Source organism: Burkholderia sp. PvR073 (assembly GCF_054055695.1).
This window is the reverse complement of sequence record NZ_JBSRXO010000001.1, coordinates 978,244-1,091,407: the sequence shown is the minus strand read 5'-3', so window position 1 is coordinate 1,091,407 and position 113,164 is coordinate 978,244. Positions and strand designations below refer to the sequence as shown.

107 protein-coding genes and 2 pseudogenes (2 of these 109 running past the window's edge) are annotated in these 113,164 nt (G+C 66.9%); 40 read left to right on the top strand and 69 right to left on the bottom strand.

Annotated features, from left to right (window positions below; genetic code table 11):
• Together ACVK00_RS04845 and ACVK00_RS04840 are read left to right on the top strand one after the other, a co-directional pair.
• A protein-coding gene (locus tag ACVK00_RS04845) for an NHL repeat-containing protein (protein ID WP_284888564.1) crosses the window boundary here: on the top strand, positions 1-92 show its end. The gene continues 1,843 nt to the left of window position 1, outside the view; the window shows 92 of its 1,935 coding nt (coding positions 1,844-1,935); its start codon lies beyond the left edge, outside the window; its stop codon occupies positions 90-92.
• A gap of 269 nt (positions 93-361) precedes the next feature.
• Entirely contained in the window at positions 362-3,247 is a 2,886-nt protein-coding gene (locus ACVK00_RS04840; RefSeq protein WP_284888565.1) for a bifunctional YncE family protein/alkaline phosphatase family protein, read from the top strand.
• 94 nt (positions 3,248-3,341) lie between these two features.
• Here ACVK00_RS04840 and ACVK00_RS04835 read toward each other — a convergent pair whose 3' ends face one another.
• From ACVK00_RS04835 to ACVK00_RS04795, 9 genes and pseudogenes are all read right to left on the bottom strand, one after another.
• A complete protein-coding gene (locus ACVK00_RS04835; RefSeq protein ID WP_284888566.1) occupies positions 3,342-3,791 on the bottom strand; it encodes a GNAT family N-acetyltransferase in 450 nt (149 codons plus the stop codon).
• Between the two features lie 65 nt (positions 3,792-3,856).
• Complete coding sequence (locus ACVK00_RS04830) at positions 3,857-4,813, bottom strand: hypothetical protein (RefSeq protein WP_350227396.1); 957 nt, start codon at positions 4,811-4,813, stop codon at positions 3,857-3,859.
• Between the two features lie 183 nt (positions 4,814-4,996).
• Positions 4,997-5,158 (bottom strand): annotated as a pseudogene (locus tag ACVK00_RS04825) (MerR family transcriptional regulator); the annotation flags it as partial.
• Between the two features lie 72 nt (positions 5,159-5,230).
• On the bottom strand, positions 5,231-6,187 hold the full coding sequence (locus tag ACVK00_RS04820; RefSeq protein WP_284888568.1) for an amidohydrolase family protein: 957 nt from the start codon (positions 6,185-6,187) through the stop codon (positions 5,231-5,233).
• Complete coding sequence (locus ACVK00_RS04815) at positions 6,165-7,112, bottom strand: YncE family protein (protein WP_284888569.1); 948 nt, start codon at positions 7,110-7,112, stop codon at positions 6,165-6,167. The genes ACVK00_RS04820 and ACVK00_RS04815 overlap by 23 nt, the downstream gene beginning before the upstream one ends.
• Positions 7,113-7,166: 54 nt before the next feature.
• Positions 7,167-8,459 (bottom strand): MFS transporter, encoded by a 1,293-nt coding sequence (locus ACVK00_RS04810; RefSeq protein ID WP_228908770.1) that lies wholly within the window; start codon positions 8,457-8,459, stop codon positions 7,167-7,169.
• A 100-nt stretch (positions 8,460-8,559) separates the two neighbouring features.
• Positions 8,560-9,477: a dihydrodipicolinate synthase family protein gene (locus ACVK00_RS04805; protein ID WP_354123215.1), complete on the bottom strand. Its 918-nt coding sequence runs from the start codon at positions 9,475-9,477 to the stop codon at positions 8,560-8,562.
• Positions 9,478-9,485: 8 nt separating this feature from the next.
• A complete protein-coding gene (locus ACVK00_RS04800; RefSeq protein WP_175798550.1) occupies positions 9,486-10,658 on the bottom strand; it encodes an L-rhamnonate dehydratase in 1,173 nt (390 codons plus the stop codon).
• Between the two features lie 50 nt (positions 10,659-10,708).
• Positions 10,709-11,755 carry a 4-hydroxythreonine-4-phosphate dehydrogenase PdxA gene (locus tag ACVK00_RS04795; protein WP_284888571.1) on the bottom strand — a complete coding sequence of 349 codons (1,047 nt, stop codon included), beginning with the start codon at positions 11,753-11,755 and terminating at the stop codon, positions 10,709-10,711.
• A 155-nt stretch (positions 11,756-11,910) separates the two neighbouring features.
• Between ACVK00_RS04795 and ACVK00_RS04790 the strand changes: the two genes are divergently transcribed.
• On the top strand, positions 11,911-12,861 hold the full coding sequence (locus ACVK00_RS04790) for a LysR family transcriptional regulator (protein ID WP_284888572.1): 951 nt from the start codon (positions 11,911-11,913) through the stop codon (positions 12,859-12,861).
• A gap of 247 nt (positions 12,862-13,108) precedes the next feature.
• Here the strand turns inward: ACVK00_RS04790 and ACVK00_RS04785 are convergent, their stop codons facing one another.
• On the bottom strand, positions 13,109-14,395 hold the full coding sequence (locus tag ACVK00_RS04785; protein ID WP_228908774.1) for an MFS transporter: 1,287 nt from the start codon (positions 14,393-14,395) through the stop codon (positions 13,109-13,111).
• A gap of 185 nt (positions 14,396-14,580) precedes the next feature.
• Here ACVK00_RS04785 and ACVK00_RS04780 point away from each other — a divergent pair, with 185 nt between their 5' ends.
• Genes ACVK00_RS04780 through ACVK00_RS04770 form a run of 3 tightly spaced genes read left to right on the top strand, consistent with a single transcriptional unit; the run spans position 14,581 to position 15,967 of the window.
• A complete protein-coding gene (locus ACVK00_RS04780; RefSeq protein WP_284888573.1) occupies positions 14,581-15,267 on the top strand; it encodes a hypothetical protein in 687 nt (228 codons plus the stop codon).
• A 34-nt stretch (positions 15,268-15,301) separates the two neighbouring features.
• On the top strand, positions 15,302-15,523 hold the full coding sequence (locus tag ACVK00_RS04775; RefSeq protein WP_456826943.1) for a hypothetical protein: 222 nt from the start codon (positions 15,302-15,304) through the stop codon (positions 15,521-15,523).
• Between the two features lie 51 nt (positions 15,524-15,574).
• The gene (locus ACVK00_RS04770) at positions 15,575-15,967 is read left to right on the top strand and encodes a BON domain-containing protein (protein ID WP_229050611.1); all 393 of its coding nucleotides are present in this window, start codon (positions 15,575-15,577) and stop codon (positions 15,965-15,967) included.
• A gap of 139 nt (positions 15,968-16,106) precedes the next feature.
• Here the strand turns inward: ACVK00_RS04770 and ACVK00_RS04765 are convergent, their stop codons facing one another.
• Positions 16,107-16,262, bottom strand: a complete 156-nt coding sequence (locus ACVK00_RS04765; protein WP_228910037.1) for a DUF3309 family protein — start codon at positions 16,260-16,262, stop codon at positions 16,107-16,109.
• A gap of 206 nt (positions 16,263-16,468) precedes the next feature.
• Here ACVK00_RS04765 and ACVK00_RS04760 point away from each other — a divergent pair, with 206 nt between their 5' ends.
• From ACVK00_RS04760 to ACVK00_RS04735, 6 genes are all read left to right on the top strand, one after another.
• Positions 16,469-17,143 (top strand): histidine phosphatase family protein, encoded by a 675-nt coding sequence (locus ACVK00_RS04760; protein ID WP_284888574.1) that lies wholly within the window; start codon positions 16,469-16,471, stop codon positions 17,141-17,143.
• A 19-nt stretch (positions 17,144-17,162) separates the two neighbouring features.
• Positions 17,163-18,194 (top strand): phosphotransferase, encoded by a 1,032-nt coding sequence (locus ACVK00_RS04755; protein WP_284888575.1) that lies wholly within the window; start codon positions 17,163-17,165, stop codon positions 18,192-18,194.
• Between the two features lie 58 nt (positions 18,195-18,252).
• The gene (locus ACVK00_RS04750) at positions 18,253-19,017 is read left to right on the top strand and encodes an SDR family oxidoreductase (RefSeq protein WP_284888576.1); all 765 of its coding nucleotides are present in this window, start codon (positions 18,253-18,255) and stop codon (positions 19,015-19,017) included.
• Positions 19,018-19,024: 7 nt separating this feature from the next.
• Positions 19,025-19,783 carry an SDR family NAD(P)-dependent oxidoreductase gene (locus ACVK00_RS04745; RefSeq protein ID WP_284888577.1) on the top strand — a complete coding sequence of 253 codons (759 nt, stop codon included), beginning with the start codon at positions 19,025-19,027 and terminating at the stop codon, positions 19,781-19,783.
• 33 nt (positions 19,784-19,816) lie between these two features.
• Positions 19,817-21,061 carry an acyl-CoA dehydrogenase family protein gene (locus tag ACVK00_RS04740; protein ID WP_228908780.1) on the top strand — a complete coding sequence of 415 codons (1,245 nt, stop codon included), beginning with the start codon at positions 19,817-19,819 and terminating at the stop codon, positions 21,059-21,061.
• 79 nt (positions 21,062-21,140) lie between these two features.
• Entirely contained in the window at positions 21,141-22,046 is a 906-nt protein-coding gene (locus tag ACVK00_RS04735; RefSeq protein WP_284888578.1) for a LysR family transcriptional regulator, read from the top strand.
• Between the two features lie 129 nt (positions 22,047-22,175).
• Here ACVK00_RS04735 and ACVK00_RS04730 read toward each other — a convergent pair whose 3' ends face one another.
• The 4 genes from ACVK00_RS04730 to ACVK00_RS04715 form a co-directional block, all read right to left on the bottom strand.
• Positions 22,176-22,661 carry a M24 family metallopeptidase gene (locus ACVK00_RS04730; RefSeq protein WP_354123306.1) on the bottom strand — a complete coding sequence of 162 codons (486 nt, stop codon included), beginning with the start codon at positions 22,659-22,661 and terminating at the stop codon, positions 22,176-22,178.
• Positions 22,633-23,295, bottom strand: coding sequence for an aminopeptidase P family N-terminal domain-containing protein (locus ACVK00_RS04725; RefSeq protein ID WP_354123214.1), 663 nt, complete (start codon positions 23,293-23,295; stop codon positions 22,633-22,635). The genes ACVK00_RS04730 and ACVK00_RS04725 overlap by 29 nt, the downstream gene beginning before the upstream one ends.
• Positions 23,296-23,349: 54 nt before the next feature.
• The gene (locus ACVK00_RS04720) at positions 23,350-24,237 is read right to left on the bottom strand and encodes a HalD/BesD family halogenase (protein WP_228908782.1); all 888 of its coding nucleotides are present in this window, start codon (positions 24,235-24,237) and stop codon (positions 23,350-23,352) included.
• Between the two features lie 199 nt (positions 24,238-24,436).
• Positions 24,437-25,624, bottom strand: coding sequence for a glycine betaine ABC transporter substrate-binding protein (locus ACVK00_RS04715; RefSeq protein ID WP_284888579.1), 1,188 nt, complete (start codon positions 25,622-25,624; stop codon positions 24,437-24,439).
• Here ACVK00_RS04715 and ACVK00_RS04710 point away from each other — a divergent pair.
• Positions 25,581-26,441, top strand: coding sequence for a LysR family transcriptional regulator (locus tag ACVK00_RS04710; RefSeq protein ID WP_228908784.1), 861 nt, complete (start codon positions 25,581-25,583; stop codon positions 26,439-26,441). The two genes, ACVK00_RS04715 and ACVK00_RS04710, sit on opposite strands and share 44 nt — an antisense overlap.
• A gap of 77 nt (positions 26,442-26,518) precedes the next feature.
• Here the strand turns inward: ACVK00_RS04710 and ACVK00_RS04705 are convergent, their stop codons facing one another.
• The 15 genes from ACVK00_RS04705 to ACVK00_RS04635 all read right to left on the bottom strand — a co-directional run bounded on the left by ACVK00_RS04705 (position 26,519) and on the right by ACVK00_RS04635 (position 44,626).
• A complete protein-coding gene (locus ACVK00_RS04705; RefSeq protein ID WP_284888580.1) occupies positions 26,519-27,652 on the bottom strand; it encodes a J domain-containing protein in 1,134 nt (377 codons plus the stop codon).
• Between the two features lie 87 nt (positions 27,653-27,739).
• Entirely contained in the window at positions 27,740-28,447 is a 708-nt protein-coding gene (locus ACVK00_RS04700; protein WP_168736206.1) for a GntR family transcriptional regulator, read from the bottom strand.
• Positions 28,448-28,511: 64 nt separating this feature from the next.
• A complete protein-coding gene (locus ACVK00_RS04695; protein WP_284888581.1) occupies positions 28,512-29,558 on the bottom strand; it encodes a proline racemase family protein in 1,047 nt (348 codons plus the stop codon).
• Between the two features lie 15 nt (positions 29,559-29,573).
• The gene (locus tag ACVK00_RS04690; RefSeq protein ID WP_284888582.1) at positions 29,574-31,055 is read right to left on the bottom strand and encodes an aldehyde dehydrogenase family protein; all 1,482 of its coding nucleotides are present in this window, start codon (positions 31,053-31,055) and stop codon (positions 29,574-29,576) included.
• A 15-nt stretch (positions 31,056-31,070) separates the two neighbouring features.
• The gene (locus tag ACVK00_RS04685; protein WP_284888583.1) at positions 31,071-32,363 is read right to left on the bottom strand and encodes an NAD(P)/FAD-dependent oxidoreductase; all 1,293 of its coding nucleotides are present in this window, start codon (positions 32,361-32,363) and stop codon (positions 31,071-31,073) included.
• Complete coding sequence (locus tag ACVK00_RS04680; protein WP_354123212.1) at positions 32,360-33,376, bottom strand: 4-hydroxyproline epimerase; 1,017 nt, start codon at positions 33,374-33,376, stop codon at positions 32,360-32,362. Before ACVK00_RS04680 ends, ACVK00_RS04685 begins: the two co-directional genes overlap by 4 nt.
• A 63-nt stretch (positions 33,377-33,439) precedes the next feature.
• Positions 33,440-34,318, bottom strand: a complete 879-nt coding sequence (locus ACVK00_RS04675) for a dihydrodipicolinate synthase family protein (RefSeq protein ID WP_175791454.1) — start codon at positions 34,316-34,318, stop codon at positions 33,440-33,442.
• 37 nt (positions 34,319-34,355) lie between these two features.
• Positions 34,356-35,021, bottom strand: coding sequence for an amino acid ABC transporter permease (locus tag ACVK00_RS04670; protein WP_228908790.1), 666 nt, complete (start codon positions 35,019-35,021; stop codon positions 34,356-34,358).
• Positions 35,022-35,031: 10 nt separating this feature from the next.
• The gene (locus ACVK00_RS04665; RefSeq protein WP_284888585.1) at positions 35,032-35,703 is read right to left on the bottom strand and encodes an amino acid ABC transporter permease; all 672 of its coding nucleotides are present in this window, start codon (positions 35,701-35,703) and stop codon (positions 35,032-35,034) included.
• Positions 35,704-35,713: 10 nt separating this feature from the next.
• The gene (locus tag ACVK00_RS04660; protein ID WP_284888586.1) at positions 35,714-36,553 is read right to left on the bottom strand and encodes an amino acid ABC transporter ATP-binding protein; all 840 of its coding nucleotides are present in this window, start codon (positions 36,551-36,553) and stop codon (positions 35,714-35,716) included.
• A gap of 99 nt (positions 36,554-36,652) precedes the next feature.
• Positions 36,653-37,486, bottom strand: a complete 834-nt coding sequence (locus ACVK00_RS04655; RefSeq protein WP_284888587.1) for a substrate-binding periplasmic protein — start codon at positions 37,484-37,486, stop codon at positions 36,653-36,655.
• Positions 37,487-37,811: 325 nt separating this feature from the next.
• Positions 37,812-40,178, bottom strand: coding sequence for a DNA polymerase II (locus tag ACVK00_RS04650; protein ID WP_284888588.1), 2,367 nt, complete (start codon positions 40,176-40,178; stop codon positions 37,812-37,814).
• A gap of 87 nt (positions 40,179-40,265) precedes the next feature.
• On the bottom strand, positions 40,266-41,858 hold the full coding sequence (locus ACVK00_RS04645; protein ID WP_284888589.1) for a PAS domain-containing hybrid sensor histidine kinase/response regulator: 1,593 nt from the start codon (positions 41,856-41,858) through the stop codon (positions 40,266-40,268).
• A gap of 367 nt (positions 41,859-42,225) precedes the next feature.
• Positions 42,226-43,866, bottom strand: coding sequence for an EAL domain-containing protein (locus tag ACVK00_RS04640; protein ID WP_354123211.1), 1,641 nt, complete (start codon positions 43,864-43,866; stop codon positions 42,226-42,228).
• Between the two features lie 454 nt (positions 43,867-44,320).
• Positions 44,321-44,626: a hypothetical protein gene (locus ACVK00_RS04635; protein WP_350227397.1), complete on the bottom strand. Its 306-nt coding sequence runs from the start codon at positions 44,624-44,626 to the stop codon at positions 44,321-44,323.
• A gap of 303 nt (positions 44,627-44,929) precedes the next feature.
• Between ACVK00_RS04635 and ACVK00_RS04630 the strand changes: the two genes are divergently transcribed.
• Positions 44,930-45,211, top strand: coding sequence for a transcriptional regulator (locus tag ACVK00_RS04630; protein WP_284888592.1), 282 nt, complete (start codon positions 44,930-44,932; stop codon positions 45,209-45,211).
• A gap of 4 nt (positions 45,212-45,215) precedes the next feature.
• On the opposite strand, the gene ACVK00_RS04625 is transcribed toward ACVK00_RS04630, so the two are convergent.
• The 3 genes from ACVK00_RS04625 to ACVK00_RS04615 form a co-directional block, all read right to left on the bottom strand.
• Positions 45,216-46,853, bottom strand: a complete 1,638-nt coding sequence (locus ACVK00_RS04625; RefSeq protein ID WP_284888593.1) for a histidine-type phosphatase — start codon at positions 46,851-46,853, stop codon at positions 45,216-45,218.
• A gap of 185 nt (positions 46,854-47,038) precedes the next feature.
• Positions 47,039-47,473: an HAD family hydrolase gene (locus ACVK00_RS04620; RefSeq protein WP_284888594.1), complete on the bottom strand. Its 435-nt coding sequence runs from the start codon at positions 47,471-47,473 to the stop codon at positions 47,039-47,041.
• 326 nt (positions 47,474-47,799) lie between these two features.
• Positions 47,800-49,158: an NAD(P)/FAD-dependent oxidoreductase gene (locus ACVK00_RS04615; protein WP_284888595.1), complete on the bottom strand. Its 1,359-nt coding sequence runs from the start codon at positions 49,156-49,158 to the stop codon at positions 47,800-47,802.
• Between the two features lie 100 nt (positions 49,159-49,258).
• Between ACVK00_RS04615 and ACVK00_RS04610 the strand changes: the two genes are divergently transcribed.
• Positions 49,259-50,212 carry a LysR family transcriptional regulator gene (locus tag ACVK00_RS04610; RefSeq protein ID WP_284888596.1) on the top strand — a complete coding sequence of 318 codons (954 nt, stop codon included), beginning with the start codon at positions 49,259-49,261 and terminating at the stop codon, positions 50,210-50,212.
• Positions 50,213-50,260: 48 nt separating this feature from the next.
• On the opposite strand, the gene ACVK00_RS04605 is transcribed toward ACVK00_RS04610, so the two are convergent.
• Positions 50,261-50,458, bottom strand: coding sequence for a hypothetical protein (locus tag ACVK00_RS04605; RefSeq protein WP_228908801.1), 198 nt, complete (start codon positions 50,456-50,458; stop codon positions 50,261-50,263).
• A 193-nt stretch (positions 50,459-50,651) separates the two neighbouring features.
• Between ACVK00_RS04605 and ACVK00_RS04600 the strand changes: the two genes are divergently transcribed.
• Together ACVK00_RS04600 and ACVK00_RS04595 are read left to right on the top strand one after the other, a co-directional pair.
• The gene (locus ACVK00_RS04600; protein ID WP_284888597.1) at positions 50,652-51,575 is read left to right on the top strand and encodes an AraC family transcriptional regulator; all 924 of its coding nucleotides are present in this window, start codon (positions 50,652-50,654) and stop codon (positions 51,573-51,575) included.
• 148 nt (positions 51,576-51,723) lie between these two features.
• Entirely contained in the window at positions 51,724-52,611 is an 888-nt protein-coding gene (locus tag ACVK00_RS04595; RefSeq protein WP_284888598.1) for an NAD(P)H-binding protein, read from the top strand.
• 34 nt (positions 52,612-52,645) lie between these two features.
• On the opposite strand, the gene ACVK00_RS04590 is transcribed toward ACVK00_RS04595, so the two are convergent.
• The gene (locus tag ACVK00_RS04590; protein ID WP_284888599.1) at positions 52,646-53,848 is read right to left on the bottom strand and encodes a benzoate/H(+) symporter BenE family transporter; all 1,203 of its coding nucleotides are present in this window, start codon (positions 53,846-53,848) and stop codon (positions 52,646-52,648) included.
• Between the two features lie 224 nt (positions 53,849-54,072).
• Complete coding sequence (locus tag ACVK00_RS04585; RefSeq protein WP_284888600.1) at positions 54,073-55,098, bottom strand: fatty acid desaturase; 1,026 nt, start codon at positions 55,096-55,098, stop codon at positions 54,073-54,075.
• 304 nt (positions 55,099-55,402) lie between these two features.
• Between ACVK00_RS04585 and ACVK00_RS04580 the strand changes: the two genes are divergently transcribed.
• Positions 55,403-56,227 (top strand): phosphate/phosphite/phosphonate ABC transporter substrate-binding protein, encoded by an 825-nt coding sequence (locus ACVK00_RS04580; RefSeq protein ID WP_284888601.1) that lies wholly within the window; start codon positions 55,403-55,405, stop codon positions 56,225-56,227.
• 40 nt (positions 56,228-56,267) lie between these two features.
• On the opposite strand, the gene dbpA is transcribed toward ACVK00_RS04580, so the two are convergent.
• The 5 genes from dbpA to ACVK00_RS04555 all read right to left on the bottom strand — a co-directional run bounded on the left by dbpA (position 56,268) and on the right by ACVK00_RS04555 (position 61,250).
• The gene (gene dbpA / locus ACVK00_RS04575; protein WP_284888602.1) at positions 56,268-57,665 is read right to left on the bottom strand and encodes an ATP-dependent RNA helicase DbpA; all 1,398 of its coding nucleotides are present in this window, start codon (positions 57,663-57,665) and stop codon (positions 56,268-56,270) included.
• The gene (locus ACVK00_RS04570; RefSeq protein WP_006756243.1) at positions 57,662-57,859 is read right to left on the bottom strand and encodes a hypothetical protein; all 198 of its coding nucleotides are present in this window, start codon (positions 57,857-57,859) and stop codon (positions 57,662-57,664) included. The genes dbpA and ACVK00_RS04570 overlap by 4 nt, the downstream gene beginning before the upstream one ends.
• Positions 57,860-58,214: 355 nt before the next feature.
• Positions 58,215-59,897 carry a malate dehydrogenase (quinone) gene (mqo, locus tag ACVK00_RS04565; protein ID WP_284888603.1) on the bottom strand — a complete coding sequence of 561 codons (1,683 nt, stop codon included), beginning with the start codon at positions 59,895-59,897 and terminating at the stop codon, positions 58,215-58,217.
• 487 nt (positions 59,898-60,384) lie between these two features.
• Positions 60,385-60,690, bottom strand: coding sequence for a hypothetical protein (locus ACVK00_RS04560; protein ID WP_284888604.1), 306 nt, complete (start codon positions 60,688-60,690; stop codon positions 60,385-60,387).
• A gap of 71 nt (positions 60,691-60,761) precedes the next feature.
• The gene (locus ACVK00_RS04555) at positions 60,762-61,250 is read right to left on the bottom strand and encodes an Lrp/AsnC family transcriptional regulator (protein WP_105833634.1); all 489 of its coding nucleotides are present in this window, start codon (positions 61,248-61,250) and stop codon (positions 60,762-60,764) included.
• A 125-nt stretch (positions 61,251-61,375) separates the two neighbouring features.
• On the opposite strand from ACVK00_RS04555, the gene ACVK00_RS04550 reads away from it, so the two are divergent.
• Together ACVK00_RS04550 and ACVK00_RS04545 are read left to right on the top strand one after the other, a co-directional pair.
• A complete protein-coding gene (locus ACVK00_RS04550; protein ID WP_284888605.1) occupies positions 61,376-62,413 on the top strand; it encodes a histone deacetylase family protein in 1,038 nt (345 codons plus the stop codon).
• A gap of 69 nt (positions 62,414-62,482) precedes the next feature.
• On the top strand, positions 62,483-63,628 hold the full coding sequence (locus tag ACVK00_RS04545; protein ID WP_284888606.1) for a branched-chain amino acid ABC transporter substrate-binding protein: 1,146 nt from the start codon (positions 62,483-62,485) through the stop codon (positions 63,626-63,628).
• 54 nt (positions 63,629-63,682) lie between these two features.
• On the opposite strand, the gene ACVK00_RS04540 is transcribed toward ACVK00_RS04545, so the two are convergent.
• Entirely contained in the window at positions 63,683-64,561 is an 879-nt protein-coding gene (locus ACVK00_RS04540; protein ID WP_284888608.1) for a mechanosensitive ion channel family protein, read from the bottom strand.
• 330 nt (positions 64,562-64,891) lie between these two features.
• Here ACVK00_RS04540 and ACVK00_RS04535 point away from each other — a divergent pair, with 330 nt between their 5' ends.
• The gene (locus ACVK00_RS04535; protein ID WP_284888609.1) at positions 64,892-66,247 is read left to right on the top strand and encodes a M23 family metallopeptidase; all 1,356 of its coding nucleotides are present in this window, start codon (positions 64,892-64,894) and stop codon (positions 66,245-66,247) included.
• Between the two features lie 113 nt (positions 66,248-66,360).
• Here ACVK00_RS04535 and ACVK00_RS04530 read toward each other — a convergent pair whose 3' ends face one another.
• Entirely contained in the window at positions 66,361-67,098 is a 738-nt protein-coding gene (locus ACVK00_RS04530; RefSeq protein ID WP_228908814.1) for a fucose-binding lectin II, read from the bottom strand.
• A gap of 819 nt (positions 67,099-67,917) precedes the next feature.
• Between ACVK00_RS04530 and ACVK00_RS04525 the strand changes: the two genes are divergently transcribed.
• Positions 67,918-68,322 (top strand): peptide ABC transporter ATPase, encoded by a 405-nt coding sequence (locus tag ACVK00_RS04525; RefSeq protein WP_228908815.1) that lies wholly within the window; start codon positions 67,918-67,920, stop codon positions 68,320-68,322.
• Positions 68,323-68,499: 177 nt separating this feature from the next.
• Here the strand turns inward: ACVK00_RS04525 and ACVK00_RS04520 are convergent, their stop codons facing one another.
• The 14 genes from ACVK00_RS04520 to ACVK00_RS04455 all read right to left on the bottom strand — a co-directional run bounded on the left by ACVK00_RS04520 (position 68,500) and on the right by ACVK00_RS04455 (position 85,421).
• Complete coding sequence (locus ACVK00_RS04520; RefSeq protein ID WP_284888610.1) at positions 68,500-69,978, bottom strand: hypothetical protein; 1,479 nt, start codon at positions 69,976-69,978, stop codon at positions 68,500-68,502.
• The gene (locus ACVK00_RS04515) at positions 69,975-71,342 is read right to left on the bottom strand and encodes a glycoside hydrolase family 71 protein (RefSeq protein WP_284888694.1); all 1,368 of its coding nucleotides are present in this window, start codon (positions 71,340-71,342) and stop codon (positions 69,975-69,977) included. Before ACVK00_RS04515 ends, ACVK00_RS04520 begins: the two co-directional genes overlap by 4 nt.
• Positions 71,339-72,634 (bottom strand): lipopolysaccharide biosynthesis protein, encoded by a 1,296-nt coding sequence (locus ACVK00_RS04510; RefSeq protein ID WP_284888611.1) that lies wholly within the window; start codon positions 72,632-72,634, stop codon positions 71,339-71,341. Before ACVK00_RS04510 ends, ACVK00_RS04515 begins: the two co-directional genes overlap by 4 nt.
• Positions 72,622-73,797 (bottom strand): glycosyltransferase, encoded by a 1,176-nt coding sequence (locus tag ACVK00_RS04505; RefSeq protein ID WP_284888612.1) that lies wholly within the window; start codon positions 73,795-73,797, stop codon positions 72,622-72,624. The genes ACVK00_RS04510 and ACVK00_RS04505 overlap by 13 nt, the downstream gene beginning before the upstream one ends.
• Positions 73,757-74,851 (bottom strand): polysaccharide pyruvyl transferase family protein, encoded by a 1,095-nt coding sequence (locus tag ACVK00_RS04500; protein WP_284888613.1) that lies wholly within the window; start codon positions 74,849-74,851, stop codon positions 73,757-73,759. Before ACVK00_RS04500 ends, ACVK00_RS04505 begins: the two co-directional genes overlap by 41 nt.
• Complete coding sequence (locus ACVK00_RS04495; protein WP_284888614.1) at positions 74,838-75,896, bottom strand: glycosyltransferase family 4 protein; 1,059 nt, start codon at positions 75,894-75,896, stop codon at positions 74,838-74,840. Before ACVK00_RS04495 ends, ACVK00_RS04500 begins: the two co-directional genes overlap by 14 nt.
• A complete protein-coding gene (locus tag ACVK00_RS04490) occupies positions 75,893-78,145 on the bottom strand; it encodes a polysaccharide biosynthesis tyrosine autokinase (protein WP_284888615.1) in 2,253 nt (750 codons plus the stop codon). The genes ACVK00_RS04495 and ACVK00_RS04490 overlap by 4 nt, the downstream gene beginning before the upstream one ends.
• Before the next feature lie 25 nt (positions 78,146-78,170).
• Positions 78,171-78,608: a low molecular weight protein-tyrosine-phosphatase gene (locus tag ACVK00_RS04485; RefSeq protein WP_284888696.1), complete on the bottom strand. Its 438-nt coding sequence runs from the start codon at positions 78,606-78,608 to the stop codon at positions 78,171-78,173.
• Positions 78,609-78,655: 47 nt separating this feature from the next.
• Positions 78,656-79,771, bottom strand: a complete 1,116-nt coding sequence (locus tag ACVK00_RS04480; protein WP_456826942.1) for a polysaccharide biosynthesis/export family protein — start codon at positions 79,769-79,771, stop codon at positions 78,656-78,658.
• 132 nt (positions 79,772-79,903) lie between these two features.
• On the bottom strand, positions 79,904-81,298 hold the full coding sequence (locus ACVK00_RS04475; protein WP_284888617.1) for an undecaprenyl-phosphate glucose phosphotransferase: 1,395 nt from the start codon (positions 81,296-81,298) through the stop codon (positions 79,904-79,906).
• Between the two features lie 388 nt (positions 81,299-81,686).
• Positions 81,687-82,007, bottom strand: coding sequence for an XRE family transcriptional regulator (locus tag ACVK00_RS04470; RefSeq protein WP_284888618.1), 321 nt, complete (start codon positions 82,005-82,007; stop codon positions 81,687-81,689).
• A gap of 493 nt (positions 82,008-82,500) precedes the next feature.
• The gene (locus tag ACVK00_RS04465) at positions 82,501-83,310 is read right to left on the bottom strand and encodes a TlpA family protein disulfide reductase (protein WP_284888619.1); all 810 of its coding nucleotides are present in this window, start codon (positions 83,308-83,310) and stop codon (positions 82,501-82,503) included.
• A gap of 288 nt (positions 83,311-83,598) precedes the next feature.
• The gene (locus ACVK00_RS04460; protein WP_354123209.1) at positions 83,599-84,189 is read right to left on the bottom strand and encodes a DUF4410 domain-containing protein; all 591 of its coding nucleotides are present in this window, start codon (positions 84,187-84,189) and stop codon (positions 83,599-83,601) included.
• Between the two features lie 227 nt (positions 84,190-84,416).
• A complete protein-coding gene (locus ACVK00_RS04455) occupies positions 84,417-85,421 on the bottom strand; it encodes a hypothetical protein (protein WP_284888620.1) in 1,005 nt (334 codons plus the stop codon).
• Positions 85,422-85,691: 270 nt separating this feature from the next.
• On the opposite strand from ACVK00_RS04455, the gene ACVK00_RS04450 reads away from it, so the two are divergent.
• Complete coding sequence (locus ACVK00_RS04450) at positions 85,692-86,417, top strand: class I SAM-dependent methyltransferase (protein WP_228908827.1); 726 nt, start codon at positions 85,692-85,694, stop codon at positions 86,415-86,417.
• A gap of 31 nt (positions 86,418-86,448) precedes the next feature.
• Here the strand turns inward: ACVK00_RS04450 and ACVK00_RS04445 are convergent, their stop codons facing one another.
• A complete protein-coding gene (locus tag ACVK00_RS04445; RefSeq protein ID WP_284888621.1) occupies positions 86,449-86,925 on the bottom strand; it encodes a GNAT family N-acetyltransferase in 477 nt (158 codons plus the stop codon).
• A gap of 131 nt (positions 86,926-87,056) precedes the next feature.
• On the opposite strand from ACVK00_RS04445, the gene pdxR reads away from it, so the two are divergent.
• Entirely contained in the window at positions 87,057-88,535 is a 1,479-nt protein-coding gene (gene pdxR, locus ACVK00_RS04440; protein ID WP_228908828.1) for a MocR-like pyridoxine biosynthesis transcription factor PdxR, read from the top strand.
• A 54-nt stretch (positions 88,536-88,589) separates the two neighbouring features.
• Here pdxR and ACVK00_RS04435 read toward each other — a convergent pair whose 3' ends face one another.
• Positions 88,590-89,627 (bottom strand): aldo/keto reductase, encoded by a 1,038-nt coding sequence (locus ACVK00_RS04435; protein WP_228908829.1) that lies wholly within the window; start codon positions 89,625-89,627, stop codon positions 88,590-88,592.
• 129 nt (positions 89,628-89,756) lie between these two features.
• Here ACVK00_RS04435 and ACVK00_RS04430 point away from each other — a divergent pair, with 129 nt between their 5' ends.
• From ACVK00_RS04430 to ACVK00_RS04410, 5 genes are all read left to right on the top strand, one after another.
• Positions 89,757-90,644, top strand: coding sequence for a LysR family transcriptional regulator (locus tag ACVK00_RS04430; protein WP_284888622.1), 888 nt, complete (start codon positions 89,757-89,759; stop codon positions 90,642-90,644).
• A gap of 187 nt (positions 90,645-90,831) precedes the next feature.
• Entirely contained in the window at positions 90,832-91,131 is a 300-nt protein-coding gene (locus ACVK00_RS04425) for an ArsR/SmtB family transcription factor (protein ID WP_012365181.1), read from the top strand.
• Between the two features lie 20 nt (positions 91,132-91,151).
• Entirely contained in the window at positions 91,152-92,504 is a 1,353-nt protein-coding gene (locus ACVK00_RS04420) for a pyridoxal phosphate-dependent decarboxylase family protein (protein ID WP_175668257.1), read from the top strand.
• Positions 92,505-92,745: 241 nt separating this feature from the next.
• On the top strand, positions 92,746-93,213 hold the full coding sequence (locus tag ACVK00_RS04415) for a cupin domain-containing protein (RefSeq protein ID WP_212115702.1): 468 nt from the start codon (positions 92,746-92,748) through the stop codon (positions 93,211-93,213).
• A gap of 69 nt (positions 93,214-93,282) precedes the next feature.
• Positions 93,283-94,104 (top strand): SDR family NAD(P)-dependent oxidoreductase, encoded by an 822-nt coding sequence (locus tag ACVK00_RS04410; protein WP_284888623.1) that lies wholly within the window; start codon positions 93,283-93,285, stop codon positions 94,102-94,104.
• A 105-nt stretch (positions 94,105-94,209) separates the two neighbouring features.
• Here ACVK00_RS04410 and surE read toward each other — a convergent pair whose 3' ends face one another.
• The 3 genes from surE to ACVK00_RS04395 form a co-directional block, all read right to left on the bottom strand.
• Entirely contained in the window at positions 94,210-94,989 is a 780-nt protein-coding gene (gene surE, locus ACVK00_RS04405) for a 5'/3'-nucleotidase SurE (RefSeq protein WP_284888624.1), read from the bottom strand.
• 178 nt (positions 94,990-95,167) lie between these two features.
• Entirely contained in the window at positions 95,168-95,470 is a 303-nt protein-coding gene (locus ACVK00_RS04400) for an AzlD family protein (RefSeq protein WP_006749368.1), read from the bottom strand.
• The gene (locus ACVK00_RS04395) at positions 95,460-96,197 is read right to left on the bottom strand and encodes an AzlC family ABC transporter permease (RefSeq protein WP_006761394.1); all 738 of its coding nucleotides are present in this window, start codon (positions 96,195-96,197) and stop codon (positions 95,460-95,462) included. Before ACVK00_RS04395 ends, ACVK00_RS04400 begins: the two co-directional genes overlap by 11 nt.
• A 124-nt stretch (positions 96,198-96,321) precedes the next feature.
• Here ACVK00_RS04395 and ACVK00_RS04390 point away from each other — a divergent pair, with 124 nt between their 5' ends.
• From ACVK00_RS04390 to ACVK00_RS04380, 3 genes are all read left to right on the top strand, one after another.
• Positions 96,322-96,780, top strand: a complete 459-nt coding sequence (locus tag ACVK00_RS04390; protein ID WP_006486309.1) for an Lrp/AsnC family transcriptional regulator — start codon at positions 96,322-96,324, stop codon at positions 96,778-96,780.
• Positions 96,781-96,996: 216 nt separating this feature from the next.
• Positions 96,997-97,566, top strand: a complete 570-nt coding sequence (locus ACVK00_RS04385) for a hypothetical protein (protein ID WP_105833660.1) — start codon at positions 96,997-96,999, stop codon at positions 97,564-97,566.
• Between the two features lie 138 nt (positions 97,567-97,704).
• Positions 97,705-98,430 (top strand): YebB family permuted papain-like enzyme, encoded by a 726-nt coding sequence (locus ACVK00_RS04380; RefSeq protein WP_284888631.1) that lies wholly within the window; start codon positions 97,705-97,707, stop codon positions 98,428-98,430.
• 82 nt (positions 98,431-98,512) lie between these two features.
• Here the strand turns inward: ACVK00_RS04380 and ACVK00_RS04375 are convergent, their stop codons facing one another.
• The 4 genes from ACVK00_RS04375 to ACVK00_RS04360 form a co-directional block, all read right to left on the bottom strand.
• Positions 98,513-98,800: a helix-turn-helix domain-containing protein gene (locus ACVK00_RS04375; RefSeq protein WP_006761397.1), complete on the bottom strand. Its 288-nt coding sequence runs from the start codon at positions 98,798-98,800 to the stop codon at positions 98,513-98,515.
• Between the two features lie 290 nt (positions 98,801-99,090).
• Positions 99,091-99,723: a LysE family translocator gene (locus ACVK00_RS04370; protein ID WP_284888632.1), complete on the bottom strand. Its 633-nt coding sequence runs from the start codon at positions 99,721-99,723 to the stop codon at positions 99,091-99,093.
• Between the two features lie 198 nt (positions 99,724-99,921).
• Complete coding sequence (locus ACVK00_RS04365) at positions 99,922-100,779, bottom strand: hypothetical protein (protein WP_435521279.1); 858 nt, start codon at positions 100,777-100,779, stop codon at positions 99,922-99,924.
• A 14-nt stretch (positions 100,780-100,793) separates the two neighbouring features.
• Positions 100,794-101,126 carry a DUF2322 family protein gene (locus tag ACVK00_RS04360; RefSeq protein ID WP_212069707.1) on the bottom strand — a complete coding sequence of 111 codons (333 nt, stop codon included), beginning with the start codon at positions 101,124-101,126 and terminating at the stop codon, positions 100,794-100,796.
• 214 nt (positions 101,127-101,340) lie between these two features.
• Here ACVK00_RS04360 and ACVK00_RS04355 point away from each other — a divergent pair, with 214 nt between their 5' ends.
• Together ACVK00_RS04355 and ACVK00_RS04350 are read left to right on the top strand one after the other, a co-directional pair.
• Positions 101,341-101,667 (top strand): thioredoxin family protein, encoded by a 327-nt coding sequence (locus ACVK00_RS04355; protein WP_284888634.1) that lies wholly within the window; start codon positions 101,341-101,343, stop codon positions 101,665-101,667.
• 10 nt (positions 101,668-101,677) lie between these two features.
• Complete coding sequence (locus ACVK00_RS04350; RefSeq protein ID WP_284888635.1) at positions 101,678-102,097, top strand: secondary thiamine-phosphate synthase enzyme YjbQ; 420 nt, start codon at positions 101,678-101,680, stop codon at positions 102,095-102,097.
• Between the two features lie 54 nt (positions 102,098-102,151).
• On the opposite strand, the gene atsR is transcribed toward ACVK00_RS04350, so the two are convergent.
• The 3 genes from atsR to ACVK00_RS04335 all read right to left on the bottom strand — a co-directional run bounded on the left by atsR (position 102,152) and on the right by ACVK00_RS04335 (position 105,413).
• Complete coding sequence (gene atsR / locus ACVK00_RS04345) at positions 102,152-103,963, bottom strand: hybrid sensor histidine kinase/response regulator AtsR (RefSeq protein ID WP_284888636.1); 1,812 nt, start codon at positions 103,961-103,963, stop codon at positions 102,152-102,154.
• 9 nt (positions 103,964-103,972) lie between these two features.
• Positions 103,973-104,473: a molybdopterin-dependent oxidoreductase gene (locus tag ACVK00_RS04340; protein ID WP_006760898.1), complete on the bottom strand. Its 501-nt coding sequence runs from the start codon at positions 104,471-104,473 to the stop codon at positions 103,973-103,975.
• 61 nt (positions 104,474-104,534) lie between these two features.
• Complete coding sequence (locus ACVK00_RS04335; RefSeq protein WP_284888637.1) at positions 104,535-105,413, bottom strand: helix-turn-helix domain-containing protein; 879 nt, start codon at positions 105,411-105,413, stop codon at positions 104,535-104,537.
• Between the two features lie 356 nt (positions 105,414-105,769).
• On the opposite strand from ACVK00_RS04335, the gene ACVK00_RS04330 reads away from it, so the two are divergent.
• From ACVK00_RS04330 to ACVK00_RS04305, 6 genes and pseudogenes are all read left to right on the top strand, one after another.
• Complete coding sequence (locus ACVK00_RS04330) at positions 105,770-106,357, top strand: tetratricopeptide repeat protein (protein ID WP_228908841.1); 588 nt, start codon at positions 105,770-105,772, stop codon at positions 106,355-106,357.
• A 123-nt stretch (positions 106,358-106,480) separates the two neighbouring features.
• Positions 106,481-107,308 carry a penicillin-binding protein activator LpoB gene (locus ACVK00_RS04325; RefSeq protein WP_228908842.1) on the top strand — a complete coding sequence of 276 codons (828 nt, stop codon included), beginning with the start codon at positions 106,481-106,483 and terminating at the stop codon, positions 107,306-107,308.
• Positions 107,309-107,422: 114 nt separating this feature from the next.
• Positions 107,423-108,430 (top strand): annotated as a pseudogene (locus tag ACVK00_RS04320) (hypothetical protein).
• 398 nt (positions 108,431-108,828) lie between these two features.
• Complete coding sequence (locus tag ACVK00_RS04315) at positions 108,829-111,897, top strand: ATP-binding protein (RefSeq protein WP_284888638.1); 3,069 nt, start codon at positions 108,829-108,831, stop codon at positions 111,895-111,897.
• A 120-nt stretch (positions 111,898-112,017) separates the two neighbouring features.
• Positions 112,018-112,206 (top strand): hypothetical protein, encoded by a 189-nt coding sequence (locus ACVK00_RS04310; protein ID WP_284888639.1) that lies wholly within the window; start codon positions 112,018-112,020, stop codon positions 112,204-112,206.
• Between the two features lie 355 nt (positions 112,207-112,561).
• Positions 112,562-113,164, top strand: the 5' portion of a protein-coding gene (locus ACVK00_RS04305) for a response regulator (protein ID WP_228908845.1). It continues 57 nt past the right edge of the window; only the first 603 of its 660 coding nucleotides appear in the window; the start codon lies at positions 112,562-112,564; its stop codon lies beyond the right edge, outside the window.

Here is a 113,164-nt window from a genome sequence, read left to right as displayed (position 1 = left end):
TGCGTGCGTACCGCCGCTCGAACGGCGAGTACGTGGTGACGAAGAACAACGTGAAGGGGAACAGCATCACCGTTTATCGGTGGACGCCTTGAGGGCGGCGCCTCGAATGCAACGATGACACCACGGTGGCTGTCATCGAAACGTCTTCGCTGTAACCATATGTAATAGGTCGGCCCGCAATGGTGCCGGTCATCCACTTGACACTGGGCGGCGCTGTAATTCCGGCACGTCGGCGATAGTCGACGCAACCCATTCGATCGCTTGGCACAGGCCCGCGCCACCGCGCGACACGGGCAGACAGGGCCAGGATCATGCCGGACACGTCAGACGATAATCGCCCCCACTGTTCCAGAGGATTCCTATGAAAAATAGCCAGGTCAAGCGTGCGCTCCGGCTCGGAGCCGTCATGTCGGCCGTGCTGCTTGCGTCGCAGGCGCACGCGGACGGGTTCGACGCCACCGATGCCGCCCGCGTGCCGAGCGGTCAGTTCGTCACGCCGCTGGCCGTCCGTGGCGCGGTCCAGCAGTTCCTGAATCCCGGGTTGCCGGCCTATCCACATTTCGTCGCGGGGGAAGCCGTGCGCTCGCAATTGAGCCCGGACGGCAAGACGCTGGCGATCATCACCGCCGGCCAGAACTCGCTGTACAAACCGGACGGTTCCGTCGACACCGCGAACTCGACGCAATTCATCTTCCTGTACGACGTTGCGGGCGCGAACAAGACGCGCCCGGTGCTCAGGCAGGTGCTTCAGCAGACCAACGCGTTCGTCGGCCTGGCGTTCTCGCATGACGGGAGCACGCTCTACGCGACCGGCGGCAGCGACGATGCGGTCTACGTCTATGCGCAGCACGGCGGCACGTGGGCGCTGTCGACCACGATCGCGCTCGGCCATGGCGGCAAGGGCGTCGGCATCCGCGTGCAGCCGAACGCGGCGGGCCTTGCGTTGTCGGCCGACGGCAAGACGCTGGTGGTCGCGAACAACTACAACGATTCGATCAGCGTGATCGATACCGCGACCAACAACGTGCGCTACGAGCACGACCTGCGCCCGTTCTTTGCGGGCAATGAAGGCCGCAGCGGCGACGCCGGCGGCACGTTCCCGTTCGCGGTCGTCGTGAAGGGCAACGGCGTCGCGTATGTGTCGTCGGATCGCGATCGCGAAATCATCGCGATCGACGTGTCGTCGCCGTCTCGCGGGCGTCTGGTCAAGCGCATCAAGCTGGACGGCAACGCGCTCGGCATGACGCTCGACGCGTCGCAATCGAGGCTGTTCGTCGCGCAGGACAACGCCGACCAGGTCGCGGTGATCGACACGAACACCAACGCGATCGTGACGCGGATCGACGCGCGCGCACCGTCCGGTGTGCTGGCGCACGGCCAGACGCACACGGGCGCGGCGACGTACGCGGTCACGCTGTCGCGCGACGGCCGAACGCTGTATGCGACCAATGCCGGCGCGAACGAAATCGCCGTCATTCCGCTCGTCGGCGAGCGTGCGTATCGCGTCACCGGATTGATTCCGACCGCGTTCGAACCGCACGACGTGACGTTCAGCGCGGACGGCACGTGGATGTACGTGGTGAACGGCAAGAGCACGACCGGCCCGAACCCGGACCACCTGTCCGGCGCGACCCCGGCGCAGGCCGCCGCGTCGCGCGCATCGAACGAATACCAGTTTCAGCTCGAGCGCGCGTCGCTCGTGAGCGCGCCGGTGCCCGCCGCCAACGAACTGCCGAAGCTGACGCAGCAGGCCGCGCGCAACAACTTCTATCGCCCGGAAGACAACGACCGGGATAACGAAGTGATGGGCTTTCTGCGCCGTCACATCAAGCACGTGATCTACGTCGTCAAGGAAAACCGTACGTTCGACCAGGTGCTCGGCGACATCGGCAACGGGGCCGACGGCGATCCGCGGCTCGCCCAGTTCGGCCGGAACATCACGCCGAACTTCCATCGGCTGGCGAGCCAGTTCGTGACGCTCGACAACTTCATGAACCCTGGCGACGGCAGCATGGACGGCTGGTCCTGGGCGCTTCAGGGGCGCGTCACCAACACCGAGACGATTACGCAGCAAATCAACTACGCGGCGGTCAATCGCGGCCTGTCGTACGAGAGCGAGGGCACGAACCGCAGCGTGCCGGTCAACTGGGAATCGGTGCAGCAGCGCGATGCGGCAGCCGGCCCGGCCGGCACGACGAACTACAGCAACGCGGCGGCCGGCCTGCCGGGCGGCGCGGCGAACCTGCTGCCCGGCACCGGCAACCATGCGTCGTCCGATGCGCCGTTCGGCCCCCAGCGCGGCTACATCTTCGACGCGGTGCTCGCCGGCGGCGGCACGGTCCGCAACTACGGATTCCTGGTCAACAACATCGGCAGCATCGGCACGGCCGCGAACCCGATCGTCGACCCGCGCGCGTCCGGTGTCGTCCAGGTCGCCGCACTGGACCCGCGGCTGGCGTCGATGACCGACGTGTACTTCCGCGGTTTCGACCAGACCTATCCGGACCAGTGGCGCCTGAACGAGTGGAAACGCGAGTTCGACCAGTATGTCGCGAGCGGTAACCTGCCGACGCTGTCGCTGGTGCGCCTGTCCCACGATCACATGGGCGCGTTCGGCACGGCGTTCGCCGGCGTGAATACGCCGGAAACGCAGCAGGCCGACAACGACCTGGCGGTCGGCCGGCTCGTCGAGGCCGTCGCGAAGAGCCCCTATGCGAGCGACACGCTGATCGTCGTGACCGAGGACGATGTGCAGGATGGTCCCGACCACGTGGATTCGCATCGCGGGCCGGCGTACATCGTCGGGCCGTATGTGAAGCAGGGCGCGGTGATCCGGACGCGCTACAGCCAGGTCAACGCGCTGCGGACCATCGAGGACGTGCTCGGTACGCAGCACATGAACCTGAATACCGCCTACCAGCGACCGATGAGCGACGTGTTCGACGTGCATGGCCCGGCGTCGTGGAGCTATACGGCCGTCGCGTCGACGGCGCTGAAGGGCACCGGGCTGCGACTGGCCGAAGGGGCGGGCGAGAATCTGCTGCACTACGCGGCCGGGCCCGATGTCACGCCGACGCATGACGCGGCGTACTGGGCGAAGGTGACGGCGAAGTTCGACTTCGACGATGCCGACGAGGTGCCGGCGGATCAGTTCAACCGTGTCTTGTGGAAAGGCATGATGGGATCGAAGCCGTACCCGAAGCTGCGGGGCGTGACGCAGAAAGTGGCGAGCCGAGACGACGATTGATCGTCTGGGCGGTCGGTCTGGAAGGCGGCCCTCTCGGCGGGAGGGCCATGTTTTTTGCAAGTCGCGTGGGGGCGGTCGGCCGGGGCGCTCGATCTCACGCGCGCCATATCAGATTCGCACTGTGTTCCGTTTCCGATACGAGGCGGAAACCGAGGCGCTCGTAGAGTCGACGTGCGGGATTGCCGTGTAGCACGCTGAGCGATACGGGCACGTGCGCGCGTGCCGCTTCGACCAGCAACTCGCGCAGCACGGCTTCGCCGATGCGTTGCCCTTGTCGGGCCGGCAGGATCTGGATCTGGTGAACGTGCCATTCGTCGGCGGAGCGCGTCACTTTCAGCAATCCGATCGCGTTGACGCCGGCGCCGGCGCTTTCGCAGACGATCATCGCGTCTTCGAAGTTCGCCGCGATGCGCCGGTGGTGCGCTTCATCGTCGGTCGGCGCGCCGACACGTTGCAGATGCTCGGTCATCGTGAGCCGGCGCAGCGTCAGCAGAAAGGGCAGGTCGGATGAGGATGCGGGACGCAGGCGGATCGCCGGTTTCATGAGCGATGTGGATGCGCTCGGGGATCGAGCTTCGACGCCGATGATTGCAGCAATCGCGAGGCGGGTCAAAGCCCCGGCAACGGAATCTGCCGCCCGGCCGGGCGATGCTCGAGGACATCCGTGACTTCGTATTCGGTTTTCGCTCCGTCCGAGGTTTGCCACTGCTGCATACGGACATTGCAGACGAGCACGTCACCCTTGCTGAAACTGATCTGGCTGTTGTTCACGCGCGACAGGAAGCCGGCATCCGTGATCGCCGCGTGAATCGTCGACGCGCCGTCGTACAGCCGCCACTTGTTGTCGTCCTTGAACGCGAGCGACACGATCGAGAACGCCATCTTTCGATGTTCGTCGAGAAGGAGCGCGTCGGTTTGTCCGGGCGCGTGAAACCAGGCGATCTCATCGCGGGTGATCGTCTCGAACACCTCTGTGTCGGTGCCGGTCGCGAAAATCACGATGCCGTCGCGCGCGAGCGGCGCAAGCACGTGCTCGGTGGCCTGTCGAACGCCGACGTCGCGCAGCAGCGTGAGGACCGACAGGTCGATCTCGAGTTGCTCGCCGTCCACGTGCAGCAATGCGGTGTGGTCGTGCATCTGCACCCGCTGGATCTCGCGCCCGCGCAACCACTTGAGGACGGCGAAGAGACCCTTCCTCGCCTTCGGCGCGGCGATGCCGAGCGCGGTCAGGATCGTGACCGCGTTGGCAAGCGCCGTGCTTCCGTTGCCGCTCAGGAGGTCGCGCATGCGGCCGAGCAGCGAGGTCGCGAGCGTGAAGTCGATCCCGAAGCTGCCGGTCTTGAAGCTGCCGCGCACGTTCACGCGCGGTTGAACCTGATCGCCGCACAGTGCCCGTGTCGACGCTTCCAGCAAATCCCCGATCGCAAGCAGTGCGGGCGCGAGTTCGCGCACGTCCATTTCGGAAGACTCGAGTGCGGGGCCGTCGTAAGTGACGCGAAATCGGCTCATGGTGTCGAGGCGGCCGAAATCGGCCGGGCCGGTACGGTTTTCATGGCGTGCGGTCATGCGAAATGTCGGCTGGAAACGTGGACGATACAGGAATCGAATTCGTTCGGATGCCTTGCATCTTAAGCGCGATCGATTGGCCGCGCGCGACGTTGGCCATCGGGCCAGGGCGATTGTCCGACGTGTCCCGACAGTGCCCGCCAAGCATCGAACTTTCCACTACTTTCCCGGTGACGACCGCCGACTCGTGCGTGCGAGCTCGCCGGAGCCGTAGACCCGATAGCCCGTCGGCGTTCGCTTCGGCGCGACGAGACCGTGCCGCTCATAGAGCCGCAGCGCCTTCACCGATACGCCGAGCCGCGCGGCTGCCGCAGAGGCGCTCAAGCGAAGCGTGGACGTGCCCATTCGTCACCCCTGTCTGCCGTCGATTCGTCACCCCCAGCATAAAGGCGACCCCAAGGGCCGGGTCAAGCGCGTTCACGAAATCCGGTACACGCGCATCGCATTGTCGTGCCAGATTGCCTGACGCGCCGCCTCGTCGAGGTCCGCCATCGCGCGGGCAAACGTACGCAGCAGCGCCGGATACGACACGCGCAACCCCGCCACCGGAAAATTGCTCGCGAACAGGCAGCGTTGCCAGCCGAATATCGCGATCGTGTCGCGGATGATCCGCGCGTTGTCCGCCTCGTTCCACACCGCATCGCGCAAGCCGAGTTCGGAGATCTTCACGGTCACGCGCGGCGATGCGGCCAGTGCTTCCATGCCGCCGCGCCAGCGCGCGAGCCCTGCTTCCGAGCGATCCCACGGCAGCCCCGCGTGTTCGAGGACGACGTCGATACCGGGCGCATCGGCCAGCAGCGCGGCCGCGTCGCCGAGATGCCAGAACGGCACGCGCAGATCCCAGCCGAGGCCATGCGCGGCGACGCGCTCCAGCGCGGCCGGCCAGCGCGGATCGCGCAGCGTGCCGGGCCCGTCGACGAACGCATCCGGCGCCGCGGCGGTGCGCGGCTTGAACCGCACGCCGCGCACGCGCGGCCACGCGGCCTGTTCGGCGAGCCGCTCGTGCGCATCGTCGGCCAGCAGGTCGACCCACGCGACGACTGCCGACGGCAGCCCGTGCGCGGCCGCGACCTCGTGCAGCCAGCGCGTTTCCGCGAGCGCCTCGCCGCGCGCCCGTTCGGCCTCGACATGCACGCTCGCGACGATCGGCGCGCGTTGTGCGGCATACCGGTAGTCGTCCACGCCGAAGTCGCGGCACAGCGCCGCGTAGTCGCCGAACATGAAGCGTGCCGGGTCGTAGCGTTCCTGCAGCCACGGATAGTGCGCACCCGCGCCGAGCTGCCACAGGTGGTGATGCGCGTCGACGAGCGCCGCCGGCAGCGCGTGCGGCGGCGGGGCGTCGCCGTGCCGCTCAGCGCGCGCCTGCGAGCACATACGACGCATCGGGTTCGCGCAGCGTCGGCCATGCGCCGACGAACCGCCACGCATCGAGATCGAGCTCGCGCACGTAGTCGTCCTGGAACGACACGTACGCGACGCGCCGAGACGGATGGAACGACAACGCGGTCGGGTTCGCGGGCAGCGCGACGCGTTCGATCTCCTCCAGCTGCCGCGCATCGAACACCGAGATCGAACGCTCGCCGGAATTCGTCAGCAACAGCAGGTCGCGTCCGTCCGGCGCGCTGGTGCGGTAGATGCGGTTCGGATCGCTGCGCGTCTTCACGCGGCGGCCGCAGGTCATCGTGTCGGTGTCGATCTCGACGAGCGTGTCGTCGCCGCGATTCGCGACGAACAGCGTGCGCTCGTCGCCCGACAGTGCATTGCCTTCGGGACGCGGGCCGGGCATCACCGCGCGCGGCGCGACGGTCGCGTCGCGCGGATGGAACTGCGTGACCGTGTTCGACAGCAGGTGCACGCCGTATGCGCGGCTCGCATCGCGCGTGAGCGTCACGAGGTGGGTCTTCACGCCGCCGGACGGCACGGCCATGTTCGGCACGCTCTGGCGGGTCGGTTCGTCGAACACGAGCAGCATGTCGTGCGCCTCGCTCATCGCGTACAGCCGGCCGTCGCGATCGGTCGCCATCCCGTGCGGCCGGTAGTACGGCCACAGGTCGAGCATCCGCGTATGCGTGCGCTCGACGAGGTCGATCTCGGCGATCCGGTGATCGCCTTCATGGCCGCGCGACCAGGCGGTCTCGATCCCGAAGATGCCGACGTACGCGAATCGATTGTTCACGTCGACGGTGAACTCGTGCGGGAAGTTCGGCAGCACGATGTGCTTGAGCGCGGCTTTCGTTTCGAGGTCGTAGAAGCTGAAGGTATGGGCGCATTTCTGCACCAGCAACAGGATGTCGTTCATGGTGTGTCTCCGTTGTTTCGTTCGCGTAACTGCGTGCGCGCGTGTCGGCGCGCGTCAGCCTTCGCAGCGCTTCGGCAGCGTCAGCGCGAGCAGGCCGGCCACCGCGAGCGTGACGGCGAGGCTGTACACGCCGGCCGCCGCGCTCACGTGCTGGGTCAGCACGCCGACCGCATACGGGCCGCAGAAGCCGCCGAGGTTGCCGAGCGCGTTGATCAGGCCGCGCGCGCTGCCGGCCGTCTCGACGCTGCACAGCTTCGGCGGAATCGCCCAGAACACGCCGGCGGCCGCCTGCAGGAAGAAGCCGCAACCGATCAGGAACGCGAACGACACGACCATCGATGCATGCGTGAGCACCGACAGCGCGAGGCACGCGGCGAAGCCGACGAGCGGCAGCAGCACGAACAGGCGGCGCTTGCCGGTCCGGTCGGATAAATACGACGTGGCGAACATCCCGATCACCATCGCGACATACGGCAGCATCGCGAGCAGGCCGACCTTGCCCATCCCGCCGTGCGTGAGGTTTTTCAGCAGGGTCGGCAGCCACATCGTATAGCCGTAGATGCCGACCTGATAGCAGAAGTTGATCGCGATCAGCAGCCAGATCGTCGGGTTGCGCAGTATCGCGCCGAACGACGCGGCGGCCGGCGTGCCGGCCGCCTGCTTGCGCGCCTGTTCGTCGCGCAGCGCGTCGAGGATGTACGCCTTCTCGCGCGGCGACACCCAGCGCGCGGTTTGCGGGCCGTCGTCGGCGAACATCATCCACGCGAACAGGCACAGCAGCGACAGCGCGCCGGCGCTGAAGAACAGGTGACGCCAATCGTACGCGGCGAGGATGAAGCCGGACAGCGGCGCGGTGATCATGCCGGCGAGCGGCACGAACATGATGACCATCGCGTTCGCGCGGCCGCGTTCGCGGTCGGGAAACCAGTGGCTGACCATCGTCAGCACGACGGGCAGCATCCCGCCCTCGGCCACGCCGAGCAGGAAGCGCAGCGTCAGCAGCTGCCACGTGTGGGTGACGAGCCCGGTCAGCACCGACAGTACGGCCCAGCTCACGAGCGACCACGCGATGAAGGTCTTGCCGCTGCCGAGCGCCGCGCGCCGGCCGCCGGGGATCTGCAGGAACAGGTAGCCGAAGAAGAAGATGCCGCCGGCGAGGCCGGCCATCGTCGCGTCCATGCCGAGATCGGCGTTCATCCCGCCCGGCATCGCGAACGCGATGTTCACGCGATCCATGTACGAAATGATGCAGGCGAGCAGCAGCGGCGGAATCACGCGCAGCCAGCGGCGGCGCGGAATGGCTTCGCCGGCTTCATAGGCCGGGGTGGCGGGGTTCAACAGGTTCATGGTGTCTCCGATCCATGTGACGAGCGGCGGCGGTCGTCTGTCGGACCGCCGTCACGCCGATGCACAACGCATGTGCGTTGCAGGGGCAACCGGTGTTTGGCTAGCGTCCCCAGCGCAGCACGAGCGGATCGAGCCGCCGCGCCGCGTCGAGCAGGCCCGCGCGCACTTCAGGGTGCAGCTCGGGCCACGGCGCGCGCGGCTGGTCGCACGCGATCACGCCGCCTTCCTTCATCAGCGCCTTCGCGGTCAGGAAGCCCGACTGACGGTTCTCGTAGTTGATCAGCGGCAGCCAGCGCGCGTACTGCTCGCAGGCTTCGTCGCGGCGTCCGGCGAAATACGCGTCGGTGATCCGGCGGATACCGTCCGGATAGCCGCCGCCCGTCATCGCGCCGGTCGCGCCGGCATCGAGGTCGGCGAGCAGCGTGATGCCTTCCTCGCCGTCCCACGGCCCCTCGATCGCGTCGCCGCCGAGCGCGATCAGCTCGCGCAGCTTCGACGCGGCGCCGGCCGTCTCGATCTTGAAGTACGACACGGCGTCAATCTCGCGCGCCAGCGTCGCGAGCAACGACGCAGGCAGCGCGACGCCGCTCGCGGGCGCGTCCTGGATCATCAGCGGAATGTCGAGGCCGTCGGCGACTTCGCCGAAGAACGCGCGCACCTGCGCTTCGGGCACGCGGAACGTCGCGCCGTGATATGGCGGCATCACCATCACCATCGCGGCGCCGCATGCCTGTGCGTGGCGGTTGCGCTCCGCGCAGAGGCGCGCGCTGAAATGCGACGTCGTGACGATCACCGGCACGCGGCCGGCGACGTGTTCGAGTGTCGTGCGCGTGATGAGGTCGCGTTCGTCATCGCCGAGCGTGAACTGCTCCGAGTAGTTCGCGTGAATGCAGATGCCCTGCGAGCCGGCATCGATCATGAAGTCGAGGCAGCGGCGCTGGCCGTCGAGATCGAGTGCGCCGTGCGCGTCGAAGATGGTCGGCGCAACCGGAAAGACGCCCTGGTAGCGTGCGTTCATGGCCGTGCTCACTCGACGATGTCGAACTGGTCGAGGAACTCGGTCTTCAGCGTGAGACCGAGGCCCGGCACGTCGTCGCGCAGTTGCAGGAAGCCGTTCTCGGCCACCGGCTCGCCGTCGAAGATGTAATAGAACAGCTCGTTGCCGACTTCCACGTCGAACATCGGGAAGTACTCGCTCATCGGCGACGCGAGCGTGCTCATCGTCAGGTGATAGTTGTGCATCTGGCCCGCATGCGGAATCACCGGCACGCTGTACGCCTCGCACAGCGCATTGATCTTGTGCGCCATCGTGATCCCGCCGACGCGGTTCGTGTCGTACTGCACGACCGACACGGCCTTGCGGTCCAGCAGCTGCTTGAAGCCGTACAGCGAGAACTCGTGCTCGCCGCCGGAGATCGGAATGCGCGTGAGCTGGTTCAGTTCCGCGTAGCCGTCGATGTCGTCGGCGATCACCGGTTCCTCGAGCCAGCGCGGCTGGTACTTCTCGAGCTTCGGCAGGATGCGCTTCGCGTACTCGAGATTCCAGCCCATGTAGCACTCGAGCATCAGGTCGTTGTCGTAGCCGATCACCTCGCGGATCGCCGCGACCGACTTCAGGTTCTCCGTCACGCCCTGCTGCCCATGCGCGGGCCCGTAGCCGAAGCGCATCTTGAACGCGCGGAAGCCTTCCTTCATGTAGCGCTGCGCCTCGTCCTGCATCTCTTTCAGGTCGGTGCGGTAGAGCTTCGAGTAGTAGCAGGGGATCTTTTCCTTGGTGCGGCCGCCGAGCAGCTTGAATACAGGCTTGCCGACGCTCTTGCCGAGGATGTCCCAGATCGCGATGTCGACCGCCGAGATCGCCGCCATGCCGATGCCCTTGCGGCCCCACGCGTGGGTCGCGCGGTACATCCGCTGGTTCAGGTACTCGTAGTCCCACGGGTCCTGGCCGATCACGAGCGGCGCGAGGTACTGGTCGATGATCGCTTTCGCGATGTGCGGCGCGAGCGCGACGTTGCCGAGGCCGACGATGCCGTCGTCGGTCTCGACTTCGACGACGGTCCACGCATGGAAGCGGAACGTGCTCATGGTTTCCTGCGGGGCGTACAGCAGGTCCATCGCGTTCGAGCAGAAGTTGCCCTGCGGCGGGACGGTCTTGCCTTTCCACTGGAATACGCGGGCGCGCACGGAGCGGATCTTCATGTTGGTGTCTCCTGGAATCGATGTTGTTGTATGCAAGGGGCGCGCGAGCGTCACGCCGAAACGGTGGGCGTGCGGCGTGCGGCGCCCATCCGGCATGCGATCTGCAGCGCCTGCCAGGTCGCGCCGACGTCCGCGCTGCCGCGGCCCGCGATGTCGTAGGCGGTGCCGTGCGCGGGCGTCGTGATCGGCACGGGCAGCCCGCCCTGCACGGTCACGCCGCGCGAGAAGCCGAGCAGCTTGATCGCGATCTGCCCCTGGTCGTGGTACATCGTGACGATCGCCTGGTAGTCGCCGGCCTGCGCCTTCAGGAAGATCGTGTCGGCGGGGAACGGGCCGTGGAACGGCGCGTCGGTCGGCCAGTCGCGCGACTGCAGCTTGCGCACCGCCGGCTCGATGATGTCGACTTCCTCGCGGCCGCAGCTGCCGCCGTCGCCGCCGTGCGGGTTGAACGCGGCGATCGCGACCTTCGGCGTCGCGACGCCGTTCGCGAGCAACGACTGGTAAATCAGTTCGGATGCCTGTTCGATGCGCTCGATGCTCAGTTGGGCCGCCGCTTCCTTCAGCGGAATATGCGACGAGATGCGCGCGGTCCACAGTTCGCCGAGCGTGTTGAATTCGCAGAAGTAGCCGGTCACGCCGAGCGCGGCCGCGAAGTGATGCAGCTCGTCGTCGTGCCTGAGCCCGCCGAGCTTCATCGCGTACTTGTTCAGCGGCGCGAAGCAGATCGCGTCGATGTCGCCGGCGAGCGCGGCGTCGAGACACTGGTCGAGCACGGTCAGCGTCGAGCGGCCGCCGGCCGCGCCGGGCTGGCCGACCGTAACCTGCGCGGGATCGATCGTCTCGACCGCGACGAACGCGGCGCGCGCGGTGGACGGCCGGCCGCGCACGGCGGCGAGCGACTCGACGGGCTCGACCTCGACCGTCACGCCGGCGACGCGCTGGCCGGCTTCCCACAGCCAGCGGTCGCCGATCAGCACGAGGTTCGCGCGGGACGTCGCGTCGGGCCGCGCGAGCAGTTTCGCGATCAGTTCGGCGCCGATGCCGGCGGGGTCGCCGAGCGTCAGCGCGACGACGGGCAGGGCAGCGGCGGTCGTCATGAGGCGTCTCCGTGACGGGCGGCGGTCGGGTGCGGGTTCATGCTGTGTCTCCGGTGTCGGCGCGTGGCCGTTGGTCTATGGGGTTCATGCTAGGTAGACGGAATGAGTCGGTAAATTGAAAACTCTTGATGAATCGATAACCTGGAGTAATCGAAATGGGCTCGATCGATCGACGAGACTCGACTCCCCAATTGCTGAACCGGCTGCGGATGCGGCAGATCGCGCTGCTGCTCGCGGTGGATGAATGCTCGACGCTGCGCGGGGCCGCCGGGCAGCTGGGCCTCACGCAGCCGGCCGCGACGAAGATGCTGGCCGAGCTGGAAAGCGCGCTCGGCCAGCGGCTGTTCGACCGCGTCGGGCGCGGGCTCGTGCTGAACCCGGCCGGCGAGCGCGTGCTCGGCTATTTCCGCGGGATTCGCGGCAGCATGGAGGCGCTCAATCGCGAGCTGGGCGAGCTGCAGCTCGGCAGCGCGGGGCGGCTTGCGATCGGCAGCATCATGGCCGCGTCGCCGGGGCGGCTCACCGAGGCGCTGGTGCAGTTGAAGGCGCGCTATCCGCTGCTCGCGATCGACATCGCGGTCGATACCAGCGACCGGCTGATGCCGCAGTTGCGCGAAGGCGTGCTCGAAGTGGTGATCGGACGCAACGTCGGCACCGATTGCGACTTCCGCGTGGTGGACGACGAGGCGCTCGCGATCATCGCGGGCCGCGACCATCCGCTTGCCGGCGCCGGGCCGGTCGAATTCGACGCGCTGCTCGATTACACGTGGATCCTGCAGCCGGCCGGCAGCCCGGCACGCGAAGTCGTCGAGCGCGAATTTCGCGCGCGTCACCAGCCGATGCCGCGCGGGCTGGTCGAGACGGGCTCGATCCTGACGACGATGAACCTCGTCGACCGTTCGCACATGCTCGGCGTGATTCCGCTGACGGTCGCGCGGCGCAACGCGGAGCACGGGCTCGTGGCGATCCTCGATTACGAGCTGGACCAGAAGCTGCCGTCGTACGGGAGTCTCGTGCGGCGCGACCGGCCGCTGAGCATTCCCGCGCAGCAGTTTCTCGCGCTGTTCCACCGGGAAGGCGGGCCGGGCGATGACGGCGGCGCGTAACGGCGCGGTTTGCCAGCCGAGGCGGCCGAGCCAGCCGCGCCAGCCGAGGCGACCGAACCAGCCGAATCAGCCGAGCTGGCCGAGCCAGCCAAGCACGCCGAACAAGCCGCGTCGGCCGCGTTGGCCGAACCAGCCGAACCAGCCGAACCAGCCGAACCACCCGAGGCACCACCATCGCGGAACGCAGTGAAGCGCGACGGCGACGCTGGCGAGACGGGGGAGGCAGGCGAACCCGAAGCGAACGGCTTCAGCGCGCCGACGGCGCGGCCGGCGCTTCGGCGAGCGGCGGCGTCGCTTCCGACAACGCGCGATCCGGCCGGATCCGCAGCGCGGCGACGATGCCGATCAGCAGCATCGCGACCGACCCGACGAACGGCACCGTCCAGCTGCCGGTGTGATCGACGAGATAGCCGAACAGGATCGGCGACAGGATCCCCGCGATCGCCGAACCCGCGTTCATCATCCCGCTCGCGATGCCCGCGTGTTGCGGTGCGATGTCGCTCGGCACGGCCCAGATCGGCCCGATCGTCAGTTCGAGGCACAGGAACGACCCGGACAGGCACAGCGCGATGCCGGCCGTCGAATGCACGAACGCGAGCGGCAGCAGGCAGACGAGCGCGCCGGTGAAACTCGCGACGATCACGCTCTGGCGCGACAGCGCGAGGTTGCCGGTCTTGCGATAGATGCGGTCGCATAGCCAGCCGCCGAGCGTGTCGCCGACCACGCCCGCGAAGAACACGCCGGACGCGAACAGTGCGGTCGATTTCAAGTTCAGGCCCTGGCCGTTCAGGAAGAAGGTCGGCAGCCACGTGAAGAACAGCCACGCGGTCCAGCCGTAGCAGAAGTACACGAAGATCGTGGGCGCCATCCGGCGGAACAGCGGCCCCCACGGCGTCGGGCCGGACGACGGTGCCGGGCGGGCGGCGGCAGCGGTGTGCGTACGGCTGTTGCCGTCGCCTTCTCCGCGCGGGTACTCGCGGAAGCCGACGACCCACCACACGAGCCACACCAGCGTTACCGCACCGATCACGAAGAATGCCGCGCGCCACGACAGCCACGTCATCAGCGCGGCGACGATCGGCGGCGTGACCGCGTTGCCGAGCCGCGAGAACGAATGCGTGAAGCCCTGCACGACGCCGCGCCGTTCACGCGAGAACCAGTGCGTGATCGCGCGGGCCTGGGCGGGCAGCGTGGCGCCTTCGCCGATCCCGAGCAGCAGGCGCGCGGCAAACAGCAACGCGAGGCTGTGCACGAGCCCGGTCATGAACGTCGAGGCGACCCAGATCAGCCCGCAGCCGATCAGCGTGATGCGCGCGCCGAAGCGGTCGGCGATCCAGCCGCCGCCGATCTGGCAGATTGCATACGAATACGCGAACGCGGAAAATGCGACGCCAAGTTCGGTATTCGACAGGCCGAGCTCGGCCTTGATCGCGCCGGCCGCGGTCGCGAGGTTCACGCGGTCGACGTAGAGGATGAACGAAAGCGCGCACAGCAGCCACAGCGTGTGGCGCCGCTGACGGTGATCGGTAGGCATGTGTCTCACTCCATTTTTCGTGCGCGGCGTTGCAATGACGCAGCGTTCACTGGCGGGGCCAGCATCGCGCGCAGGAGGATGCACCGTCTAATGAATCTTTGGGATCAATCGATAACCCCAGGTATTCATTCCTGTTTCAGCCGCGTCAACCGTACCAGACGCAACGGAACACCACAGGTGAAGAATTGACCGACAACGAAAAACTTTCGCTTCACCGGGAGAGCCGCTTCTGGCAACTGCCAATGGTGAGAGGGTGGATCCAGGGGCATGGCCGCGACGGCTATTCGTTCCGTCTGCTGCTGTGGCCGCCGGTGATCGTGTTCGTGCTCGAATTCATCTGCATGATCTTCGACGCGCTGTACACCAGCATCGGCATCAGCGGCGTCGCGACGCTGTTCCTTGGCTTCGCCGGGTACCACGGCGCGCAGCGCGAATGGCTGGTGCCGTCCGCGACCGCGCGCGCGCTCGTGAAGGCACGCATGAAGAAGGCGGCCGAGCGGTTCTCGTCGCTCGGCGTGGGCGCGACCGTGCTCGCGATCTTCGTCGCCGCGACGTCGCTGTCGCTCGTATTGTCGGGTCAGCCGGTGCTGGACAGTGTATCGAAGGACGCGGTGTCGATCTTCATCGCGCTGGTGTTCCTGCCCGTGTACGTGTCCGGCGCGGTGCGCAAGCTGGCGATCGCGCGGATCGAGGAGCTGGAGGCGCTGCGCAACGCGACCGTCGGTACCCGCCTGAAATTCGACCGGGCCGGCGCCGTGCGCGCGGTGGTCGTGCGGGGCGCGGCGGGGAAAGGGACGGTGTCCGTCATCGCGTACACGGTGCTCGGGTTCAGCCCGCCGCTCGAACAGGTCGGGCGCGAACCGCGCACGTGACGGCGCGAACGCGGCAGGTTCTGCGGGGATGCGCATGGCGGCGCGCGTTTTCCCGCAGCGCTGGCGGCGCCTGGCGGATGCGGACCGAGTCGCCGCGCATACGGCGTGTATCGACATCGAGCACCGAATGCTGGCCGGCGGCGGCCTGCAGCGCAGGTTCGAACACGTCGACCATCGCGCGCGCATCCGATGCGAGATCGGTGTCGCGGATCGCGATGCTCAAGTAGCCGCATCCTCGCGTCGCGGCTCGGCCTGACGGCCGGCGCTCGGCGATTTTCCCCGTTCGTTCCCGTTGAGGAGAAATCCGATGAAGCACCATTTTGCAATCGTCGTTGCAGGTTTCGTCGCGCTGTCGCCGATGGCTGGCCATGCACAGTCCGCCGCTGCTGCCGTTACCGCTACCGCGTCCGCCGCGCCGGCTGTTGCACCGTCGAACGCGTCGCCGCGGGCGGCGAAGAAAGCCGAGCGCGCGGCCGACCGCGCGTTCGCGAAGAAGGTGCGCCAGGCAATCGGGAAAGCGCACGGCATCGGCAATGCGCAAGTCACCGTGTTCGCCAAGGCGAAGACGGGCGACGTGACGCTGGCCGGGTCGATCTCCGACGAATCCCAGGACCGGGTCGCGGTGGACGCGGCCCGCCAGGTGCCAGGAGTGACGTCGGTGACGAGCCGCCTTCAGTTGCGCCTGGAGGGCGGCCAGTAACGCGCGGCGCCCGCCGCGCGCCCGTTCCGGCCCCTTTGTGTAAAGAATCCACGGCGAGGATTCGGAAAGGCGCGCATGCGGGCGGGGCGGAGGCGTGCCGCCCGAGGCGTTTCCCGCCGTCAGCAGGCGGCGGAAACCGTCAGATGCGCCCCAGCAACACCAGTATCACGACGATGAGGACGACCAGCCCGACTGTGCCCGATGGCCAGTAGCCCCAGCTTCGGCTGTGCGGCCATGCAGGAAATGCTCCGATGAGCAGCAGAATCAGAACGATGATAAGGATCGTACCGAGCATCGCACCCTCCTGAACGTGGTGATAGGACGGTGCATGCTGACGCAATTCGCGTGCCGCGACGCAGGCCAAGACGAAAGTCGTTGCAAGCGCATTGTTTGAAACCGCGGAATTCATTTCATGAATACTGACCGATTCAAAAAATAAATTTCAAAAATGTAAGCTCGCTCGCTATGCTGGGCCTTCGGTTCCATTCAGGCGGACATGCAATGGCTGAACTCTTTCTGGTACGGCACGGGCAGGCGTCGTTCGGCACGGACGACTACGACCGGCTGTCCCACTCCGGCGAGCAGCAGGGCGTATGGCTCGGCGAGTACTTCGCACGGCAGGGCCTGACGTTCGACCGCGTGATCTGCGGCACGATGAACCGGCATGCGCAGACGGTCGACGCGATCCTGCGCGGGATGGGCCGCGCAGGCGCGCCGGTCGACCGCCATCCGGGCCTGAACGAATACGACTTCCACGGGCTGTTCGCGGCGGCGGCCAGCGACTATCCGGAGATCGCGCGGCTCGCGGCCGGCTCGATGAAGGAGCACTTTCGCGCGCTGCGACAGGTGCTGCATCTGTGGGCCGACGACAAGCTCGGCGACACCGCGCCCGAAACCTGGGCCCATTTCCAGCAGCGCGTCGCCGACGCGCGCGCCGCGATCCGCCACGGCGGCAGCCAGCGCGTGCTCGCGGTGAGCTCCGGCGGCCCGATCGCGGTGACGGTGCAGCAGGTGCTCGCCGCGCCGGCGTCGAGCGCGATCGCGCTGAACCTGCAGATCCGCAACAGCAGTCTTTCGCAGTTTTTCTTCAACGCCGAAGCGTTCCACCTGGCGTCGTTCAACGGCATCCCACATCTCGAGGATCCCGAACGACATGCGTGGCGCACCTACGGCTGACCCACGAACGATCGCGACGATGACGAACCCTACCCAGCCCCTCGACGTAGCCCGCCTCACGCACTATCTGGAAGCGCACGTGCCGGGTTTCGAAGGCCCGCTCGACATGGAGAAGTTTGCCGGCGGCCAGTCGAACCCGACCTTCCTGCTGCATGCGAAGAGCGGCCGCTACGTGCTGCGCCGCCAGCCGCCCGGCGAACTGCTGAAATCCGCGCACGCGGTCGATCGCGAATTCCGCGTGCTCACCGCGCTGTCGGGCACCGCGGTGCCGGTCGCGCATCCGTATCACCTCTGCGAAGACCGCGACGTGATCGGCAGCCTGTTCTACGTGATGAGCTTCGAGGACGGCCGGATCTTCTGGGATCCGGCGCTGCCGGAACTGCCGAAGGCCGATCGGGCGATCTGCTACGACGCACTGCTGCGCACGATGGCCGCGCTGCACGACGTGGAGGTCGACGCGGTCGGCCTTGCCGACTACGGCCGCCCCGGCAACTACTTCGAGCGCCAGATCGGCGTGTGGACGAAGCAGTATCGCGCGGCGGAAACGGAGCGCCTCGACGCGATGGAGGTGCTGATCGACTGGCTGCCGAAGGCGTGCCCGGAGGACACGGGCCGGCCCGCACTGGTGCACGGCGATTTCCGGATCGACAACGTGATGTTCGCGCACGACGACTATCGCGTGCAGGCCGTGCTCGACTGGGAGCTGTCGACGCTCGGCAATCCGCTCGCCGATCTCGCGTACTTCTGCATGTGCCTGCGGCTGCCGTCGGGCGGCCAGGTGCGCGGGCTCGCGGGCCAGGATCGTGCCGAACTCGGCATTCCCGACGAAGCGGCGATCGTCGCGCGCTATTGCGAATTGCGCGGCATCGAGCCGATCCGCGACTGGCATTTCTATCTCGCGTTCAGTTTCTTCCGGCTCGCGGCGATCGCGCAGGGTGTGAAGGCGCGCGCGCTGCAGGGCAACGCGTCGAGCGAGCAGGCGCTGCGCGTGGGCGCGATGGCCGGCCGGCTGGCCGAAATGGCCGTCGGCGTGATCGACGCGCACCGCTGAGATTGCCGACATCGCCGAGCGACGGCACGACAACATATCAATGGAGGAGCACAGCAACATGGCAACGAATCTGTTCGACCTGACGGGCAAGATCGCGCTGGTGACGGGCGCGAGCCGCGGCATCGGCGAGGAAATCGCGAAGCTGCTCGCGGAGCAGGGCGCGCACGTGATCGTGTCGAGCCGCAAGCTCGACGACTGCCAGGCGGTCGCGGACGCGATCGTCGCGGCGGGCGGCCGCGCCGAGGCGCTGGCCTGTCACGTCGGGCGGCTGGAGGACATCGCCGCGACGTTCGAGACGATCCGCGGCAAGCACGGCCGGCTCGACATCCTCGTGAACAACGCGGCCGCGAACCCGTACTTCGGGCACATCCTCGATACCGATCTCGCCGCGTATGAAAAGACCGTCGACGTGAACGTCCGCGGCTACTTCTTCATGTCGGTCGAGGCCGGCAAGCTGATGAAGGCGCAGGGCGGCGGCGCGATCGTCAACACCGCGTCGGTGAACGCGCTGCAGCCGGGCGACCGGCAGGGCATCTATTCGATCACGAAGGCGGCCGTCGTCAACATGACGAAGGCGTTCGCGAAGGAGTGCGGGCCGTTCGGCATCCGCGTGAACGCGCTGCTGCCGGGCCTCACGAAGACGAAGTTCGCCGGCGCGCTGTTCGCCGACAAGGACATCTACGAAAGCTGGAAGGCGAAGATCCCGCTGCGCCGCCACGCGGAGCCGCGCGAGATGGCCGGCACCGTGCTGTATCTCGTGTCGGATGCGGCGAGCTACACCAACGGCGAATGCATCGTCGTCGACGGCGGTCTGACGATCTGAGCGCGCGATGAAACTCGACAGCTATGCGGGGCAGGCCGTGATGATCACCGGCGCCGCGAGCGGCTTCGGCGCGCTGCTCGCGAGCGAGCTGGCCACGATGGGCGCGCGGCTCGCGCTCGGCGACCTGAACGACGACGCGCTCGAACGCGTGGCCGCGCCGCTGCGCGCGGCCGGCGCCGACGTGATCGCGCAGCGCTGCGACGTGCGCATCGAAGCTGAAGTGGCATCGCTGGTGCAGGCGGCGGTCGAGCGCTTTGGGCGGCTCGACGTCGGCATCAACAACGCGGGCATCGCACCGCCGATGAAGGCGCTGATCGACACCGACGAAGCCGATCTCGACCTGAGCTTCGCGGTGAACGCGAAAGGCGTCTTCTTCGGGATGAAGCACCAGATCCGCCAGATGCTCTCGCAGCGCGAAGGCGTGATCCTGAACGTCGCGTCGGTGGCCGGGCTCGGCGGCGCGCCGAAGCTGGCGGCCTATGCTGCGTCGAAGCATGCGGTGGTCGGGCTCACGAAGACGGCCGCGCTCGAATACGCGCGCCACGGCATTCGCGTGAACGCGGTGTGCCCGTTCTACAGCACGACGCCGATGGTCACCGACAGCGATATCGGCGACCGCCAGGACTTTCTCGCGCAGGGCTCGCCGATGAAGCGGCTCGGCCGGCCCGACGAAATCGTCGCGACGATGCTGATGCTGTGCGCGAAGGAAAACACTTATCTGACCGGGCAGGCCGTCGCCGTCGACGGCGGTGTCTCGGCCTTCTGACCGAACCGAATACGCAATCTCGAGGAGTCGATCATGGACTTTGGCTACACCCCGAAAGTGGAAGCGCTGCGCGAACGCGTGCATGCGTTCATGGACGCGCACATCGTGCCGCGCATCCGCCAGTGGAACGACGAAGTGCACGCGGGCCAGTATCCCGTGTCGTTCATGGAGGAGCTGAAGGAACGCGCGAAGGCGGAAGGGCTGTGGAACCTGTTCCTGCCGCACCTGAAGGACGACGAGCCCGGCACGGGCCTGACCAACCTCGAATACGCGCCGCTCGCCGAGATCATGGGGCGCGTGAGCTGGGCGTCGGAAGTGTTCAACTGCAACGCACCGGACACCGGCAACATGGAACTGCTGCACATGTTCGCGACGCCCGAGCAGCGCGAACAGTGGCTGCTGCCGCTGCTGCGCGGCGAGATCCGTTCGGCATTCGCGATGACGGAGCCCGACGTGGCCTCGTCGGATGCGACCAACATCACGACGCGCATCCGGCGCGACGGCGACGAGTACGTGATCAACGGCCGCAAGTGGTTCATCACGAACGCCGCGCATCCGAACTGCAAGATCTTCATCGTGATGGGCAAGACCGATCCCGATGCCGAGTCGCACCAGCAGCAGAGCATGATCCTCGTGCCGCGCGACACGCCGGGCGTGACGATCGTGCGCAACATCACGGTGGTCAACCACTACGCGCCGGAAGGGCACTGCGAGATCACGTTCGACAACGTGCGCGTGCCGGCGCGCAACCTGCTCGGCGAGGAAGGCAGCGGTTTCGCGCTCGCGCAGGCGCGCCTCGGGCCGGGCCGCATCCATCACTGCATGCGTTCGATCGGCGCGGCCGAGCTGGCGCTGGAACTGATGGTCGACCGCGCGCAGTCGCGCGAGGCGTTCGGCAAGCCGCTGAATCGTCACGGCACGGTCGGCGAATGGATCGCGCGTTCGCGCATCGAGATCGACCAGGCGCGCCTGCTGGTGTTGAAGGCCGCGTGGATGATCGACAAAGTCGGCGCAAAGGCCGCGCGCAAGGAAATCTCGATGATCAAGGCGCTCGTGCCGACCGTGTACACGGACGTATGCGACCGCGCGATGCAGGTGTTCGGCGCGATGGGGCTGAGCCCCGACACGCCGCTTGCCGACATGTGGACCTGGGGCCGCGCGCTGCGCTTCGCCGACGGTCCGGACGAGGTGCACCTGCAGGCGATCGCAAGGATGGAGATCAAGGATGCCGTGCGCGGGTCGACCGAGCCGTACCTGACGCGGCCGCCGCGCGGCTGAGCCTCGCGCCGCGCGAGGGAGCGACGTGGGCGAACGGGCGGCGCGCGCCGTATTAAGATGCCGGCAAGGAGACCCGGCGATGCGCCTTTCGAAGATTGATCTGAACCTGTTCGTCGTATTCGAGGCGATCTACAACAAGCGCAACCTGACGCGCGCGGCCGAGGTGCTGAATCTCACGCAGCCGGCCGTCAGCAACGCGCTCGCGCGGCTGCGCAAGACGCTGAACGATCCGCTGTTCGTCAGCACGCCGGCCGGGATGATGCCGACCCCGATGGCCGAGAACATCGTCGGCCGCGTGCGCGAGGCGCTGCAACTGCTCGATTCGAGCGCGCACGAAGGCGACGTGTTCGATCCGGCCTCGTCCGAGCGCGTGTTCCGGCTCAGCATGAGCGACCTGACCGAAGCGCTGCTGCTGCCCGCGCTCGGCGAGTTGCTGCAAACACATGCGCCGGGCATGCACGTGCGCAGCTACACGATGGACCGCCGCGAAGTCGCGACCGCGCTCGCGAACGGCTCGGTCGATATCGCGATCGACGCGCCGCTGATCGGCGATCCGCATCTGCACCAGGCGCTGCTCGTGCGCGACCGCTACGCATGCATGATCCGCGACGATCACCCGTTCAAGGGCGACACGCTGACCATGGACGACTACCTGTCGATGGGGCACATCCACGTGTCGAGCCGCCGCAAGGGCAGCGGGCACGTCGACGCGGAGCTGACGCGCCTGGGGCTGCGCCGCAACATCCAGATGCGCGTGCAGCATTACATGGTCGCGCCGCTGATCGCGATGCGCGGCGATCTCGCGCTGACGGCGCCGCTGCGGCTGCTGCGGCGCTATCCGGCCCGGATCCTCGAGCTGCCGTTCGAGATGCCCGGGCTCGAATACTTCTGCTACTGGCATCGCAGCGCCGATCAGGACCAGGGCAGTCAGTGGCTGCGCGAACAGTTGATGACGCTGATGGGCGGGATGGGCGAGCCGCGGTGATGCAGGCGGGCCGCGCCTGCGTCACGTGCTTTTCGATATCGCCATCGGCACGCGCGTGCCGTACCTGACGCTCGTCGCGCCCGATCGTTCGCTGGCGGGTGCGGCGTAGCGGCGGCGGCTTTGCCGCTGCTACGCGAGCAGGCGCGCTTCGAACGGGTAGTCGGACAACAGCTCGACCTGCCCGTCGTCACGCACGTACACCTGCTCTTCGAGCTTCACGCCCTCGCCCCCGGCTTCGTGACCGATGTAGCTCTCGATGCACAGCGTCATGCCGGGCTCGATCACGCCGTCATAACCCTTTGCATCGCTATCCTCACGATGGACGATATAGGGATACTCGCCGGTCATCCCGACGCCGTGCGCGAGCGCGAAATAGCGGCGCGCGCGATACGGCTGCGGGATTTTCCATGCTTTCGCGATGAATTCCTGAAACGTCGTGCCGGCCTTCACGTTTTCCATGTTGGCGTGGATCTGATCGTACGCGAGCCGGTAGAGGTTCTTCTGCGCGTCGGTCGCCGGGCCGTCGCCGCACAGGAACGTGCGGGAAAAGTCCGCGTAGTAGCCGAACCGGCCGACAACGTCCGTATCAAGCCCGACCAGCTCGCCCGCCTGGATCTTGCGCGGGCTGCTCTCCTGGAACCACGGGTTCGTGCGCGGCCTCGAGCTTGCGTACCCCCGCTTCCGCCGCGCGCAGCGACGCGCGGATCATCTTGATTTCGTTCGGCACCTTGATTGCGCGTGCGCGCTCGAGCGGTTCCTGTGCATCGGAGATCTCGTAGCCGCGCGCCTGAAGTGCGAACGCGGCCGCGGATGTCGCGCTTTCGATCGCGATGCGCTTGCCGCCGCCCGATGCGCGAACGAGCGCGTCGATTTCGTCCGCCCATCGTTCGGTAACCTGACGAAGCATGTCGTCACAGAAGTAGTAAGAAATAGCGGTCGCCGGACGAACTTCGTCGACCGTGTCGAGCCCGTCGGCAAGAAACTCGCAGCCGGCGTACTCGAACAGCACGACCTTGCCTTCGGCCGGCACGAACAGGTATCGCGCCGGATTGCGCATCGAGTACACCTGCATGTTGCGCGATCCCGTCGCATAGCGCATGTGGGTCGGGTCGAACAGGACGGCGGCGCTCAGGTCTCGCTTCTTCAGTTCGCGGCGAACCGCGGCGAGCCGGTCTCGCTGGATCTGCGCGATCTCGTCGGCGGTCGGTTCGCAATCTTCCGGACGGTGGGTCGGTCTGAGGATGGACATGGTATCGGGTATCGGGAATCGGGTTTCGAATGGAATCGGGCGGAGCATGACGGCTCAGTCGACAAGGCCGTCGGCGCGGACGAGCCGTTGTTCGGCCTCGAGATGCATTTCCGAGACACGGCCGTACAACTGGCGTGTGCGCTCGAGGCGGCCGATCACGCCGGGCTTCTTCGAGTACGCGAAGATCGCCGTGTGACGCTCGCGCTCGCCCTCGACTCGCGCGACGCGATGCAGCGAGAAGCGGCCCTTGAACAGTTGCAGATCCCCCGGGCGCAACGTGATCACGCGGACCGGCGCGCGTGTCTCGCCGCGTACGACGCGCCCGACCTCGTTGTAGTTCTCGCCTTCCGGCGAGCGGATACCGGGGCAGTACTCGAAGTCGCCGCCGGCGGCCGGTTGCTGGGTCATCATCGACACGATGAATTCGTTCGTGTCGTAGTGCCACGGCTGCTCCGTGCCGGGCGGCAGCACGTTTTGCACGAGGCCGGCGTACGGATCCGCGTACTCCCATACGCGCGCCTCGCCGAGGCATGCGGCGATGAAGGATTTCATCGACTGGGCGACGTACAGGCGATGAATGATTGCGTCGGCCGGAATGACGTCGCGCGTGACGAAGCCGCTGGTGCGATCCATGAACACGCGGCGAGGATCGTCGGCCGGCAGCGACGGATCGTCGGCCGTGAAATACGCATTGACCTTGCGGTGCGAGTAGAACGTCTTCGCCGCCAGCGCGCGGCCCTCGGCGCGGGCCCGTTCGAGAGCGGCCGGCCGCAGGAAATCGTGCAGCACGGCGCTGCCGTGGCCCGCGAGTTCTTCGCGGCAGGCCGCTATCAACTCGCGCATCCGGGGATGATCCGGGGCGTGCAGCGGATAGCGGTCGGTATCGACGATGTCGCCGAGGTCCATACATTCGGCATCGGCAAGCGGCAGGTTGACGGTCATGTTTTGACTCCAGGAAGGGAAATGCATCGGCACGGTCGCGGCGCGGGATGCTTGCCGCGGATATCGATCATCTTTCGTCAACCAGAATGTTTCAGGAAACGAGTTATTCCGATTGCCCAAGCGGAACCGTCAATGAATACGCCGGCAGGCACGCCGTGCGGCGGCCACGGCACGCGCGCACGGTTGCCCGGTTCGGCACCTAGCGCAGCCATGCGTCGACGCGCTCGCGGTTGGCCGCGATCCAGCGTGCGACGCCCTTCTGCGGGTCGGCATCGCCCTCCGCGCGAATGTCGTTCATCAGCGAGCCGAGCGTCTGGTCGTCCATCTTCCAGGCACCGAGCCAGTGCGAGATATCCGGATGCGCGCGGCCGAATCCGGCGGTCGCGATCGCGTAGATCGCATCCGGCTGCCCGAACACCTGCTTCGGGTCCTTCAGGTAGTGCATCGGATACTTCGCCCAGACCCAGTGCGGATTCCACAGCGTGACCACGATCGGCTCGCGACGCTTTGCTGCACGTTCGAGCGCAAGCAGCATCGCGGCCTCGGATGACGGCAGCACCGTGTAGTCGAGCCCATACGCGGTGCGCGCCTGGGCCGTCAGTTTCATCAGGCCGCTGCCCGGTTCGATGCCGAAGATCATCGGCTTGCCATCGTGCTGGAACTGCGCGGCGCGTGCATTCAACTGGTCGACGCTGTCGACGTCGACATAGTCCGGCACGGCGAGGCCGAGCTGCGCGCGCGGAAACCAGGGCCCGATCTTTTCGACCCGCGATTTCACGCTGTCATAGGGGGCGGCATCCGCCGACGGCAGCCAGACTTCGAACGTGAGGTCGAGCTTGCCTTGCGCGACAGCGCTGTAAATGATCGCCTTGTCGCCCGGTCGCAGCGAGACCGTGTAGCCTTTTTGCGCGAGCAGTGCCTTCCACAGGTTCGCAACCGCGATATTTTCGGCCCAGTTGTTCACGCCGATCGTGATCGTGCGGTCGTCGGCTGCGGTTGCGGGATGAGCGCCGGCGATCAGGCCGGTGAGCAGAATCAGCCGGGGCAGCAAGCGGCCGGCGCGACGGAGGATCGGGCGGAAAAGACGATGGAAAAATAATGAGGGGATCATGTGCGAATCTCGTTTTCGATAAGGTGGACGAGGGCGCGCGATACGGGCTGCATCGCGCCGGGCGAGTCGGGCCGTGTCGGATCGGCGAAGGTTGTGAGCGGAATTATTTTGATCAATAATCGGCTCGCTCACCGCCATCTTTCGGACGTCAAATTCTTTTTGAAAACGAGTAATTTCGATGGCTTCTATCAGCGGACCCGATTGGTCGAAACTCAGCTCGCTGGATCCGGAATTGATTCGCGCGTTTGTCGCGGTGGTGGATACGGGCGGCTTCACGTCCGCTGCGAGGCAGTTGCACCGGACGCAATCGACGATCAGTCTGCGGATCCGCACGCTCGAGGAGCGGCTCGGCACGCCCCTCGTCCTGCGTGGCGGCCGCCGGCTCGCGTTGTCGCGCGATGGCGAGAATTTCCTGATTCACGCGCGCCGGATCATTCAGGTCCAAAGCGAGGCGATTGCCGCACTGAATCGAAGCAGTTCGTCGCAGCGTGTCATTCGTTTCGGATTGCCTGAGGATTACGCGGAGCTTTGGCTGCCGGACTTGCTGAAGCGCTTCCATGAATTGCGGCCCGGCGTGCAGCCGCACATTCATTGCCGGATGTCGCTCGAACTGCTCGACCGCCTGAATGCGGGCGAGCTCGACCTCGCGCTGGTTGTCCGGCATGGGCCGCGCCCCGGTGGTCACCCGCTCGGCAGTGAGTCGGTCGTGTGGGCCGCGCATCGGGATTTTCGGCTCGACCAGCAAGCCTCGGTACCGCTCGCGCTGTTTCCCGAAACCTGTTGTTATCGGCAGCGCGGGCTCGCGGCGCTCGCCGATATCGATCGGCCGTGTCATATCGTCTATACGAGCCAAAGCCCCACGGGGATCCGGATCGCGGTCAATCACCGTGCGGCGGTGACCATCATCGACCGTTGCACGTTGCCCGCCAACTGGCGGGTGCTCGACGCGAACGACGGGTTGCCGCCGCTGCCGCCCGCCGATCTCGAACTGCATCTCTCGTCCGGAATTCACGATCCGTCGACCGACGATCTGGCGGCGCTGATCGCATCGATGGTCGAGGAGCGGCGGCGCTCGCCGGTCGAGGCAGCCTGACGCCGGCTCCGCGGCCCGCATCGCTGTCGCGTCAGACCGGCTACGCGCCCGACGTCCTGCGGGGTGGGCGACTGGACCTAGTACGGATTGTCGTCAAAGCGTGACGATGCCGGCCGGCGCTTCATGTCTTTCAGCCAGTCCTTGACCTTGTCCGGATCCTCGAACTCGCGCAGCGCCACGGCGAGATCCTGATTGCCGCGCTGCATGCCGGCAATGTCGCGCGTGAGTATGCGGATGACGGTATCGGGCGCGACCTTGGTGGACGACGCGATGCCGTACGTGCGCCGGAAATCGTTCTCGACGTGCTGGATCTCCTGGTCGAGCTCACGGAGTTGTTCCTCCAGGATGCCGTTGTAGCGCGTGAGCCGCGCTTCGCTGAGCCCGTCGATCGCACGCCGGTCGATCTGCTCGATCTCCAGCTGCAGTTCCAGCAGCTGCAGCAGATTGCCCTTCGCATATGCGTGGTTGACCCGCTGCATCAGCACGGTCTTGCGTTCCTGCTCGCGCGGATCGGTTTCGCGATCGGGATGCAGCGCGCTGGCGAGCTTGCGATAGATCTCTCGGATCGACTTGCTCGATTCGGCCTGCTCGGCTTCGAGCCTGGCCTGCGCGGCCGATTGCTTCGGCGCTTTCTTGCGCTTCGCGCGCTGGGCCTCGCGGGCTGCGTGAGCGGCCATGTCGCGCTCGAACTGTGCGTCGAGTTCGGCCTGCATCCGCTCGGCGAGTTCGTCGGGGGACAGCGAGTCGAGATCCTCTGGCGATTGCGATTGCGGTTCGGGTTCCCGTTCAGGTTTCGTCAGCTCGGGATCGGGCTCGGCCGCTGCGTTGCCGACGTTCGCGGATCCGACATGCCGGTTGTAAATGATCTTCAGCGTCGCGTCGTCGCTGACCTGCATTAAATCGCGCACCATATCGGCGATCAGGTCGGACAGCGTGCGTTGCTCGGCCTTGCTCAAGCCCTTCTGCAGGAACGCGTCGTCGAGCAGGTGGATCAGTTTGATCCGCAACGCGGTCGATTCCTGTTCGAGCGGCAACAGCGCGTCGACGAACTTCTTCTGAAACGCCGGCATTACGGCTTCCCACGCACCGAGATGCTCGCGCCGCTTCTCGATCTGCTTGACGAGCGTATTGAACGTTTTCTGGGCTTTCGACAGGCTGGCTGTCTCGTGACCGGGCGCGATGGCGACCGCGGCACCGCGACGTGCGGTCATGTGAGTATCCTCCGGCCGCGGCGGGACGCGCGGCAGGGCGGTATTTTAGCCGGATGGGCGTGGTGCCGCCGGCCTTCGGTGTTGCGCTTACAGCACCGCCATCGACTCCGTCATGTTCTGCCGCATGTAATCGAGGAAGCGCTTCTGGAACAGCATCGTGTGCTCGTGCGCGGCGCGCTCGGCGGCGTCCGCATCGCGCCGCACGATCGCGTCGATCAGTTCGTCGTGGTCGCGGCCGAGCTTGGCGGCCGTCGGCGAGCTCACGGTGAAGTCGAAATGCAGATGAAGCAGGCGCTGCCCTTCGCCGAGCAGCCGCTCGTAGTAGCCGACGAAGTAGGGATTGTTCGCGGCGTGCGCGATCGCCATGTGGAGCGCCTTGTTGGTCTCCGACATCGCCTGGAAGTCGCCGCTCGCGACGGCCGCCATGTAGACGTCGTCGGCCTTGCGGATCTTCGCGAGGTCGGCCTCGGAGCGCTGCGTGGCCGCGAGCCGCGTGACCGCGCGCTGGATCAGGTCGAGCGCCGAGATGTATTTCGGGAATTCCTCGATCTCGAACGGCGTGACGAGCGTCGTCCGGTTCGGCAGGATCGTGACGAGCCCCTCGCTGCTCAGCCGCGCGATCGCGTCGCGCACCGGCGAACGCGACAGGCCGAACTGCGCGGCCAGCGAGATTTCGTCGAGCTGCACGCCGGGTTTCAGCTTGAGCGTCAGGATCTGCTTGCGCAATTCCTCATACACATACCGCCCGCCGTGCCGGCGGCCGCCACCTTCGGTTTCAACGGCCTCTTTGCTCATCTCGCCATCCTTCCTGTAATCGGCCCGGGTCGCCGGGCGCGCTCTCGAGTTTAGCATCGCGTCCTCACGTGCCTGACGGCGCGGATGGCCCGAATCCGTCGCCCCATGTGTCGCTGAGCATGAACCCGGCGGCCAGCGGATCATCGGGATCGACGCCGAGTTGCTGGAACCCGAACACCCAGGCGCGCCCGGTGACGCGCGGCAGTATGGCCGGCCGGCCGCCCACTTCGGTCGTACCCAGCAGTTCGACGCGGAATTCGCCGCCAATCGTGGAGCGCGATGTGAGGCAATCGCCGACCTGCACGCGCCCGCGCGCGGCGAGCGTCGCGAGATTGGCCGAGCTGCCGGTCCCGCACGGCGAGCGGTCGACGCGGCCGGGCGGCAGCGTCGTGCAGGTCTGGTACACCGTGTCGTCGACCCGGTTGCGGAACATCACGTACGCGACTTCGTTGATCTCCGGGACGAGCGGATGCTGCACGGCGACCTGCCGGTTGATGATTGCCTTGAGCCGCACGCCGTGCGTCGCGAGCTGCCGCGCGTTGCCCGGCGCGATGTCGAGCCCGATCTGGTCGACGTCGACGAGTGCGTAGTACACGCCGCCGAACGCGATGTCGGCCTTGATCGTGCCGAATTCCGCCGTGTGCACGTCGACGTCGAGGTGTTCGACGAACGACGGCACCATGTCCAGCGAGACGCCGACGCAGCGGCCGTCGCGGCACGCGGCCCGCGCGGTGACGAGCCCGGCCGGCGTGTCGAGTACGACGGTGGTCTCCGGTTCCTGCATCGGCACCATGCCAAGTTCGAGCAGCGCGGTCACGACGCAGATGCAGTTGCTGCCCGACATCGGATGCGCCTTGTCGGCCTGCAGCACGATGAAGCCCGCCTGCGCTTCCGGCCGCGTCGGCGGCAGCAGCAGGTTGACCGACATCTGCAGGCAGCCGCGCGGTTCGAGCACGACCAGGCGCCGCAAGCTGTCGTCGATCTCGTTGATGTGATTCATCTTGTCGAGCATGGTCTTGCCCGGCACGTCGAGGACGCCGCCGGTGATGACCTTGCCGATCTCGCCCTCACAATGCACGTCGACGAGTTGCAGCGTTTTGTTCCAGCGCATGATCGATTCACCTTCCTACTTGATGTACCAGCCCCACGGCTTGTCGCTGTCGTAGCGCGTGATCTGCTTGATTTCGAGGTAGTTGTTCAGCCCCCACTCGCCGAGCTCGCGCCCGATCCCGCTCTGCTTGTAGCCGCCCCACGGCGCCTCCGTGAACGTCGGCTGCGAGCAGTTGATCCACACGATGCCCGCGCGCATCGCGCGTGCCACGCGCTCGCAGCGCGGCAGGTCGGCCGACATCACGGCCGCCGCGAGACCGAAGCGCGAATCGTTGGCTGAGCGAACCGCCTCGTCTTCCGTATCGAACGGCCGCACGCAGACCACCGGCCCGAAAATTTCCTCGCGCCAGATCCAGCTGTCTTCCGGCACGTCGGCGAACACGGCCGGCTCGATGAAGTAGCCGCGTTCGAGATGCGTGGGCCGCCCGCCGCCCGTCACGAGCCGCGCGCCTTCGTCGCGGCCGCGCGCGATCGCTTCCCGCACCTTGTCGTACTGCCCGCGGCTCACCAGCGGGCCGAGCAGTACGCCTTCGTCGCGGCCGTTACCGATGGTGATTTTGCGCGCTTCCTGCGCGAGCCGCTCGACGAGCGGCGCGTACAGCGAGCGCTCGACGAGCACGCGCGACGTGGCCGAACACACTTCGCCCTGGTTCCAGAAGATGCCGAACAGGATCCACTCGACGGCCGCTTCGAGATCGCTGTCGCCGAACACGATGAACGGCGACTTGCCGCCGAGTTCGAGGCTGATGTTCTTGATGTCGCGCGCGGCGGCCTGCATGATCCGGCTGCCGGTCGGCACGCTGCCGGTGAACGCGAGCTTGTCGACGCCCGGATGCTCGGCGAGCGGCGCGCCGGCATCCGCGCCGAGGCCCGTCACGACGTTCAGCACGCCGGCCGGCAGCCCGGCCGCGTCGGCGATGCCAGCCAGCTCCAGTGCGGTGAGCGGCGTCAGCTCGGACGGCTTGAGCACCATCGTGCAGCCGGCCGCGAGCGCGGGCGCGACCTTCCACGCGGCCATCAGCAACGGAAAATTCCACGGGATGATCGCGCCGGCCACGCCGATCGGTTCCTTGCGGACGACCGTGCTGAAGCGCTCGTCGGCCAGCGGCACGGGCGTTTCGGCGTTGCCGTCCAGTTGTTCGGCAAGCCCCGCGTAGAAGTCGAAGCAGCCGGCGGCGTCGCCGAGATCCCACAGCGCTTCGGGCAGCGGCTTGCCGTTGTCGCGCACTTCGAGCTCGGCCAGCTCGGGCAGGCGGTCGCGGATGCCTTGCGCGATCGCGCGCAGCACCGCGGCCCGCGCGGCGCCGGTCATGCGCGGCCACGGGCCTTCGTCGAACGCGCGGCGCGCGGCGTTGACCGCGAGGTCGATGTCTTCGGCGGTGGCGGCCGCCACTTTCGCGATTACGGTTTCGTCGCTCGGGTCGAGCGTGTCGAAGGTCTGGCCGCGAACGGGCGCCACCCAGCGGCCGTCGATGAAAAGTCGTTCGTAGGAGTGCATGAAGGGTCTCGAATGTCAGGCGAAGCGGTAAGCGCTGAAGGGCGACAGGTCCTGCCGCGTCGGACGGCCGGCCGCGAGGTCGCCGACCAGGCGGCCGGTCGTCGCGCCGAGCGTGAGGCCGAGCTGGCCGTGGCCGAATGCCATGATCACGTTCGGCAGCCGCTTCGAGCGGTCGATCACCGGTTTCGTGTCGGGCAGGAACGGCCGATAGCCGACGCCGTACTCGACGCGCGCGGTCCGCAGCTCGGGCAGGATGCGTTTGGCTTTCTCCAGGATGATGTCCGCGCGCCGGAAGTTCGGCGCCGCATCGCGGCCCGCGAACTCGATGGTGCCGCCGATCTGCAGCCCGCGCGTCATCGGGCTGAAGCAGAAGCCGCCGTCCGCATAGATCACGGAGTGGCGGAACTCGACGCCCGGGTCGGCGAGCAGCGCCTGGTAGCCGGCGATGCCTTCGAGCGGCACGCGCACGCCGAGCTGCCCGAAGAACTGCCGCGAACCGGTGCCGGCCGCGACGACGACATGATCGGCCGCGACGCGCTCGCCGCTCGCGAGCGTCACGCCGGTTGCGCGCCCGTCGGCTTCGTCGATGCGCGCGGCGTTCGCGCGGAGGCGGCGTCCGCCTTGCGCCTCGAAGCTGGCCGTCAGCGCCGCGATGAAGCCTTCGGTATCGTTGACCGCGCGCCAGTCGGGAAACAGCAGCCCGTGCCGGAACCGGCCGGCGAGGGCCGGTTCGAGATCGCCGATATCGGCGGCCGTCAGGAGCTGCGACGCGAAGCCGAGCGACTGCCGCAGCTCGAGATGCGGCTGTTCGTGCGCGATGCCGGCCGGATCGTCGAACACTTCGAGCACCGGCCGCTGGCCCAGCAGCGCGCGGTCGCCGCATGCATCGAGCAGCGGCGCATAGTCGGGATAGACGTCGTGCGTCAGCGTGGCCATCGCCTGCGCGATCGACACGATCCTCGCGTGACGGGCCGATGCGACGAACCGGAAGAACCACGGCAGGATGCCCGGCAGCGCGCCGGGCCGCAGCGCGAGCGGCCCCTTCTGGTCCATCAGCCAGCGCGGCACCTTCAGCAGGATGCCGGGCTTCGACAGCGGAATGACCTCGCTGACGGCCATCTGCCCGCAGCTCCATTTCGCGGTGCTGTCGCCGGGCGCGGCGGGATCGATCAGCGTGACGGCGTGGCCGTCGCGTTGCAGATAGAGCGCGCAGCACACGCCGACGATCCCGCCGCCGATCACGACGGCCGTTTCATTGCGTGCTGTGCCGGGCGATGCGGGCGCATGTTCTCGCGCAATCGCGTTCAATTGACGAACTCCTGCAGGCTGAAGCCGTGCGCGTACGGCTGGGATGAATCGACGCGATACTGCGCGCGCCCGGTGACCCACGCGCGTCCTTCGATGCTCGGCCGCACGGCGTCCAGCCCGCTGTTCAGACGCTCGACCGATTCCACGCGGCCGATGAAGCGGCTGCCGATCAGGCTCTCGTGACAATACGCTTCACCCGCTTTCAGCCAGCCGCGCGCGAAGCGCTGCGCGACGCGTGCGGAGCTGCCGGTGCCGCACGGCGAACGGTCGACGAGGCTGTCGCCGGCGATCACCACCGCGCGCCCGTGCGCATCGTCCGCGATCGGCTTGCCGGTCCACATGCAGTGCCGCACGCCGCGAATCGCCGGATGATCGGGATGCACGACGTCGAGCGCATCGTTGACCGCGCGCTGCACGTCGCGGCCCCACGCCAGCAGCTCGTCCGGCGTGAAGTGCTCGCAACCGGGGAAGTTCGGCTGGACCTCGACGATCGGATAGAAGTTGCCGCCGTACGCGATATCGACGGCCAGCGTGCCGAGCGCGGGAATCTCGATCGCGACGTCGCGCGCGAGCAGGAAGCTCGGCACGTTGGTGAAGCGTACCGAGCTCACGCGCGCGCCGTCCATCTCGTAGCGCGCGACGATCTGCCCGGCCGGCACGTCGACGGTGACGGTGCCCGGCTGCTTCGGCACGACGGCGCGCTCCTCGATCGCGAACGCGATCGAGCCGATCGTCGCGTGGCCGCACATCGGCAGGCAGCCGGACGTCTCGATGAACAGCAGGCTGAAATCGGCGTTGTCGCTGACCGGCGGATAGAAGATCGTGCCCGACATGTGCGCATGGCCGCGCGGCTCCAGCATCAGCGTGCGGCGAATCCAGTCGTGATGCGCGACGAAATCCTCGCGGCGCGCGTTCATCGTCGCGCCCTGCAGCGTCGGCGCGCCGTCGATCACCATGCGCACCGGCATGCCTTCGGTATGGCCTTCGATACAGGTAAAGCTGTGAATCGTCATGTTGAGGTTCCTCGGTCGGCGTACCGGCGCCGATTGGCGCCGGTACGGATACGCATGACGGCCTTACGCCTGCGACGCCTCGAAGATCGCGCGGAACGCCGCCTTCTCGTCGTCCGTCAGCGGCTGCAGCGGCATGCGGGCGTTGCCGACCTTGAAGCCGGCCAGCTCGCAGCCGTACTTCACCTTCTGGATGAACTTGCCCGACTCCATGCTCGCCATCACCGGGAACAGTGAGCGCATCACATTCTGCGCGCCCGCGATGTCGCCTGCCGAGAATTTGTCGTAGAAGCTCACGACCTGTTTCGCGAAGCAGTTCGCCGGCCCGCAGATCCAGCTCGTCGCGCCCCACAGGAAGAAGTCGAGCGCCTGGTCGTCGGAGCCGCACGACAGCTGATAGTGGTCGCGGTACTTGCCGCCGATCTCGATCGCGCGCAGCAGGTTGCCGCTGCTTTCCTTGATGCCGATCACGCGCGGATGATCCTTGAACGCGTCGAGCACGCCGAAGCCGACCTCGACGTTCGTGCGCACCGGATAGTTGTACAGGATCACGTTCACGTCGGTCACCGCGGCGAGAATCGCGTCGTAGTGGCCGATCAGTTCGTCCTGCGACGGCAGCGCGTAGTACGGCGGCGCGATCAGGATGTTCGTGTAGCCGGCATCGCGCGCCTGGCGGACCTGCTCGATCACTTCGCGCGTCGACGAGCCGTTCGCGCCGGCGATCAGCGTGCCGCGGTTGCCGACCACTTCGCGCACGGTCTTCATCACCGCGCGGCGCTCGTCGTTCGTGAGCGCGTAGTACTCGCCGGTCGACCCCAGCGGCACGAAGCCGCTGACGCCCGCGGCGAGCTGATATTCGAGGATCGACGCGAGCGTGTCGTGATCGACCGCGCCCGCTGCATCGAACGGCGTGACGAGTGCGGGCAGAATGCCTTTCAGTTGCATGAGAGTTCTCCGGCTTGATGAGAGAGAGCGTTGCGAGTTAATAGGCATAGCGCCTGAGCATCCTGGACTCCACTACGCCGACCAGGCGGGTCAGCGGAAAGGCGACGAGGAAATAGATGACGGCGACGGTGGTCAGGAACTCGACGGGCCGCGCGGTGCTGTTCGACACGTTCTGGCCGACGAACATCAGGTCAGCGATCCCCACCGACGAGATGAGCGCGCTTTCCTTGAACAGGCTCACGACGTTCGACAGCAGCGGCGGGATCGCGCGCAGCAGCGCCTGCGGAAAGATCACGTAGACGATCTTCACGTGCGGCGACAGGCTGAGCGCGATGCACGCGTCGTGCTGCTCGCCGGCGATCGACTTCAGCGAACCGCGAAACGTCTCGCTCGTGATCGCGGCCATGTACAGCGTCAGCGAGATCAGCACCGACAGGTACGGCGGAATCGGCAGCCGCAGCACGACCGGGAAGCAGAAGAACACCCAGAACAGCTGGATCAGCAGCGGCGTGCCGCGGAAGAATTCGACGAACGCGGTGACCGGCCCGCGCAGCCAGCGCGACGGCGACATCCGCAGCAGGCTCAGCACGAAGCCGAGCAGGCTGCCGACGAGCGCGCACGTCACGGTGAATACGAGCGTCAGCCCGAGGCCTTTCGCGAGCACGAACCAGTACGGCCAGACGACGGAAAAATCGAGATTCACGACGGGCTCCTCAGCGCTGGACGGCGACGTCCTGGCGGCGCTCGATGACGTGGACGAGTTTCGCGATCGGCAGCGACAGCGCGAAATACACCAGCGCGACGACCGAGTAGGTTTCGAGCGGCCGGTACGCTTCGGTCGCGATGCTTTTCGCGACGTACATCAGGTCGGCCACCGCGACGATCGCCACCAGCGCGCTTTGCTGCAGGCTGCCGATGCCGTTGGTCAGCAGCACCGGCATCGCGCCGCGCAGCGCCTGCGGCAGCACGACGAAGATCGTGCGTTGCCACGGCCGCAGGCCCAGCGCCACCGCGGCATCGAGATGCTCCTTCGGCACCGCCTGCACGCCGGCGCGATACGCCTCCGCGTTGAACGCGGTCAGGTTCAGGCCAAGCGCGAGCACGCCCATCGCGATCGGATCGATGAACACGTCGACCATCATCGGGATGCAGTAGAAGAACCAGATGATCTGCAGCAGCGCCGGCGTGCAGCGGAAGAATTCGATGAAGAGCTGCGCGGGCCAGCGCACGATCGCCCAGCGGCTCATCGCGAGCAGGCACAGCACGAAGCCGAACACGAGGCCCATCGCGTTCGCGGCGACGGCCAGCACGACGGTGACCTTCAGCCCGTCGACGAGCGCGCCGAGGCTGCCGGCGAGGAAGCTGAAATCGAAGTGGTAGTTCATGGCTTCGGCCTCAGTCGAGATGCAGGACTTTCTCGAGGAATTCCCGCGTGCGCGCTTCCTTCGGACACTTGAAGATCTGGTCCGGCGCGCCTTCCTCGACGATCTTGCCGTTCGCGCAGAACACGACGCGCGTGGCGATGTCCCGCGCGAAGTGCATGTCGTGCGTGACGATGATCATCGCCATCTTCTGCTCGGCGAGCTGCAGCATCACGTTCTGGACTTCCACGACCATCTCCGGATCGAGCGCGGACGTCACTTCATCGAACAGCATCAGCTTCGGTTCGAGCATTAGCGCGCGGGCGATCGCCACGCGCTGCTTCTGCCCGCCGGAGAGCTGGCTCGGATACGCATGCAGCTTGCTTTCCAGCCCGAGGCGCGCGAGATACGTGCGCGCACGCTCGGTCGCTTCCGCCTTCGACAGCCCGCCGACGCGTACCGGCGCGAGGATCAGGTTGCCGAGCACCGACAGGTGCGGAAACAGCGTGTAGTGCTGGAACACCATGCCGACCTGCTTCTGCAGCTTCGCGTCGATGCGCCAGCCGCCACGCGCGTCGCCGCCGCGGATGTACGACGCGCCCTGGAATGCGATCTCGCCGCGCTGGATGCCTTCCAGGCCCATCATCACGCGCAGCAGCGAACTCTTGCCGCTGCCGCTCGGGCCGATGATCACGAGTCGGTCGTCGGCGCGCATGTCGAGGCTCATGCCGTCCATGACGACGAGGTTCGGACCGTACGCCTTGTGCACGTCGCGCAGCCGCACGAAATCGCCGTCGGGCGCGGACGCGGCCAAGCGCGTGGTCGAAAGGGGATGCATGGCCGACCTGACGGCCGTCGTGTGAGGCGACAACATGACTGTCTCTCCAGCGGCGCCCGACGTCGGCGCGCAAAATGCGAATCGGAAAATCGGCGCCCGCCGGCGATCCGTCGGGCCCGTCAGTGCGCTCGGCGCTTACTTGCCGGGGATGAGCATTGCTTGCACGGACGTCTTGATCAGGCGGTTCACCGCGCCCGACTTGACCTGCTGGGCCAGGTAGCTGTTGAGCACGTCGAGATCGGCCTTCGGCGTGTCCTTGCGCAGGCCGAACGCCACTTCCTGCTGCGCGAGCGGCGGCGCGGGGTTGAAGCTGGCCGCCCAGTCCGGGTGCGCTTCCGTCAACAGCATGTTGGTGATGTTCGCGTCGGCGAGCAGGTCGGCGCGCTTCGAGATCAGCGACAGGCGCGTCTCGTCGTTGCCCGGCAGCCGCATGATCCGCGCCTGTTTCAATTCCGCCGAAATCGCCTTGTCCTGCGACGTGCCGGACATCACCGCGACCGTGACGTTCGGCTTGTCGATGTCGGCGAGCGAGCGCACGTTCTTCGCGATCTTCGGGTTGTTCTTGTTGTAGACGAACGAGACGTTGTAGTCGGTCGCCGGCACGGAGAACGCGACGGCCTTCTCACGCTCGGGCGTGTCGTTCAGCGCGAGCGACAGGTCCCATTTGTCCGATTGCAGGCCAGCCACGATGTTGTCCCAGCTCGTATCGACGAATTCGACCTTCACCTTCAGCACGTTCTGCCCGAAATCGCGGCACAGCTCCGAGAAGAAACCGCTGTAGGTGCCCGTCTTCGGGTCGCGCATCACGTACGGCGGCGCGACCGCGGCGCCGCAGCGCAGTACGCCGGCCTTCTTCACGGCGGCCCAGGCGTCGGGCCCGGCGGCATACGACGGAGCGGCCGAGACCAGCGCCGCGGCCGCCACGGTGCACGCGGCGATTTGACGGGTGAAACGAGACAGTCGATTCATGGTGACCTCACTTTGAGATGGGTAAACCCGTATGCCTGCTGTTTTCTCCACACATCGGTGTGTGTTTTGCTGTGTACAGCGTTGTGTGCATATTAGAAGGGCAAAAATCGACGTGTCAACGAGAAGTTGTGCTGTGAGGTGGTCGGGTTTTCCCAGGGGCGTGGGCGGGGCGGTGCGCTGGGGCGAGCGGAAAAGGCGGAACGGCGCGGGGCCGGTTACGGGAGGATGGAGAGAGGGAATATCTGGGGATTGCCGGGGCCGGGCAGGCAGACAGTGGCGCGCATTCGACGCAAGGACGGCGCGTGATGTCGCCGCGCCGTCGATCTCAGAACAACTGCCCTTGCCCCGAAATCACGCGTTCGAAATCGTCGCGCAGGAACGGCAGGATCGCGTCGGCGACCGGTTGCAACTGGCGGCTCACATAGAACGCGTAGTCGATTGGCGAGCGCATCGTCTCGAGCGGCTCCGGGCCGGCCGTCGTCATCACGTAGCTGATCCAGCCGCCGCGCTGGTACTGCAGCGGCCGGCCGCGCGCCTGGTTGAATTCGTCGGCGATCCGCGCGGCGCGCACATGCGGCGGCACGTTGCGCTGATATTCGCTCAAAGGCCGGCGCACGCGCTTGCGATAGATCAGTTGTGCGTCGTATTCGCCGGCGAGCGTGCGGCGCACATAGTCGCGAATGAAGTCCTGGTACGGCTCGCGCTTGAACACGCGCCGGTAAAGCTCGCGCTGGAATATCTGCGCGAGCGGCGTCCAGTCGGTGCGCACCGTTTCGAGCCCCTTGAACACGAGGTCATCGTCGCCGTTCGCCGCGACCGCGAGGCCCGCATAGCGCTTCTTGCTGCCTTCCTCCGCGCCGCGCACCGTCGGCATCAGGAAGCGGCGGTAATGCCGTTCGTATTGCAGTTCGAGCGCGCTTTCCAGCCCGAAGCGATCGCGCAGGTGCGCTTGCCACCAGCGGTTCACCTGCTCGACGAGCGCGCGGCCCTTGGTGGCGGCGGCATCGTCGTCGTGCTCGCGCCCGAGCCACACGAAAGTCGAATCGGTGTCGCCGTAGATGACTTCGTAGCCCTGCGCCTCGATCAGCTCGCGCGTGCGATGCATGATCTCGTGGCCGCGCATCGTGATCGACGACGCGAGGCGCGGATCGAAGAACCGGCAGCCCGTCGAGCCGAGCACGCCGTAGAACGAATTCATGATGATCTTCAGCGCCTGCGACAGCGGGGCGTTGCGCTGGCGTTTCGCTTCGTCGCGGCCTTCGGACACGCGCCGTACGATGTCGGGCAGGCAGTGCGCAGTACGCGAGAAGCGCGCGCCGAGAAAGCCCGGCACCGACGCGTCGTCGCTCGGGTGCGCGAGCCCTTCGATCAGCCCGGCCGGATCGATCAGGAACGTGCGGATGATCGACGGATAGAGGCTCTTGTAGTCGAACACGAGCACCGAGTCGTACAGCCCGGGCCGCGAATCCATCACGAAGCCGCCGGGGCTGTTCTGCCCCGTCACGTCGCCGAGGTTCGGTGCGACGTAGCCGAGCCGGTGCATGCGCGGCAGGTACAGGTGCGTGAACGCGGCGACCGAGCCGCCGGTGCGATCGGCCGCGAGGCCCGTGACGCTCGCGCGTTCGAGTGCGAAGGACAGCAGGTCGGCCTTGTCGAAGATGCGCGTGACGAGTTCGCAGTCCTTCAGGTTGTAGTGCGCGAGCGCGGGCTTGTCGTGATCGAAGCGGCGCTGGATCTCGTCCATTCGCTGATACGGATTGTCGACAGCCTTGCCTTCGCCGAGCAGCGACTGCGACACGTATTCGAGGCTGAACGACGGGAACGACCAGGTCGCCGATTTCAGCATGTCGATGCCGTCGAGGATCAGGCGGCCGGCCGCCCCCGCGAAGAAGTGGTCGGGCTGTTGACCATGCGCGCGCCACTCGAGCACGCTGCCGCCGCGCCCGAGCTTCAGCGGCACGCCGTATTGTTCCGCATGCGCATGCAGGATGCGCAGATCGAACTGCACGAGGTTCCAGCCGATCACCGCATCGGGATCGTGCGCGCCGAACCAGTCGTTGAGCCGCGCGAGCATCTCGGCCCGGCTGTCGCAGTAGTCGAGGCGGAAGTCGACGGCCGGCGCGTCGCCGTTGGGCGGCCCGAGCATGTAGACCTGCCGCTGCCCGCAGCCTTCGAGCGCGATCGAATACAGCTCGCCGTGGACGCTCGTCTCAATGTCGAGCGACACGCAGCGCAGCGTCGGGCGATAGCCGGTCGCGGGTTTCAGTTCGCCGTCGGTCAGCGTGCCGTCGCGGCCGGCCGTGCCGCGAAACAGCACGGGCGCCGTGATGAAGCGCTCCATCGTGTAGCGGTCAGGCGGCTGGATGTCGGCTTCGTAGACGTCGACGCCGGCCGCGGCGAGGCGTTTCTGGAGCCCGGACAGATTGCGGTAGCGGCGGCAATAGAGGCCGGCGACGGCGCGCTGGCGGAAGTCACGCAGCGCGAGCGGGCGCAGTTCGGCATCGCGTTCGCCGGCCAGCGCGCGTTCGGCGAGCGCCTGCTGCTCGGCCGGCACGAACGCGACGGCTTCCTGCGGGCGCAACCGCACGCGGCGCGGGCCGTGTTCGGTTGCCAGCCAGAACTCGATCTCGATGCCGGACGCGGTGTCCCGCCAGTGGCGGGTGAGGATGAAACCCTGCTCGAACGACGTCAAATCGCTTGCTCGTATGGATGCCCAGGCGGCGGATTTTAGCGCCTCTCGCGGCTCCCGCGCGTCGCTCCGCGGTGGCCGCGCCCATTGTCACAGCCGGCCGCGGCGCCGCGCATCGTCCTCCACACGCACGAGCAGGCTGTCCAGCGCCTCGATCGGAATCGGCTTCGCGAAATGATCGTGGAAGCCTGCGTCCGTGGTGTCCTGTCGGTCCGACGACCGTACATGTCCGGACAGTGCGACATAGTACGAATCGGGTGCGGCGCCGGTCGAGCGCAACGCCTGGAGCAGCTCGAACCCGCTGACGTCCGGCATGCTGAGGTCGATCAGCATCAGATGCGGCGCGAATTCGCGGGCGAGCGGCAGTGCGTCGCGCGCGTGGTATGCGACGCGGGACGTGTGGCCCTTGATCTGCATCAGGATGGCGAGCGTGTCGGCCGATTCGCGGTTGTCGTCGACGATCAGGATGCGCAGCGAATGCGTGGGCGAAGGCGCCGGCGTTTTTTGCGCGTGCTCGACCACACGATTCGATTCCGCGACCGGCAGTCGGACGGTAAACGACGACCCCGCGCCGATCCCGGCGCTGTCAGCCGTGATGCTGCCGCCGTGCAGGTCGACGAATTTCTTGCTGATCGCGAGCCCAAGCCCGAGCCCGCCGGGTGCGTGGCGCTCCGCGGCATGCTCCTGCTCGAACGGGTCGAAGATCGATTCCTGCGCGCCGGGCACGATGCCGATCCCGTAATCGACGATCTCGATCGCAACCACGCTCTGCTCGGTGCGCACGTGGATTTCGATGCGCTCGCCGTTCGGCGAATACTTCGACGCATTGTCGAGCAGGTTGTACAGCACCTGGACGAGCCGGACGTCGTCGCCGTGAACGATCACGGGCGCGGGCGGCAGCCGCACGAGAATCTGCTGCCCGCGCGCGTCGACCTTCGGCTGAATGCCCTGCACGCTCCGGTACACGATATCGCGCACGTTCAGCGGCGCTTTCTTGAGTTCCACCTTGTCGGACTTGATACGTCCGATGTCGAGCAGATCGTCGACGAGCCGGACGAGCTGTTCGATCTGGCGATCCGCGATGTCCTTGCATTGCGTGAGCGCCGGGCCCAGTTCGGACGACGGCAGGCCTTGCAGGATGCCGATCGTATGCCGCAGCGGCGCGAGCTGGTTGCGCAGCTCGTGCGCGAGCGTGGCGATGAAGATGTCCAGCCGCTGTGTGGCCGCTTCGAGTTCCTCCACGCGCTTGCGCTCGGTCATGTCGCGCGTGATCTTGATGAAGCCGCGCAACTGATGCGACTCGTCGCGGACGGCCGTAATCGTCACGCTGGCCCAGAATCGCGAGCCGTCCTTGCGGACGCGCCAGCTTTCATCCTGGAAGTGACCGTACGCGGCGGCGGCTTCGAGCGCGTGCGACGGGCGGCCGGCCGCGATCGCATCGGCCGGATAGAAGCGCGAGAAATGGCTGCCGACGATTTCGTCCGTCCGGAAACCCTTGATGCGCTCCGCGCCCGCGTTCCACGTCGCGACGTTGCCGTGCGGGTCGAGCATGAACACCGCGTAGTCGGTGATCGACGCGACGACCGTCTGGAAGCGGAACTCCGCGTAGCGGTCGAGCAGCGGCTGTTCGTGCTGGGCCCGCTGGTGGTCCGAAGGGATGGGCTGCGGCTGGTCTGGCGTCATGATCGGAAAGCTCGTTTAACCTGTCGATCGCGCTGCGAATTCCATGACAGCGCCATGGATTCATACCCGGTCGCGCGGCGGTCAGCATCGCAGAGAGCATAGCTGTGAAAGGGCACCGGATCAAAGTGCCCGGACTCGCATGAGCGCGCGGCAGCCGGCGGGCATGGGGTGGCGGCATTCGCGTGGCCCGTGGGCAGGCGCGACGGATACGCACGCAAGGGGGCGGTGCGGCGATGGAGGTGCGCCGAACGTTCGGCCCCGCATGCTCCGCGCCGGCCGACACCTAAGCCGACACCTAAGCCGACACCTAAGCCGACACCTAAGCCGACACCTAAGCCGACACCTAAGCCGATACCTAAGCCGATACCTAAGCCGGCATCGGCGCGAAATCCTGCTTCAGGTCTTTCGGCCGCTGCGGCCGCTGATACAGGTAGCCCTGTGCATACTGAATCCCGACCGCATGCAGCGCGCGGTGCTGCTCTTCCGTCTCCACGCCCTCGGCGATGATCTTCAGCTCGTAGTGGTGCGCGACGGCCGCGATGCCTTCGATCAGCCTGGCATTGCCGGTCGTCAGCTGCGAGATGAACTGACGATCGATCTTCACGTAGTCGAACGGAAAGCGCGACAGCATGTCGAGGTTGCTGTGATGCGTGCCGAAGTCGTCGATCGCGAATCTCGCGCCCGTCGCGCGCAGCGCGGCAAACATCGCGGTGGTGCGCGCATTCTTTTCGAGCAGGATGCGCTCGGTCACCTCGAGCACCAGCGTGAACCCCGGCGGAAGCCTGCGGATCGTCTCTTCGACGACGGACACGAAACGCGGGCGTTCGAGATCCTTCGGCGCGACGTTGATCGCGATGTGCAGCGGCATCGACGGCGCGAGCGTGGTCAGTTCCGACACGGCCGTGCGCAGCACGAATTCGGTCACCTTCGGCAGGATCGAGCTCGATTCGACCTGCGGGACGAACACGGCCGGGCTGATCGGCCCCCATTTCGGATGGTGCCAGCGCAGCAGCGCCTCGACGCCGACCGTCCTGCGCGTGTCGACGTCGACGATCGGTTGGTACACCACGTGAAACTCGTTGCGCTTCAGCGCATTGCGAACGGCCTTCAGCAATAGCCGGCGCGGCGCCATCGCGAGCAGGTACGCGGCCGCGACGAGGCCGTTCACCAGCAGCGCGATCGTCACGCAGATCAGCCGATAGTGCTGTTGCACCTGCCGAACGTAGGGTTCGGACGAGGTGACGGAAACCGTGAACGGCCACGCGCTCGAAGCGATCGTGCTGCCGGCCGACGGGGTCGCGTGGAACGCCGGCACGAACGCGCCATGCTGATCGAGACCGCCCGCGCCGTTGACCGACAGCATCGCGGTTTCCGCGCCGAAGCGCGCACCGTGCGAGAGCATGTCGGCCACATAGTCGCCTTCGATCAGATAAAGCACGCCCGATTCGGGCGCGGTCGCACGAAACACCGCCAGCACGGGGACGCGATGCTGGAACGGTGTCTGCCGAAGCAGCGTGATGGCCGTCATCCCCGGCGGCGGGGCATGCACATACGCGTCCAGCGAGACATCGATCGAGCCCAGCGCCGACGAGCATGTGACGCGACCGTCGTTGGCCAGCGCGACGGCGCGCAGATAGCGCAGGTGAGTGCCTACTTCGGCGAGGGTCCTGAAGACCGTCGCGCATGACCGTCCGACCAGCGCAGTCAATTCGGCCGGGTGCCGCGAGCGTACGCCGTCGAGGATGCGATCGACCGAGATCACGATGTCGTTCGCGACGACGCATTCGTGCTCGGCAACCGAGTCGCGGGCGAGGCGTTCGGCCACGACGAGCGCCATCAAGAGCACGAGGATGCAGATGATCAATGCAACCGAGAAGACGATATGCGGCCACGCACCGCTGCGCTGGAATGCGGGTTTTGAGCCCGGCGGGGGTGTTTCTCCGATCGCGCTTGTTGTTGTATGCATGGCAATGCAGGTCGAACCGGTCGATGGATTGGCGCGGAGCATTTGCCGTGCCTGGCCGGGGCAACGGGGCTCGCGCCGATATCTGGACGCAAATCGATTCTACGCTTGCGGTACGCAAGCCAAGGCATCGCGACGGAGTCACTGGATTCGACGCGCATCGCTATACAACCATTCATTATGTATAGATATCGACGTCGCGCACCGAAAAAAAACCCGGCCGCATCGGTGTGCGGCCGGGTCGAAGAACACCGTCTCTTGGCACGAGGATGGTGCGCGGCAAGTATATGACGCGACGCACGATTGCGAAATATTGTTAGTCAACAAATGGTGTGATTTTGTGATTGACTCTCAACGGGAAATATTCGCGCAACACGGTGCCACCGCGATCTCTCGGCAATTTGCCGTCAACGCCATTCAACCCGCGCGATGTAGGGTTCTTCTTTCGGGGTCGGGGAATACCCGCGCATGACGGGCGCGCCGTCGGGCCGGCCGCGCTTCAGAAATCGTTGCGCATCTTGTGGAACAGGTCGCGGGGCGATTGGTGCGTGTCCACGGCGGTGAGGATGTCGGTCACGAACCACGGCAGGTTCAGTTGCGTGTCGGAATCGCCGACGCACACGCGGATCGGCGGGGCCTTCGACGTGGCGCGGGAGCCGGGCGCCGTGCCCGCGGAGGTTGAGGTGGAGGACGGTACGCAGTTTTTCGCTTGCTGCGGAACCGGCGACGCCGTACTGCCGGCGAGCGCCGGCAAGCTGGCGGCGGCAAGCACGATCAGGATGGCGAAAGGGGCGGCGCGTTTCATGTGATTCTCCGGCGATGCACGTTCGACACCGTCGGCGAACCGGAGTTCGAGATCGCCAGCTGCCGACCAAACGTCAAGAATCGTTTGGATCACCGGTCGGATGCTTGCGATGTGGAATGCGCTCATTTATCGTGCCGCCACGACGGCGCCGGCAAGTTCGACACGGCGCGTCAAGCCAGATCGCAAGGAGCATTCGTCATTACCGCATTCAATCGTCGCACGCATCTTCGTGCCTTTCTCGTGGCATCGATCGCCTGTCTCAATCTGTCGCAGCCCGCGGCGGCGGCCTATACGGAATCGTGGATGAACGACCGCGACGTCAACGCATACGCGAAGCAGGTCAAGCATCCGCCCGTGGCCACGCGCAGTGCGACGGCCGTGAAGCCGGCGCAGCAAGCCGTTCGTTCGCCGTCGAAGGTGCCGGCCGCGGCGCATGCCGACGCGAAGCCCGCGTCGAAGACACACGCGGCGCCCGCGAAGACCCGCAAGGTTCAACATGCGGCCAGCACCGATCCGAAGGTGCACGCCGCCGCGAAACCGAAGGCCGCGGCGGCGGCACACACGAGCGCAACGATCCAGCGTTGACGCGTCACAGATATCCGTAACAGCGCTTCAACCCTGCATAGTCATAGAAATGACTCGACGGCGCGATCTTCGCGCCGTCGCAGGCGGCCTGGAAATCCGTCTCGCGCTCGTTGTACAGCATCTTCACGATGAGCTGCGAGCCGTTGCGATACACGTCCCATTGCATGTTCGCGGCCATCGGCGACACCTGGTCGCCGCGCCACGGGTTGTTCGCATACGTGTAAGTCTGCGCCTGCGGCGTCGGCACGAACACGTTCTTCAGGTTCATGATCGACGCGAACGGAATCACGATTTCCGCATGCGTGAAGCGCAGTTTCGCGGCGCGCGTCAGGTCGCCGCGCGCGATCGCGTCCACCTCGTTGAAGAAGTCGTCCTGCAGCACCTTCGCCATCCGGTACGTGACCGGGTTCGCTTCCTGGATGCCGGGCCCCTTCTGGTAATAGTCCTCCGAGTCCTGCAGGTACGCGAGCGTCTGCGCCTGTTGCGCGCCGAGGTACTTCTCCATCGTGACGCCGCCCGTTTCGGCCGTCATCGCGGGCGCGACCTGCAGCAGGTTGTACAGCACGTTCACTGCATCGACGGCCGACGCGATCTTCGTCTTGCCGTCGCCCTTCAGCGTGTTGGTGAACTTGCCGTCCGACGACGTGAACGCGTAAGTGCCCGTGTTCGCGAATGTGTAGCCGTCGGTGCCGAGCTTCGCGATGAAGACCTGCGACACCAGCGCGGCCAGCACCGTCTGCGCGACGTCCGCGACCTGCGGCGCCGCCTTGATCGTCTTCAGCTTGTCCGCGACCGTCGCATCGCTCGAATAGACCTGGTATGCCTGGCTCGCCTGATAGGTCGCGTAATACGGATCGGACGTATCGGTCACGAGATCGGTGGCCGGCTTCAGTGAATGGAAATACAGCAGGAAGCGGTTGGTGCCGGCGGGTTGCGCGACCGGCGCGCTCGCGGGATAGCCGGACGGCGCGGCCGGCAGCGTGATCGCGGCGGCGAGTGCCGGCTGCGCGGCGACGAGCGCGGCGGAGAAGTAGGTCGAACTGTCGACCGCGCGGTCCTGCCCCGAGTTCACGACGACGATCTGCCGGCCGCCCGACGCGAACAGCGCCGGCAGCCGCTGCGCGAGCCGCGCGGCGAGCTGCTGGTGTTCGCGGATGCCGGTTTGCGTGAGATTGCCGTAGCTGGGCGTTGAAATCCCCTGCACGCCGTAGCCGAGCAGTGCGTTGGCCTTCATCATCGCGTACGTGTCGGCCTTCAGCTGCGTGCCGAGCGCGGTCAGCGCGCCGTCGGCCTCGGCCTTGACCAGCATCGAATAGATTGCGCCGTCGTACTTGAAGCCTGACAGCCCGCGCGAGCCGTGCCGTGCAACGAGCTCGGTATAGACCGGTGCATAGCCGGCCGGCGGCGCTTCGTAGGTTGTCGCGTCCTGCTGCGGACGATACGGCGTCTTCGTCTGGTAGTAGGTCGTCGCGGGTGCGGGCGTCGGTTCCGGCGTGGGTACGGGTTGAGGAGCTTGCGGAGCCGGCTGCGCGCCGCTGTTGTCTGCCGACGCGGCGGGCGTGCTGGATGTCTCTCCGCCGCACGCGGCGAGCAGCAGGCAGAGGAGGGCGATGGCGGAGGCGGTGCGGGTCGGGCGTGTCATCGTGGCTTGAAACGGGCGGGACGAGGCGGGAAGCGCGTCGTTCCGTCTCCGGATGGGATCGGTTGAGACCGGAAGTGTTGCAAGCGACTTTGACAGCAGAATGTCAGGATTCGGTCGGGCAATCGTCGGCATTGCGCCGGATCGCGACCGGCCGGCGCGAGCCGGCCCGTGTGCAGGTGCTCAGTTCAGTGCACGCCTGCCGATGCGATCGATCGCACCGTGTCGGTGATGCGCACGCAACGCGACAGGCCGAATGTCTCGGCTTCGCGGCGTTCCGGTTCGCTGCTCGCGACTCCCACCGCGCGCTCGGGCGGCACGCCCAGCGCCTGCAGCGCGACGTCGAACGGATGCTGATTTGATACGGAGTCCTGCTGATGAGCGTCGGTCACGACGACCGAGAAGCGGTCGAGGTTCGCACGGCCGAACTGGCCTTCGAACATGTCGCTCAGCCGGGCGGCCGGTAGCGTCGTGACGAGACCGAGTCGATATCCATGCTCCGATGCGCTGTCGAGCCACTGGATGATCGCATCGCGCTGGTTGCGCGACTCGTGCGAATCCGGTGTCGCTTCGATCTGCGCGAATGCGGCGTCGAGACGGGTGACGATGGCTTCGATGACCACGGTGATTCCTCTCCTGAGACGTGACGATCCGTTCGCGGACGGGAATGCCACACACCTTAGCGTCGATCCGGAATAGGCGACCAATTAATATTTATATCCAACTCATACGATTCAACTAATGAATCGGGCGGCGCGCCATAGCCGGCGCGGAAGGCGCGCGATGCGATGTGTGCCGCATGATCTGCATCGTATCGATGGTCGTGAATGTGATGCACCAAAGGTGCGCGCACGATGAATGCACCGGGTGTGTGCATAAGAAAAAAACGGCGTATCGGGCGAGGTGTGCCCGCTACGCCGTCTTGCGATGCCGCGTGCGAACCCGCTGATCAGTGCAGCTTGATCGACGGCTGGTTGCGGCTTTGCAGCCAGTGGCTCAGCGACTGGAACAGCGCGCGCTTCAGTCCGTACACGCTGAACAGGTGCTTGCGGTACAGGAACTTGTACAGCCCGATCGCGGCGAGCCCGTCGACGATCAGCGAACGCGAACGCACGCCGAGGTCGGCCTGATACACGGCGCCGGCCTGGCCGAGCGACACGACGGTGCCCGCGTCGCGGAACGTGAAGCCCGCCACCGGCTTGCCGGCGAGGCGCCGCGCGAGCGCTTCGCCCAGGTACACGGCCTGCTGGTGCGCGACCTGCGCGCGCGGCGGCAGGAAACCGCTCGCATCGGCCGACGGGCACGCGGCGCAGTCACCGAACGCATACACATGCGGATCGTCGGGCGTCTGCAGCGTATCGGTCACGATCACCTGGTTCGACCGGTTGAGCGCGATGTCGTCGAGTTCCCGCAGGATCGCGGGGCCCGCGACGCCGGCCGCCCAGATCGTGATGTCGCTCGCGAGCCGCTCGCCGGTCGCCGTGGTGACCGCATCCGCGCCGACTTCCGCGACACGCGTATTCGTCAGCACGTCGACGTTCAGCGTGCGCAATTGCGCGTGCATCCTGGCCGACAGCCGTTCGTCGAGCGCCGGCAGGATGCGCGGGCCGCCTTCGATCAGGCGGATGTGCACGTCGCGTGCGGACACCAGCGCCTTGAAGCGATACGTCGTCAGCTGCTGGATCGCGTGGCGCAGCGCCGCGGCCAGTTCGACGCCCGTCGCGCCCGCGCCGATCACGTTGATGCAGATCGGTGCCGCGGGTCGCGCCGGCTGCTGCTCGGCCAGGTGGTTCGCCTTCGTGCAGGCGGCGAGGAACTTGCGGCGGAAATCCTCGGCCTGGTCGAGGTTTTCGAGCGGCAACGCGTGGCGCGCGGCGCCCGGCACGTTGAAGAAGTTCGTCACGCTGCCGACGGCCAGCACGAGATCGTCGTAGCCGAGTTCGCGCTGCGGCAGGATCTCCGTGCCGTCCGCGTCCTGCACCGCGGCGATCGTCGCCGTGCGTGCCGCGCGGTCGACCCGGTGCAGCGCGCCCTGCACGAAGCGAAAGCCGTGGCGCTTCGCCTGTGCCGCGTATTCGATCGTGTGCGAGGCCGGATCGCGATGGCCGGAGGCGGCTTCGTGCAGCAGCGGCTTCCAGAAGTGCGTCGGATAGCGGTCGACGAGCACGACGTCGGCTTGCCCGCGGCGGCCCAACGTGTCGCCGAGGCGCGTGGCGAGCTGCAGGCCGCCGGCGCCGCCGCCGACGATCACGATGCGCGGCACGCGCGGTGCGCGATCCGTTGCAAGGGTAGGCGTGATGTTGTCCATGGTGTGGCTCCCGCTGATGACGATTCGGATGACATTGCTCAAGAACCGACGATATAGTTTCGAACCTACTAGAACAATTTAATGTTTATAAGCGACTCATATGTATTCACTTATAGGAAAGACCGCGACGTTCCGGCAGCTGAAGGCGCTGGACATGATTGCGCGGCTCGGCAGCGTGTCGCGCGCGGCCGAGGAGCTGAACCTGACGCAGCCGGCCGTGTCGCTGCAGGTTCGCCTGCTCGAGCAGGCGGTGGGCGCCGCGCTGCTGCAGCGGGTGGGGCGCGGCGTGCAGCTCACCGCGGCCGGTGAAATCGTGTCGCGCTATGCGCGCGAGATCCTGCATCTGTGGAGCGAGGCCGGCGACGAAGTGGCCTCGCTGACGGGCGATCTCGGCGGCACGCTGCGGATCGGCGCGATCACGACGGCCGAGTACCTGATCCCGCCGCTGCTGGTGAAGTTCACCGCGACGCGCCCGCATGTGAAGACGTATTTCAAGGTCGGTAATCGCGACGACATCATCCGCATGCTCGCGACGCATGAAATCGATCTCGCGGTAATGGGCAGCGCGCCGAAGGAGCTGCGCACGCACGCGGTCGAGTTCGCGAAGCATCCGATGGTGTTCGTCGCGGCGCCCGGCCATCCGCTGATGCAGCGCAAGCGCGTCGCGCTGAAGGATCTCGAATCCGCGCACCTGCTCGTACGCGAGCGCGGCGCGGGTACGCGCTCGACCGTCGAGAGCCTGTTCAAGACGTCCGGCTACCGCTTCCATGTGGGCTCCGAACTGTCGAGCAACGAGGCGATCAAGCAGATGGCCGAAGCGGGGCTCGGCATCGCGTTCCTGTCGTTGCACGCGTGTGCACTCGAGCTGCGCACCGGGCTGCTCGGGCAACTGCCGTTTCCGGGCAATCCGATCGTGCGCGAGTGGTACGTGATCACGCTCGCCGACCGGCGGATCTCGCAGGTGACGGGGCTGTTTCGCGATTTCCTGATCAAGCAGGGCGCGCCGGTGATCGACGGCGCGACGGTCGCGTCGCACGAGCGGCGGCGCAAGTAGGCGGATGAGGGCGGCGGAGTGCGGCCGCGGCGCCGTGCGTGTCAACCGTCAGACGAGCCCGAAGTCGTCGTTGCTGTCGGGAATCGACGCGAGCAGCCGTTCGAGCCGGTACCAGCCGATCATGCGCAGGCACCACGACGCGATAGCGATCCGATCGTGACGGGGCGCCGGCTGGGCGGGACGGCGGGCGCCGCGGGACGGTGAAGCGGTGGTGAACGCCGCGCGTTGCGGGCAGTAATGGGGCATGACGGTCTCCGGAGGTGTCGGATGACGCCATCGTAAGCGGCGCTGCGCCGGTCGGCGCGCACGCAAGGATGGGCCGGAGCAGAAACGGATGATCATTTTTCCGCGTCGCGCGGGAATGGCCGTGCAAGCCCGGCGAGCGTCCGGAAAAAGCGTCACAATGCGCGTTCGACCCACGACCTGGTGGAGAAGAACCATGAGCGATCCGATTCTCGCCGCGCCGACCGACAACGGCGTGCCGGTCAGCCTGCGCTCGAGCCGCGGGCTTGGCTGGCACGGCTTCGGCGCGTCGCTGCTGGAGATTCGCGCGGGCACGTACCGGATCCCGGCCGCCGAGCATCACCGCATCGGCGTGCATATCGGCTCGCCCGTGCGCGCGGATTGCGTGTGCGACGGTGCACGCGTGTCGCGCATCCAGGCGCATGGTGACGTCGACGTGATTCCCGCCGGCCTGCCGGGCGAATGGACCGACAGCGCCGACTGCCGGATCCTGCACATCGCGCTCAGCGATACGTTCGTGCGGCGCACGTTCGACCAGCTCGAGCTGAAGCCGTCGCAGGCGCAGATCCGCCGCCGGCTGCAGGTGCGCGATCCGCGGCTGCAGCACATCGCATGGGCGATGGCCGCCGAACTCGAAGCGGAAGACGCGTCGGACCCGCTCTATGCGGAGAGCCTGTGCACGGCGCTCGTCGCGCGGCTGGCCGCCAGCCAGCCGGCGTTCCGCGAGCACCGGCGTACGCTCGCGCCGAAGGCGGCGGCGCGCGTGATCGACTATGTCGAGGCCAACCTCGAGCGCCGCATGACGCTCGCCGAACTCGCGGCGCTCGTGTCGATCAGCGTGCCGCATTTCAAGGTGCTGTTTCGCGAGACGCTCGGGATGCCGGTGCACCAGTACGTGGTGCGGCGCCGGGTCGAGCGCGCGAAGGCGTTGTTGCTCGAAGGCCGGCTCGGCATCAGCCAGATCGCGCTCGAAGCGGGTTTCGCGCATCAGAGCCACATGGCGAACTGGATGAATCGCGTGCTGGGTGCGACGCCGACGGAGATCGCGCGGTCGGGCGCGCGCGGCGGGCTACGGCTCGCCTACGACGGCGAGGACGACACGCCGGCGACCAGGCGATAGCCGCCGACGAACCGGCGGGTCGTGCCGTACGATCCGCGTGCGGCGCTCTCATCCCGTCATCCTTTCCTGCTCACTTCATCCGTTCCTGCGCGCCGTCCCGGCCGCGCGTGCCGACAATCACCTCACCTTCATCCCCCAGGAGCGGATCGTGTTCGTGATTTTCGGAGCATCAGGTAACGTCGGCTTGTCGACCGTGACGACCCTGCGTCAGGCAGGCCATCCCGTGCGCGCGGTGCTGCGCGACGCACGCCAGCGCGAACGCTTCGCGCAACTCGGCTGCGACGTGGCGATCGCCGACCTGACGGACGCTCGCGCGGTCGCCGCGGCGATCGACGGCGCGCAGGCCGTGCAGATGCTGTGTCCGGTGCCCGTCGCCGACAGCGACCCGGCCGCGACGATGGAGCGGACGATCGACATCGTGACCGGCGCACTTGCCGCGAATCCGCCGCCGGCGCTGCTCGCGCTGTCGGACTACGGCGCGGAGCGGGACGGCAACACGGGCATCACGCGGCTCTTTCATTATCTGGAGGCGCGGCTGAACACGGTCCCGACGCAGCTCACGCTGCTGCGCTCGGCCGAACACCTGCAGAACTGGGCACGCGTGTTGCCCGTCGCGCTCGGGACCGGCGTGCTGCCGAGCTTTCATCATCCGGTCGACAAGGTGTTCCCGACGGTCTGGGCGCCCGACGTGGGCGTCGCGGCGGCGCGGCTGCTGCTCGATCGGACCGAAGCCGGCAACAGGCCGCGTATCGTCAGCATCGAAGGACCGCGGCGCGTGAGTGTGCGGGACATCGCCGAAACGCTCGGCGCGGCGGCCGACCATGAGATCGTCGCGCGTGAACTGCCGCGCGATGCATGGACCGCGACGCTATTGCGCGCGGGGCTCAGCGAACGCCACGCACAACTGATCGTCGATCTGTACGACGTGCACAACGCGGGGCAGATCGATGTCGAGGCCGGTGTGTCGGAGCGGGTGTACGGCACGACGACACCGGCGGAGGCGCTCGCCGCGCTGGTGCGCGAACACGCGCGGTGAGCGACGCGGCGGCCGAAAGGGCGCGCGATGCGCGTTACACCGGCCGCCGCACCCTGCTCAACACCACATACGCGACCGACCCGATCACGATCCCCCAGAACGCGGAACCGAGCCCGAGCCACGTCATCCCCGATGCGGTCGCGAGGAACGTGATCACCGACGCTTCGCGATGATCCTCGTCCTCGAAGATGCCGTGCACGTTCGCGCCGATCGCGCCGATCAGCGCGAGCCCCGCAAGGATCGCGACGAAGGCCTTCGGCAGCGCGAAGAACAGCGTGACGATCGTCCCCGCGAAAAGCCCGCCGATCAGGTAGATCACTCCGTTCGCGAGGCCCGCGATATAGCGCCGGTCCGGATCCTCGTGCGAGTCCTTGCCGGTGCAGAGCGCCGCGGTGATCGCCGCGACGACGATCGTGATCCCGCCGAAGCACGCGACGACGAGCGACATCACGCTGGTCGCGGTGATGATCGGCCGGGCGCTCGTGTGATAGCCCGACACGCGCAGGATCGTCATGCCCGGCAGGAACTGGCCGGTGAGACTGACGACGACGAGCGGCAGCGCGAGACTGAGCGTGGTGCCGAGCGTCCATTCGGGCGCGATGAAGATCGGCCGCGCGATGCTCGGCGACACGCTGCCGAGCTGCGTCATGCCGAGCAGCGTCGCGAGTGCGGCGCCCGTCAGCAGCACCAGCACGATGCTGTAGCGCGGCAGCAGGCGCTTGAAGATCACGTAGGCTGCGATCATCCCGAACCCGAGCACCGGCTGCGCGGTCGCGGCGGAGAACGCGTGCATGCCGAACGGCAGCAGGATGCCGGCCATCATCCCGCAGGCGATGCCGCGCGGAATGTGGCGCACGAGCCGGTCGAAATAGCCGGTGATGCCGATCACGAGGATGATCAGCGCGGCCGTGATGTACGCGCCGACGGCCTGGTTCAGCGTCAGTTGCGGAAAGAGGCCGACGAGCAGCGCGGTGCCGGGCGCCGACCACGCGGTCACGACCGGCACCTTCAGCTTCCAGCTCGCGAACAGCCCCGAGATGCCCGCGCCGATCGAGATCGCCCAGACCCACGACGTCACCATCGCGTTGGACGCATGCGCGGCCTGCGACGCCTGGAAGAAGATCGCGAGCGGGCCCGCATAGGAAATCAGCACCGCGAGAAAGCCCGCGGTGATCGCGGAGACGGACCAGTCGTTGCCGATCGAGCGGATCGCGCCGGGCGAGGTGTTCGGTTGCATCGTCGTAGGGGAGTGCGGCGCGCGGCCGGAAGGCTGAGCCGGGGCGAATGATTGTTGGAAGCCCCGGACGAGCCGTCATTCTGGGCATTGCCGATGGAATTGGCAATTCGCCGAGGAAGATCGATATTGTCGGCTTTTCGTAAGGAACGTGGCGCGGCCGGATGGCCTTGCCGGTGCGCGGTCGACTCGGGCGGCGTCACGACGCGGCGCGGCCCGTTCGAGCATCACGTACTGATCTGAAGATAGCCGTCGACCGCGGCCACTTTCGCGCCGCTGCCGGTCGACAGCGACGCCGTGCCCTGGTCGAACGGATGCACGGGCGTGTCGGTCGGCGTCCATGCATGGCGCGCCAGCAGTTCGCGATACCCGCCGCGAATCACGAAGCCGCCGCATTTTTCCGCATACGCGTCGCGCCGCATCCGGTACGCGCGCGGCAGGTCGTACCACGGCAGCTTCGGCAGGTCGTGATGCACGAGGTGATAGTTGTTGTTCAGGTACAGCAGGCGCATCGCGAAGCCGGCTTCGTTGATCACGATGCGCGCCTTCGGATGTCGCGCCGCGCGGTGCTCGAACAGCGAACGGATCATCGCGAGCGACAGCGCCGGCCACGTGACCGCCAGCAGGTAGTACCACCACGGCACGCCGATCGCCCATTGCAACCCTGCGAGCAGCGCGACCACGCAGGCGGCGTGCGTGATCCACATCCGCAGATAGCGGAAGTCGCCGCGCCGGAATGTGCGGAACGTGTCGGCGAACATCGCGACGACGCTCATGGGCGGCCCGAACACGAGACGGCCGATGAAGGTGGTGCGCGCAACCGTCAGTGTGCGACGCCAGCGCGGCAGCCGCGCCCACTGCTCGCGCGACACGTAGTTCGTTTCCGGGTCGACGCCGGGCACGGTCAGGTCCTCGTCGCGGTGATGATCGAGGTGCGTGTCGCGGTACAGCGTGTACGGATACCAGATCGTCAGCGGCGGATAGCCGAGCAGCCGGTTCACGAACGCGGAACGCGTCGGATGGCCGTGCAGCAGCTCGTGCTGCAGCGACAGGTGCCACGCGCCGAGCAGGATCAGCGGCGGCGTCGCGGCCGCGAGCGGCAGGCGTCCGGCGCGCACGAGCAGCAGCACGGCGAGCCAGCCGCTGTAGATCGCGACGACCAGCAGCCAGGTCGGCCACTCGGTGCGGGCGGTGAAGCGGGCGTCGAGCGTGGCGATCGCGCGCGCGTGGTCGACGTCGAAGTATTCGGCCATGGTGCTGAGGCGGGATGAAACGGGTAGTGCGGGCGATGCGGGAAGCGGACGATCGCGCCGGTGCGGGGCGCGATGCGATTGGCCGACAGGCGTCGCGGCGCGCGGTCGACCGCTACAGCGGCATCCGACCGCGTTGCGAAAGTGGAACGCTAACCGGGCTGCATCGTCAGGCCAACCAAGCAATTCGCATTTGCTTATCGCCGGGAGACCGATAAGCATTGGCAGCCTCCGCCGGGTGCGAACCTTGCGGAAATGTGGGCGAACCGGCTTTCTCCCGGGCACCTCCGATGCGTAGAATGCGCGCATGAGCCAATGGATCGCCGGACTGCCGATGTACAACGTGACGCCGCGCCACGCCGCACTGTGGCGTGCATTGCTGCGTGATGCGCTCGATGCATTCGCGCGCACCGGCGGGCCTGCCGGCGTCGTACTGCTCGAAGAGCCATTCGGCGATCTGCACGCGCTGTGGCGGCGCAACGACCTGCTGTTGTCGCAGACGTGCGGCTATCCGTACCGGATGCTCGGCTTGCGCGATGCCGTGCACCTGATCGCGACGCCGGCCTTCGATGCGCCCGGCTGCGACGGCGCGCGCTACAGCAGCGTGCTCGCCGTGTCCGCGCGCGTGCATGCGGGCGGTGCGACGACGCTGGCTGCCTGTCGCGGATTGCGGGCCGCATTCAACGGCGACGATTCGCACAGCGGGATGAACGCGTTCCGGCATGCGGTCGCGCCGCATGCGCATGACGGACGTTTCTTCGGTTCGGTCGTGTCGTTCGGCGCGCACCTGAACGTGCTGCGCGCGTTGGCGGCCGGCGACGCCGATTGCGCGGCGATCGACTGCGTGACGTTCGCGTACGTGCGCGATGCGCTGCCCGAGCTGTTGAACGAGATCCGGATCATCGGCATGACGGCGTCGGCGCCGGGGTTGCCGTTGATCGCGTCGAAGGCGCTGAAACGGGGGCGGGTGGAGGCGTTGCGGGATGCGCTCGATCACGCGGTCGCGGTCGATCCGGAACGGGCGAACGTGCTGCGGCTGAAGGGATTCGAGCGCCTGCCGCCGGGCGCGTACGACACGATTGCCCGGTTCGCGCGGGACGCGGCCGCGCATGGGTATCCCGAGCTGGCGTGATGCGGCGGCGCGGCTGCCGTGACAGACGCGCCGCTCGAGGTCACTCCTCGTCCATCAACCGGACCTTGACCCGCTTGCCCTTGATCTTCCCCGCATTGAGCTTGCGCAGCGCGTCGTGCGCGACGCCGCGCTCGATCGCGACATAAGTCGAGAACTCGGTCACATTGATCTTGCCGATCTGCTTGCCGTCGAACCCTGCATCGCCGGTCAGCGCGCCGAGCACGTCGCCCGGGCGGATCTTGTCCTTGCGCCCGCCGAGGATCTGCAGCGTTTCCATCGGCGGCAGCAGCGTGTCGTTGCCGGCCGGCTTCAGTTCCGCGAGCGGATGCCATTCGACTTCGCGCTTCAGCGCCTGCTCGATCGCGCCCACGCGGCCCATCTCATCCATGCTGGCGAGGCTCAGCGCCCAGCCTTCCTGGTCCGCGCGGCCGGTGCGGCCGATGCGGTGCACATGCACCTCGGGATCGGGCGTCACGTCGACGTTGATCACCGCCTCGAGCTGCGCGATGTCGAGCCCGCGCGCGGCGACGTCGGTGGCGACCAGCACCGAGCAGCTGCGGTTCGCGAACTGGATCAGCACCTGGTCGCGCTCGCGCTGTTCGAGCTCGCCGTGCAGCGCGAGCGCGTGGAAGCCCTGCGCGTGCAGCACGTCGAGCAGGTCCCGGCATTGCTGCTTGGTATTGCAGAACGCGATCGTGCTCACCGGCCGGTAGTGGTTCAGCAACTGGCCGACCGCGTGCAGACGTTCGGTTTCCGCCACTTCGTAGAAGCGCTGGCGGATCTTGCTGTTGTCGTGGCGTTCCTCGAGCTTCACTTCCTTCGGGTTGCGCAGGAACTGCTGGCTCAGCTTCGCGATGCCGTCCGGATAGGTCGCCGAGAACAGCAGCGTCTGGCGCGTCGTCGGGCACATCCGCGCGACCTTCGCGATGTCGTCGAAGAAGCCCATGTCGAGCATCCGGTCGGCTTCGTCGAGCACGAGCGTGTTCAGCGCGTCGAGCTTCAGGTTGCCGCGCTCGAGGTGATCCATGATGCGGCCGGGCGTGCCGACGACGATATGCGCGCCGTGTTCGAGGCTCTGCGCCTGCGGGCGCATCGGCGTGCCGCCGCATAGCGTCAGCACCTTCACGTTTTCCTCGGCGCGCGCGAGGCGGCGCACTTCCTGCGCGACCTGGTCGGCGAGCTCGCGCGTCGGGCACAGGACCATCGCCTGCACGTCGAAGCGGCGCGTGTCGAGGCGCGCCAGCAGCGCGAGCGAGAACGCGGCGGTCTTGCCGCTGCCCGTCTTCGCCTGTGCGATCAGGTCGTGGCCGGCCAGCGCGATCGGCAGGCTCGCGGCCTGGATCGGCGTCATGTCGACGTAGCCGAGCTGCGTGAGGTTCGCGAGCGCGGCGGGCGTCAGCGGCAGCGCGCTGAAGGGCGTGGCGGTCGGCTGGGTCATTCCACGTCTCCGAGGTAAGGGCGGCCGGCCATCTGCTCGTAGACGACCGTGCCGTCTTCCGCGTCGAAGCGCTCGAGATAGTTGCGCGCGCCGCACAGCGGGCAGCGGAACAGCAGCCCCTGGCCTTCGTCCTTGATTACGACGTCGGACGTCTCCCACTGCGTGCCGCAGCTCTGGTTTCTGCAGGTAAACACGGTCATTCTCCAGCTGAATTCGGTTGGTGGCGCGCCCGGCGGGCGCGGCAACGGGGTGCGGCGCTCGCGCGGCTCGGGCGCGGGCCGCACCGGCGGTCGCGTGGACCGCGTCGATGCGGGGGGTGGATCGGGGGCGACAGCGTCGCGCGTGCCCGCAATTCTAGCGGATGCGGAGGGGCGGTAGCGGAGACCGGTGGCGGACGACCGTTAGCGGTCGATCGGCAGTGGCCGTGCCGGCTGTCGGCAACCGGTGAGAACGCCGCCGGCCGGTGCGCGCGGCCTCGCCCGCATCGGCCATGTAAAACGGCCGCCCCGGAGGGCGGCCGTGCGATGCGATGAAACGGGGCCGGACGCGTTACAGCGCCATGTCGGCCGATGCCTTCGCGGGGCGCGCCGGGGCCGAGCCCGTCGCTTGCGACGGCGTCGTCAGGTCGATCTTCGGCGGCGGCGACAACTGCAGCACGTCGCTCGTATAGGTCCATTCCTCGACGACCTTCGCCGGGCTGTCGTTCAGCTTCGTGCCGTAGCTCGGCACGATCTGGCGGAGCTTCTGCTGCCATTCGGGCGTCGCGACCTTGTCCTTGAACACCTTCTGCATCAGGTTCAGCATGATCGGCGCCGCCGTCGACGCGCCCGGCGATGCGCCGAGCAGGCCCGCGATGCTGCCGTCCTGCGAGCTGACGATCTCGGTGCCGAGCTTCAGCACGCCGCCCTTCTTCGGGTCGCGCTTGATGATCTGCACGCGCTGACCGGCCTGCCACAGGCGCCAGTCTGCCTTCTTCGCGTCGGGGAAATATTCCTTCAGCGCGTTGAAACGGTCGTCGTCGGACAGCATCAGCTGGCCGGCCAGGTACTGGACGAGCGGGAATTCGTCGACGCCCACGCGCATCATCGGCGCGACGTTGTGCAGGTTGGTGCTCTTCGCGAGGTCGAAGTACGAGCCGTTCTTCAGGAACTTGGTCGAGAACGTCGCGAACGGCCCGAACAGGATGATCTTCTTGCCGTCGATGATTCGCGTGTCGAGGTGCGGCACCGACATCGGCGGCGAGCCGACCGACGCCTTGCCGTACGCCTTCGCGAGGTGCCGCTTCACGACCTCGGGGTTGTCGGTCACGAGGAACGAGCCGCCGACCGGGAACGCGCCGTAGTCCTTCGCCTCGGGGATGCCCGACGCCTGCAGCAGGTGCAGCGCACCGCCGCCCGCGCCGATGAACACGAACTTCGCGTCGACGGCCTGCGGCGGTTCGTCCGAGTGCAGCTTGACCCACGACACGTGCCACGTGCCGTCCGCGTTGCGCGAGATCTCGCGCACTTCGCTCGACAGCGACAGCGTGAAGTTCGGCTGCGTCTTCAGGTAGCCGACGAACTGGCGCGTGATCTCGCCGAAGTTCACGTCGGTGCCGATCGGCGTCCAGGTGGCGGCGACTTTCTGCGAGCGGTCGCGGCCTTCCATCATCAGCGGCACCCACTGCTTGATCTGGTCGTAGTCTTCCGAATACTGCATCCCGCGGAACAGCGGGCTCGCCTGCAGCGCGTCGTAGCGCTTCTTCAGGAAGCGGGCGTTGTCGTCGCCCCAGACGAAGCTCATGTGCGGCGTCGAGTTGATGAACGAATGCGGGTTCTTCAGCACGCCCTGGCGGACCTGCCAGGCCCAGAACTGGCGCGAGATCTGGAACGACTCGTTGATCTCGATCGCCTTCGAGATGTCGACCTTGCCGTCCGCCTTCTCCGGCGTGTAGTTCAGCTCGGCGAGCGCCGAGTGGCCGGTGCCCGCGTTGTTCCAGCCGTTCGAGCTTTCCAGCGCGACGCCGTCGAGGCGCTCGACCATCGTCATCGACCAGTCGGGCTGGAGCTCGTGCAGCCAGACGCCGAGCGTCGAGCTCATGATGCCGCCGCCCACCAGCAGGACGTCGACCTTCTTCGTATCGGCGGCGTGCGCGGACGACGCGGCGACGCACAGCGCGAGCGCCGACAGTATTACCCGTAACGTTTTGATCACAGCAGATCCCTCTTCAACTTGAATGTATCGGTTTGCCATGCCGCCCGGCCGATGCCGAATCGCAACGGGCTCGCGCATCCGGAGATCCGGACCGCGAATCCGGAATTCCGGATCGACCGTGTTCGCCGTTGCATTTGCGCACGCGCAGCCGTCGCCAAGGACACCTTCGGATCGGCTTGTCGCAGGCTGGAAATCGCCTGCGTCGCGATGGCGCGCAACGCGCCGGGGCCCTCGCGGCAAGCCTGCGCGGACGGCGCTTCAGGCTGCGTGGAAAGAGGCCGCGCACGACGCGTGTTGCGGGGGCGGTATGGCAAGGGGCGCGTAATGTAACCGAACTCGTTTGCTGTGTCACAAACGAAAAATGCCCTTGTTTTTGTGGGGTTTTTTGCGTGTCCGGGATTCCGGAACGAGGGTCGCCGGAACCGGAAAAGATGTGGATAACCGAGCGGGAGCGGGATGGAATGCGGACGCGTCATGTCGCGGCATCGCGCCGCGACATGATCGCTTTACGTCCAGTCACCTCACGTCACTTCGCGAAATTGTTGTGGCAAAACTGCTCGTACGCTTGCGCCGAATTCGAGAAACCCTTCTGCTTCGCGAGTTCCCACGGGCGTTCGCATTGCTGGGTCTGTTCGCACCACGAATAGCCGGCCGAGCCGATGCAGCCGTGCGCGTCGCGATCGCCGCCGACCATCTGCGGGGCGGCCGGCGTGGCAGGTTGGGCAGGCGTCGACGAAGCGGCCGGTGCGGACGATTGCGCCGCACAGGCGCTCAGTGCGAGTGCGCAGGCGATCGTTGCGGCAAGCGAGGCGGAAGGTAGAAGACGTTTCATCGGTAGCGCTCCATGGAATGACGATCGACAGCGGATGCCCGCGCGCGGGCGCATGACGACAACATGAACGATCACGCATCCGGCACCGGCACGCGCGACGAGAACTTGACCTCGCGCAGCGCGAGGCTCGACTGGATCGACGACACGCCGGCCTGCTTTCTCAGCACGCGTTCGACGAATTCCGCGTACGCGTCGAGATCGGCCGCGACGACCTGCAGGATGTAGTCGGCCGCGCCGGTGATCTTGTGGCACGACGTCACTTCGTCGTGACGCCGCATCACCTCCTCGAAGTGATCCGGATCCTGGTCCGAATGCATGTTGAACGTGACCTGCACGAACGCGAACACGTTCATGCCGAGCGCGCGGCGGTCGAGGTTCGCCTGGTAGCCGGTGATCACGTGCTCGTCCTCGAGCCGCTTGCGGCGGCGCCAGCACGGCGTGACGCTCAACGACAGCTTCTCGCCCAGCGTCGCGTTCGACAGCGCGCCGTCTTCCTGCAGCAGGCGGAGCATCGCGCGGTCGACGCCGTCCAGTTCCACCGAAGCGCGATTTTTGCTCATTCCCGGGTCTCCGTAGACGGTTTTCTCAAAATTGTACGAAACGAAGGGGTGGAAAGCAAAGTTATTGCCGGCCGGCATCAATAGACTGTTTTCACCCCTCACAGCCTTCACTGCAACGGTCAACCATGCTCACGGTCTACAGCAGCGATCACCATCTGCATCGCGGCGTCGAACTGAAGGACGGCGCGATCACCGATTCGTTCGAGAACCCCCTGCGCGCCGAGACGGTGCTCGCGCAGGTCCGCGCGGCCGGCCTCGGCGACGTGATCGCGCCGCGCGCGTTCGACCGCGCGTGCTATGCCGGCGCGCACAGCGCGCGCTATGTCGAGTTTCTCGCCGGCGCGTGGGACGAATGGACCGCGACCGGCCGCACCTGCCAGGCGCTGCCGCTCGTGTGGCCGGTGCGCGCGATGCCGTCGGCGGCGACGCTGCCCGACTTCATCGACGGCAAGCTCGGCTTCTTCGCGATGGACGCCGGCGCGCCGATCAACGGCGGCACGTGGGGCGCAGTGAGCGCGAGCGCGAACTCGGCGCTGACCGGCGCCGACCTGCTGTCGAACGGCGGTGCGCGCGCGGCGTTCGCGCTGTGCCGCCCGCCCGGCCACCATGCGGGCCGCGAGTACATGGGCGGCTACTGCTACCTGAACAACGCGGCGATCGCCGCGCAGCAAGGCATCGCGAGCGGCGCGTCGCGCGTCGCGGTGCTCGACGTCGACTTCCACCACGGCAACGGCACGCAGGACATCTTCTACGACCGCGCGGACGTGCTGTTCGCGTCGATCCACGGCGAGCCGCCGGTGTCGTATCCGTACTTCTCCGGCTACGCGGACGAGCGCGGCAGCGGCGTGGGCGAGGGCTTCAACCTGAACCTGCCGCTGCCGAAGGGCACGCAGTGGGACACCTACGCGGCGGCGCTCGACCACGCGGCCGCCGCGATCGCCGCACATGCGCCCGACCTGCTGGTCGTGTCCCTCGGCGTCGATACGTTCGAGCACGACCCGATCAGCCATTTCCGCCTGCGCTCGCCCGACTACCTGCGCGTCGGCGAAGCGCTCGCGCGCCTGAACCTGCCGACGCTGTTCGTGATGGAAGGCGGCTACATGGTCGAGGAAATCGGTATCAACGCGGTGAACGTGCTGCTCGGTTTCGAAGGGCGCGCGTGACCGTATCGCTTTGCCTTTGATGAACGACGATCCAATCACGAACGAAGAGCGATAAGGAAGGAGACGAACATGAATCGATATCGGAACAAGACGGCACGCGCGACCGTGGCCGCGCTGGCGTGCGCATGGTCCGCGCTGCCCGCGCACGCGGACGGGATCGTGCGCATCGGGCACGTCGCGCCGCTGACCGGTGCGATCGCGCACCTCGGCAAGGACAGCGAGAACGGCGCGCGGCTCGCGGTCGAGGAGATCAATGCGAAGGGGCTCGTGGTCGGCGGCAAGAAGGTCACGCTGCAACTCGACGCGCAGGATGACGCGGGCGACCCGCGCACCGCGACGCAGGTCGCGCAGCGGCTCGTCGACGACAAGGTGGTCGGCGTCGTCGGCCATCACAACTCGGGCACGTCGATTCCGGCGTCGCGCGTCTATCGCGACGGCGGCGTCGTACAGATCTCGCAGGCCGCGACCAACCCGATGTACACGCAGCAGGGCTTCAAGACGACCTATCGCGTCGTCGCGACCGATGCGCAGCAAGGGCCCGCGCTGGCGATGTATGCGGCGAAGAAGCTGGGCATCAGGACGGTGGCCGTGGTCGACGATTCGACCGCGTACGGGCAGGGCCTCGCGACCGAGTTCGAGAAGGCGGCGAAATCGGCCGGGATGAAGGTCATCTCGCGCGACGCGACCAACGACAAGGCGATCGACTTCCGCGCGATCCTCACGAAGATCAAGGGCGAGAATCCGGACGCGATCATGTACGGCGGGATGGATGCGACGGGCGGCCCGCTCGCGAAGCAGGCACGCCAGCTCGGCCTGCGCGCGAAGATCCTCGCCGGCGACGGCGTATGCTCGACCGACCTGCCGAAGCTCGCGGGTCCGGCGTCGGACAATGTCGTGTGCTCGGAAGCCGGCATCGCGCTCGAGAAGATGCCGGGCGGCGCGGCGTTCGTGAAGCGTTACGAAGCGCGCTACCACCAGCCGATGCAGGTGTACGCGCCGTTCTCGTACGACGCGGTGTACATCATCGTCGACGCGATGCAGCGCGCGAATTCGACGGACCCGGCCAAGGTGCTGGCCGCGATGCCGGCGACCGACTATCGCGGCGTGATCGGCGAAACGCGCTTCACGCCGCAGGGCGACCTGAAGCACGGCGCGATCTCGGTGTTCACGTACCAGAGCGGCAGGAAGGCGCTGCTCGATATCGTCAGGATGTGACGCAGGCGGGGCGCGCCGCGCTGTGCTGCATGCGCGGTCGTGCGCCCCGACGTGTTACGACGCCTGTACGCGGCGCGGCTCGACCTGCTGCGGCTGTCGTTCGACGTCGTGCACGATGTGCAGCTCGCGCGTGCGAATCGGCAGCGCGCAGTCCGCGTCGGCGAGCGTCTTGCGCACCTGGCGCGCGAGGCGCCAGCGCATCGCCCAGAACTTGTCCGTGTGCGTCCACACGCGCATGTTCGCGACCGCCGTGCTGTCGTCGAAGCGCATCACCATCACGTCCGGCGCGGGATCCTTCAACACGTCGGGATCGGCTTCGGCCAGCGCGCGCAGCGCATCGAGCGCGCGATCGATGTCGTCGTGCACGGACACTTCCACTTCGAGATCGAGACGGCGGGTCGGATTGCGCGTGTAGTTACGGATCGAGCTACCCCACAGCGCGCTGTTCGGCACGTATTCGCAGATGCCGTCCGGCTTCGTCAGCCGCGTCATGAAGAGCCCGACCTCGTCCACCGTCCCCGCGACACCCGTGCCGCCGTCGATGTAGTCGCCCACCTTGAACGGCCGCAGCAGCAACAGCATGATGCCGGCCGCGATGTTCTGCATCGTGCCTTGCAGCGCGAGCCCGATCGCGAGGCCGGCCGCGCCGAGCACCGCGACGATGCTCGCGGTTTCGATGCCGAGCTGTGAAAGCGCACCGACGATCGCGACGATGCGGATGCCCCACACGGCGACGTCGCAGAGGATCGGCCGCAGCGTGTCGTCGACGCGCTCCTTGTTCGTGAGCAGCCGGCTCAGCCAGTTGCCGATGCGCTTCGACAGCCACCAGCCCGCGACGAGTAGCGCGAGGGCGGCGCAGAGCCTGAGCGAAAGCGTGGACAACGCGTTCCACAGGAACGTCCAGCGTTCCGGATGAAGATGATCGAGAAACATGACGGGATTCCGGTTTGAGGACAGAAGGCGCGACGGGTGGCGTCGTCCGCCGTGGTCGGGCGGGCATCCGCTCGTGCGTCGGCCGCCCTCGACTGTACACGCCACGGGGTAGTTCGCGCGAATGCATGGGGGCCGGATCTCACGTGTCGGCGCCGTGAAATCGCGATTTGGTGTGTGTACTAAGCGAGTATTCAAACAAATCGGATTTGTCCTATTTAGCTATGTTGGCTGTGCCGATACACTCGCTTCCAGGCTACCGGATCGCGATGATCGTTCCTCCGCGATAACCGGTTTCCCCCTCCTTTTTCATTGATAGCGAGTGACGACGCAATGCGGCTTGACCTGTGTTTACGTCTCGCACGCGAACAAGGTCGGCCCGCGCGCTGCGGCGCCATCCGCTTTCCGATTCGCCGCGCGCTGGCGCGCGGTGTCGTTGCTGCGGCGTGGCTTGCCGGCATGCAGGGTGCGGTGGCGTGGGCGTCTTCCGATGCCACGCCGTTTTCGCCTGTAACGGCGCAAACGGCCGACCTTGTCGACGTGCCTTTTTTCAGTTCCGCCCGGACCATCTGGGGCGGTTTGCTGGCATCGACCGCCGTGCCGCGTGTCGCGCTGGAGCCGCGTGCGACGAGCGCTTCGGTCACATTCGCGATGCGTACCGGTGCATGTGCGCCGTACGTCATCCTCTGCGATGCGGCACGCGAGGCGATCGAGCGCGATTACGCGGCCCGCTTCGCGGACGGTTTTGCCTCGCCGCTTCCGGCAATCGGTGTTCGGCCGGCATTCGACGCGCGTCATGTCGATCTGGCGTCCGCCGAGCCGTTCGTGCTCGCGCAGCAGGAGAGCGGCACGCGAGCCGGCGCGATCACCGGCAGCCTGCGCACGTCGCTCGCGCGCGCCGATCTGCCGGCCGGCGTTGACGCGCAGATCACGCGCATGTTGGCCGGGCGGATCGATTCAACGCAGCGCGGCGCGATTGGCGATACCTTCCGCGTCGCCTTCGAGCCGGACGACAGTGCGACCCTGCCGGGCCACGTGCGCGTGACGGCGCTCGACATCCGCTTTCGCGGCCAGCGTGTCGCGGGCGTGTGGTTCGCGCCGCAGGCTGGCTCGCCAGGCGCGTACTACGATCTCGACGGCATGCCGCTCGCCGGCGCGCGGTTCGCGATGCCGGTCAACGCAACGCGGGTCAGCTCGCGGTTCGGCGCGCGCGTGCATCCGGTCACCGGCGCGCGTCACGTCCATTCCGGTGTGGATCTGGCCGCGCCGACGGGCCGTGCCGTCCACGCGTCGGAGCGCGGGGTCGTGACTTTCATCGGCACCGAGCCGGGTGGCTACGGCAAGTACGTGGTGATTCGGCACGACGGCGGCTATGCGTCGTATTACGCGCACCTGTCGGCATTCGAGCCGACGCTGCGAACCGGCGCGCGGGTCGTGCGCGGCCAGCGTGTCGGCGCCGTCGGCAGCACAGGCACCGCGACCGGCCCGCATCTGCACTTCGAGGTGCGGCGACATGCCCGTCTCGTGGATCCGATCGAACTGGTGCAGGCGGCCAGCGCGGCGAAACTGAGGGGCGAGCAGCGGGTCGCGTTCAACCGCGTGGCCCACGCCGCGCGCACACAGTTGGCCGCGGCCACGTGGGCGCCGCCGCTCGCGATGTCGCAATCCGGCGCACCGAACGACGGCTGACCGTCGAGCCCAAGCCGGTCGCCGCGGCCGGCGTCGACGCGCACCTCGGTGCGGCGTACCAAAGCAAATCGCCACGCCGGGCGGCGTGGCGATGGTTGGCAGGATGCGGCTGCTTAGCCGAGCGGCCAGTTCAGGATCGCGATGCCGTCGTTGTAATCGCCATCCGTTCCGTCTTCCGACCCGACGAGCCCGAAGTAGGTCTTCTTGAAGATGTCGACCTGACGCGAACCGATCTTCGACGGTTTGCCGTTCGCCGTCACCACCACGCGCACCTTCCCTTTGCCCGAGTTCACGATCTGCGTGTTCAGGTTCGCGTCCTGCGTGCCGGCGCCCTGGAACGTCGCGGCCGGCTTCGCGTTGTCATCGACGTAGACTTCGATCGTCTGCTGCGCGGACGAATTGACCAGCGCCGTCACGCCGAACGCGATGTTCGGCGGCAGATTGAAGATGCCGTCGCGTTCGCCGCCGCCGGTCGTCGTGCCCGGCTGGGTGGGCTGCGGTTGCGGGGTCGCTTTCGAGAAGTAATTGACCACCGCGCCGACGCCGAACTTTGCCGCGGCCCCGGGCAGCACGCCGGGCGCGCCGGCCCACGTCACCGTGCAGGCGACGACCTGCCCCGCCGCATCGGCCTTCACCTTGTTCTGCCAGCTGCCGACGTCGAAGCTGTACGGGATGGTCGCGATGTCGACGAACACATCGTATTGCGGCAGCTTTTCCACGAGCTGCGTGGTCATGAACTGGCGCATCCGGTCGAGCACCGCCTGGTCGCCGTTCGCCTGTACGGCGGTTGCATCGTTGCCGGCGAGTTGCAGCAGTGCGTAAAGATCGTCATGGGTAAACGGTTGTGACATGTCGTCCTCGTCTCGATGATAGGTCTCGCGTCGCGCGGCCGGCGAGTGGATCCCGCCGTTGTCGCGCACGGAGTACAGCGTGGGACTGCAAATGACTGCTCGAATGAATCGATTCGCAATGTGTGGTTGACCCCGGCGCTATTGCGGAGTCAGCCCTGCGATCGATCGGTAAGGCGCTTCACCGTGTCACACAAACGTTTGCTGTTTTAAACACGGTTCGGCCAGCATGGCGAAAAATAAATAAAAAAATATTCGGCCGGGAATGGAAATTGTTCAGAAAATCGAAAGCTGAAATAGTCCGATTTAATGACGTGAATTCGATTTATTGTCGATCGATATAATCGCGAAATTATATCGATGCATGTCGCGAATTATTGAATGATGGGTGGCGCAGGCGAGAAGGGAGGGAGGATCCGGCTTCGGAGCAGGCGCTCGGCGTTCGCATATGGCAGCGTGTTGTTTCAACATCGTCTTTCTCTGTCGTGGCCGCGCCCACCGGCCACCACCGAACGCCCGCGCCGAAGCCGGATCGCAACGGGAGGGGTGTGCGGCGCCGGCGAAGGTTGATGACCGGCTCACTCCGAACTTGAACAAGACACTCCACCGGCACCACACCCGATAAGCATATCGACCCGCTGTCGCGGCGCCTATCGGACGAGGCTGATTCTTGCGCGCAATATCGCAACACGCTGGCCTGATATACCTGACAGGCGATCAATTTCGAGATTAGCGGTATCGTGCACGCAACGCGCGCGCCCGATGTTCGGCGGCTTTTTTGATTCAACCGGCCCGTTGCGGGGCCCTCACGAGGACAGTGCGATGACGAAACCCGATATTCTGAAAGGCGACATCAAGGAGCAGGCCCAGGAAGCAGACCGTCACAACCTGGCGCGGCCCGCGGTGAATGGCGCACTGTGGGCGCGCGGCCTGACGACGCAGCGCGTGGCCGACCTGTTCAGAACGCTGCCGGGCCTGCCGGGACACTGGATGCAGTTGCAGAACGAGGTCAACGCCGGGAATCGCTATTTCTATGGTGTCCAGAACGGCCACCAGACCACTGACGAAGGAAAGGAACTGATCCGCTGGATCGCCGACGCGGTGGTCAGCGCTGCGCACAAGGCGGGGTTCGATTTTCCGTTGCAGCAGCTTCGGTTTACGGCCGATACCGGGTGGCTGAAGCTGCAGCGGGTGTCGGGACGGGTGATGGTGTTGTCGCGGCCTTGAGATCGAAGGCGTGCGCCGCGACGCCGGATCGTCATCGGATCGGTGGCGCGAGCGTGTCGATGGCAGCCCATGATGTCATCGCCGGCCGTTCGCCCGGATGTCCGACGCCGTCGGTATCGCCGGCATAGCGCGGCGGAGCATGCGGTTCGGCAAGGCCGGACGTCGGGTCGGGGGAGACTATTCCCGAACCCGCACGCCATGCGTGCATGAGTCATACGCATCGCGGCGCGATCGTCGCGGTTGCCTGAGCACGAACGCCATCGGCAAGCCGAACAGCAGGATCCATCGCACCGTGTAGTACACCATGACGTTCGAGTCGAACAGAAAGAACAGGAACGGCAGCGGCCACATCACGGCCCGCAGCGGCAGCCATCTGCGAGAGCGGATGCCCGTGTTGTTTTGCACGACAAGCAGAATGGCGGGAATCGCAAACGCCAAAACGAATCCCGCGATGCCGAAGTTCACCAGGAATTCCCCCGGCATGCCGAACAACAGGGTTGTCTTGTCGAGCGCGGTGCGCTCGAAATCGCGCATGATCTCGGTTTTTTCCAGCGCGAACGTGTCGGGGCGATCACTCCACAGCGCACTCGGAACGATCGACGCGATCGCACCGACGAAGCTTCGCCCCATCGGGTAAGCATAGGTCGGTTGCGCGACCGTATCGATCGCCAGTGCCTGCACGTCGAAGCGCGACAGATCCCGAAACAGGAACACGCTGACCGGCCCCATGCTCAACTCGAGATCGCGCTGCTCGGCAAACCGCTGCGACAGATTCGCGATGTCGTCGTAGCCGAGGCCGAATTTCAGCGGCATCAGCAGCAGGCCGGTCAGCGCCACGCCGGTACCGGCGATCCCGATCGTGCGCGGACTGATTCGCGCGATGAAGCTGTGATGGATGAACAGTGCGAACACCAGCACGAAGACGACACCCTGGCGACTCCCGGCGATGCCGGACGACAGCCAGCCCAGCACGCCGAGCTGAACGTACGCCACGGCCGTCAGCACGACGCTGCGGCGGCGTCGCATCATGAGGCAGACGAATATCCACAGCGGCGACGTGTTGGCCAGTGCCTGAATGACCCCCAAACCGCGAAACGGATCGTTGTCGGTGCCGGTTTGCTCGACGCGCGTGTCGTACAGCTCGACGATTCGTGCGTAACCGCCCAGCTTGACGTAGATGAACGCGAGCGCACCGAGGGACAGCAACGCGAACAGATAGGCGAGGCTGCTGACGCGCATGCCGGGTTCGAACCGCAATTCGGCGTTGCCGAGGCGGCTTGCGTTGACGTCGAGCGTCAGCTTGACGACCAGCACGCCGGCGAGGCTCAAGAAATACCAGAGTGCGACGGCCGGATCGTCTTGCGGCAACAGTCGCAGATAGATCTCGTCTACCGCCAGCAGTTGCCACAGCGGGAACACGCCGAGAATGAAGAACAGAAAGATCCGGAACCAGCGTACGGTCGGGGTTCTCGGACGAATGGCGGCGATCGCCAGCAACAGCGCGACGTTCAGTAGCAGCAGCACGCCATGCATGCGCTCGGTAACCAGCAGAGTCGCGACGATCGCGGCAAGCGCGCCGACGGCGAACGTCGTCCACACCATGTGCCGGCTGTCGCCTTTCCGGCGCACCTCGAGGTTCGAATGCAAGGAATTCATCGAGATTGTCCCTGGAGCGCCCAACCGCTGTAGTAGCCGTACTGGCCGCTGCCGCCGGGTTCTGTCACCGCCAGCTCGCCCGCACACTCGAGCACGACCCGCTCGTCGCGAACGATCGAGAAGGTCGGCGGCCCGGACGTGCTCGGAACATCGACGAACGAAATTCCGGCCGGTAGCGGCCGGCGGTCCTCGCGTGCGTCCTGGCCGATTGTCAGCCAAGCGGGGCCGGTCAGGAATACACACACGAAAATGCGATCGACGAGTGGCCCGTGCGGCATGCGCGGCGATCGGTATGTCGACGCCGGAGGGCCGTCGGCGGCAACTTCGCGTTGCCCGGCCGGACCCGGACGATAGAAAAAGAACAGCTCATCGCGCACGATCGGCGGTTCGCTGCCCGTCTTGAACCAGCGGATGTAATGACGCGACGCGCGCAGATAGCCTTCGTGGTTCAGGATCGTGCCGAAGCGTGCGTCATACACGCTGGCCTGCCGGGCTCCCCCGGTCGGCGCGACATACGTCGATTCGGCCCAGTCGTTCCAGGTCACGATCTGCACCCAGGTCGCGCGGGACTCGATCGCCGCGCGCCATTCCTCCGCCATGCCGGCGAACCCGCGCGTCTCGAACGCGCGATAGTTCGTGCCTTGCGGCAAACCGCGGTAGTACGGCGTCACCGGCGCCATGAAGACCTTGCCGGCGTTGCGCAACGCGGGAGCCAGTGCGCGCGTGGAGCGGGCCAGCAGCGACGGTGCGCCCGCCGCACCGAAATAGAAATAGCCGTCCGCGGAACGGATTTTCCCGACGATCTCGGCCGCCACGTTTGCGTCGATTTCCCGCTCCCCGGTGCTCGGAGACAGATGCGGGACAAAATACGCACCGAGGCGTCTGGCGGTCTCGATCAGCGATCGTGCGCCGGTGCCGTGCCGCCCGCCCAGCGCGTACGCGGACAGCACGGGTCGTCCGTCCACCGTCAACTGCGCACGGCGTCCGCGAACCGTCCGGATGATGTCTGCGAGTTCGTCCTGTGCGTTGCCGTCGGCGGACACGAACAACTTGAATGCCCCGTCGAACCGGTCGGCCGCGTCGTAGATCGTCTCGACCCGCCGCTTGTAGTACGGCTCGGAAGCGTGCCACCCGCCGCAATTCAGTGCGAAGCCGTCGATGCCGGCCGCCATCGCGTCACGCATTTCCTGCGCATACTGGTCGGGGCCGGCCGTCTTTCCGCCTCTCGGCCAGGCCACCATGTAGTGTGCGAAAACCCGGCGAGTGCCCGGCGCGTCGCTCGTCTCGCGGGTACGCGCGCGGAGCAGCCCGCCAGGGGCCAGCGCGGTCGCGACCGTCGTCGTGATGAAGGATCGTCGTTTCATGGCTGCTCCCGCCCGGCGGTCGCCGGACGCGGCGCGGCGGGCGTGGCGTGACGCGTCAACAGGACACACGACGACGACAGGATGACGAACGCCGCCGTGCCGACGCCGCAAATCGCGCCATAGGCGCCGAACTTCCAGCCGAGTGCCGCGACCAGCGCGAGCGTGAGGACAGCCTCGAACGACGCCATTTTCACGAATGCGCGCCGGCTCCGCGCATACAGCCACAGCGACAGGATCCTGCAGAGAAACACCAGGCAGGCGCCCAGCAGCACGGCGAACACGAGCACGAACGCAAACTGACTGGCCCGGCTGCCGAGCGAATGCACCGGAAACAGCCGCATTTCCAGCAACGCGTACGATGCGGCGGCCAGAACGACCAACCCCGCCAACAGGCTCGCCGCGAGCTTGCGCGCGAACCCGGCCCCGCCGATCAATCGAAGCGCCTGCCCGCCGTTTCCGCTGATCGCCAGCGAAACCGATTGTCCGAAATTGAAGGCCAGATTGTTGAAGCCTTTGGCGACGCGATACAGCGCGGCGCCGGCCGGCCCAGCCACGGCGGACACGATCAGCACATCGAGGTGCTTGGCACCGGACAGCACCGCGTTCGCATACCAGCTGCTCAGCATTTCGCCGCGCGCCTGCGCGATAAAGTCGCGATACCAACGCAGCCCGCCGCCAACGGTCGGCGGATATCGGCTCGGTTCCGGGCCGGTCGTGCCGCGGCGCGTCACCCACAGGTAGGCAGCCAGCAGCAGCGCGCCATACACGGCCTCGACCAGCAGCAGCAGATCGGGAAGATGGCCGCGCAAGCCGTGGTATTCGGCGAGCACCGCGATGACAGCCAGGCGCGAAAGCGCCGAGATCGTCGAGACGACCAGCACGACGCCATTGCGCCTGGTCACCCGGAAGAATCCGAGCGCAAAGTGCGACAGCCCGTAACAAACGGGCGCGAGGACGAGCATTGCGCTCCAGTTCGGCAGCGCGATCGAGCCGGTTCGGCCCAGCAGCGCGCAGGCCAGACAGAACAGCACGGTCGAGCCGAATGCGCTGAGGCAGTCGAGCCGAAGCAGGTTCGGAAACCGCGCCCGGATGCGATCGATCGTATAGATGCGCGCGGACCCGAAGTTGAAGGCGTCGATGGCGACGTAGAACAGGGCCAGCAACGCATACGAGCGACCGACGAGCTCGGGGTCGAGGAGATGCAGCGCCAGTGCCGCCACGACGAAATTCACCAGGGCCGGCAATCCGGTGCTGGCGACGACATGGATCAAGTCGGCGTTCAGGCGGCGCATCGCTCGACCAGGTAACGGCAGTACGCGTCGTACTTTGCCTGCAGCGCCGAATGGGAAAACGCGGCGGCTTTCGCCTGCTGCCTGATGCGCATGTCGACGAGCTGGGCGCGGTCGCGGGCGACCGCCTCGACCGCGCCCACGATCGCGTCGACCGAGCCGGCACGGATCACGTCGCTCGCAGGCAGCACTTCCGGTATGCCGCCCACGCCGGTTCCGAGCACGGGCGTGCCGACTGCCATCGCTTCCAGCATCGCGCGCGGCATCCCTTCCTGAAGCGACGACAGCACGAACAGATCGTGTTCGGCGACGGTCGCGCAGGCCGTCTCCGACGATACCTGTCCGCGGAATGCGACGACGTTTGCGATGCCCAGCGTATGAGTCAGCGCCTCCAGTTCCCCGCGCAACGCACCGTCGCCGACGAGCGTCAGGACGACGGCCACGTTCTTGCGCTTCAGGCGCGACACGGCTTCGAGCAGCGCCACGTGTCCCTTGCTCCGGTTGTGCATCATCGAGACGTTGATCAGCCTCAATGACCCGGACCGCGCGAGCGCGTCGGGGTCACGCGCCGCGAAGAGCCCGTTCGGCAGGAAGGCGTCGCTGAAGCCGAACGAATCGGCGCGCGAGCGCGCCGGATACTTCGCCTGCAAATAGGTTTCCGTCACGTATCGCACGCTTTGCGCGCGCCGCGCGGCGAGCGCGGTCGAGCTGCAATGGATCCATTTCGCGACGCCGCGCAACGGATGGGTCGACGCACCCTTGCTGAAGTAATCCTCCGGATCGGCAACGATCTCGGCCGAGAACGGCTTTCTCGTGATCCAGCACAGCAGGAGTGCGAGGGTTGCCACATTGCCCGGAAAGCGGATCATCAGTGTTTGCGCGCTCCTGATGACGCGGAACAGCCGTACCGCTGTACGCGGCAAGCCAGTCAGCCAGCGGCGGCCGCGAATTGCGCCCAGGTCGACGAACGACGTGCGCGGCCCGGTGACGACGGAGCCGATCGGCCGGGCTTTCGGAAACGCGCGTGCGACGATCCGCACCGCGTCGAAATGCGGCGCGAACCGGTTCGCGAACTTCTCGTGGCCCATATGAGGACTGTAGATTTCGTCGCCGACGCGCGAAAAATTACCGTCCATCACAAAGGTGATTGAACTGCTCGATTTCATGACGGATCCTTTCGATCATCTCGTTGTAGCGCGTCGCGTCTGCCGTGCGCAGCGCCTGCCAGTACGTGCTGTCGTCGTGCGCAAGCTCGCGAGCCAGCGCGGCGACGCGGCCTGCGTCGAAGTCGCTGGCGTGCACCACGTAGCGCGACAGGCCGAGGTCGTCGCATGCAGCCAGGCCTTTGCGCTCGTACGCGATATGAATGCTCGGCACGCCGGCCAGCACGCTTTCGAGGCTGCCGTGCAGCCGGACGGAGACGACCACCGGGCGCTCGCGCGCGACGAGCGTCGCCAGATCGTCGACCTGCCCGACGCCGAACGTGTCGCGATAGAACGTGTCGTCGCCGTTTCCGCGGCCGCTGCTTTGCAGCGCGAATCCCGCGTCCGGCAGCAGCTTCGCGACGCAACGCAGACGGGTGACGTAGTCGTCGCGATACGGCTTGCCCTTCAGGTCTCGGAACACGAACCGGATCGGGCGGGGATGTTCGGCAGTGCGTTCCGCGTCCGGCTGGCTGCGCGGTGTCCGGCCGATCTCGAGCACGACGAGGTCCCCCGTGCGAATGCCGTGCGGGTGTGCAAGCTCATCGACGCTCTGGCCGTCGCGCAGGAACACGACGTCCACGTAACGCCGGACCAACGCCGCCAGCAGGGTGCCCGGCAGCGACTTCAGCGGACCGATGCTCTGCGGCAGATAGATCGATCGCTTCGAGCGCCGCAACGCCGTGCAGGCCAGCTGGCTGCCGTGCGCGACGAGCGATTTCCAGCCTTCCATGCCGCTGGACGCGCGCAGGTAACCGCCGCCCACGCCGAAGAACAGCGCCGGCCTCGCGCGGCCGAAGCGGCGCACCGATTCGATGCAGAAACGGGCCAGCGACCAGAGGCGGATGTTCGTGTCGTCGAGATAGCCGCGGAACGATGCGGGATCGAGGCAGACGATCGTGACGACGCCGTCGATGCCGGCGGCGCGGATCGCCTTCAGGCTCAACTTGACCAGCAGGCCGTCGCCGCTGTTTCGCGAGCTGTATGCGTGCAACAGATAAACGTCAGGCTTGTTCATAGATCCGCATCAGCGATTTCAGGAAATGTTCCTGCCTGAAGGTCTGGTCGAACACGTGCCGGGCGTTCTCACCCATGCGCCGGCATTTGTCGACCGTCAGGCGGTTCAGGTTGTCGGCGAGGCATTGCCCGGTGAGCTCGGTGAGGATGATCCCGTTGTAGCCATGGATCACCTGCTCGGGCAGCGAGCTTTCGCCGGAGACGACGAGCACCTTGCCGGCGCGCATCGCCTCGATCGGCACGAGTGCGAGCCCTTCCCAGCGGGACGGCACGATCACGACGTCCATCGCCTGCATGGCGAGCTTCGTCGCGGCTGCATCGAGCCAGCCGTGGTAGACGATCCGGTCGTCGCCGGCCCGCTCCGTGACGCCGCCGCGCACCGCCATGCCGTACACGTTGATCTCGATGTCCGGCTTCAGCGCCGGCACCGCGTCGAGTACGACGTCGAAACCCTTCTGGTAATCGAGGCGGCCGAAATAGCCGACGCGTATCGTCGAGCTGCCGGACGGACGATCGAGAGCGGCCTTGGCCTCGTCGCCGGCAATGCCCGTGTAGACGAGGTCGACCTTCGACATCGGCAGCCGGTACTTGCGTGCCGCTCGCAACTCGTCCAGCGACATGCAGACGATCCGGTCGCATCGAGTCGCCAGCAGGCGCTCGGTCAGCGCATAGCCCAGCCGCGTCACGGGGCCGACGTCCTTCTTCAGGAATGCCCACGCGTGCGGGGTGTACAGGACCTTCGCGTGTCGATGCCGGAGCAGGCGCACGTACACACCGGGGAACGTGCTGTGGCAATGGATCACGTCCGGGCCGATGGCCTTCAGCAACGCGCGGATCTCGCGCGCGACCCTGGCGATGCGCGCCGGATGCCGGCTCGACCGGTATCCGATCAGCGTCAGCCCTTCGACGCCGGTCGTGCCGGCCATCTTGTCGGGATCGCAAATCAGCAGGACTTCGTTGCCCATCGCGATCTGCTCGCGCGCCAGCGCGCCGACGTAGGTGGCAATACCGCCTACCCAGGTTTCCACGACGTGCACGATCTTCATGATGTCTCCCGCTCGCGCGTGGCCGGCGCGTCGTTCGCTTCGGTCGCACCGTACGGCGCATAGCGATACGCGCCGTATCGGGTGCGATAGCCGAAGGCACGGGTATCGATGCCGTTGAAGAGGACGCCGAGCAAGCCCGACGAAATCCTGTTCAGCTGCTTCGCCGATTCGGCGATCTCGTCGATCGTCGTTTGTCTCGCGCGGGTCACGAGGAAGATCGTTGCGCAGTGCGGCGCCAGAATGCTGGCGTCCGACACGGCGAGCACCGGCGGCGTGTCGATGATCACGACGTCGTAGGCGGCGCTCATCTCGTCGAGCAACCGGGGCGTCGATTCACCCAGCAGCAGCTCCGATGTGGATTGCGAAGCGGCGCCCGTCGGGATGAAGTCCAACCCCTTCGAGACGTCGCGCCGCGTGGCGTCCTGCCACGAGACGCGGCCCGTCAGCAGGTCCGATAGCCCCGGTGCGCTCGGCACGCCGAACGAATCGTGCAGGTGACCGCGCCGCATGTCCGCATCGATCAGCAGTACGCGATGGCCGGCGGCGGCCATCACGGCCGCCAGGTTGGCCGACACGAAGGACTTGCCGACACCGGGGCTCGGCCCTGTCAGCAGTACCCGGTTGTTGTTTGCGTCGAGCAGGGTCAGGCCGAGGGCCGTGCGCAGGCTTTTCAGGCTCTCGATGGCGGCGTCGGAGGGGGCCTCGTTGGCCAGCAGCGACGGGATGTACCCGCGTCGCGCGGCCGTTGCGGCGGCGGTCCGCTGCATCGGCGAATCGGGGATCGTGCCGTAGACGTTCAATCCGGTGCAGCGCTCGATGTCGCCCGCGTCCTTCACACCGCCGAACAGCGCTTCGCGCGCGACGGCCGCCGTGACGCCCAGCATCACGCCGAGAATGGCGGAGAGCGCGAGAATCAACGCCTTGCGCGGTTCGACCGGCTCTTCCGGGACGGGGGCGTTGTCCACTTCGCGAACGTTGCCGACCTTGCCGGCCGACACCAGCCTGAGCTGCTGGATATTGTTCAGCACGCCGACGTACATTTCGTTGCCGACTTCGACGTCGCGTCGAAGCCGGAGTTCGTCCTGTTCGATATCGGGAAACGCGCGCAGACGCGCCGACAGCCCGTCGATCTTCTGTTTCGCGCCATCGATCTGACGATCGAGCGCCTGCATCTCGGGATGGCCGGCCGCGAATCGGGTCGACGCCTCCGCGCGCTTTTGCTGCAACGCCAGCAGCGTCGCCTGGGTTGCGATGCTGTCCTGCAGGTAGGCCTGCGCCTCGATGCCGAGGTCGAACGTGCCGCGCTTGCGCCGCATCGCGTTGTATTTCGCTTCGGCCTGTTCCAGGTTCTGTTTCAGTTGCGGCGCGACGTTCTCGAGGAACGCGAGGGACTTCTCCGCCTCGGCCGATTTTCGCTTGACGTTCTGCGCGACGTACGCCGTGCCGATCGTATTCAGGATGTTCGCCACCGTGTCGGGGTCTTCGCCCTTCAGCGACACGTTGATGACGTTGCTCTGCTTGCGAATCTCCGACACGGTCAGGTGTTTCTGCAACTGCTGCAGCGTCTTCAGTTCGGAATGACGTTCCACCCGGAACACCGCGCCCGGTCGTGCATGGAGTGCATCGACACGGATCCGGAACGTGCCGCCGGCCTGCGTCGATTCGACGAGCTGCCCGAGCGCGCCTTCGATCGGCTGGCCGAGATCGCTGTTTTCCAGCCGGAAGCGGCCATCGGGCAGCGCCGTCAGGTCGAACCGGTCGCCCTCGAAGGTTTTCGGAACGTCGAACGTGCCGATATCGATCGACTCGGTACCCCAGCCGTATCCGCCGAACCCGAACAACCCGGGCCGGGACAGGCCGTGTGCGCGCGCGGCGATCGCCGTGCCGATCAGCGGGAAGCGCTTCGGCGTCGCGTCGATATACAGGCGCAGGTTCTTGACGGCATGGCCGACGACCATTCTCGACTGGAGGATCTCGATCTCGGCCGCCGCCTGGATCTTGCCGTCGAAGAGCGACGACACGCTCCCGAGCAGGGAGTCGGCCGCCCCCGTGCTGTCTTCGACCTGAATCAGCAGATTCGACGCGTAGATCGGGCGCGCCAGCAACGCATACGCCGCGCCCGCGGCAAACACGGCCGCCGCGATGCCGGCCACCAGCCAACGGTTCGTCAGCAGCAGATCGACATACCGCACGAGTTCCGGCTCGTCGCCCAGGTCTGCTTCGGGTAACGGGTTGGGTGCTTTGTTCATGGAAATTCCGTTCATCATTCGATGCTCATCTCAGTGCCTGGATCTTCGGCACCCACGCGTTCACGCCTCGGTCGATCAGGGAATAGGCATGCCTGAACGCATCGATCGGCTTCAGGTACGGATCCGGCACATCGATGCCGTTTCGTCCGTCGAGCTGGAACACGCGCCCCAGCGAAAAGGGATGGCGCACCACGATCTCGCGCTGCTGGCCGGCTTCCATGGTCAGGACGATGTCCGCACGGCGAACCAGTGCCGCGGTGAGCTGCTGCGCGCGATGCGCGGAAATGTCGATCCCGGCTTCGGCCGAGACGGATGACGCGAGCGCGTGCGCCGGGGCCCCGACGAGTGCCGACGTGCCGGCGGAGACCACTTCGATACCCGGCAGTCGCGACCGCAGCAGCCCCTCGCCGATCGGGCTGCGGCAGATGTTTCCGGTGCAGACGACGAGAATGGTGTGAATCATTTTTCCTCCGGCTTTTCTCTTGTGAATGCCGTATCGATGGCTTTTGGTCATTTCGTGACGATCGCGCCCGTCAACCCGGCATTGATCGCCGGCAACAACAGATTCAGCACGCGGCTGAACCGGACCAGGCTGTTGCTGTCCACGTAGACGACATCCTTCGGCTGAAGGTCGAACTGATTGGCGAGCACCATCGCGACGGGCGAGCTTGCGTCGAGGTGGAACACGCGCGGCGCATCGCCCGACGCACCGCGGATCACATAGAGTTGCGCGGTATCGGCGCTCGCGCTGTTGAAGCTGCCTGCCTGCGACAGCGCGTCGCTCAGCGTCAGCCGGCCCGTGCGCAACGGCAGCGCGGTAACCGGGCGGGTCACTTCGCCCATCACGTAGACGCCGTTCTCCTCGCGCGGCAGCACGCGCAACAGATCGCCGTCGCGCAGCAGCAGGCCGGCGGGATTCGTGCCGCGCGCCAGCATGCCGGGCAGGTCGAGCGGATACGAGACGCCGCCGCGTACCAGCACGAGGCGGCTCTGATCGGCCGCCGGCAGGAAGCCGCCCGCGCGGCCGACCGCTTCGTACAGCGTCATCGGCACGTCGTTGACCGGCACCGTGCCGGGCGTGCGCACCTCGCCGTCGACATGAACGTGCTTCGCGCGGAACGACGCGACGCGCACCGTGACCTTCGGCGCGACGAAGTAGCGTGCGAGCGCGGCCGAGATCGCGCGGCGTGCGCCGTCGACGGTCAGGCCGGCGACCGGCACGTTGCCGGCATAGGGCACCTGCACGTTGCCCGCATCGTCGATCACGAACCCTTGCGGTGGATCGGACGGCCGCACATTGGTCTGCTGCAACGGCCCTTGCGCGATGGTCAGCTCCGGGTGGTCCCAGACGGTCACCTGCAGCACGTCGCCCGCGCCGAGCGTATAGGCGGCGGGGCGGCCGAGCAGCGCATCGGACTGGTTCGCGTCGGCCGCGTGCGCGTCGGCCTTCAACTGGCGGATCAGCGTCGCGTCGATTTCGGCGATCGGTACCGGCGGCGTCGCGGCAGGTGCCGGCGCGTTGCTGTTCGAACCAGGCAGGCCGGTCGTGGCAGGCATCTTCATCCCGGGCGCGAGCGCACAGCCCGACAACACCGCGCAGCACAGCACGCCGACGCACGCGCGCACGGCGCCACGCGCAGGCGACGGAGCGTTCGCGGACGTGCGATGGCGGCGACCGCCGAAGGATCGGAAGAGAGATAACTTCAAGGTGGAGCCTATTCGGACGTGTGAAGCGGGTGGACGATCTGCATGCGGCGCTCAGTACGCGTTCTGATGACCGAATCCGTGCAACACCGTCGCACCGATGATTCGCAGATCGAGCGCGAACGACCAGTTGCGCAGGTAGTAGAGGTCGTACTCGACGCGGGACTGCATGCTTTCGAGTTGTTCGGTCGCGCCGCGCAGCCCGTTGACTTGCGCCCAGCCGGTGATGCCGGGCTTGATCCGGTATCGGTGGATGTAGCCGTCGACGAGCGTGCGGTACTGCGCGTCGTGCTCTACCGCATGCGGGCGCGGGCCGACCACCGACATGTCGCCGAACAGCACGTTGACGAACTGCGGCAGCTCGTCGAGGCTCGTGCGCCGCAGGAACGCGCCGACCTTCGTCACGCGCGGGTCGTTGCGCGTGGCTTGCGCGACCGTGCCGGCTGGTTCGACATGCACGTGCATCGTGCGGAACTTGTAGATGTCGAAGGTCTGGCCATCCGCGCCGCGCCGCTTCTGCGTGAACAGCACGGGGCCCGGCGACGTCAGCTTGATGGCCGCGGCGACGACGAGCAGCAGCGGCATCAGCCCGACCAGCACGACGGCCGCGAACGCACGGTCGAAGATCGCCTTCGCGAACCGTGCACCGCGCGACAGCGGCGGTGCGGCCAGCGAGATCGCCGGTTCGCCGAGTATGTCCTCGACACGGCTGCCGAACGGCGCATGCTTGCTGACGTCCGGCATCAGGCGCAGTTCGACGAAATCGTGACGGAATTCGTCGATCACGCGCGTGATCGTGGCGTCGTCGTCAAGCGGCAGCGCGATCCAGATCTCGTCCACGCGTTCGGTGCGGGCAAGGGCGGCGAACGATGCAAGATCGGTGGCGACGAAAGCGCCTTCGCCGAACGTGGCCGCGTGCTCGGTCGTGCGATACGCGCCGACGAACCGGTAGCGCGACGCGCCGGCCGTGTCGATCGAGTCGGCGAGGCGCTCGAGCCATTCGCCGCCGCCGACGATCGCGACGCGGGACGGCGTGCACGGCACATGCAGGCTGCGGTGGCGTGCGACGCTCAGCCCGACGCGGAACACGGCAAGTGCGATCGCGACGCCGAGCGTCCAGCAGAAAAGCCACGCCAGCAACGTCAACGTGACGGGCGTCAGCGAGATCATAATCAGTAGAACGAAGCCTTGGACGACAAACCAAAGCGCGAGTGTGCGCAGCGCGTAACGCGTGGCCGGACGCGTCCGGCCGTCGAGGCCGATGCCGGCCAGCCGCAACATGAACGCCGCGAGCAGCGCGCTGACGCAGATCAGGATCCATTCGGTTCGGAGTGCGGCGAGATTCCACATCGAACCTCGGTGCGTGATTCCCGCGACGACGATGATAAGGAGGACATCGACGGCGCATATAGCCCTTGTTGCGCTACCTTTTTCCTGCTTGCGTTTCATACTATGTTCATTCGGCTTGATGCACGGTCAATCCGGTGTTGCGGCATGGACTGATCGCTGGCGTATCGGGGCGAACCAGATCTGACATCGATATTTAAAAATGACAGTTGGCAAGGAAGAAACCGAGTTTATGGGGGGGGCCATCTCGGAACCATCAGACAACGTGTCGTCCGCCGAAGAAAACAGATAGGACAAGTACTATTTCGTTGCGCGTGCCTAGGCGGTGAAACAACGAAACGTCGGGGTAGGGGCGAGGGGCGGGCGGGGTCGATGTAAGACCCGTCCGATGAAGATCGGTGTCGTCTACGCTTCTAATACGAGCGTTTCATTCGACACGGAGTACTGAAAAGGCGTGGTGCGGATTGCCGTGAGGCGGACGCGGAGGTCGTCAGACCGACACCGTGATACCTGCCGAACGCGACTGCCCCGCAGGCCGCACGACGATCTCCACATGCTGGCCAAACGACACCAGCGTGTGCATCAGCAGATCCAGTGAAACGTTCCGGATTCGCTCGCGCTGCTCCGGAGTGACTACCGGCCGCGCCATCTCGGCCAGTGCCGCGGCCTCGGCCTCGCTCAGGCCGCGCGACACAATCAACGCGTTGAGCTTGAGCACGAGCGCGGACTTGGCCGACAGTGTGTCGGCATCGTCGAAGTCGAAATCGGACGGCGCGGTGTCGGGGTGTCGGAGTGAGTCGCTGTAATTCATTGCGCGTCCCCCGTGATCACCTGCCGGTTGTGCGTCACCTCGATCCGGAAACGAACCCGTGCGATATGATTCGCGTCAGCCATGGCTAACTCCTGCTTTGAGTTGGTTGTGGTCAGTGGCCCGCAGGTGTTGGTGCACTTGCGGGCCGCGCCCGTTTACGCAGCGGATATCGATCGTCATCCCGTCATATGATTTGCATGACGAAATGATTTGATATTCCACGCGAAAACGTGCAACCACTCTAGCCGAGGTTGGCCGCTGTCAGATGCTGATTAGGTGCGCTTTCATTGGCGCGGGTCGTCAGCCGATGCCTTGCTTGCCCGCCGCCCAATGATTTCGGGTCAGCCAGCGCTGGCTGGCCGAATCGTCACTTCGTTGAAGATGTGTCAGAAACCGTGTCGGTCGAACGCTTCGGCACGTCGGCCGCACGTCGCACGAGGAGGTCATTCGCGTCGTGCCGATAGCGTTCGAACCCGTGCGCCAAGCGCGTCCGTCAGGGGTGCAAGCCCGCGCGCACGGTGTCCTTCAGCCGCGCGGCGGTGATCTCGCCCATGTGCGATTCGACGAGATTGCCGTTCGCGTCGAAGAACAGCGTCGTCGGCAGCCCGCGCGAACCGTAGGCCTTCATCGTATGCAGCGTGCGATCGAGCAGCACATGATCGAACCGCAACCCCTTCCGTTCGAGGAACGCGCGCACGGTCTGCGCGTCTTCGCCCTGATTGACCATCAGCACCGTGATGTCCGGATGATCCTGCTGCGCCTGCGCGAGGATCGGCATTTCACGTTGGCACGGCGGGCACCAGGTGGCCCACAGATTGACGACGACGGGTTTGCCGGCAAAGCGCTGCGGTGCGACGGGCGTCGCGTCGAGCGCTTCGAGCCGCATCGCGGCAAGCGGCGGCGCATTGTGCTGCAACGTCGCGAGCGTGCCTTGCGCGATGCCCCACGCGGCGAGCCCCGCCAGCATGCCGGCCAGCACCGGGCGACGCAGCGCGGGCAGGCGGCGCAGTCGCCAGCCGGCGAACACGAGCGCAGCGGCGACGCCGATGCGCCAGTCGAAGCCGCCGTCGCCGAGCGCGACGATCGAGCGCGGGGCGGCTGAATACTCGGACCACCATTGACCGACGTAACCGACGCGCGCGGCGATCAGGCCAAGCAACAGCGTGTCGAGGATCAGGCTCGCCGCGCTCTTGTGCTGGCCGTCCGGCGGGCGGCGCTGCATGAAACGGGCGACGAGCCATGCGATCAGCGCGGCGGCGGCTACCGCGACGACGCGGATCGAGAAGGGACCGATGCTCAGCATGGAAGCGAGACGATGAGGATGGAGGGGCGACCGGTGAAAACGGCACGGTCGAATGGCATGTCGAGTTTCGACCCGACACCGTGCGCGGGGTTCCCGCGGCGGCCGTGACGGCGCGTGTCACCTCCGACGATCCGGATTCCTCGGACGGGCACTCCTCACCGGGCGGCGATTTCTTTCGTAATGCCCGATGAAGTGCGTCGGGCGACGAACCGGCAGCGTCGCCGGACGATGCGCACGGCGACTGCCGCCCGGCGGGCCGTGATTGCGCGATCCGCCGGGCGTCGGACCTTACAGCTTCTTCGACGTGTCCGGTGCCGTGTCAGCCTGCTTCGCAGCCGTTGCCGGATCGAGCGTTGCGAGCGTCTGCTCGGTGAATTTCTCGTACAGCCAGTCCATGCGCATGCTGTCGATGCCGGCGATGCCGCCGAGCGCGCACGACGCCGACACCTTGAAGCGGTCGACCGGATGATTGTCGGCATCGACGAGCGTCACGGTGCCGTTGACATGATCGTTGCCCGCCATGAATCCGAACATGACCGCGGAAAAGCTCGATCGCACGCGAATGCCGGTGACTTCGACATTCAGGTGCATCGCATCGGTGGAATCTGCGTTGGCGAGCAGTTTGCGTGCGTCCAGTGCGCTTTCGATTTTCTCCTGCAGTTTCTTCGCGTCGAACTTCAGGTTGTCTTTCAACTCTTCCCGCGCGGTATCGTCGAGCGTGACCTTCACGATCACGGGTTTCGTGCCGAAGTGGGTCGTCGATGCGGTCACGGGTGCCCCCGCCGAATTGCTCGTATCGCGTGTCACACTGCTTGCGCAGCCCGACAGGAAGCCGATGGTCACCAGTGCCAGAGCGGCATGACGGAAAAGAGATTTCATGATTTGGTCTTTTGATTGGGGTTATTTGAACAGGCTTGGTCGCCGGAACTGAATCTAACATGGGGCGATTCGATTCAATTCATCGAATTGACGGGAACGATCGAGAATCGGTTCGGCATTTGTTCACCGGGGCACCGACGCGCCGATGAATGACCCGCGGCGCGGCGAGCGATGACGAGTGCCGGAGATTGGCCGTTGCTATCGCGGCGCCGGCGATTGACGCGCGATTACCGTCCGTGGCCGGATACCGCACCGCCCAGCCGATACGCGGTAAAGAACTCGTACCACGGCGTACCTTGCGCGACCGGCACGCCGAGCGCCGACGTGCGCTGCTTCAACGCGGTGAACACGTCGTTGATGCGCGCGGCCTGCGCGGCATCGCCGAACGGATGCGGCTTTGCCCGGCCGGCCGCGAACGCGCCGTAGGCGATCGCGAGCAGGCGCGCGCCGTCGTCGATCGAGAAGATCGAGCCGTTGATTGCTTCGACGAAGCGCGGCCGGTCCGCTTCGCGCGAGGTGGCGATGCACTGGAACACGATCGCCGACACTTCGTGGAGGTCGTTGGCCCGCAGCAAGGACGGCAGGCGTGCGGCGATCCGGTCGGCCGATTCTTCCTGCAGCGCCGCGCCGAAGTCGAGCACGGCGGCCATCGGATTGCGGTCCTGCTTCACGCGATCGAGCGCCGACGCAGATGATGCGGCCGCCGCTTGCGCGTCGTCGCCCGGCGCGGCCCGCAGCGCGTCCGCCACCTGCTGCTGCCACTCCGGAAAAATCATCCGCACGTTGCCGAACTGCTCGCCGCCTGACGCGGCCGGATTCCACCGGTAGACGATCGTGCCGCCGTGAATGAATGGCGAATACAGGTGCTCGGCCGTTTGCGGCAGCGGCCGCCGGTTAATCGGCAGCCACGCGAGCGTCAGCCAGTCGTAGCGGCCGGTGGCGGGCACCGACGGGCTGGAACTCGCGACGACCTGCCAGGTGCCGCGGTTCGCGTAGCGCCGGCGTGCGTCGGGCGCCGCGACGGTCTGCTGTTTCGCGGTATCGAAGTAGGTGGTGCCGGTCACGTTTTCGCCGCTGTCCGGGGCCGGCGTGATGGTGGCGATGACCCACGATGCGCCGTCGGCCGAACGATAGTCGGCGGGCTGCAGCGTGGCGACGTCGTGCACCATGCGCGTTTCGGCGGCGACGGGGCTCGGCGGGAGATGGGCGGGACCGGCGACGATACTCGGCATGGACATCCTTCGGAATCGGGTGCGTATCGGCGGATGTTGCGATACGCGGCGGCGCATGGTGTTGCTCATAACTGTAGGACGCCGTGGCCGGAAACGGAAACCAGCCGAGGTGGGCTCCGGCGACGCCGGCGACGGCAGCGACGCCAGCGGCTCCAGCGATGCCAGCGATGCCAGCGGCCCGGGCAGCGCAAAGCCGCGCTCACGCGCTGCGCCGCTTCGGCTTACCATGCGCACCTGGGCCAGCACGACCCACCCCGACCGGGAGCGAACATGACCGACACGAAAGCCATTACAGCGCACTGGACGCACGTCGCCGACCAATGGATCGACTGGGCCGGCAGGCCGGGCCACGATGCCTTCTGGAAGTATCGCGAGGGGCTGGCCGCCTACCTCGGCCGCGGGGCCGGCCGCGCACTGGAGATCGGCTGCGGCGAGGGTCGCGTGAGCCGCGAGCTGAAGGCGCTCGGCTACGACGTGACCGCGAGCGACGCGGTGCCCGCGATGCTCGACGCCGCGCGTCGCGCGGATTCCGCGCACCGCTACGCGCTCGCCGACGCCGCATCGCTGCCGTTCGATCCGGCCAGCTTCGATGTCGTGATGGCATACAACGTGCTGATGGACCTCGACGACATGGCCGCCGCGCTGCGCGAGGCGCGCCGCGTGCTGAAGCCGGGCGGGCTGCTGTTCGTGTCGCTCGTGCATCCGTTCCGCGATCGCGGCCGTTTCGCGGGGCCGCAACCCGACGCGCCGTTCGTGCTGGAAGGCACGTATTTCGGCAGCGAGCATTTCGAAGGCGTGGAAACGCGCGACGGGCTGTCGATGCACTTCGCGGGCTGGTCGCTGCCGCTTCAGGCCTACATGGATGCGCTGGAGTCGGCCGGCTTCGCGATCGTGTCGCTGCGCGAGCCGCCGCCCGACCGCGCCGACACGGACACGCTGAAGCAGTGGTCGCGCGTGCCGCTGTTCCTGTGGATCAAGGCGCGGCCGCTGGATTGAAGCCGTCGCGGCCGCGCTGTGTGCGACACGATCAGCGCGGCAAGACCTTCCGATAGATCACGAATCCGCTCTTTTCCGCGACCGTGTCGTAGAGCCGCATCGCCGTGTGATTCGTTTCGTGCGTCTGCCAGTACACGCGTTCGGCGCGATGTGCCTGCGCGGCGTCGTACACGGCTTCGATCAATGCGCGGCCCACGCCCTTGCCGCGTTCGCTATCGAGCGTGAAGAGATCCTGCAGATAGCAGGTCGGCCCGGCTAGCGTCGTGCTGCGGTGATACAGGAAATGCACGAGCCCGACGAGCCGGCCGTCGCGTTCCGCGACACGCGCATGCAGGGGCTCGTAGCCGTCGAAGAAGCGCGACCACGTGAGCTGCGTGATCTCGCGCGGCAGCGCGGTGTCGCCGAAGCGGCCGTAGAAGCGGTTGTAGCCGTCCCACAGCGGCAGCCAGTTGTCGAAATCGTCTTCCCGCACGGGGCGTACGGTCAGGCCGGCGTCGGTAGCGTTCATGGTCGCGAACCTCATCGATGATGTTGGAATGAAGCGTTGCCGACGCGGCCGGCAACGGGAGCAGACCGCTACGATAGAAAGTTCGTGGCACCATGTGTAGACCCATGACATCTACACATTCTGGAGCCACGATGGATTACGCCGTGTTGCTGTCGACCTTCGAGCGCGAGGCGGGGCCGCATGCGGCCACGCGGATGTCGCAGCAGCAGCGGCTGTACGCATGCCTGCGCGATGCGATCCTGGGCGGCCGGATCGCCGAAGGCGCGCGGCTCGCTGCGTCGCGCACACTCGCCGACGAACTCGGCATCGCGCGCAACTCGGTGCTGTACGCCTACGAGCGGCTCGCGTCGGAAGGGTTCGTGACCGGCTCGCGACAGGGCACCGTGGTCGCGCGGATGGGACTGCGCGGGTCGCGGGTCGCCGCCGCGGCGCCCGCCGGCGATACGACGGTGCTGTCGCGGCGCGTCGCGCGGGCCGAGCGCGCGACGAGCGGCCTCGACGAGTCGCTGCCGTTCATGCCGGGCGCGCCGGCCGTCGACGAATTCCCGCTCGCGCAGTGGCGGCGCTGCATCGAACGGGCATGGCGAACGGCGGGGCCGGCGCAACTCGGCTACCAGTCGGCCGAAGGCGATGCGGTGCTGCGCGACGCGATCGCCGGCTATCTGCGTGCGTCGCGCGGCGTGCGCTGCGACGCCGCGCAGGTGATCGTCACCGACGGCACGCAGGGCGCGCTCGACCTGTGCGCCCGCGCGTTGGCGGACGCGGGCGATGTCGCGTGGATCGAGAACCCCGGCTATCAAGGTGCGCGCAACGCGTTTCTCGCGGCCGACCTGCGTGTCGAACCGATCGGCGTCGATGCGCAGGGGCTCGCGCCGCATCCGGACGACTGGCGCGATCGTGCGCCGAAGCTCGTCTACATCACGCCGTCGCATCAGTATCCGCTCGGCGCGGTGATGAGCCTCGAACGGCGGCTCGCGCTCGTCGCCCATGCGCGCGCGGCCGGCGCCTGGATCGTCGAGGATGACTACGACAGCGAGTTCCGCCACCACGGCACGCCGCACGCGGCCGTGCAGGGACTCGCCGACGATGCGCCCGTGATCTATCTCGGCACCTTCAGCAAGGTGATGTTTCCCGCGTTGCGGCTCGGCTTCATGGTCGTGCCGCCCGCGCTGGCGCAGCCGCTGCGCGACGCGGCGGGCGCGCTGATGCTGCAGGGCCGCGCGGTCGAGCAGCGCGCGCTCGCGGATTTCATCGACGCGGGGCATTTCACGCGGCATCTGCGGCGCATGCGGCGCGTCTATGCGGAGCGGCGCGACGCGTTGCACGATGCGCTGGCGCGGCGGCTGAGCACGCGGCTGACGGTGTCGGGCGGCGCCGGCGGCATGCATCTGTCCGCGCGGCTCGACGTGCCGGTGGCCGACACGGAACTGAGCCGCGTCGCGCAGGCGCGCGGGCTGATCCTGAGGCCGCTGTCGTCGTTCTGCATGCCGGGCACCGCGCACGGCTACAACGGGCTCGTGCTCGGCTACGGCGGCGTGCCGGCCGAGCGGATGGACGCGCTCGCGCGCCGGATCGGCGAGATGATCGACCGCGTGCTGGCCGCGCGGTGACGGCCGTCGCGCCGCGTTCCGATGGCGTCGCGGCGCGACGGCGCGCGGCTGCGCTTACCCGCGCATCGGCGGATTGACGCGCGCGAACGCGTCCTGCCGGCGATACGGGAAGTACGGATACGGCGCTTCGACCGCACTCGCCGCATCGAGCTTCGCGATCTGCGCGTCGGTCAGCGACCAGCCGACCGCGCCGAGGTTCTGGCGCAGCTGTTCCTCGTTGCGCGCGCCGACGATCACCGACGACACGGTCGGCCGTTGCAACAGCCAGTTCAGCGCGATCTGCGGGACGGTCTTGCCGGTTTCCTCCGCGATCGCGTCGAGCGCATCGACCACGTCGTACAGCCGCTCGTCGTCGACCGGCGGCCCGAAGCCGGCCGTGTCGTGGAGGCGGCTGCCTTCGGGCAGCGGCGCGTTGCGGCGGATCTTGCCGGTGAGCCGGCCCCAGCCGAGCGGGCTCCACACCAGCGCGCCGAGGCCCTGGTCCGCGCCGAGCGGCATCAGGTCCCACTCGTAGTCGCGGCCGACGAGCGAGTAATAGACCTGGTTCGCGACGTAGCGCGACCAGCCGTGCCGGTCGGCCGCCGCAAGCGACTTCATGATCTGCCAGCCGGCGAAATTCGATACGCCGATGTAGCGCAGTTTGCCCACGCGCACCAGGTCGTCCAGCGTCGACATCACTTCCTCGACCGGCGTGGCCGCGTCGAACGCGTGAAGCTGCAGCAGGTCGATGTAGTCGGTGTCGAGCCGGCGCAGTGCGTCGTCGACCGCGCGGATCAGTCGCGCGCGCGACGTGCCGGCGTCGTTCGGCCCGTCGCCGGTCGGCAGGCCCGTCTTGGTCGAGATCAGCACCTGGTCGCGCCGTCCGTGGATCGCGGCGCCGAGCACGCGCTCGGAGGCGCCGTCGGAATACACGTCGGCCGTGTCGAACAGGTTGACGCCGGCTTCGAGGCAGATATCGATCAGGCGGCGCGCTTCGTCGACGCCCGTGTTGCCCCATGCGCCGAACAACGGGCCGGTGCCGCCGAACGTGCCTGCGCCGAAGCTCAGCACGGGAACCTTGAGGCCGGAGCGGCCGAGCGTGCGGTATTCCATGTCGTGTGCCCTCTCTTGATCGGAAGCCGGCGCGAATGGGCGCCGGCAAGGTGGATCCTCACTCTAGCGCTTGCGGTTCAACCGGATAATTGGGCAGACTTCGAAAATATCATTCGGAGAAAGCGAAGAATGCTGCTCGATAACCTCGCGCTGTTCCTGCGCATCGTGGAAAAGGGCGGGCTGGCCGCGGCCGGCCGCGAGGTCGGCTTGTCGCCGGCCACGGTCTCCGAGCGGCTGGCGGCGCTCGAGAGCCATTACGGCGCGGCGCTGCTCACGCGCACGACCCGCGCGATCAGCCTGACCGACGAGGGCCGCACGCTGGTCGCCGGCGCGCGGCGCCTGCTTGCCGAAGCGGACGAGCTTGAAAGCCGCGTGCGGCTCGGCGCGCAGACGCTGTCGGGGCCCGTGCGGCTCAGCGCGCCGGCCGACCTCGGGCAGGCGCGCGTCGTGCCCGTCGTCGACGCGTTCCTGGCCGAGCATCCGGGCGTCACGGTCGACCTGCATCTCGGCGACGGCTACGTCGACCTCGTCGGGCAGGGGCTCGATTTCGCGATCCGGCGCGGCACGCTCGCGGATAGCGCGCTGCGCAGCCGCTCGCTCGGCCGGTCGCGCCGCGTGGTGTGCGCCGCGCCCGCCTATCTCGCCGCGCACGGCACGCCGCGGCATCCGGACGAACTCGCCGCGCACGACTGCATCGTGATGCGTTTCGGGCAGGAGCTGTATGCCGAGTGGCCGTTCCGCATCGACGACGCACTGAAGCGCGTAATGGTGCGCGGCCGGCGCGTGGCCAACGACGGGGCGCTCGTGCGCGCGTGGTGCGTCGCGGGGCACGGGATCGCGCTGAAGTCGCTGCTCGACGTCGAGCAGGATCTGGCGTCCGGCGCGCTCGTCGAGATCCTGCGCGACTTCTCGCCGGGCGAAGTCGACCTGCAGATCGTTTATCCGGGCGGCGCCGCGCAGCCGCGGCGCGTGCGGGCGCTGATCGAGCAGCTGGCGCAGGCGCTGGCAGCGGGATGATCGCAACCGGATCGCGCCGCGCCGGATGCCTCTGCCTGCGGGCCGCGACGTGATGACGTCGGATGCGGTGCGATAGCGGACGAAGCCGCTGCCAGCACGACAGCGAACGCAAGAACCGCCCGCCGGACCGGTTGTCCACGTTTCGTCATTTAGCTAATATTCAAAACGTCAAACGAAACCGAGACCCATGGACGACGTCACCCGCATCAGCGCACTGGCCAACGAAAGCCGTCTGGCCGTGATGCGCTGGCTCAAGCAGCCGCGCGAGCATTTTCCGCCGCAGCCGCACGGCGACTTCGACGAACTCGGCGTGTGCTGCACCTACATCACGGAGAAGCTCGGCATCGCGCCAGCGACGACCACACGACACATGCGCATCCTCGCGGATGCCGGGCTCGTGCAGGCGACGCGCGTCGGCAAGTTCACGTACTACAGGCGGATCGACGATGCGCTGCATCAGTTGGGCCGCGATCTCCTGCAACTTTGACCTTCACCGAGACAACCGACATGGATGAACTCGCCCTGCTGGCCGACGCCGACCGGCGCGCGCATGCGTATCTCGCCGCGACGGACGAACGGCGCGCGTATCCCGACGCGGCCGCGCTCGCCGGTCTTGCGGCTTTCGACGAGCCGCTGCCCGACACGGGCCGTCCGGCCGACGACGTGCTGCGCCTGCTCGACGAGCGTGGCACGCCCGCGACCGTCGCGTCGAACGGCCCGAACTACTTCGGCTTCGTGATCGGCGCGACGCTGCCGGCCGCGGCGGCGGCCGAGCGGCTGATGCTCGCGTGGGACCAGTGCGCGTCGTCGTTCGCCAATTCGCCGGTGGCCGCGACGATCGAGCGGCAGGCCGCGCGCTGGATCGTCGACGTGCTCGGGCTGCCCGAGGGCAGCGCGGTCGGCTTCGGCACGAGCGCGACGGCCTGCACGCTCGTCGCGCTGGTCGTCGCGCGGCGTGCGCTGCTCGCGCGCAAGGGCTGGGACGTCGACGAGGACGGCCTGATCGGCGCGCCCGAGGTCAAGGTGGTGGTCTCCGAACTCGTGCACGTCACGGTGAAGAAGGCGCTGCGCGTGCTCGGCTTCGGGATGAAGCGCGTCATCGTCGCGCCGGTCGACACGCACGGCCGCATCGATCCCGCGCAATTGCCGCCGCTCGACGACATGACGATCCTCTGCGTGCAGGCCGGCGAAGTGAACACCGGCGAGTTCGATCCGTTCGCGGCGCTGATTCCGCCCGCGAAGGCCGCCGGCGCGTGGGTGCACGTGGACGGCGCGTTCGGGCTGTGGGCGCGCGCGTCGTCCAAGCGCGCGCTGACCAACGGCATCGACGGCGCGGACAGCTGGACGACCGACGGCCACAAGTGGCTCAACACGCCGTACGACGGCGCGATGGTGATCTGCCGCGACGCGGCCGCGCTCGCGACAGCGATGAACAGCGACGCCGTCTACCTGAGCGGCGCGCAGGATGCGCAGAAGAACCTGAACCTCGAATTCTCGCGGCGCGCGCGCGGCATTCCGGTGTGGGCCGCGCTGCGCGCGCTCGGCCGCGCCGGCGTGGCGACGATGATCGAGCGGCATTGCGCGCAGGCCGCGCGCGTCGCGGACGGCCTGCGCGTGGCCGGCTACGACGTGCTGAACCGCGTCGTGCTGAACCAGGTGCTCGTGCGCGCCGGCACCGACGACGAGACGACCGCGATCCTTCAGGCCGCGCAGGATTCGGGCGATGTGTGGTTCGGGCAGACCGTGTGGCAGGGGCGGCCGGCGTTCCGGATCAGCGTGTCGTCGTGGCGCACGGAGGACGAACACATCGATCGTCTCGTCGCGTTGCTGACGAAGCTGCGCGGCGTGCACGTGGGCTGAGCGGCGGCGGCGCGCGCGACCCTGGCGCGGCGCTTGCATTGCGCATGCGTCGCCAATCCGCGGAAGAAGCTGTCTCGTGGCGGCTCGGGCCGGGTAGCGGTGCGCGGGGTGTGCGGGTGGTGCGTCGACGCGCGCATACGCGGTTCTCGTCCGCGGGAAAATGCCGGACAATAGCGCGGCATGCGCGCCGCGCCGGCCCGGGCGGCACGTTCAACCGCTGCATCACGCTGACGAGATCCCCATGTCCACGACACCTCCCCGGGAACTGCTGAAAGCTGCCGACATCGCGAAGATGGAACCGACGCGCGCGGTGCATTCGCTGAATCCCAATGCCGTTCGCCTCAAAAGGCAGCTCAGCGACCTGACCGGCCTCACGCAAATCGGCGCTCACCTGCTCACGCTGATGCCCGGTCACGAATCGGCCGAATATCATCGTCACCTGTACGAGGAAGAATGCGTGTACGTGCTGTCCGGCACCGGCACGGCCACGATCGGTGAACGCGCTTTCGACATCGGGCCGGGCGATTTTCTCGGCTTTCCGCGCGGCGGGGATGCACACACGTTGCAGAATACCGGCGACGTGCCGCTGCAACTGTTCATCGCCGGCCAGCGCCTCGAACACGACGTGTGCGAATACCCGAGAATCGGCAAGCGGCTTTACGTCGCCGGCGAACTCGAAGATTTCGTCGATCTGCCGAAACGGCCGTAGACGGCACGCCTCCGCATCGGCCGTCGCCGCGCTTATGATGCGGGAACGCCACTCACGGGATTCCACGCCATGGACGCGCCGCATCCGCCGATGAATGCCCCGATTTCCGAAACGGAACCTGAAACCGAAACCATCGCCGAGCCGCGCGCGTCGCGCGTGCATCGGCCTGTCGCGCTCGTCACCGGATCGACGTCGGGGATCGGCGCGGCCATCGCACGGCGCCTGTCGGCGGACGGCTATGCGGTGATCCTGCATTCGCGCAGCTCCGCCGAGACCGGTCGCGCGATGGCGCGCGAGCTCGGCGCGAGCTACGTGCAGGCCGATCTCGCCGACGATGCGCAACGCGTGCGGTTGATCCGCGATGCGCTCGCGGTGCATGGGCGGCTCGACGTGCTGGTCAACAATGCAGGCGCGAGCCGCGTGATTCCGCACGACGATCTCGCCGCCGCGACGCCCGACGTATGGCGCGAGATGCACGAGATCAACGTGATCGCGCCGTTCCGGCTCGTCGCCGAGGCGCAGCCCGCGCTGCTCGAAGCGGCGTCGAGCGGGCGCGCCGGTTGCGTGATCAACGTCAGCTCGCATGCGGGCGTGCGGCCGAAGGGCGCGTCGATTCCGTACGCGGCGGCGAAGGCCGCGCTCAATCACACGACGCGCCTGCTCGCGCGCACGCTCGCGCCGGCGATTCGCGTCAACGCGGTGGCGCCGGGGCTCGTCGATACGCCGCTGACGGCCGACTGGACCGAAGCGCAGCAGCTCTGGCACGAGCGTGCGCCGATGCGCCGCGCGGCGACGCCGGACGACGTCGCGCAGACGGTCGCGATGCTCGTCGCGTCCGATTACGTGACGGGCGAGATCGTGATGCTCGACGGGGGAATGAACCTGACGTGATGCGGCGCGGTGAGGTCGTGATTCGGTGACGCGGCGAGGCCGCCGAGCGGCCTCGATCCGGCGTCATTCGCCGGCGGCCGATGCCTGCCGGCGCGATCGCACCGTTCAGCCCAGGTTCGCCCGCAGCCGCGCGAGCGCCTGATCGTGCGTGCGTTCGAACTTCAGCGGCGTGACCGCGATGTAGCCTTCGCCGAGCGCGACCGTTTCCGACTCCGCATCGTCGTCGCGCGGTGCGCGCGTCAGCTTCAGCCAGTGGTATTCGATGTCGCGCGGATCGCGCCCCGACACGATGTCGACGCCTTGCAGCGTGCCGGCGCCCTGGTTCGTCACCTTCACGCCGCGCACGTCGTCGGCCGGCCGCGGCGGGAAATTCACGTTGAGGCACGCATCGCGGTCCCAGCCGGCCGCGACGAGCCGGCGAATCACGTCCGGCGCATGCGTGCGCGCCGTATTCCACGGCACTTCGTTGCGATCGCTGAATGCCTGGCTCAGCGCGATCGCCGGCACGCCGACCAGCATGCTCGTCATCGCCGCGCCGACGGTGCCGGAGAACACCGTTTCGGTGCCGAGGTTCGCGCCGCGATTCACGCCGGACAGCACGAAGTCGGGCCGCGCATCCTTCATCAGGTGGCTGACCGCGATCGCGACGCAATCGCCCGGCGTGCCGCGCACGGCGAAGCGGCGCTCGCCCTTGCGATGCACGCGCAGCGGTTCGTGCAGGCTCAGCGAATGCGACGTGCCGCTCTGATCTTCCGCCGGTGCGACGATCCAGACTTCGCGCGCCAGTTGCGTGGCGACCTGTTCGAGCACTTCAAGGCCGGGGGCGTCGAATCCGTCGTCGTTGGTGAGCAGGACGCGGTCGAACAGCGGGCGGGTTTCTTGCATCGGGATGATCCTCGCAGGTAGGCAATGAGAGGGGAAAGGCATCGCGGGTACACCCGCAAGGCTAGCATTGCGTCGTGACGCATGCAGTGCCGCGCCGTGCTCGCGCATGCGAAAAACGGGCGCATGATGCGCCCGTTGGTTGGTTCGATGTGCCGCCTGCACGGCGGGTCGGACCGCGTTACCCGAGCAGATGCCGCAGCAGCCCGGCCGACACGACGCCGACGATGACGGTCGGCAGGATCGACAGGCGCGTCGCCGCGACCAGCGTGACGGCGAGCGCGAGCAGGTCGGCCGGGCGCGTCGACACGAAGGCCGGTGCGATCACCGAGATCAGCACGCAACCGGGCACGTTTTCCATCACCGATGCCATCCGCGGGCTCAGCGTGCGGTTGCGCAGCAGCACATAGCCGAGCACGCGCGACAGGTAGGTCGTCGACGCCATCAGCACGATGGTCGCCACCGTCGCGAAATCAGGCAGCATCGCGCGGCTCCCACAGCAGCGCGGCGATCAGCCCCGCGCACGCGCCGGCCGCGACGTACCACGCGCCGGGCACGGCCAGGTGCGTGGCGGCTGCGACGACCAGGCTCACGAACCACGGACGGCTCGCGCGCATGCCCTTCCACATCCCGCGCAGCAGCACCAGAAACACGGCCGTAAACGCCATGTCGAAGCCGTACTGCTCGACGTTGCCGATCGTCGGGCCGACCGCCGCGCCGAACGTCGTCATCGAGATCCACGTCAGGTAGAGCCCCGAGCACACGCCCGCGTAATACGGGACGCTGATGTGCGTGGCCGAGCGCGAGCGCGCGTCGGCGAGCGACATCGCCCAGCTTTCGTCGCACATGAAGAACAGCGCGGCGAACGCGCGGCGGCGCGGCAGGCGCCGGATATACGGCGCGAACGCCGCGCCCATCAGGATATGGCGCGAATTTACGAGAAACGACATCGCGACGATCAGCGCGATGTGCGGTGGCGACGTCCACAGATGGATCGCGGCGAATTCGGAGCCGCCGCCGAAATTCAGGCCCGTCATCATCGGGACCTCGAACAGGCTCAGCCCTTTTTGCGCGGCCTGCGCGCCGAGCACCAGCGCGAACGGCACGAAACCCAGCATGACGGGCAGCGCCGCGCGCAATCCGCGACCCATCTCGGCGACATGGGCGGGCTTGTCGCGAAGCCCGGACGACGTTGAAACGCTACTGCTCATTACTCCTCCTTGGGGAGGAGGATTGTCTGCTTTTTTGACTCGAATCGGGTTGCGTTGTGGCCAGATCTTCCGGAGAATTTGGCATTGAACACGTGTTTTGCCATTTTTTTGGAATTGGATGCCAATGAAGCTTGACGCTATCGACCGGCGGATCCTGAGCGCGCTGCAGCGCGACGGCCGCATGCAGAACGTGGAACTCGCGCACGAGGTCGGGCTGTCGCCGTCGCCGTGCCTGCGGCGTGTGCGGCTGCTCGAGGAAGCGGGCGTGATCGAGAAGTACGTGGCCGTGCTGAACCCGGCGAAGGTCGGCAAGGGGCTGACGATCTTCACGCGCGTATGGCTGAAGGGGCAGGACGCGGAATCCGTGAACCGCTTCGCCGAGGCTGTCCAGCAGATGCCGGAAGTGGTCGAGTGTCACCTGATGGCCGGCGACTGCGATTTCCTGCTGCGCGTGGTGGCGGCCGACATCGACGACTACCGGCGCTTCCAGATGGAATACCTGACGCGCATTCCGGGCGTGCTGAGCGTGAAGACCGACATCCCGATGCAGAAGGTCAAGCTCACGTCGGCGCTGCCGACGTAAGCGGCGCGAACGCGCGACGACGATTCGGCGGATCGTCACCAGCCAGTGACAATCGGCCGATACACTGGCGGAACAAGCCGCTTCGCCGCGCACCGGCTGCATCACGGTGCGCCTTCGATGCTCAAGCAACTAACGGTCAACCGCGAGGCGATCGGACAGGCGCGCTGCGCGCGATGCGATCCGCCGGGCGGTGCCTTTTTTCTGGTCGAGCCATTCATGCAGCCATTCAACACGCCATGGAATTCGCTGGAAATCGTCAAGCTCGTGCTCGGGGTGCTGACGCCGTTGTCGGTCGCGTGCCTCGGCTGGCTCGTCGCGCGCCGGCTGAAGCGGCTCGAACTCGTGCAGTGGACCAACCAGCGGCTGATCGAGAAGCGGCTCACGCTGTACGACACGGTCGCGCCGCAGCTCAATGCGCTGCTGTGCTTTTACACGTGGATCGGCTACTGGAAGGACATCTCGCCGGACGACGTGATCCGCGCGAAGCGCGACCTCGACCGCACGTTTCACATCTACCGCTACCTGTTCGACGAGGACGTGTACGACGCGTATCACACGTTCATCCACGCGCTGTTCGAGATGCATACGGGGCCGGGGCGCGACGCGCGGATCCGTTCGCTGATCCAGGCGCCGGACGGCGACCGCAGCGTGCACGGTACGTACGAATGGAACGCGGCGTGGGCCGAGCGGTTCTCGACCGCGAACGTGACGGACAAGGCCGACGTGGTGCTGCACTACACGCGGCTGATGGAGCGCCTGCGCGTCGCGCTCGGCGCGAATCGCTGACGATCGCGCATGCGCGCTGCGCGCCGGTACCGGAATTCGCTACCCGGCGGCGCGGATTGATCCCCTCACGCACATCGCGGATGCGCGATGCGGCCGCGGCTGACATGCTCGCGCCATGTCCACTCGCGTGAGGTTCGCATGTTCATCGACACGGTTTCTCGGTCGCCGGCGATATGCCGGCCGGGCGTGCGCAGGCGGCGCCTTTTCGCTGTGGGTACGGCCGGTCCGGACACGATGCCGTTGCCGGCCGAACCCGAGATCGGCGACATCGTCTTTATCCGCGTGACGGTGCGGCCGTTTCTCGAAGTGGCGAGCGCGACGCGCTCGTGGACGAATCACGTGGGGATCGTCGTCGGCGAGCGCGGCGGCGAGCCGCTCGTCGCGGAGAGCACGTTTCCGCTGTCGCGCGTGACGACCATGTCACGGTTTCTCGCGCGCTCGGATCGCGGCGCATGCGTGATCGCGCGCTTGAAGCAGCCGCTCGACGCCGCGCAACGGCGCCGGCTCGTCGACGCGGCCATGCGCCGGCTTGGCGTGGTCTACGACACCGGCTTCAATCTCGCGTCGCGCCGGCAGTTCTGCTCGCGTTTCGTGCGCGAAGTGGTGCGCGATGCGACGCGGATCGTGCTCGGCGACGTCGAGACGTTCGATACGCTGCTGCGCCGCAATCCCGATCATCCGCTGGGGTTCTGGAAGATCTGGTATTTCGGCCGGATTCCGTGGCAGCGCCGTACGGTGACGCCGGCGAGCTTGCTCGATAGCGGTGAGTTGCGCGTGGTGGCGGATACGCGTGGGCGCGATACCGGCGCGCGGGAGCCGCGAGGTTCGGACGATGCGGAAATCGGCGGCGCACATGACCATTGACGCGGCACGTTCCGGGTGTTCAATGACCGTGGCGGACGGCGGGTTTCGGCCGCTCAAACGACGGGCGGCCGGGTACGACGCATCAGGCGAATGAGATCACGAGTTTCTTGCCGCAAGCGGCCGCGTATTTGCGCAGCGTATCGATGGACGGTGAATGCTGGCCGGTTGCGAGCGCGCGCTCGAGTCGTGTCACCGCTGGTGCTTTCGTCCCCATGCGCTCGGCCACGTCGGCTTGCGACAGGCCGGCGTCTCGCCGGGCAGCCAGCATCACGTCGAGCAGTGCGAGTTCTTCGCGGTTCAGTCGTTCGTATTCGGCGCGCACGTCGGGGTTGGACAACGCGCGCTCGCGCAGTTCCTTATACGTTGCCATCTTGAACCTCCTTGAGTCGACGTGACGACCCCCGTCTCCACACGCGTATTGAAGAACTGAATTTCGTACGAGTTAGGTAGCACAGTAACAAATATGTTATGTAGACGCAAGTGGGGTGTCCGGCCGCGACTGCGGATGCAGGCGGCCGGGCGGACGTTCGAAGCGTCGTTACATCTATCGGAGAGGTCGATCAGGAAGGCGGTACCCGACCAGGTTCGGGTGACCTGAATCGGGCTAGGTGTGCGATTCGGTGTCGGCGCGGGTGGCGCTGATTGGAAGCGCCGGCAGGGTCAATTCCGTCCCGCCACCGCGAGCCGCGCGGCCAGCCCGACGAATACCGTGCCGAGCAGATACTGCGGCAGCTTCGACGGCCGGCGGCGCGCGCCGAGCCGCTGACTCAACCGGCTCGCGGACACAATCACCGCGCCGTTGACGACGAGCCCGATCAGGTTGAGCACCGTCGCGAGCACGAGGATCTGCACGGCGATCGAGCCGTGCTCGGGGCGCACGAACTGCGGGAACAGCGCGAGGACGAACAGCGCCATCTTCGGATTCAGCAGGTTCGTCGTCAGGCCCTGGCGGAAGATCACGGCGGTCGAATGGCGGCGCGGCGACGCGACCGGCGACAGCGCGGTCGCATCCGAACGGAAGGTTTTCCACGCGAGATAAAGCAGATATGCGGCACCCGCGAAGCGCACGGCGTCATAGGCGAGCGGCACCGCGACGAAGAGCTGCGACAGTCCGAGCGCGGCCGCGAGTGCATGGCAGTAGGTGCCGGCCTGAATGCCCGCGAGCGTGGCGAACCCCGCGCGGCGGCCCTGGCTCACGCTGCGCGACGCGATCAGCAGCATGTCGGGGCCGGGCGTGGCGGTCAGCGCGAGGCACGCGCCGGAGAACAGCGCGAGCGTGGAGAGGTCGATCATGGAAGTCCCGTCGTGCCGGAGCGGCGTGAAAGGGAGACCAGTGTAGGAGCGCGTCCGGCGCGGGTCAATTGACCGAACGGCCGATGATTCGATGTGCCGGCACAGCCGATCGCCAACGGACTCGCTCCGTTTTCGGCGCGCCGACGAACTCGTGCCAAGCCGCCACGTGCGAATCGAGCGCACGTGCCGTCGCGCCGGTTACTGCTCCCTGCAAGCCACCTGATAATCGATCACGGTATTCGCCGACGGCGTGTCGGGCTCGCCGCCGGCCGTCGTCACGCCGAGCACGCCGGCCGCGCTCCGATATCGCAGCGCGCAATATCCCATGCCGGTGCCCGAGCATGCTTCGGCTTCGATGATCCCGTGCTTCGCGAGCGTCGCCGCGCCATCCATCTCGTCCGGTTTCTCGTGCGGACGCAGCGGCTGCCAGCCGTGCGAGATCAGGATCTTGCGTGCCTTGTCGAGCGGTTTGCCGTACACGTTGGGCACGACTGCACGGCCGTGACAGTACGTGCGTTCCGCGGCGACCGCGGTCAGCCGCATGGCGCCATGCTGTTCGCGCAGCTCGCCGACGGGCGCCGACGGACCATTACCGCCCCAGACCAGCAGCGCGCCGCTTTCCAGCGGCTCGACCGAGCCGAGTTGCCAGCCGGCCGCGCGCGCCGTATAGCCGAGCGCGACGAGCGTCGTGCCGTCGAAGACGCCGATGTTTGCGTTGCGCGCAAAGCAGATCGCGCTCGTCCCCGGCTTGAACCCGCTCGCGAACGTGACGACCGTATAGCGGCCGAGCGGCGCCTCGGACGTCACGATCCAGCCGAGCTTCGCGACGTCGCGGCCGGCCGCGGTTGTAGTCTTCGCGCGATATTGCGCACAAAACGCGTCGAGCGTGCCGTTCTCGGGCGAGCGCGGCAGCGCGCCGAGCGCAACCAGCGACGCGCCGGCGATATCGGAAGCCGTACGCAGCGCCTCGGCCTCGGCCGACGCCGCGCCGCCGAACATGACGCACGCGAGTGCCGCGAGCGATGTGACGCGGCGGGCCAACGGCCAGGCAGCGATGCGGCGCACGTGGCTCAGCCCTGCGCGATCACGTCGATCCGCAGTGCTTCGCCACCGTCGACGATCGCCAGCAGACGATCGACGTTCGGGTGCGCACCCGGGCGGTTGCGTGCGTCGGCGGTGTGCTCCGCGAACACGGCGAGACCGTGTTCGGCGGCCTTCGCATCGAGCGTGCCGAATGCCTGTTTCAGGTAGTGGTACACCGCGAGCGAGCCCTGCTTGCCCGGCTGGTTCTCGATGCTCGCGACCACGTCGCCGTTCGCGCCGACGAGATCGATGCGTGCGATGCCGTCGATGGGCGGCAGTTGCGCGAGGTTGTCCTTGAATACTTGGGTCGGTTGAATCACTGAAACACTCCGTCGGTTCGGTCATGGGCCAATCGGGCCGTATCTTATCCGATCGTCATCCGGCCGGCCGCGGTGCACGGGCGAGCTGCACCGCGCTGCCCGCCACCATCGGCATCGCGCGTGCTTTTCCGCTAGAGTAGGAGATCACCGGCCGCATCTGCCGCCCACGCCGGCACGCGGCGGCCACGTTCCGCCATTGCACACGAGGGCCCCGATGGACATTGAGCAACGCTACACCGCCAATGCGCCGACGCGCGCGGAAGTCGACGCACTGGCCGGTATCACCGTCATCGAATTCGGCGCGAACTGGTGCGGGATCTGCGCGAGCGCGCAGCCTGCGATCGTCGCATCGCTCTCCGCGCATCCGGCCGTGCGGCACCTGAAGATCGAGGACGGCCCGGGCCGGCCGCTCGGCCGGTCGTTCCGCGTGAAGCTGTGGCCGACGCTGGTATTCCTGCGCGACGGGGTCGAAGTCGCGCGCGTCGTGCGCCCCGCCGACGCGAGGCAGATCGAAGCCGACGGCTTCGCCGCACTCGCCTGAGGTGGTCATCATGCAACAGGCCATCACGCACATCGGCGTTGAAACGCACGGGAGCGGCCTCGTCGAGATCACCTCGCAGGTGCGTGCGTTCGTCGACCAGCAGGCGATCCGCATCGGGCTGCTGACCGTGTTCTGCCGCCATACGTCCGCGTCGCTGCTGATCCAGGAGAACGCGGATCCGTCGGTGCAGCGCGATCTCGAACGCTACTTCGCGACACTCGCGCCCGAGGACGCCACGCGCTACGAGCACGACACCGAAGGGCCCGACGACATGCCCGCGCATTTGCGCACGGCGCTCACGCAGGTGCAACTGTCGATCCCGGTCGAGCATGGACGCATGGTGCTCGGCACCTGGCAGGGCATCTACCTGTTCGAGCATCGTCGCGCGGCGCATCGGCGCGACATCGTGCTGCATTTGATCGGCGAATGAGCGCGGAAGCGCGAACGGACGGGCAGGCGGGCCCGTGACGCGTCGCGGCCGCGTTCAGCCGAGCAGCTTCTCGACGAGCGCGCCGAGTTCGCGCAGGTGAACGGGCTTCGGCAGGAACGCGTCGAACTCCCGCTGGTTCTCGCGCAATGCGGCCGATTCGTACGCGCTGACGCCGAGGATCGACGCAAACCTGCCGTCGTCGTCCGGCTGCGCGACCATCCGGATGCGGCGCGCGACTTCGAAGCCGCTCAGGTCCGGCAGTTCGAGGTCGAGCACGACGAGGTCGTACCGCGCGTCGCCGAAACGTGCGACGCCTTCGTTCCCGGTGCCGCACAGATCGGTGTCGAGGCCGAGCGCCGACAGCATCGCGCCGAGCGTTTCGCGCGCGTTGTCGTTGTCGTCGACCACGAGCGCGCGGCGGTTGCGATGCACGTCGACGGCCGGCCATGCGGGCGCGTCGCCGGCTGTTTCGGCGGCATCCGGCGCCTCGGCCGGCAGCGTGACGACGAACTCGCTGCCTTCGCCGACGGTGCTGCGCACGTCCACATGGCCGCGCAGCGTCGTCACGATCTCGCGCACGACGGCGAGCCCCATCCCGATGCCGTCCACATGCAGGCCGACCGCGTCGTTCGCGCGGTAGAACGGCTCGAAGATCTTCGGCAGATGCTGCTTCGCGATACCGGCGCCCGTGTCCCGCACGGCAAGTTTCAACTGCCGGCCGGCCGGCGTGTCGACGAGCCGGATCGATACGTCGATCGATCCGTCGACGGTGTACTTCACCGAATTCTCGATCAGGTTGGACAGCACCTGCCGCAACAGCTTGCGATCGGAGCGGATCGCGAGGTCGCGCGGCTCGACCTGCTGCGAGATCGCGATCCGTTTGGCCGCGATCTTCGCGCGCAGCGGATCGAGCACCTCGGCGAGCAGCGACGCCATGCCGACCGTTTCGGCTTCGGCGAGACGCTTGGTCGAGCGCAGCTTGATGTAGTCGGTCAGGTCCTTGACCAGCGCCTCGAGCGACGACGCGGAATTCTGCAGCCGCCGGATCGTCTTCAGGTTCGCGTCGGATTGCGGCCGCGCGAGCAGGATCTCGATCGACCCGCAGATCGCCTGCAGCGGCGTGCGCAGTTCATGACTGACCATCCCGAGGAACGCGTTCTTCGCCTCGATCATCTCGAACGCGCGATCGGATGCCTTGCGTTCCGCATCGAGCGCCGCGTCCTGGCGTTCGAGCAGGTCGTCGCGCGTCCGCATCGTATAGAACAGCAGCAGGAACAGCGCGCACAGGATCACGCCGAGGATGATGCCGAGCGACAGGATCGCGCGCTGCTTTTCCTTCAGCTGATGAAACGTGAAGTCGCGCTGCGCCATCTCGATCGCGCGGAAGTAGTTCGCGAGGCCGTTGACCTTCGGCCAGTGCGCATTGACCTCGTCGATCACGCGCTGTGCGTCGTTCGGTGCGTCGCGCAACAGCGGCACGTCGCGCTTCAGGCGCGCCATGAATTCGCCGAGCGCCGCGATCTCGCCGCGCGCGCGCGGGATGCGCAGCCAGTATTGGGACACCTCGGACGGCCGCTGCAGGAAGCCGAACGACACCGACAGGCTGTCGAGCTGCATCTGCACGTGGTCGTAGTTGTCGTCCACGTGCGTGGCGTAGAGAATCAGCTGGCGGTCGAAGCGGGTGTAGACGTTGCGGTATTGCGCGGCGGTCCAGAACACGCCTTCGCGCGGCCCTTCGAGCACACCCTCGTTGACCGACGTCGCGAGCAGGTCCCACAGCAGGAATGCCCACGCGGCGAATCCCAGGATCCACAGCGATCCCAGGACCAGGATGATTTTTCTGTTCTTCCATCGCCCGCGCTTCATGTCGCCCGCTTACTTCACGGTCAGGCCGATGATCTGCCACGCGAACTTGGCTTCGCCGAGCGGCGTCTTCAGCTCGTCCGGATACTGGTCGCGCGGATACATGATCCACAGCGGCCCGTAGTTGTCGTTGCCGAGCACCTTGCCGTTCATCGTGCGCGCAAGGATCACGCCGTACTTGTCGGCATCCGACACGGGGATCGTGAACGTGTACTCATCGATGCAGCGGAACTCGATCTGCGTGCCGTGCGCGTCGACGGTCTTCAGCACGTCGGACAGGCGCGGGCCGGTGAAGGTCGCCTTCGGCGTCCAGCTCGTCGACGTGACGATCGTGTACTGCGGCAGCGCCATCAGTGCCTGCTCGGAAAAGACGAACGTCGTCTTGCCGGGCTGGTTGCTGCGGCCGATCTTGCCGTCGACGGTGAACGTGAACGACGCGGCCCAGCACGCGGCGGCCATGCCGAGCAGGCCGGCCGCGACCAGGCTCTTGATCCGGATCGTCGAGATTCGCATGTGTTTCCCCTCGGTCGTGTTCGTGTTCGTGTTCGTGTGATGGTGGGTGTTCGTTGTGGCCTCAGCTCGCGGCGGCGGCCGCGGCGGCCGGCAGCGCGATCTTCAGTTCGCGTGCGACTTCGGCGAACAGGATCGGCAGGCGCACCGGCTTTTCCTCGCAGCGCGCGTTGTAGTGCGACACGATGTGCGCGATCTCATCCTCGCTTGCCTCGCCGGTGGAGATCTTGCCGGTCAGCAGGAAGATCGGCGCGCCGCCGTTCTCGCTCGAGCGGATGCCGCACACGAGCTCGGCGGCCGTCTGGTCGCCGAGCATCCAGTCGAGGATGTAGCCGTCGAAGTCCTCGACTTCCAGCGCCTTGCGGAACGACGCGCCGTCAAAGTAAGGGACCGCATTCACGCCTTTCTCGATGAAGTATTCGCACACGGTTTCGGCGACGTCCTGCGAATCGTCGACCACCGCGATCCGCGCGGCATAGACGGTCGGCTGGCTCGAGCGCAGCTCGATGACGTCGACCGGATAGGTGCGGCCTTCGCGCGCGTGCCGGCGTTCGGTGACGATCCATTCGCCCTGCCACTGCAGCGCGACGAAATCCGTTTCGATCTGGCTGCTGGCCTTCGCCGAGATCGCCGCGCGGCAGCGAAAGCGGCGCGACTCGATCACGAGCGTCGCGTCGATCATCTCGGCGGCGGCCGGCTGCGTGCCCTTGTCGTCGAGCAGGATCGCGGGCGGCACGCCGAAGTGCGTCGCGATGTCCTGCAACTGCGACAGGTTCCACGGGATCAGGCCTTTCATCTTGCGCGTGACGACCGAGAAACTGAGGCCCAGCACGTTCGCGATCGTCGTGTTGTGACTGCGCGGCGGAATGCCGTTGCGCGTCAGCAGATCGCGCACCTTGGTGGCGGTGATGAGATCGACGTTGGCCTGCTCGCTGGTGGACATCTCGAAAGGGTCTCCTGGGTTTTAGCGACGAAGAGCATATTCAAAAGTGACGCGATACGCAAACTTTGAAATCGCGAATCACCTTGACATGCCATATTTCTCCATTATTATTGCTCACCACGTCACTATTGTTTGTCGCGTCAGGTTTGGAGACCGCTGTCCATAACAGTCGGCCCAGCGAAAGCGGCAGCCAGCGCGTGACTGAACGATTCGAAGAGAGAGCCTGAGAGAGCCTTGGACTGCGTGTCGGCGTTGGCGAATTGTATTCGCCTCGCCGCACGCAAACCGGGTGCGCGCTCGCGGGGGTGGGATAGCGCGAAGCAGTGCGGCGCAGATAAAACGTGGGGAACGCACACATGTATCGCCGTTTGCTGGCACCGGGGCTGCTGTTGCTGTTGGCCGCGTGCGCGCAGGATCCGTCCATTACCGGCAACACGGTGCGGATCTGCGATGACACAGGTTGTTCCGATCGCCCTAAAGATCAGGTGTCCTATCAAAAAAGGGCTGATGCGGACGACCGCGAAGATCCGCGCATCGTTGCGCTGAAGCAGGCCGCGAAGGCCCAGCCGAAGGCCGCCTACGACCTCGGCTTGCGCTATTTCCGCGGCGACGGCGTGCGCCAGGACAGCTATCAGGCGCTCAAGTGGATGCGCGACGCCGCCGAGCGCGGCGACCTGAACGCGCAGAAGGCGCTCGGCAGTTTCTACCTGTTCGGCCTCGAGGAGATGGGCTCCGATCCGCGCGAAGCGGACAAGTGGCTGTCGATCGCGGCGAGCCGCGGCGACAAGGAATCGAAAAAGCTGCTCGAGCTCGCCCGCAAGGCCAAGAAGGAAGACGAGGAAGACTGGAAATGGCGCACGCAATGGCGTGACGTCTATTACGGCTACTGGTACTCGGGCTATCCGTACTACGGCGTCTGGAATCAGACGTACTGGTACTACTGACCGGACCGACAGCAACGGGGAGCTGCAGCGGGGAGACCACCATCGCGCAGCCACGCCGGGGGGGCTTATCGAAGTTCGCACGAACATATAAGCCGAACAACGACTCTATCGATCGATAACGACATGAAGACCAACCTTTCCCAACGTCTCACTCAAGGTGCGCTGGTTGCAGCGCTTTGCGCGTCGGTCGCCGGCTGCGGCGGCGTGGTGACGCCCGGCGGCCAGAACGCGGGCGTGACCGGTGCCGCGGCGGGCGGCGCCAGCGCCGGCGCCGATACGACCCTGCAGCGCTGCACGTCGCCGCTGGGCACGATCGCCGTCGACGACGGCCGCAACGCCGACTGGTGGGGCCCGTTCGGCAGCGCGACCAAGATGACGACCATCGACCCGCTGCTGCGCCTGGCCGTGCAGCAGTCGAACTGCTTCGTGATCACGTCGATCGGCAACCAGAAGAGCGACGCGCGCCTGTCGCGCATCACGCAGCTGCAGCGCAACTCGGGCGAATACCGTACGGGCTCGAAGCAGCAGAAGGGCCAGCGCGTCGCGGCCGACTACTACATGGAACCGCAGATCGTGATCAACGATTCGCCGGTCGGCGGCATCGGCAGCATGATCGGCGGGCTGATCGGCAACAGCGCGGTCGCGGCGGTGGCCGGCCATCTGCAGACGAAGGCATCGGTCGTGACGCTGACGCTGTTCGACGTGCGTTCGGCCGTGCAGATCGCGGCGTCGGAAGGCAGTTCGACGGCGACCAACTACGGCGCGGCGCTGGGCGGATTCGGCGGTGGCGTGGGCGGCGCGCTCGCGGGCTTCTCGTCGACGCCGGAAGGCAAGGCGACCGTCGTCGCGTTCATCGACGCCTACAACAAGATGGTCGTCGCTCTGCGCAGCTACAAGGCGCAGGACGTCAAGGGCGGCCTCGGCCGCGGCGGCCAGTTGCAGGTCAACTGATGTTCCGGGCCGGCGCTGCCTGCCGCCGGCCGGTTGACGATACCTGACCTGCCGGTGCGCGGCGCCGTCCGCGCGTACCGGCTCCGTCGTCCTGTTTGCGTCGAGGTGATCCCGATGAAAGCCGCCGCATTGATTGCACTGACCTGTCTGGCGCTGACCGCTTGCGGCGGCGACGACAATTCCTCGCCCGCCGCGTCCGGCGGCGGATCGGGGGCGAGCAACAACGGCGGCAGCGGCGGCACGGGCAGCGGCGGGACCGGTGGCTCGGGCGGCTCGGGCGGCAGCACGCTGACGTGGCGCTACGATGCGCAGACGCCCGCGGCCGACGGCCCGAGCTTCCTGACGCTCCTCAACAGCGAAGGCGCGAAGGGCTATCGCTATCTCGGCGACTATTACTACGACGCGATCACCGGCGGGACGCGCTCGATCTTCGTGAACGACGGCACGGCGCAGACCTACACGTATCAGCTGCAATCGCCGCCGGCCGACTAGGCAGGCTTCCTCAGCCAGGCCAACGGCCAGGGTGCGAACGGCTACCGCTACGAAGGACCGTACGGTTACGGGTATGTCTACCGCAAGGACGGCGGTTCGTCGGCGACCTACACGTACACGACGACGGGCCTGCCGGCCGATCCGAACGCGTTCCTCACGCAGGCGAATGCCCAAGGCCAGTCGGGCTACTGGTTCCTCAGCGCGATGGTCGTCGGATCGGTGCAGGCGAACGTGTACATGAAGAACAACGCATCGAACGCGACCTATACGTACGATGCGCTGACCGCGGCCGGGAACATCAACGACTTCATCGCGCAGGCCAACAGCGAAGGCGCGAAAGGCTATCGCGCGAAGGGCGGGCAAGTGTTCGGCAGCACGATGTCGTGGATCTACGTGAAGGACCAGACGCAGTCGCCGACCTTCACCTACCAGTCGGCCACGACTCAGTCGAGCGGCGCGACTTTCGTGCAGCAGGCGAACGATTTCGGCGCGCGGGGCAATGCGTATCTCGGCGAACTGGCGTTCACCCTCCCGCCGACGGCAGCGATGCAGCAGGCGCCTTTCTATTTCAAGCCGGCGAACTGCACGGGTTTCCTGTGCACGACGCTGAATCCGCTCACGCAGAACTGAGCGGGCGCCGCCGACCCGGCGCGCATCGCGCGGGCCGCTCCTTGCCGGGCGTTCCGCCGGGCCGAAACGGGTACGTCGGATGCGCCGCATCGTCCGTAAATGCATCTCGTGCCGTCGGCTTGCCGGCGGAATTGTATTGGGGCGCGGACAGGGAGCGATGTCACGACTTGTCCGAGGGGACAAGACGTCATGGGAGATTGCGCCGCCAGGATTCGTTCGAGTTCAAAACAAGCATCGAAACAAATCGGACATGTACTAAAAGGATAATACACAACTGATTTTCGCTGTGTCGTTTGGCATGATCGGGATGTCTCTATCCCCAATGTATCCATCGTGACGCCCAGCCCGGCAGGGAATCTGCTGCATGTCCGCATCCCCGGGCGCCGTCACGCCGAGTCATGCCATACAGCACGCTTCAGTCCATTCGCCGCTATCAGAGCATTTCGATGTTCGGTGGCGGCATCGTCGTCACGATCCTGATCCTGATCGCCTGCGGGCTCGGGATCACGTCGATCGTTTACGGCTATCTGGACGGCGAGCGGCGCAATTTCCTGAACGGCGTCGAAGAGGCGGTCGACGAGGTGCAGGTGGCCGAGACGTCGTTCCGCAACGGCGTCGCGAATACCCAGCTGATCTGGCACGAGCTCGGCGCGGCGCCTCCCGACGTCGTGAACGCGTTCTTCGCCAACGGCCAGCAGTTCGCGATCAAGCCGTATCCGTCGCTCGTGGTCGGCGTGCCGGGGCAAACCGGGCAGCGCGACGAGGTGGCGCGCTATCTCGCGCTGTCGTTCCTGCTGTCGCGCATCGGCGCGGCGAGCTCACTCAATCGCGGGCGCACGCTCGAGGGCTACCACTACAGTACGCGCACGGGCGTGTTCGGCTTCGTGCCGCATCTGTCGCGCGACAATCCCGCGCTCGCGACGACCGAGGCGCGCGCGCGCGTCCTCGCGGCCCTGCATGTCGATTTCGACGGCCCGGCGCCGACCGACGGTCGGCCGCACGTTCGCTGGCTGCCGCCCTACATCAATCCCGTGACGGGGCAGGCGCGTATCCGGATCGCCGCCGAAGCGCGCGCCGACGGCCAGCCGTTCGCGGTGCTCGTCACCGAATACTCACCGGAATACCTGCTGTCATGGCTGCCCGGGCGCGGGACGGCCGGCGTGTTCTTCATCGCGTCGGCGGACAACCGGCTGATCACGATCGATCCCGGCGTCGAGCGGACCAACGCGCTGACCGAGCGCCTGCTGAACCTCGATGTCGCGCATCGCGACCAGGCGGCCGACGAGCCGCTCTTTCTCGACGGTGCGATCGTGTTCCGCTCGCGGCTCGCGGCGACCGGCTGGACGATCGCCTATGTGCTGTCGTGGGCCGACGTGGCGGCCGGCATCGGCGTGCAGGCCGGCGCGCTCGCGGCGTCGACGCTCGTCACGATCGTCGTGATGTGGCTGCTGCTCGTGCGATTCCACCGGCGCGTGCTCGTGCCGGTCTACGCACGTTCGGCGCGTGTGTTCGAGAGCGAGGCGCTGTGCCGCAGCGTGATCGCGATGGCGCCGGTCGGCATCGGCCTCGTATCGCTGTCCGATCGCCGCGTGATGCTCGCGAGCGACGTGCTGGCGCAGATGCTCGTCCCGCACGGCGGCGATCACCATGCGTTGGCCGCGCAGGCGCTGGCGCAATACGACGCGTTCGTCGCGAACGGCGGGGCAGGCCGCACGATGATGACCGAGCTCGTGCTCGATGCACACGGCGACGCGTCGCTGCATCTGGAGGTCATCGCGCACAGCGCGCGTTATCAGGGTGAGGACGTGCTGATCGCGGTTTTCGCCGACACGACCGCGCAGCGCCGGCTCGTGCATCAGCTCGAGGAAGCCGTGCGTGCGGCCGATTCGGCGAATGCGGCCAAGTCGTCGTTCCTCGCCGCGACGAGCCATGAGATCCGCACGCCGCTCAACGTGATCCTCGGCAACCTCGAGCTGCTCGAGCGCACGGCGCTTGATGCGGCACAGCACAGTCGCGTGCAGACGCTGCGTGCATCGGCCGAGGGCCTGCTCGCGATCGTCAGCGACATCCTCGATTTCTCGAAGATCGAGGCCGGCGCGATGACGGTCGAGTCGATCGAGTTCGACGTGATCGCGGTGATCGAGCGCGAACTGGCGGCGTTCGCGCCCGTCGCGAGGGCGAAAGGGTTGCCGCTGTTCGCCGATATCGATGCGAGCGCGGGGCAGCGTATGCGCGGTGATCCGACGCGGCTCGCGCAGGTGGTCGGCAACCTGCTGGGCAACGCGATCAAGTTCACCGGCGAAGGGCGCATCGTCGCGCGCGTGGCGGCGGGCCACGACGCGCGCGGGGAGCCCGAGCTCGCGATCGGCATCGAGGACACGGGCATCGGGATCGATCCCGCGCAACATGCCAGGCTGTTCAAGCCGTTCTCGCAGGTCGACGCGTCGATCACGCGGCGCTACGGCGGCACGGGGCTCGGGCTCGCGCTGTGCGATCGGCTGGTCGCGGCGATGGGCGGGTCGATTTCGGTCGACAGCGCACCGGGCATCGGCAGCCTGTTCACCGTGCGCTTGCCGCTGCGCATGGGCATTGCGCCGAAATCGCCGGTCGGTGCCGGCGACAGCCGGACGCTGATCGTCGTGTCGCCGGAGGACGCGTGGCGCGCGTTCGCATTTCCGCATCTGCGTGCATGGGGTTTCGATGTCGCGATGCATCCGAGTCCGATCGGGATAGCCGCCGGGTGCCTCGTGCGTGCTCATGCGATCGTGCTCTTCGGCGATTCGGACCAGTGGCGGCGCGAGGAGCTCGACAGTCTCGGCGGCGGCACGCCGGTCGTCCTCGCCACGCCGGATGGTCCGCTGCAGCCAGACGTCGCGGGTCGCACGATCCGCGTGTCGAGCTATTCGCTGAACGGGCTGCGCACGGCGATCGAGCAGGCGCGCGTCGCGACTGCCGGGCAGCGGCCCCCGCCGGCCGGTGAAGCCGGTGACGGCCAACCTGTGGCGGCTTCCGGCCCACGTGTGCCGCGCGTGCTGGTCGCCGACGATGCGTCGGTCAACGGGTCGATTTTTCGCGAGCAACTCGACGTGCTCGGCTGCGCGGTCCGGTGCGTGTCGTCCGGGGGGGCCGCGCTCGATACGCTCGCGAACGGTGCATGGGACGTGCTGCTGCTCGGCGCCGACCTGCCCGACATGTCGGCCGGGGAACTGGCGGAAGCCGTCCATGCGCGCGCGCTGCCATGCGACATGATCGTCGTGGCATCGCATCTGGCACCCGACGACGCGCAGCGTTACGCCGCATCGAACGTCGAGTGCGTGCTGACGAAGCCGGTGACGCTGGCCGACCTGCGTCGCGCTGTCGCGCGCGTCGCTCGACAGCGCGGGATCGCGTTTTCCGCCGTCGCGGCGGACGAACGGCCGGCGTCGAGAGCAATGGCCGCCGCGGTGGCCCACTGGCCGGGAAGATAAAAAAGCGACGCCATGGCGGCATAGATCGCCCAGCGTTCAAAACGGGGAAGGCAGACACGCCGCATCGCATAGATGCCGCGTGATTTCGACTGAAGAAGGAAGGGTAAGGCCGTGCGCTATATGGGAAAGGTGTTCGGGCTGCTGCTTGGATTTGCGACGCTGCCGGAGAAATCCAGACGGGATTTCCTCACGAAGCTGAATGAATTCATGATGATGTCGCCGTCGCAGAAGCGGCGGGCCATCACCGAGTGGCAGCATGTCGCGGACGAAGGGTCGGGCGAACCGGACAAGTCCGTGGCAAAACGTTAGGCAGCGGCCAAGGCCGTTTCGCGGGACGGGATGGATCGACGGTATGGGGAAGGCCGTCGATCGGATGTGCGTGGGCGGCGGATCGGCGAACGTGCCTGCCGTTGCGATGCCGTGTCCGGGCCTCGTGGACGGCGCGCCGGCGGTTGCGTCGAAGCCCGGCGGGCGCGGTCCGGCGCAAGCGGCCGCACGTCTATTTCTCGCGGCGACGCGGAACCCGTCTATTATCTTAAAATTACGCTGCGCACCGCCCGATTCGCAGAACATCGCAACGCGACCGTGTCGCGAGATGGATTCGAATCCCGGCGCGTCGCACAACATCGCACGTCGGGCCGCGTGTATCGGGAGAAGAATATAGATGGATGAATTTTTTGTGCGAGTGATGGTGGCGGACGATCATCCTTCGTCCGCACTCGGGATGTCGCAGGCACTCGCGGGCAGCAGCACGATCAAGCTGCTCGGCACTGTCTCGAATTCGACCGACCTGGTGGCGATGCTCGACGTACAGCAGAGCGACGTGCTCGTCGTCGATTACGTGATGCCGGGCGGCAAGTATGGCGACGGTCTCGCGTTGTTGTCGTTTCTGCAGCGTCGCTATCCCGCGCTTCATCTCGTGACGATCACGATGATCGACAATCCGAGCGTGCTGCATGCGATTCAGCGGCAGGGCGTCGGGTGCATCCTCAGCAAGTCCGATGCGATTTCGCATCTGGTCGGCGCGGTTCACGCGGCTTATGTCGGGGCGAATTATCTGTCGCCGTTCGTCAAGCAATTGCTGGCGGGCACCGAGACGTCGACGGGCACGCGCACGCTGACGGCCCGTGAAATCGAGGTCGTGCGACTTTACGGCGCCGGCCTGACGGTCGGCGAGATCGCCGTCCAGCTTCACCGGAGCAAGCAGACGATCAGTTCGCAGAAGTCGAGCGCGATGAAGAAGCTCGGCATCGTCCGCGACGCGGAC

Bases quoted from the DNA above. Each gene is read 5' to 3' on its own strand.
- ACVK00_RS04755 (WP_284888575.1), top strand. From the start codon at position 17,163: ATGACGAACCCTACCCAGCCCCTCGACGTAGCCCGCCTCACGCACTAT.
- ACVK00_RS04530 (WP_228908814.1), bottom strand. From the start codon at position 67,098: ATGTCACAACCGTTTACCCATGACGATCTTTACGCACTGCTGCAACTC.
- ACVK00_RS04315 (WP_284888638.1), top strand. From the start codon at position 108,829: ATGCCATACAGCACGCTTCAGTCCATTCGCCGCTATCAGAGCATTTCG.
- ACVK00_RS04635 (WP_350227397.1), bottom strand. From the start codon at position 44,626: ATGAAACGCGCCGCCCCTTTCGCCATCCTGATCGTGCTTGCCGCCGCC.
- ACVK00_RS04430 (WP_284888622.1), top strand. From the start codon at position 89,757: ATGCTGCTCGATAACCTCGCGCTGTTCCTGCGCATCGTGGAAAAGGGC.
- ACVK00_RS04690 (WP_284888582.1), bottom strand. From the start codon at position 31,055: ATGCACTCCTACGAACGACTTTTCATCGACGGCCGCTGGGTGGCGCCC.
- ACVK00_RS04415 (WP_212115702.1), top strand. From the start codon at position 92,746: ATGTCCACGACACCTCCCCGGGAACTGCTGAAAGCTGCCGACATCGCG.
- ACVK00_RS04775 (WP_456826943.1), top strand. From the start codon at position 15,302: ATGGCGGCGCGCGTTTTCCCGCAGCGCTGGCGGCGCCTGGCGGATGCG.
- ACVK00_RS04355 (WP_284888634.1), top strand. From the start codon at position 101,341: ATGGACATTGAGCAACGCTACACCGCCAATGCGCCGACGCGCGCGGAA.
- ACVK00_RS04790 (WP_284888572.1), top strand. From the start codon at position 11,911: ATGGGCTCGATCGATCGACGAGACTCGACTCCCCAATTGCTGAACCGG.
- ACVK00_RS04495 (WP_284888614.1), bottom strand. From the start codon at position 75,896: ATGAAGATCGTGCACGTCGTGGAAACCTGGGTAGGCGGTATTGCCACC.
- ACVK00_RS04500 (WP_284888613.1), bottom strand. From the start codon at position 74,851: ATGAACAAGCCTGACGTTTATCTGTTGCACGCATACAGCTCGCGAAAC.
- ACVK00_RS04815 (WP_284888569.1), bottom strand. From the start codon at position 7,112: ATGAACGACATCCTGTTGCTGGTGCAGAAATGCGCCCATACCTTCAGC.
- ACVK00_RS04735 (WP_284888578.1), top strand. From the start codon at position 21,141: ATGCGCCTTTCGAAGATTGATCTGAACCTGTTCGTCGTATTCGAGGCG.
- ACVK00_RS04310 (WP_284888639.1), top strand. From the start codon at position 112,018: ATGGGAAAGGTGTTCGGGCTGCTGCTTGGATTTGCGACGCTGCCGGAG.
- ACVK00_RS04610 (WP_284888596.1), top strand. From the start codon at position 49,259: ATGTATTCACTTATAGGAAAGACCGCGACGTTCCGGCAGCTGAAGGCG.
- ACVK00_RS04785 (WP_228908774.1), bottom strand. From the start codon at position 14,395: ATGCCTACCGATCACCGTCAGCGGCGCCACACGCTGTGGCTGCTGTGC.
- ACVK00_RS04765 (WP_228910037.1), bottom strand. From the start codon at position 16,262: ATGCTCGGTACGATCCTTATCATCGTTCTGATTCTGCTGCTCATCGGA.
- ACVK00_RS04395 (WP_006761394.1), bottom strand. From the start codon at position 96,197: ATGAGCAGTAGCGTTTCAACGTCGTCCGGGCTTCGCGACAAGCCCGCC.
- ACVK00_RS04455 (WP_284888620.1), bottom strand. From the start codon at position 85,421: ATGCCGAGTATCGTCGCCGGTCCCGCCCATCTCCCGCCGAGCCCCGTC.
- ACVK00_RS04510 (WP_284888611.1), bottom strand. From the start codon at position 72,634: ATGCGCCGCCTGAACGCCGACTTGATCCATGTCGTCGCCAGCACCGGA.
- atsR (WP_284888636.1), bottom strand. From the start codon at position 103,963: ATGAAGCGCGGGCGATGGAAGAACAGAAAAATCATCCTGGTCCTGGGA.
- mqo (WP_284888603.1), bottom strand. From the start codon at position 59,897: ATGGCAAACCGATACATTCAAGTTGAAGAGGGATCTGCTGTGATCAAA.
- ACVK00_RS04695 (WP_284888581.1), bottom strand. From the start codon at position 29,558: ATGCGCTGGAACAAAACGCTGCAACTCGTCGACGTGCATTGTGAGGGC.
- ACVK00_RS04505 (WP_284888612.1), bottom strand. From the start codon at position 73,797: ATGAAATCGAGCAGTTCAATCACCTTTGTGATGGACGGTAATTTTTCG.
- ACVK00_RS04740 (WP_228908780.1), top strand. From the start codon at position 19,817: ATGGACTTTGGCTACACCCCGAAAGTGGAAGCGCTGCGCGAACGCGTG.
- ACVK00_RS04330 (WP_228908841.1), top strand. From the start codon at position 105,770: ATGTATCGCCGTTTGCTGGCACCGGGGCTGCTGTTGCTGTTGGCCGCG.
- ACVK00_RS04665 (WP_284888585.1), bottom strand. From the start codon at position 35,703: ATGAACTACCACTTCGATTTCAGCTTCCTCGCCGGCAGCCTCGGCGCG.
- dbpA (WP_284888602.1), bottom strand. From the start codon at position 57,665: ATGACCCAGCCGACCGCCACGCCCTTCAGCGCGCTGCCGCTGACGCCC.
- ACVK00_RS04380 (WP_284888631.1), top strand. From the start codon at position 97,705: ATGTTCATCGACACGGTTTCTCGGTCGCCGGCGATATGCCGGCCGGGC.
- ACVK00_RS04515 (WP_284888694.1), bottom strand. From the start codon at position 71,342: ATGAAACGACGATCCTTCATCACGACGACGGTCGCGACCGCGCTGGCC.
- ACVK00_RS04580 (WP_284888601.1), top strand. From the start codon at position 55,403: ATGAGCCAATGGATCGCCGGACTGCCGATGTACAACGTGACGCCGCGC.
- ACVK00_RS04800 (WP_175798550.1), bottom strand. From the start codon at position 10,658: ATGAAGATCCGCTCCGTGCGCGCCCGCGTATTCCAGTGGAAAGGCAAG.
- ACVK00_RS04370 (WP_284888632.1), bottom strand. From the start codon at position 99,723: ATGATCGACCTCTCCACGCTCGCGCTGTTCTCCGGCGCGTGCCTCGCG.
- ACVK00_RS04385 (WP_105833660.1), top strand. From the start codon at position 96,997: ATGCAGCCATTCAACACGCCATGGAATTCGCTGGAAATCGTCAAGCTC.
- ACVK00_RS04625 (WP_284888593.1), bottom strand. From the start codon at position 46,853: ATGACACGCCCGACCCGCACCGCCTCCGCCATCGCCCTCCTCTGCCTG.
- ACVK00_RS04485 (WP_284888696.1), bottom strand. From the start codon at position 78,608: ATGATTCACACCATTCTCGTCGTCTGCACCGGAAACATCTGCCGCAGC.
- ACVK00_RS04450 (WP_228908827.1), top strand. From the start codon at position 85,692: ATGACCGACACGAAAGCCATTACAGCGCACTGGACGCACGTCGCCGAC.
- ACVK00_RS04615 (WP_284888595.1), bottom strand. From the start codon at position 49,158: ATGGACAACATCACGCCTACCCTTGCAACGGATCGCGCACCGCGCGTG.
- ACVK00_RS04760 (WP_284888574.1), top strand. From the start codon at position 16,469: ATGGCTGAACTCTTTCTGGTACGGCACGGGCAGGCGTCGTTCGGCACG.
- ACVK00_RS04535 (WP_284888609.1), top strand. From the start codon at position 64,892: ATGCGGCTTGACCTGTGTTTACGTCTCGCACGCGAACAAGGTCGGCCC.
- ACVK00_RS04750 (WP_284888576.1), top strand. From the start codon at position 18,253: ATGGCAACGAATCTGTTCGACCTGACGGGCAAGATCGCGCTGGTGACG.
- ACVK00_RS04820 (WP_284888568.1), bottom strand. From the start codon at position 6,187: ATGTGCTCGCAGGCGCGCGCTGAGCGGCACGGCGACGCCCCGCCGCCG.
- ACVK00_RS04675 (WP_175791454.1), bottom strand. From the start codon at position 34,318: ATGCAACTGAAAGGCATTCTGCCCGCACTCGTCACGCCGTTCGATGCA.
- ACVK00_RS04640 (WP_354123211.1), bottom strand. From the start codon at position 43,866: ATGCTCCGCGCCAATCCATCGACCGGTTCGACCTGCATTGCCATGCAT.
- ACVK00_RS04475 (WP_284888617.1), bottom strand. From the start codon at position 81,298: ATGAAACGCAAGCAGGAAAAAGGTAGCGCAACAAGGGCTATATGCGCC.
- ACVK00_RS04445 (WP_284888621.1), bottom strand. From the start codon at position 86,925: ATGAACGCTACCGACGCCGGCCTGACCGTACGCCCCGTGCGGGAAGAC.
- ACVK00_RS04655 (WP_284888587.1), bottom strand. From the start codon at position 37,486: ATGAATCGACTGTCTCGTTTCACCCGTCAAATCGCCGCGTGCACCGTG.
- ACVK00_RS04725 (WP_354123214.1), bottom strand. From the start codon at position 23,295: ATGTCCATCCTCAGACCGACCCACCGTCCGGAAGATTGCGAACCGACC.
- ACVK00_RS04705 (WP_284888580.1), bottom strand. From the start codon at position 27,652: ATGACCGCACGTCGCGGTGCCGCGGTCGCCATCGCGCCCGGTCACGAG.
- ACVK00_RS04830 (WP_350227396.1), bottom strand. From the start codon at position 4,813: ATGACCGCACGCCATGAAAACCGTACCGGCCCGGCCGATTTCGGCCGC.
- ACVK00_RS04335 (WP_284888637.1), bottom strand. From the start codon at position 105,413: ATGTCCACCAGCGAGCAGGCCAACGTCGATCTCATCACCGCCACCAAG.
- ACVK00_RS04490 (WP_284888615.1), bottom strand. From the start codon at position 78,145: ATGAACAAAGCACCCAACCCGTTACCCGAAGCAGACCTGGGCGACGAG.
- ACVK00_RS04470 (WP_284888618.1), bottom strand. From the start codon at position 82,007: ATGAATTACAGCGACTCACTCCGACACCCCGACACCGCGCCGTCCGAT.
- ACVK00_RS04585 (WP_284888600.1), bottom strand. From the start codon at position 55,098: ATGGCCGAATACTTCGACGTCGACCACGCGCGCGCGATCGCCACGCTC.
- ACVK00_RS04400 (WP_006749368.1), bottom strand. From the start codon at position 95,470: ATGCTGCCTGATTTCGCGACGGTGGCGACCATCGTGCTGATGGCGTCG.
- ACVK00_RS04840 (WP_284888565.1), top strand. From the start codon at position 362: ATGAAAAATAGCCAGGTCAAGCGTGCGCTCCGGCTCGGAGCCGTCATG.
- ACVK00_RS04745 (WP_284888577.1), top strand. From the start codon at position 19,025: ATGAAACTCGACAGCTATGCGGGGCAGGCCGTGATGATCACCGGCGCC.
- ACVK00_RS04660 (WP_284888586.1), bottom strand. From the start codon at position 36,553: ATGTTGTCGCCTCACACGACGGCCGTCAGGTCGGCCATGCATCCCCTT.
- ACVK00_RS04545 (WP_284888606.1), top strand. From the start codon at position 62,483: ATGAATCGATATCGGAACAAGACGGCACGCGCGACCGTGGCCGCGCTG.
- ACVK00_RS04605 (WP_228908801.1), bottom strand. From the start codon at position 50,458: ATGCCCCATTACTGCCCGCAACGCGCGGCGTTCACCACCGCTTCACCG.
- ACVK00_RS04720 (WP_228908782.1), bottom strand. From the start codon at position 24,237: ATGACCGTCAACCTGCCGCTTGCCGATGCCGAATGTATGGACCTCGGC.
- ACVK00_RS04835 (WP_284888566.1), bottom strand. From the start codon at position 3,791: ATGAAACCGGCGATCCGCCTGCGTCCCGCATCCTCATCCGACCTGCCC.
- ACVK00_RS04420 (WP_175668257.1), top strand. From the start codon at position 91,152: ATGGATGAACTCGCCCTGCTGGCCGACGCCGACCGGCGCGCGCATGCG.
- ACVK00_RS04700 (WP_168736206.1), bottom strand. From the start codon at position 28,447: ATGAGCAAAGAGGCCGTTGAAACCGAAGGTGGCGGCCGCCGGCACGGC.
- ACVK00_RS04325 (WP_228908842.1), top strand. From the start codon at position 106,481: ATGAAGACCAACCTTTCCCAACGTCTCACTCAAGGTGCGCTGGTTGCA.
- ACVK00_RS04340 (WP_006760898.1), bottom strand. From the start codon at position 104,473: ATGCGAATCTCGACGATCCGGATCAAGAGCCTGGTCGCGGCCGGCCTG.
- ACVK00_RS04805 (WP_354123215.1), bottom strand. From the start codon at position 9,477: ATGAACGCACGCTACCAGGGCGTCTTTCCGGTTGCGCCGACCATCTTC.
- ACVK00_RS04425 (WP_012365181.1), top strand. From the start codon at position 90,832: ATGGACGACGTCACCCGCATCAGCGCACTGGCCAACGAAAGCCGTCTG.
- ACVK00_RS04550 (WP_284888605.1), top strand. From the start codon at position 61,376: ATGCTCACGGTCTACAGCAGCGATCACCATCTGCATCGCGGCGTCGAA.
- ACVK00_RS04410 (WP_284888623.1), top strand. From the start codon at position 93,283: ATGGACGCGCCGCATCCGCCGATGAATGCCCCGATTTCCGAAACGGAA.
- ACVK00_RS04460 (WP_354123209.1), bottom strand. From the start codon at position 84,189: ATGAAATCTCTTTTCCGTCATGCCGCTCTGGCACTGGTGACCATCGGC.
- ACVK00_RS04350 (WP_284888635.1), top strand. From the start codon at position 101,678: ATGCAACAGGCCATCACGCACATCGGCGTTGAAACGCACGGGAGCGGC.
- ACVK00_RS04520 (WP_284888610.1), bottom strand. From the start codon at position 69,978: ATGAATTCCTTGCATTCGAACCTCGAGGTGCGCCGGAAAGGCGACAGC.
- ACVK00_RS04590 (WP_284888599.1), bottom strand. From the start codon at position 53,848: ATGCAACCGAACACCTCGCCCGGCGCGATCCGCTCGATCGGCAACGAC.
- ACVK00_RS04560 (WP_284888604.1), bottom strand. From the start codon at position 60,690: ATGAAACGTCTTCTACCTTCCGCCTCGCTTGCCGCAACGATCGCCTGC.
- ACVK00_RS04555 (WP_105833634.1), bottom strand. From the start codon at position 61,250: ATGAGCAAAAATCGCGCTTCGGTGGAACTGGACGGCGTCGACCGCGCG.
- ACVK00_RS04435 (WP_228908829.1), bottom strand. From the start codon at position 89,627: ATGGAATACCGCACGCTCGGCCGCTCCGGCCTCAAGGTTCCCGTGCTG.
- ACVK00_RS04465 (WP_284888619.1), bottom strand. From the start codon at position 83,310: ATGCTGAGCATCGGTCCCTTCTCGATCCGCGTCGTCGCGGTAGCCGCC.
- ACVK00_RS04375 (WP_006761397.1), bottom strand. From the start codon at position 98,800: ATGGCAACGTATAAGGAACTGCGCGAGCGCGCGTTGTCCAACCCCGAC.
- ACVK00_RS04390 (WP_006486309.1), top strand. From the start codon at position 96,322: ATGAAGCTTGACGCTATCGACCGGCGGATCCTGAGCGCGCTGCAGCGC.
- pdxR (WP_228908828.1), top strand. From the start codon at position 87,057: ATGGATTACGCCGTGTTGCTGTCGACCTTCGAGCGCGAGGCGGGGCCG.
- surE (WP_284888624.1), bottom strand. From the start codon at position 94,989: ATGCAAGAAACCCGCCCGCTGTTCGACCGCGTCCTGCTCACCAACGAC.
- ACVK00_RS04645 (WP_284888589.1), bottom strand. From the start codon at position 41,858: ATGACGCCAGACCAGCCGCAGCCCATCCCTTCGGACCACCAGCGGGCC.
- ACVK00_RS04525 (WP_228908815.1), top strand. From the start codon at position 67,918: ATGACGAAACCCGATATTCTGAAAGGCGACATCAAGGAGCAGGCCCAG.
- ACVK00_RS04810 (WP_228908770.1), bottom strand. From the start codon at position 8,459: ATGAACCTGTTGAACCCCGCCACCCCGGCCTATGAAGCCGGCGAAGCC.
- ACVK00_RS04795 (WP_284888571.1), bottom strand. From the start codon at position 11,755: ATGACGACCGCCGCTGCCCTGCCCGTCGTCGCGCTGACGCTCGGCGAC.
- ACVK00_RS04680 (WP_354123212.1), bottom strand. From the start codon at position 33,376: ATGACGATTCACAGCTTTACCTGTATCGAAGGCCATACCGAAGGCATG.
- ACVK00_RS04600 (WP_284888597.1), top strand. From the start codon at position 50,652: ATGAGCGATCCGATTCTCGCCGCGCCGACCGACAACGGCGTGCCGGTC.
- ACVK00_RS04540 (WP_284888608.1), bottom strand. From the start codon at position 64,561: ATGTTTCTCGATCATCTTCATCCGGAACGCTGGACGTTCCTGTGGAAC.
- ACVK00_RS04770 (WP_229050611.1), top strand. From the start codon at position 15,575: ATGAAGCACCATTTTGCAATCGTCGTTGCAGGTTTCGTCGCGCTGTCG.
- ACVK00_RS04630 (WP_284888592.1), top strand. From the start codon at position 44,930: ATGAACGACCGCGACGTCAACGCATACGCGAAGCAGGTCAAGCATCCG.